Genomic DNA, 115,343 nt, shown 5'->3' with positions numbered 1-115,343 from the left:
ACAGTGGGTACCACTACTGAAATATATGATTATCTCAAATTGCTATATGCAAGAATAGGCAGAACCTTTTCGCCAATTTCTGGAAAAGAGGTAAAAAAAGACACCGTAACCGACGTTGTTAAACATGTAAAGAGCCAAGAAGTAGGTAAAAAGCTTTTGTTGTTGGCACCCTTAAAAATCGACGAGAAGCGCGATGTTGAGAAATCATTACAATTGTTGTCGAAACAAGGGTATGCCCGTATCAAACATGGTGGACAAGTGTATCGAATTGATAATGCCCCCTCCGATATTGGTCGAGAATTTGAATTGGTCGTAGACCGAATTATAGTCAAAGATGACGAAGACTTTTATAATCGATTAGCTAATGCCGTAGATACGGCCTTCTTCGAGGGCAAAGGGGAATGTATCGTCGAGGAAATGAAAACCGGTCATACCTCTAATTTTAGCAATCGATTTGAGTTGGACGGAATGTCATTTTTAGAACCAAACGTTCATCTTTTCAGTTTCAATAACCCTTACGGAGCCTGCCCAAAGTGCGAGGGCTATGGTGATGTGATTGGTATTGACGAAGATTTGGTTGTACCTAATACAGCACTGTCTGTATATGATAATGCCGTTTCTCCCTGGAGAGGTGAAAGCATGGGTTGGTACCGTGACCAACTGGTCAATTCAGCCTACAAATTTGATTTTCCTATTCATAAACCGTGGTTTGAACTAAGCGATGATCAAAAAGACTTAGTGTGGAATGGAAACGCCCATTTTATCGGCATTCACAAGTTCTTTGAAACGCTGGAGGAAAAAAGTTATAAGATACAGAACCGGGTCATGCTCTCCCGTTATCGAGGTAAGACCAGATGCGATGTTTGCAAGGGTAAAAGGCTTCGTAAAGAAACCGACTATGTAAAGGTCGGTGGAAAGAATATATCTGATTTGGTAGAGCTTCCGATCAAAAAGCTCATACCCTTTTTCGAGCAACTCGAACTGGACAAACATGATCAACAAATAGCCTCTCGCCTTTTGAAGGAAATCACGAGCAGACTTGGTTTTCTATATAAAGTAGGTCTTAGCTATCTCACACTTAACAGGAAATCGAATACCCTTTCGGGAGGTGAAAGTCAAAGAATCAATTTGGCCACCTCGCTCGGCAGTAGTCTCGTTGGAAGCATGTACATATTGGATGAACCAAGTATTGGTCTACATCCTAAAGATACCGAAAACTTAATTGAAGTTTTGCAATCTTTACGAGACTTGGGTAACACGGTTATCGTAGTAGAACATGATGAAGATATCATGAAAGCGGCCGATGAAGTTATCGATATAGGCCCAGAAGCGGGCACCCATGGTGGTGAGGTGGTTGCTTACGGCCCTTTAACTGAAGTTTTAAAGTCAAACTCGTTAACGGCAAGTTACCTGAATGGTTCAAAAGCAATCGATATACCAAAAACAAGAAGAAGATCGAAAGAATTTATTTCAATTATTGGGGCGAGAGAGAACAACCTTAAGAATATTGATGTAACCTTTCCTCTAAACATGCTTACGGTTATCACTGGCGTTTCAGGTAGCGGAAAAAGTACCCTGGTAAAAAAGTTATTGTATCCTATTATTTTGAAGGAAGTAGGTGGCTATGGTGAAAAAGCAGGACAATATTCTAAGGTGGAAGGAAAGTACAAGCATATAAAACATGTGGAGTTTGTCGATCAAAACCCCATAGGTCGGTCCTCACGATCCAATCCGGTTACTTACATCAAGGCGTACGATGATATTCGTAATCTTTTCGCTTCTCAAAAACTGAGTAAAATAAGAGGTTATCAGGCAAAACACTTTTCTTTCAACGTTGATGGAGGACGATGTGAGAAATGCAAGGGCGAAGGTGAGATTACTGTTGAAATGCAATTTATGGCCGATGTTCACCTAGAGTGTGATACATGCGGTGGTAAGCGGTTCAAAAAAGAAATCTTAGAAGTTAAATTTGAAGATGCCAATATCGATGATGTTTTAAACATGACCATTGATGATGCCATTGCCTTTTTTGAGAGTCATAGAGAGAAAAAAATCGTCTCGAAGCTAAAACCTTTACAAGATGTGGGCTTGGGTTACGTTACATTGGGCCAATCATCTTCAACGCTCTCGGGTGGAGAGGCGCAACGAATCAAACTGGCTTCTTTCTTGGTAAAAGGAACTACCAAGGATAAGGCACTCTTTATTTTTGACGAACCAACTACAGGTCTTCACTTTCATGATATAAAAAAGCTGCTCAAATCATTTGACGCCTTAATTGAAAAGGGGCATTCGGTAATTGTCATCGAGCATAATATAGAATTAATCAAATGTGCCGACCATATTATTGATCTTGGTCCTGAAGGTGGCGAAAACGGCGGAAACCTTTTAGCAACAGGAACCCCCGAAGAAATCATAAACAATAAGAATTCGTTCACAGGTAAATATTTAGCAGAAAAACTATAACACCAGATATAAGTTGATTTAAAATAATAGTTGTTGGTGATCATCCACTTCACTTGACAACTATTATTTTATGTTCTTTTTGACCAATATCACCGCCACCTCCTTCACATAATTCTCACTAAACTATTTTTAACTAATTGAATATCAATAGATAAAATTCTATTTTATTTTTTGGCACGCTGTTTGTTTTCTTTAAGGCGAATGTGAATAGTTGCATTCGGGAACTTAAAACCTTATATCATGAAAAAGTTAGTACTCTTTTTTTCGGCCTTAGTTATGGGTGCCTCCGGGGCCTTGGCCACTAGTACAGAAGATAAGGTTGCTGAACGCAATGCTTATAGAAACAACGACGCCTTTATTTTTGTTGAAAATGGCATTACGTTTTCGGTATATCCCGATGGTGAGTTTGATTTCTATATCGACCAGTATGTGACTGGAAGAAGAAACGGTGTAACCTTTAACTCTGGTTTTGACTATAACCCTTATGTTCAATATGACGACTACGGGGCGGTTATTCAAGTAGAGAATGTTCCAGTATTTTACGACTATTACGGCCGTGTAACACAAATCGGCGATGTTGACATTTCGTATAACAGTGGAAGAGTGCACCGCTTAGGAGGTATGTACGTTTATTATAACAGAAGAGGATTTTATGATTACCATACCGGTTATATCAATGTATACAACAGACGCTATATCTATAGACCCTTTCATGCGCTTTTTGTCAGACCAGCTATTGGCTTTTGCCTTGTTTTCAATAAGCCATACAGAAGATATTATAGTCCGGTAAGATACACCTATTACAAACCGTACAGATACAATCAAAGAAGGGCATACGCGCAAATCGGAAGGTCTCATAAATACAACCAAGTCAGAAAAGACAGGGCTAAAATCTATAGAAATGACCGTAGAGTAGCTGTCAGAAGTGCAGCCCCGAGAACAAGCCGTTTCGTTGCCAGTAATACTGGCGCTAGTAGAAGTGATCAACGAATCAGTAGAAACCAAAATGTTTCAAGAAGTAACCAAGGTCGTTCTGCTGACGTAAGAAAATCACAAGTCAACAGAAGTTCCAATACGGCAAGTAGAACTGTTAAAAGAAGTACTTCTACAACCCCTAATGGCAGATCGGTTTCTAGAAAATCAACAACGGTGACATCACCAAGAGGTAACACCGTTACCAAGCGAACAGTGACTAGAACCCCTGAACAAAGAACGGTCACCCGCAATTCGAAAAGCTATAATAACGCTTCGAGAAGTGCAAACAAAACAACTGTTAGGCAGAACAACGCCCGTTCAAGAGGTAACACGGCAGTAAGAAGTACAAGTTCAAAAAGAACTATAAGAAAAGCTAGCGATGCCAGAAGCAGTAGAACAAGTACTGCAAGAAGTTCGTCATCGAGAACTAGCAGAAGATATTAAAGATTGTTTTTAGGTTGGTTAGTTGTTTGCCCCCGCGGTAGAGAAATCTGCAGCGGGGGTTTTTATTTTTAAGTAGTATGTATAGAGAGCGATACTTTAACTGATTTACTGATAGGAGTTTTACTCTTATCGGCAAACTTGTTATACGGCACAAGAATATTAGTCTCAGGAAAATAAGCAGCCAAGTTCCCTGATGGAATATTATAAGGAACTACTATAAATTTTTTCGCAGTTCGTTTCTGACCATCATAAGAACTAGTGATATCAATTACATCACACTTCTGAAAGTTCTCATTCTTCATATCCGAGGGATTCATGAAGAGAACCCTGCGTTCATTGTAAACCCCGCGGTAGCGATCATCAAGCCCATAAACAGTAGTATTAAACTGGTCGTGAGAGCGTATGGTCATCAATAAATACTCTTTCTCCTCTAGATGATGCTCCGGTAAACTATTGATGGTGAGTTGGGCCTTTCCATTGGGTAGCATGCTAAAGTCAAGTTCCCGTACATTATTAGGTAAATAATAACCAATACCTTTAGATCGCTCAATAGTTTTTTCAAAACCTTTAGCCACCTGATCAATACTATCTCTAATAAGGTCATAGTTATCGGCCATTGCCAACCAATCTACCGAATGTTGACCTTTAAAATAAGTATCGGCCAATTCTGCAATTAGTTCGGGCTCACTTTTGATCAATTCTGATGCGGGTTTCAATAAGCCATGAGAACGTCTCACCCGGCCCATGCTATCTTCCATGGTGAGATAGCGCAGGGTACCCTTTTTCATATCTTTTTCAGACCTCCCAAAGGTGGGTAAAATTAGAGCGGTCTTTCCGGTCACGAGATGCGAACGATTCAATTTTGTACTGATTTGAACGGTTAAATCGCAATTGTGTAAAGCCTGTGCCGTGTACTCGGTATCATTAGCGGCCATCAAAAAATTACCTCCTAAGCAGATAAAAACTTGAGCCTTTCCCTCGTGCATTGATTTGATAGCGCCCACCGTATCTACGCCCTCATCTGTAGGCGCCTCAAAACCTAAATACTTTTTAACACGCTGGTTTAAAGCGTCATCAACGTAATGCATGATGCCCACACTTCGATCTCCCTGAACGTTGCTATGCCCTCTAACCGGGCATGTTCCCGCGTTTGGCTTGCCCATTGCTCCTTTTAAAAGCAAAAGATTGACAAACTCCCTAATATTCTCTACCCCGTTCTTATGTTGTGTTAGGCCCATGGCCCAACATACTACGATTTTCGATTTTTCAGAAAGCAACTGAACCACTTCTTCAACTTTTTCTAGACTAACCCCGCATTGGGATAGCAATTGCTCTTCTTCATATTTACCCAAATCCTGAATCAAGGCCTCGTATCCATCTACATATTCGGATATAAATTTATGATCGAAGACGTTTTTACGCTCGTCATCCAGTAAAACTAGCTTTTTGAGGATGAGCTTAACCAAGGGAATATCTTGATTAATTCTCACGGGCAAGTGAATGTCTGCCATTTGCTCACCGGAGCCTAGCAAACCTTTAATGTTCTGCGGATTTTTGAAATTGACGAGCCCAGCTTCCTCCAATGGATTGATACTAATGACCTTTCCCCCGTTCTCTTTGCACTTTTCCAATGCCGATAACATTCTTGGGTGGTTGGTACCGGGATTCTGTCCCGCAACGATGACCACCTCGGCACCATATAAATCTTCAAGTTTTACAGAGCCTTTTCCGATTCCCAAAGTTTCCGATAGCGCTACCCCACTCGATTCATGGCACATATTCGAACAGTCGGGCATATTGTTGGTCCCAAAGGCCCTAGCAAACATACCATACAGATAAGCAGCCTCATTGCTAGACCGACCCGAGGTATAAAATATGGCCTCATTAGGATCTTTCAACTTATGCAGTTCTTCGCTTATAAGTTCATAGGCTTCTTGCCAATCAATCGGTTCATAATAATCATTGCCGGGTTTCAAAACCAAAGGTTCGGTCAATCGGCCAAATTTGTTCAATTGATAATCGGTCAACTGCGATAGTTCTTGAACCGAGTTTTTTTTGAAAAACTCATTTCCGATTTTATGTTGGGTGGCCTCATCGGCCAGAGCTTTTGCTCCATTTTCACAATATTCAGCAAATGAGGAAGGTTTTTCAGGGTTCGGCCAAGCGCAACTTGGGCAGTCAAAACCATCTTCTTGGTTCATTTCCAGTAAAGCGCGCATGGATCTCACTATGCCCATTTCTTTGAAACCATGCCGTAGTGCCTCTTTAACACCCAATTTACCAGCTGCGTAGTTCATGGGCTCTTGTAATCGTAAATTTGTAAAATCTAAGGACCCTGTTAGCGAGACCTTTCTTTTGTAACCGTCATTTGCCATTTTGGAAGTAATAATTGCCTTGACCTACTTCAAGGCTTCGCTGTACTAACTTAGCCCTAATTTTTCAGACTAAAAATCGAAATGGCCACAACAAGGGAAAGGAGCTATATTCTTTTTTTATCAGGCACATTTTCGGCAGCTAAATGCAAGTCGACAAAAAAACATCTCGGTATATTCTTTCTCGATTCGTAATGACCCACTTTTCTTTCTTCTTTATAGATTACCGCCCCATCAGAATCAGCAACTTGAAAATATACTCCCGGCCCTCGAATTGTTCGTACCGGTGTTTCTACATTAATCAATGGCGACAAAAACGTCTTTTTATAATCGGCACTTCCATAATCAATTCTAAAATACCCCTTATCATTGGTCAAAGCCTTTCCTAAAAAATCATCATGAATCCAGTCGACATCCATAGCCGTAACTTCAAGACCCGAGACCTGGCTAGTGCCAGAACTTTCCAAAGTTATTTTTCCATAAATCGTCCAAGCATCAAACAATTTTCTGATTTGATACCAATCTTCAAAAGGAAAAGAATAGTTATAGCGATATATAAAGCAATCATCTGAAGACCTCCAAATAGGGTTTAATTTTCTGATAAAGACTTGAATAGGCTTGTGCTTGCCTTCTTTCTGTCGAGGCGCTTGTTTTAGCAGAATATCTATCGCAATGGGGGTATTTCTGTAGGTCTGTGGAAGATTAAAAGAATAGTTACCGAATTTGTCGGTTTGAGCAGTGCCTATTAGGCAATTTTTTTTAGCGGAAACTTCTTTTTCAGAAAGCAGCTTCAGCTCTTTGGTCGCACTATTGGAAGGAGGATCGCATTCTGGGCCAAGCTGATGGTATATTCGTACTTCGGCCTCCATAATGGGTTCCAAAATATCTCTAAATAAAGCAGCGCAAAAATTTCCCCTAATAAAATAGTCCATGCCTTACATTTTCTATTTAAAGTTACTACAAAACAATTATTTAGAAAACTACTTATCGGAAACAAACTTATTGGTATAGATTTGTTGCGGCTATCTCTTTAGTATAGAAAGTATTCTGGACAAAAGAGTATATAAATCTTCCGATATCTTGAACTTATATAAAAGCCCAACGAAAAGGGCGGTGATTAAAATACCTTTGAGTATGATATTGATTATAGCATGAAATGGAAAGTCAATAAAATAGAACCCGACACCTAGAACCATCGAAATAATGCCCACTTGCCAGGTCTCGGTCGTAAAAGGAAGCATCTTAAACTTCCATCTCACATAAGCTAATTTGAGCGTATTATAAATAAAAAGTGCAGAAAAACTGGCAATGGCGGCACCATCAAGACCATAGGCCGGTATGAGCCACAGATTCAGCAAAATAGTCAAAACGGCCAACAGAACACCGAACATAAGTATAGCCCTATAGTAGTCTGAATTATAAAGTATTGAATTATTGTTGCCTAATATGGAGTCGTAAACCTTAGCCAACCCCAGCCAGACAAATATCATATACCCATTTCTATAATCTTTAGGCATCATCGTATACATATCATCTAGATTCAAAAATATCAGGAGAAATAGAAGCGATGCAATGGCAAAAAGAGTCAACGAACTTTTTTTATACAAACGCTCCAATGAAGCCCAATCTTTATTGTTAAGCTGCTCGGCAGTTAACGGGTAAGTAATCTGATGCATAGATCTCGAGGGTACGGCGATTACCATTGCAATAAAACCCGCCACACTATAGTAGGCGACATTTTCAAGCTCAATGAATTGATTGATCATTACTTTATCGACCTCCAATAAAACAATCGCCACAGAACCTCCCAATATAATCAATGACGTATACACCATTATATTTCGAATGTTATGCGGAAACTCGAACGAAAGTTTAGGCATGTGTAGGCTATAGGCGTAAACCTTCATCACAATCATTCTTAATACATAAACCCCGACCATCGAATGAACAAAAAATTCAACCGTTATATATTCGAAGTGTAATAAAAGCAGCAGTACACTGACCGCCACACGAGAAAAGACTTCTTTCATAAAGTTACCGAACACCGACTTCATATGAACACGCGCCCAGCCATAGAATACCTCAAAATAGGCCATGGCCATACCAATCAGAAAAATATGCCATACGTAGTCCCTGACGATGGGGTTTTCCCTACTTAAAAAAGAACCTATGGCTTCATTGCCCACAAAAGTCAGAATAGCGATTGGCAACATGAGTACCAGCGGCAGTAATAGCATAAGGGTAAGAAATCCTTCTTTAACCTTATTGTTTTCAAAACTGCTGTAAAATTTGACTAAGGTATTAGGTACACCAAAAGCCAAAATCGGGTTGAGTACCGTCGCCGCCGAAAGAATTACTTGAATAAGCCCATAGTACTTAGGGCTCATAAAATTTAGGTACAAAACCAAAGTGTTCAAAGCCCCTATACCAAAACCGGCATAGGTAACTATTGAATTATTTAAAGATTGCCTAAAGACGATACCCATTTCTCAATGCTCTATAAGCTACTATTGGTCGTTTGAAAGAATAAGGTTTTAAAGAATTTCCGCAAGCTTTGCCGTTAGTGCTTTGCGACTATATTTTTCGATATCTTTCGATTCGGTAATCAAACTTTTGCCCTTAAAGGCTTTATACCAATCCAATATAGTTTTTTCTAAAGTTTCGTACGCATCGTACTCAAAAGTCCTTCCGGCATTACACTCCTCAATTATTTTTCCTACCTCCCACTCTTTTGGGCCCAGGGCCAAAATCGGCCGTTTGGCCGCCATGTATTCGAAAAGCTTGCCAGGTATAATTCCCTTTGTTTCTTCAGAGTCTATTTCGGCCAACAGCAAAATTTGAGATTGTCGTTGCTTTCGTTGGGCATCGGTATGCGTACCATAACCTCTCATTTTAATATATGGCCCAAGCTCATACCTGTAAAGGGTATCCATAACATCTTGGCTTACCACCCCCATAAACTCGAGCTGCAAATCACTTCTAAAAACAGGGTTTTCAGCCGCCAACCGTGATAAAATCTTCCATAAGTTAATAGGATTTCTGCCTGTCAAAAGTGACCCTATATGACTTATACTAAAACTCTTATCTAAGTCGGGCTCAGGAATATAACTTGTATCGTAACCATTAGTTATTACCGTAATGGGCTTCGAAGTTAATTTTGAAAACTCTTTTTTGGTTGTAATACTGGTGGTGACTATATGATCGGCCTCATTCAAAACCATTTTTTCCAGATCCTTATGTTTTTTCTGGGATTTGGATGTCAATTTTAATTTTTTGTGATAACCTATCGACGTCCAAGGATCTCTAAAATCGGCCACCCATTTTAAATCGGTCACCTCTTTCAACTGTTTACCAATCAAGTGCACGCTATGGGGAGGGCCTGTGGTCACTAGCGTATCAACACTTTCTTCCTTGAGATATTCCGAAAGATATTTTACTGAAGGTTTGACCCAAAACTTGCGCGCATCGGGAATAAAAAAATTACCCCTAACCCAAAGCATTAACTTTTCCAATAAAGATTGGTTCTTGGTTTGAATAATGCCAGAACTAATTCTACCTGTCTTCTTTGAGGATACTATTTTCGCAAGACTATAAGGTTCGAACAAAGGCTGTTTCAAAACTTGAATGCCTTTAGGCACTTCTTTTTCTAACGAGGTGTCCTCTATTGGATAATGCGGGTTTTCTGGAACAAAAACTATCGGTTCAACGTTGAATTCACCAAGGTACTTCACAAACTTCAGCCATCTCTGAACCCCGGGTCCGCCAGCGGGTGGCCAATAATAAGTGATTATAAGTACTTTCTTCATATTCAAGAATCTCTCTGGTAATTTTTATCAACTCTCTTAACTACTCTTTTCTTCGTCCTTCCTTTTTCGTGAAGAATAGAAAGAAAAGCCAATGCCTCCGATAACTGAGAGCAGTAGAATTACCGAGGATGCCAAGGTAATTTTGCTTCCTGTTTCAACGACTTTTGGTTCAAACTTAAATTCTATGGTATGGTCTCCCTGCGAAACGCGCATGGCACGTAGGGCGTAGTTTACTTTAAAATGTTCTGTTAGTTGACCGTCTACATAGGCGTTCCAGCCATTGGGATAATACATCTCGGAAAAGACCGCAACCCCTACATTCGGGTTAGATGACTTATAGACCAAGTGATTGGGTTGATAGTTGACCAAATCGATAGTTGCCGTAGAATCTACCTGATATTCAAAACGGTTTAATGAGCCGGCATTCGATTCGCGAATCAGAGCCTCCTTTTTTGTGTCTAAATTTTCTAAACCTGTTATTTCTTCATCTGCATCTGGCACTTTACTCAATTTTGAAATAAACCAAGCGTTACCATTGGCCTCTGGATTCAAGGCAGGAAAACTTCTTCCCTCTTCATCTTGCTGAAATACATATTTCACGTTCAGCATGTTCAGAACGTTTATATTACCCTTGTAAATATGGAAACTGAACAGGTCTTCAAGCGCCGCAGGTTTCGCCGCGTGATAACCACCAATAGACTGATGAAAATAAGAGGTTCTCGCTCCGTTGATTCCTTCTGAAGGGTTGTAAACCCTAAAAATGCCTGTGTCCTTTTTTATTTCCTGGTCTAAAGGAGATTCTTCAAAAGGTTCGTTCATCTTGCGTTTCGAAACAAAATCATCCGAATCGACATATCTAAGTCCTATACCCACCAAATCGATCAAAATCAATACTCCGACCAAAATAATGGCTACATTGCCCTTCAGCTTATTTTTGATAAAAAACCACAAAACCAAGGCAGCCAAGAAAACCAATATCATAGATCGAAACAGGTCACTGTTATATACGGAACGTCGATCGGCCTGAATTAACGAAACCAACTCATCTCCATAGTTTTTGATCAAGAAATCATCACTTGGGCCTACAAAATCAAAAGTTCCCTTCACAATCAAAAGCATTAGCCCCAATGCTAAAACCGCAATGGTAGAAAATTTGAGTCCTTTTAATTTTTCTTTAATGGTCAATTCGTCGATGAAGAGCTGACGCAAACCTAAAACGGCCAAGATGGGCGCACAGAGCTCAAGAATTACTTGAATCGATGACACCGCCCTAAATTTATTATAGAGAGGAAAGTAATCGATCATCAGATTGGTCAACAAAGGAAAGTTTTTGCCCCAAGACAATAACAAAGACATAACCACCCCTCCTAAAAGCCACCACTTTGTTTTGCCCTTTACCAGAAATAGCCCCAAGACAAAAAGAAAAATAATAATTGCGCCGATATACGCAGGACCCGCTACAATTGGTTGGTCGCCCCAGTACAATGGCAAACCACTAGAAAAACTAAGGGCCTGCCTACGAGATACTCCTTGATCGATTAAAAAGTCATAGGTCTTTGAATTTTCCCCTAAGTCCTCTCCATTAGAACCACCAAAGAGTCGTGGTACAAAAAGGTCTAAAGATTCAGATATACCATAACTGTATCTCGTAATATATTCTCTATCTAAGCCGGTAAGATTTTCTTTTGTCGACCCATCGGCATTGATTGTCAATTCCGATTTTCCCCTTGTGCTCCAATCAGCGTATTCCTTGGTGGCCATAAGGCCTGTAGCATTGGCCGCTATACCCAATACAACCGCTATCACCAAAATACCTACGGAGATAAAAAAATGTTTTAGAGTTTTTTCTCTGATAGCCTCAATCAAATAAACAGCACCCAAAATCAAGACCAGTAACATGAAGTAATAGGTCATCTGATAATGGTTTGCCCCAATTTCTAAAGCCATGGCTATGGCCGATAAAATGAATCCCCAGATATATTTTTTTCTAAAGACCAGTATGATACCTCCCAACAACATGGGCAGATATCCCAAAGCATGCGCTTTCGCATTATGCCCTACTCCCAAAATAATAATGAGGTAGGTAGAAAACCCGAACGCCAGAGCCCCAAGTACAGCTAATCGATAATCAACTTTTAAACAGCATAACAAAATGTAGAAACCGATTAAATACAGAAAAAGGTAATCGGCCGGTCTGGGTAAAAATCGAATGAGGCGATCTAATTTTTTCACATAATCATGAGGGTAATAAGCCCCTAATTGATAAGTAGGCATACCCCCGAAAGCACTATTCGTCCAGTATGGTTCTTCACCCGTACGTTTTCTGTAATCGTTTTGTTCTTTGGCCATTCCGGTATACTGCACAATATCGGATTGCTGTATGACCTTACCCTGCAGAACGGGATGGAAATAGGCCAATGCGGCGAGAATAAAAAATACGGTAACAAAAAAGTGAACGAAGAAGGCCTTTAATCCTTTTTGCATAACTGGAAATATCGTTTGATTTGGCTAAAATAGCGAACTTATCGAGACTTTCTTCCGATGGTGTTCAAATCAAATAAATCGAAACTGAAAATAGCCGTTGCTCTGAACGAAAAGGTGTAAAAAAATAGTTTAATCTATTTCTTCAAAATCGATGTAATCGCCAACCTTTTCAGAATCACCCTGCTTTTTCTTAGGTTTTTTATCAATGATTACATCGCCTACTCTTTCTTGATGGCCTTGCTGCTGTTGAGAAAATTCACCGAATCTTTCCCTAAAATGTTCTTCGGTCTTACGGGCAGCATAGCCAAATATCTTGGGGGCGAACATTCGGGCCAAAATCTTCACTAGATAATAGACCAATAGTATGACCAAGATAGTTTTTAAAAATGCCATAATTTCTTGGAATGATTATATCAAAAGTACGATTCTCACGTTGTATAAGCAGGGCATAACTGCTAAAATTAACCTAAAACAGTCTCATAGGCTGTCTAGTTTGTAGTAAAACCGGTTCCTTTTTTACCGCTGGCACTTCAATAGCAGTTCTTATTTCAATCGAAAAAAAACATTTATGAAGAACCTGTTCAAGTATGTAATGTTCTTGCTTCCAGTACTCGGTATTAGCCAATATACCGATGTAATTAACTCTAACAGACCCGGGCTTTCGGTCAGTGCCTATGCCGTCGGCAGGAATGTTTTACAATTAGAAACGGGAGTGTTCTTCGAGCAGAGCGACCATGCTCTATTGAATACCGAAAGTAATATCTGGGGCGCAGATTTTGCCTTACGATATGGGCTCTTTTTCGAGCAATTAGAGCTACATTATGAAGGCACCTATCAGGCACAGAATTTGACCTTTACCGAATTAGGTACGTCTAGTAAGCTCAGTGACTTTTCTAGAAATCGAGTTGGATTGAAATATCTCATTTACGACCGCTACAAATCGGAAGAAAGAAACAAACCTAATCTTTATAGTTGGCGCGCGAACAACGTTTTTCAACTGAAAAATTTAATACCTTCTGTCTCGCTTTACGGCGGTGCTACCTTTAATTTAGGAAGCAACCCGTTTTATGTAGGTGATCCAACAGTTAGTTATCGTGGTATGGTAGCGACTCAAAGTAGGCTTACCCCGAGGTTCGTTTTAATAACCAATCTGGCATACGACCGAATTTCAAGTGACTTTCCTGAACTAAGTTATTTAGTTTCATTGTCGCACGCTTTTAGAAACCCTAAATGGAGTGCTTTTGTTGAGCATCAAGGTATAGACAGTGACCGTTACTCAGATCTTTTAATACGTGGCGGGGTAGCCCATTTATTATCCGAAGAAATTCAAGTCGATTTTAACTTGGGTGCCAGTTTTAAAGACAGTCCTTCTCGAGTGTTCGTAACTTTTGGCGGTTCTTACAGGTTTGATTTTCATAAAGACAAACTCAAGGCCATAGACGAGCAAAATGCCAATGAAAATGGGGGCGCCATTAAAAGAAACAGCATGAAGAAAAAGCGCAAAGAGCGTGAAAGAAACGGCAGTGGCGCTGAAGACATTGATTTGGGCCCTTCAAAAAAACAACTTCGAAAACAAAGAAAGCAAGAGCGTAAGAGTAAAAAGTCTGATGATAACGGTGCCATCGATTTTTAGACAAGGGCATCATTCACCGTGTGCGAATTCAAGTCTATAATTTTATTCTCTTTTTAATTATGCCTAATATTGACCCTGCAAATTAAAGTGTATGGTCTCCTTAAAAGAAGCGGTCTCAAAAGACGAACTAAAGGCGTTCGTTAAGTTTCCCTTCGCCCTTTATAAAGATTCTCCGTATTGGGTGCCACCACTTGTTGCCGATGAACTGCAAACTTTTGATCAAAGCGAGAACCCAGCATTTAAAAATGCCGATGCATGGTTTTTTATGGCTTATAAAGATGAAAGACCTGTGGGTAGGGTCGTTGCCATTATCAATCACCTTGAAGTCAATCAACAGAAGATTCGAAAAATGCGTTTCGGCTGGTTTGATTTTATTGATGACCCCGAAGTATCAAAAGCGCTTATTGAAAAGGTTGCCGAAATAGGCAACCAAAACGGATTGGATTTCATGGAAGGACCCGTGGGGTTTTCAAATTTAGACAAAGTTGGGGTTCTCACCGAGGGTTTTGATCATATCGGAAGTATGGTCACGTGGTACAACCACCCTTATTATGTTGAACACTACGAGCGATTGGGCTTTTTAAAGGAAAAAGGGTACGTAGAAAATAAATTTCCTGTCAGCAACGCCGATCCAGCCCTGTTCACAAAATTAAATGAAATCGTAAAGAAGAGATATGGGCTTCGGGAAGTCAATTTTAAAAAAACGGCCGAAGTACTTCCGATGGCAGATAAAATGTTCGACCTTTTTAATGAGACCTATTCAAAACTATCTTCATTCGTACCGGTAACCGAGGAGCAAAAAGCCTATTTCAAGAAAAAATATATTTCTTTCATCAACCCTGAGTACATTAAATTTATTGTCGACAAAGAAGATGACCTCATAGCTTTTGCAATAGTAATGCCCTCCTTTTCAAAAGCATTACAAAAATCGCAAGGTAAACTGTATCCGCTAGGGGTATTTCACATGCTCAAGGCGAAGCACTTTAATAAGGATGCCCTTTTTTATTTGATAGGGATTCACCCTGAATTTCAAAATAAGGGAGTTACAGCCATTATCTTCAACGAATACTATAAAACTTTTAAGAAGAAAGGTATTGAGATGTGTTATCGAACGCCCGAACTTGAAGACAATATTGCCATTCGACAAATGTGGAAGCACTTTGATCCAAAAATTTTCAAGAGGCGCTGTACATATAAAAAGATGCTGGGTACATCGTAAATAACCCTTCGTTTTTCTCATCTGATAATATTTGGTTAATAATTATCTAATTGGCCAAATGCTCTTTTTAATTTAGGTATTTTCGACCTGATGAATTTCACGCTTACCGTATGAACCTTACCATTGAAAATATCGTTTTAGTCGGCTCCGTTTTGTTGTTGATAAGCATTATTGCCGGTAAAACTTCCTATAAGTTTGGGGTTCCTATTCTATTGTTTTTTCTTGGTATAGGCATGCTGGCAGGTTCTGATGGTATCGGCGGTATTCATTTTGACGACCCTAAACTGGCACAGTTTATCGGTTTGGTTTCGCTCAACTTTATACTTTTTTCCGGAGGATTGGACACCAACTGGAACTCCATCAAACCGGTTTTACGTGAAGGTATTGCGCTGTCAACGTTCGGTGTATTGCTCACCGCAGTATCATTGGGTACGTTTGTATGGGCCATTACCGATTTCACCATCTATGAAAGCATGTTGTTAGGGTCCATCGTATCCTCGACCGATGCTGCGGCAGTTTTCTCAATTTTGCGTTCTAAAAGCCTTGCGTTAAAAACCAATCTGAGACCTACCTTAGAATTGGAAAGTGGTAGTAATGACCCGATGGCATACGTATTAACTTTGGCATTTTTGACTTTGGTGGTCAACCAAGACCAAAGTGTATTTTCTATAATCCCCCTATTTCTACAACAAATGCTTTTGGGCGGGTTGGCAGGGTTTGTATTCGGCAAACTCAGCAAATACATTATCAATAAGATTAAATTAGATTTTGAAGGGCTATACCCAGTACTGGTTATATCCCTCATGTTCATCACCTTTTCGGCTACCGACGCTGTTGGAGGTAATGGCTTTTTGGCTATTTATATTTGTGCGGTTTATCTGGGTAACCAAGATATCATTCACAAAAAAACTATTTTAAAGGTATTCGACGGTCTAGCCTGGCTTATGCAAATCGTTCTTTTCTTGACATTGGGTCTTTTGGTGTTCCCCTCTCAAATTGTGCCCATTGCCGGTATAGGTCTGATTATTGCGCTCTTCTTAATCTTTATTGCCCGACCGGTAGGCGTTTTCTTAAGTCTTATCTTCTTTAAAATGAAAATGAGAAGACGTTTTTATATCTCATGGGTAGGTCTACGAGGTGCAGTGCCGATTGTTTTTGCCACTTATCCACTATTGGCAGGCATAGAAAAGGCCAACATGATTTTCAACATCGTATTCTTTATATCGGTGACCTCTGTATTGACGCAAGGCACTACCCTAACCTTGGTGGCGAAATGGCTGCATGTGGCCTTACCCGAAAAGGCAAAAAAATTGACCGCGACAGACCTCTTGATGACTGAAAACCCTAAAGCTTTGATGAAAGAGATTATGGTGACGGAGAACTGTTACGCGGTCGATAAAGAAATAGTTCAATTGGGCTTTCCAAAGAACGCTATTATTGCGATGATTATTCGTGATAACAGTTATATCACCCCCAACGGCACTACAAAAATTCTGGCTGACGACACCTTGGTCGTTCTTGCCGATAAGGCAGAGGTGTTCGAAGAGGTGAATACGACACTTAGAATTTGATACCCTAATTTTCTCATAAAAAATTACCTGTACCCAAGAAGCGAACGTTTGGCGCACTACATTTGTACAGAAGTTTGACTGTATGAGACTCTCTGTTTTATTTTTTGCCATTGTTTACTGCCTAGGCCTACAGCTTGGGGGTTCTTGTACATTGGATTTTAATAAATCGGCAGATTCAGGCTTAAACGATAGCAATAAATACTTTAAGTCTGTTAAATATTTAACCGATGCCATTGAAGTACATGAATTTTCGGAGGCCTCTTCTGTTCCATCGTTAACTCCTAATAACTTCTTACCCCACCATGCTTCAAGTGTTTTTTCTAATGAGGCTTGGTACCAATCGAAAAGCAATTTTTATCAGCGCCTATCGAAATCGCTTGTACTGGCATTTGGTAAAAAAGATATCGCATTTCCTTTTCATTTTTACTGGTAACTTAAAAAGAAGTCACTTATTAATTTTTGACCATTTCCCTTTATTCAAGGGGGAATGACATTCTTTTTAACATCTAAATTTTAAAAAAATGAACATGGATTTGGGCACTCTCATCATAGGTGCCATTCTCGTTATATTATGTTTATCTCCTTTTGTAATTATTGCTTTAAACAGCAATGGTACGGAGAAAAAACTCGTTAAGCTTTTAGAAGCTATGGCCTATAAAAAAGGTTCTACTATTAATAAACATGAGGTTTTTTCAAATTTTGCTATTGGTATAGATCCCAACAATCAGTATTTATTTTATGTAAAGAACTATAAGGGTCACATAATGGAAAAAACAGTTCTCTTAGAAGACTTTAATGATTGTAGCATTATTCAAACGGACCATACGATTAAACAAGCTAAAAAGCGACAGACAATCATTGATAAACTAGAATTACATCTACAGCCTGCAAACAAAGCGGTAAGCGACTATTCAATTGAGTTCTATAACACCGATGAAAGTCTACCGTTAAATGGGCAGTTACAGGCCATGCAAAAATGGAGACATATTATCAAATCGAAACAGCTTAAAGCTGCCTAACTAAAAAGCCCTGCCGATGTTTATCGGCAGGGCTTTTATCTTCTTTTTCAACGAGATTTACTCTCCCATTGCCGCTGCAACTGCAGCAGACAACTTCTTATAGGTGCCGTTTTCTAAACGCTCACGAATGGCAGAAAATGCCTCTAACGTTTCATCTATATCTTCAAGCGTATGTGTAGCTGTCGGAATCATACGAAGAAGAATCAATCCTTTTGGTATTACCGGATACACTACGATTGAACAGAAAATACCATGGTTTTCGCGTAAATCTTTGACCAAAGCCATAGCTTCCGGTATACTACCGTTTAGATAAACCGGCGTTACACAGCTATTGGTATCTCCAATATTGAAGCCCCTACTGGTCAAGCCATTCTGTAAGGCATTTACGTTTTCCCAAAGCTTTGCCTTTAGCTCTGGCATTGTTCTCAACATGTCAAGACGCTTCAGCGCACCTTTCACATAAATCATTGGTAATGATTTAGCGAACATTTGTGAACGTAAATTATATTTCAAATAGTCGATAATTTCTTTATCGGCCGCAATAAATGCGCCTATACTTGCCATTGATTTCGCAAAAGTGGCGAAATAAACGTCGATACCATCTTGAACACCTTGCTCTTCACCTGCTCCGGCGCCCGTTTTACCAAGCGTTCCAAAACCATGGGCATCATCAACAAACAATCGGAATTGGTATTTTTCCTTTAAGGCTACAATTTCCTTTAGTTTACCTTGCTCGCCACGCATACCGAAAACACCTTCGGAAATAACCAGAATACCACCCCCGGTCTGTTCGGCCATTTTGGTAGCACGCTCTAAATTCTTTTCAAGGCTTTCTATATCGTTATGCTTAAAAGTAAAACGCTTACCCATATGCAATCGAACACCGTCGATAATACAGGCATGCGAATCAACATCATAAACGATTATGTCATCTTTTGAGACCAAGGCATCAATGGTAGATACCATGCCCTGATAACCGAAATTCAATAAATACGCAGATTCTTTTTGAACAAAATCGGCAAGCTCATCCTGTAACTGCTCGTGATAATCGGTATGACCGCTCATCATTCTTGCTCCCATTGGGTACGCAGCACCATATTCAGCAGCAGCCTCGCCGTCGATTTTCTTGATTTCCGGAAGATTGGCAAGACCTAAGTAATCATTGATACTCCAAGTAATGACGTCTTTACCCTGAAACTTCATTCGGTTGGAAATTGGACCTTCAAGTTTTGGAAAAACGAAATAACCTTCCGCCTGTGAGGCCCACTTTCCTAAAGGACCTTTGTTCTCTAAAATTCTGTCAAATAAATCTCGCATTCGTTTCGATTAAATTCTGCCTGCAAAAGTATGGTTTTCAGCACGAAATTCATAAAAATATTTGGTGTACAAAAAAGCAACGCCCGTAGGTGTTGCCAAATGAATTCATACCTAGTTAGGCATATTATTCTTTAATGTACTGTATTTTTTGAGCCTCGGCCACAGTTTCGGTATCGAAGAAACCTTGGTCTTCCATCCATTTATCACTGTAGACCTTACTCATATAGCGAGAACCGTGATCCGGAAAGATAACCACTACGTTATCTGTAGATTTAAAAGTACCCGCTTCATTTAATTGTTTAAGAGCCTGCATGACCGCCCCACTGGTGTAACCTGCAAAAATACCTTCTGTCCTAGCTATTTCTCTTGCCGTATGGGCACTTTCAGAGTCGGTTACCTTGATAAATTCATCAATGATATCAAAATCGGTCGCTGCCGGAATTAGATTTTTTCCCAAACCTTCGATACGATAAGGGTAAATTTCTTTTCTATCAAATTCTCGGGTTTCATGGTATTTTTTAAGTACCGACCCGTAAGCATCTACACCGATTATTTTAATATTAGGATTCTGCTCCTTTAAATATCTCGAAGTACCGGAGATGGTTCCGCCCGTACCGCTGCATGCCACCAAATGTGTGATTTGACCACCCGTTTGTTCCCAAATTTCAGGGCCTGTACTGGCATAGTGGGCATCCATATTCAATTCGTTGAAATATTGGTTGATATAGATGGAACCCTTAGTTTCTTGATGCAACCTTTTGGCTACTTCGTAATATGACCTTGGGTCGTCGGCACTAACATGCGCCGGGCAAACATAAACAGTGGCGCCCATTGACCTCAACATATCAATCTTGTCACGGGAAGATTTAGAGCTTACCGCAAGCACACAACTATAACCTTTAATAATACTTACCATGGCGATACTGAACCCCGTATTACCAGAAGTCGTCTCTATGATGGTACTGCCTGGTGTAAGAATACCTTTTCGCTCGGCCTCTTCGATAATATGCATCGCAATACGATCTTTTGAAGAGTGCCCCGGGTTGAAAGCTTCTATCTTAGCAAAGAAGTTACCGGTAAAGCCTTTGGTAATTTTATTTAGTCTGACGAGGGGAGTATTGCCTACGAGTTCTAGAATATTGTTGTAAGCCTTGATCTTTTGTTCCATAAAGGATATCTAGTTTTTGGAAAAAACGGAAGTTTTAAAATTTCCACACATTCCTAAAGGCAAAATTACTATTTTTTTTCAATTAGTCGATTTTACCTTCTAAATCCAATAAAAATGCATATTCTTTGGCCACTTCCTTCAGCGCTTCGAAGCGACCCGACGAGCCACCGTGGCCCGCATCCATATTAATATCAAAAAACAATTGGTTCTTGTCGGTCTTCAATTCCCTCAATTTGGCCACCCATTTGGCCGGTTCAAAGTACTGCACTTGAGAGTCGTGAAAACCGGTAGTGACCAACATATTCGGATAATTTTGAGCTTTTACCTGATCGTACGGTGAATATGACTTCATGTACTCATAATATTCTTTTTGATTAGGGTTGCCCCACTCATCATATTCCCCCGTAGTCAAAGGTATGCTATCATCGAGCATAGTGGTTACTACATCAACAAAAGGTACGGCGGCTATTACCCCATTGTACAATTCGGGAGCCATATTAATTACAACGCCCATCAATAGACCCCCTGCAGATCCGCCCATAGCGTATAAATGTTGGTTACTGGTGTAACCTTCACTTATCAAATATTGAGAACAGTCGACAAAATCTGTAAACGTGTTCATTTTCTTGAGAAGTTTACCGTTTTCATACCATTGTCGACCTAGATACTCACCGCCCCTGATATGTGCAATGGCATAAACAAAACCCCTATCGAGCAAACTTAACCTCACTGTTGAGAAATAAGGGTCAATGGTATGCCCGTAAGAGCCATAAGCGTATTGTAATATCGGTGTGGTAGAGGTAAGTGCGGTATTTTTATGGTAGACAATCGACATCGGTATTTTGGCACCATCTCGTGCCGTTGCCCATACTCTTTTCTCTATGTAATTCTCTTTGTCAAAATCGCCGCCTAAAACTTCTTGTTCTTTTTTGACCTCTTTATCCTTGGTTTTCATATTGAAGTCAATTACTGAACTAGGTGTTGCCATCGAATTGTATGAATACCTCAGGATATCTGTATCAAAATCTGGGTTGCGACCTACCGACGCCGTGTAAGTCTCATTCTCAAAGGGCAAGTAATACACATCAGCCCCATCCCACCTCACTATCTTTATCTTGGTGAGTCCATTCTCTCGCTCTGAGATTACATAATAGTCTTTGAAAATATCTAAGTCTTCTAAAAGCACTTCTTGCCTATGCGGTATAAACTCTTTCCAATTTTCTGAAGAGGTGTCGCTTTCCTCAACTTTCATTAGTTTAAAATTGGTGGCGCCGTCTTTATTGGTAAGCACATAAAAGCTATCGCCATAGTGCGATATACTGTATTCTTCGCCCCTTTTTCTTTTGGAGAACATCTTAAGCGGACCGTCAGGGGCGTCGCTCAATAATATCTGATACTCTGAAGTAAGTGTACTGTACGACCCGACAATAATATATTTCTTTGATTTCGATTTATATACATAGGTGCCGAAAGTATCATCTTCTTCATGAAAAACAAGCATATCATCTTTGGCGTCTGTACCCAACTTATGCTTATAAATTTTATCAGACCTCAAGGTAACCGGGTCTTTCTTGGTATAAAAAAGCGTTTTGTTGTCGTTGGCCCAAACAGAACCTCCGGTGGTGTTCTCTATCTTTTCAGGATATATTTCACCTGTTTCAAGATTCTTGATTTGAATATGATACTGTCTACGAGAAACGGTATCCACCCCAAATGCCGCCAACTTATTGTCAGGGCTAATGGCAATACCCCCGATATTAAAAAATTCATGCCCCTCTGCCATTAAATTACCATCGAACATAATTTCTTCCTCCGCTTGCAAAGATTCTTTCTTTCGGCTGTAAATAGGGTATTCTTTACCCAAGGCATAGCGTGTAATATACCAATAACCATTATGCTTGTAAGGTACCGACTCGTCATCTTCTTTTATACGAGACTTCATTTCATTAAAAAGGCGGTCTTGAAAGTCTTTCGTATGGTCAGTAAGTTTGTTGTAGTATTCGTTCTCAGCGTTCAAGTATGCTATTACCTCAGGATTATCGCGTTCGTTCATCCAGAAATAATAATCCTCTCTAACATCACCGTGCTTCTCTAACTTTTTAAGTACTTTTTTGGCAGTGGGTGCGGTAATTTGGTTCATTTTTTTCTCTTGACTTTGTAATAGGAGCGCAAATGTAAGGGATACGGTGGCAAACAGCTTAGTTTTCATCTGCACATTCAATTTAATTTAACGCACAATTTAGTAATTTTGAAGCCTTGAACTATTAAAATTAATGCTATGTTCGGAGATATGATGGGAATGATGGGTAAATTGAAAGAGACCCAACAAAAGGTAGAGGAAACCAAAAAAAGATTGGATACTGTTACTCTGGAGGAAAGCTCTTCTGAGAGTTTGGTAACTGTCACTATTACAGCCAATAGAGAGGTTAAGGCCATTAAAATAGACGACAGTCTTTTAGAAGATAAAGAACAATTAGAAGACTACCTCGTTCTAACCTTGAACAAGGCCATTGAGAAGGCTACCAAGGTCAACGAAACCGAACTTGCAGCTGTTGCTAAAGAAGGTATGCCCAACATACCAGGCCTTGATGGTTTGTTCGGCAAATAGCCTTTTATAGAGCTCGTCAGTTTACTTTTAGTTCTACTGAGGAAAAATTTGATTTGACCGTTTTAGGAAGATGAAACTTATCTCATCTTCCTACTTTTATTTGTATCTTTTACCAAAAACTGCTAGTGTTAGATACTTTAAAGAATCAAGAAGGCGAATTTCAATTTTTAATAAAGGCCAAGAGTGGACAAATTTTATTGGAAAGTTCATTTTTTGCCACTGAAGAAAACCTAAATCGCGCAATTTCTCACCTAACGAATTCTGATTTGGGCACCAATGATTTCGAAAGAAAAACAAGTCACGATGGGCAGTTTTTCTTTCGTTTTAATGAGGATAACGGAACGGAACTTGCCAAAAGTCAGCTTTACGATTCTGAAATGGGTATGGAAAACGGAATCAAAAACCTCATCAGCCGAATCAACGAACTGAAAGACGAAAACTCGCTATAATTTTCTTAAAATTTCAAGGAAGCTCTTATGCATGCCATCGGTATAATCTAAATGGGTGACGATTCGTAGCTTTCCCTGACCCATTCCGATAATTGAAACTCCATTTTCTTTCAGTTTATCTAAAAACTGTTTCTCTGTCATAAGAGACTTATCTATCTCAAAAATAATAATGTTAGACTCTATGGGTTCTACTTTTTTAATAAAATTGAGATTCAATAAAGTCTCCCCTATTTCTTTAGCCTTCTGATGGTCTTCGGCCAATCTATTTACATGGTTATCCAAAGCAAAAATTCCCGCAGCGGCCAAATAACCAGCTTGTCGCATGCCGCCACCAAATACCTTTCTTACCCTTAGTGCCTTTGCGATATGCTCTTTGCTTCCCACCAAAACAGAACCGACCGGGCACCCCAAGCCTTTACTGAGGCATACACTAATCGTATCGAATATTTCACCATACTGCGAAGCACTCTCCTTTTTTGCCACCATGGCATTCCATAAGCGGGCACCATCTAAATGATAAGCCAAACCGTGTTTTTGGCAGACGGTTTTTATTCGCTGTAATTCCGTGAAATCCCAACAAGCTCCTCCACCTTTGTTAGTGGTATTCTCGATACAGACAAGACTGGTTAGTGGGCTGTGGTAAAAATCAGGTGGGTTGATAACTTCCTCTACCTGTTCAGCTGTCATCATTCCCCTAAAACCATCTACCAAACGACAAGAGACACCACTATTAAAACTTACCCCTCCCCCTTCATAATTGTAGACATGCGCATATTTGTCACAAATCAACTGCTCTCCTGGGTTGGTATGAATCTTAATGGCTGTTTGATTGGCCATGGTACCGGAAGGAAAGAAAAGAGCCGCTTCCATTTTAAACAAGTCCGCCACTTTTTCTTCCAAAGCGTTTACCGTAGGATCTACTTTGAAAACATCATCGCCGACCTCCGCATTCAATATCGCCTTCAACATGCCACTAGTCGGCTTGGTAACCGTATCACTGATCAAATTAATTTCCATAAATAAAGTAAAGGATTATGGTTAGGTGCTACCCCAAAAATTTCAAAGGTAGCCAATAAGGTGCTTTTAACTATCACCAGTAATATACTTCCGACAGTAAAGTGAAATTGGTAAAAATTTCTTCTAAATTTTATGAAAACATGATTTTGAGGTAATATTATTATCGAATTGAGCCCCTATTTTAAGTTGAAAACCAGTACCTTAAAACAAAAGAAATAGACATGGGTAAAATTCAAAATCAAATATTCTCCTCTTATCTTAGAAATCCGGTTTTATACGATGAATTATTTGATAAAACTGGGGAGATAAAAGATATCTATTCTAGGCTATTCGAGCTTTACGGAGGTCATACCATCAAAGAATACGTAAAGCTGAACGACAAGGCAAAATCGTCATTTTTTAATCAAGGTATTACTTTTCAGGTCTACGGGGAAAAAGAGAGTACGGAGAAAATTTTTCCGTTTGACCTATTTCCACGAATTATCGCTCCGGAAGAATGGGAAATCATAGAAAGGGGAGCTATACAGCGTTCTAGGGCCCTCAACCTATTTCTTTGGGATATTTATCACGAGAAAAAAATCATCAAGCAAGGTATCGTACCACTTGAATTAATTAGTTCTTCGGCCAATTACCTGAACCAAATGGTCGATTTAGACCCGCCTGGAGGAATTTACAATCATATCTCCGGTACAGATATCATCAAGCATAACGATGGTAATTACTATGTCCTGGAAGATAACATCAGATGTCCTTCAGGTGTAAGCTATGTTATCTGCAACCGCACGGCTCTTAAAAGAGCCCTCTTCGGTGTTTTTAACCATTATAGAACCCATTCGGTAACGAATTATGCCGAAAACCTTCTTGACCTTCTAGAAACGGTCAAGCCTAAAGGTGTTGATATTCCCAATGTGGTCGTCTTGACTCCTGGAATGTATAACTCGGCTTTTTACGAACATTCTTATTTGGCAAAAACCATGGGTGTCGAGCTCGTTGAGGGTAGAGACCTGTTTGTCGAGAATGACTTTGTCTACATGAAAACTACCCACGGGCCTGAGAAAATAGATGTCATTTACAGAAGGGTCGATGACGTATTTATAGACCCATTGGAATTTAGGGCCGATTCCGCACTCGGTGTGCCAGGGCTTTTTGCGGCCTATAAAAAAGGCAACGTCACATTGGCCAATGCACCAGGTACAGGAGTTGCTGATGATAAGGCCATTTATACCTATATGCCCGATATTATCAAATATTATCTGGATGAAGACCCCATTCTAAACAATGTACACACCTATCATTGTAGTAAGCCCGATGAACTAAAATATGTTTTAGAGCATATAAACGAATTGGTGATCAAACCCGTGGATGAAGCTGGAGGTTACGGAATTTCAATTGGTAACAGGCTTAGTAAAGAGGAAATAGAAGAAGTGAAACTACAGGTAAAGGCCAACCCCAGAAAATATGTGGCCCAGCCTATTATGTCGCTTTCGGTTCACCCCACCTATATCGATGATACCGAATCGTTCGAGCAACGGCATGTAGACCTCCGAACATTTACTATTATGGGAAGAGATCGAGATTTTGTTCTTAAAGGTGGGCTAACAAGGGTTGCTTTAAAAAAGGGCAACTTAATCGTTAATTCTTCTCAAGGTGGGGGATCAAAAGATACGTGGGTATTGAAAAGTTGATGCTTGGTCAAAAATGCTCCCATAAATTAAAATTTTAAATACACTATATGCTAGCAAGAGTTGCCAATAATCTTTTTTGGATGGGCCGTTACATTGAACGTTCCGAACATATCGCACGATATTTGAATGTTAATTATTTTTCTTCGCTTGACGCCCCTAACCAATTATCACAATCAAGACAATTCGTTCTACGGTCTATGTTATTTATGGTCGGTAATCCTGAGCTTGACGATAATGTCGAATTAGAAGAATCGCAAGTGCTTTATAAAATAGGATTGGATGCAGAAAATGCCTTCTCTATTTTAAGCAATGTTAAGTATGCACGTGAAAATGCCAACAGCGCTAGAGACTTGATTTCCACAGAACTTTATGAAGCCATCAATAAATTTTACCACTATGTAAATAACTATGATGCCGATATGTTCATGAAGAATTCACTTCATGATTTCACGGTCAATGTTACCGAAATGACAGCGGTTCTACGCGGCAAAATGAGAGGAACCTTATTGCATGATGAAATTTATGCCATTATTATGATGGGCATCAATATTGAAAGGGCGACCCAGGTTATTCGCATTATCAATGCCAAACATCAAGATGCCTTAAATGCCCAAGGTAGTTACGGTGATAAATTTAGCAACAGTTACGAGTGGACGACCCTTTTAAAATGTGCTGAATCATATGATATGATGCGTCGTTTTTATAAAAAGACACCCACTAGTATTTCAACTTTGGAGTTTTTAATCCTCAACCCTAATTGCCCTAGATCGGTAATGAACAGTCTTAACCAAGTTTACAAGCATATTAAAGTACTTGACCCGAGCAAAAAATATAATAAAGACTCTACTGCCTTTTTGGTCGGTCGGGTGAGGTCAGAGTATGAATTCAAATACATTACCGAAATAGAGGAAGACATTCAAGGTTTTATCGAGAATATACTGAACAGCTTGGGTTTGATCAGCCAAAAGATGGAAAAAGAGTTCTTTAACTATTAAAAGGTTATTGTTCGTATATTACGGTATATTTATATAATATGCCGACAGAGTATGCCATCACATATAGTTGTGAGAACAAATACGAGAACAAAGTGAGGGGCGCCCACTGGCAATTCTTGATTATCCCCCAAACCAATAGTTCTCAAGAAGTGCTTTCTATCGAGTTTACGAACTCTCTATTGGAAGCGGAAAGCTACTCTATTAATGGCCTGGGTTTTAAAACTATTAGACTCAAGACCAGAAAATCGTTCAAAAGCGCCAGGTTCAGAGCAAAGATGAGAGTCTTGAAATCGGAAGTGAATCCGTTTGATTTTCCTTTGGAAAACAATGCCGAAGAATCATATAAAGAATTGAAAAGTTTAAACTTCAGGGTTGACCATGAGGCTTTTTTGAAGAAGACTGACCTTACCACCTTACCTGAAAACAGTACCTCACTTTGGTCATTAGATACATCGCAAACGGTCTTCACCAACTTACAAAATCTCAATAAGCTTGTTAACGCTTACCTTACATTTCAACCCAGTACGACCACGGCCAGTTCTACCTTAGAGGAAGTTCTAGCAAAGAGAAACGGAGTTTGCCAAGATTTCGCCCATCTGTTTTGTGCTCTTGCAAGAATGAACGGCATTCCTTCTAGATATGTTTCCGGTTTTTTGCATCAGGGAAGCGGTTATTTCGGTGATTCACAAATGCACGCATGGTCCGAAGCGTTCATCCCCAAAATTGGCTGGGTCGGGTTCGACCCTTGTAACGATTTGCTTGCCGGCACCGATTACATTAAGGTATCTCATGGTAAAGATTATCGTGATTGTGCGCCTATTCGTGGTGTTCTTTTCACTACTGGCAAGAACGAGACCATTTATACCGTTCAAGTCGAAGGAGACCAACAATAATCCTCCCAAAAAGAATCTCGTTCGATCTTACTCTAGTTATTTCAGGAATATGCTAAAAAGTATATTATTTTTGCCTAAAATTTTAGAATATGACTATTACCACAGACCTGTTTAAAGGTCTTCAGGATCGCCTCGGTGCGTTAAGGAGGTATCTTTGACATAGATGCCAAACTTATTGAAATTGAAAATGAACAGGAGAAGACCTTAGCACCTGATTTCTGGGATAACCCGCAAGAAGCCCAGGCGCAGATGAAATTCATTCAATCGAAAAAACAATGGGTAGACGATTTTAACGCTGCCAAAACTTTGGTTGGAGACCTTGAAGTTTTAATGGATTTTTTTCAGGAAGGAGATATTTCTGAAGAAGAGGTTCAAGAACAATATGACAAGGCCGTTGAGAAAATCGAAAACCTTGAGTTCAAGAACATGCTTTCTGAAGAGGGTGATGAACTGCCCGCCGTGCTACAGATTACTGCTGGTGCCGGTGGAACCGAAAGTTGTGATTGGGCCTCGATGCTCATGCGTATGTACATGATGTGGGCCGAAAAGAACGGTTTCAAGGTTAAAGAACTTAACTTTCAAGAAGGCGACGTAGCGGGTATTAAGACCGTTACCCTGCAAATAGATGGTGATTTTGCTTTCGGTTGGCTCAAAGGTGAAAACGGGGTCCATCGATTGGTTCGTATTTCTCCCTTTGACAGTAATGCCAAAAGACATACCTCTTTTGTTTCGGTCTATGTTTATCCTTTAGTCGATGATACCATTGAAATAGAGGTGAATCCGGCCGATATTACCATTACGACCGCACGCTCTAGTGGAGCCGGTGGTCAGAACGTAAATAAGGTTGAAACCAAGGTTCAATTGGTTCACCATCCTACAGGAATTCAAATATCGTGCTCCGACTCTAGAAGTCAACATGACAATAGGGCAACGGCCATGAAAATGCTGAAATCCCAACTTTATGAAATAGAGCTTCGCAAGAAAATGGAAGCACGTGATGAGATTGAATCGTCAAAAATGAAGATTGAATGGGGTTCTCAAATTCGTAATTATGTGATGCACCCCTATAAATTGGTCAAAGATGTAAGAACGGCTGAAGAAACCGGAAACGTAGATGCCGTAATGGATGGTGACATTAACTCTTTTCTAAAGGCCTTTTTAATGATGATGGGTCAAAAAGATGAAGAATAAACCTTCTACATTGAACAACAAATGAAAGAATACAAATGATTAAAATTTATCATAATCCACGTTGTAGAAAATCAAGGGAGGGTTTGGAAGCTCTCGAAAAATCAGGAAAGGACTTTGAAGTAATCAAATATTTAGAAGATGTACCTTCTAAACAAGAGTTACAAGATATTCTTTCTTGCTTGGCCATTACCCCTGAGATGTTGGTTCGAAAGAACGAACAGGTTTGGAAAGAAAATTATAAAGGTAAGTTATTGTCCGATGACGAAATTATCGATGCCATGATTGCGCATCCTAAGCTAATAGAAAGACCTATCGTTATTAAGGGGAAACATGCTGTAATCGGTAGACCTACCGAGTTAATTAATGAACTTCTATCAAAATAAAGATACATAATGTTTCTGCCTGAAAAATTCAGGTAGAAACATTTTTTACCTTCAAAAATTAAAATTTCGACCTGCAAATTATTGGTACATTTGTTGTTAAATACATTTAACAAAGCTTTAACCAACTTCATTTAAACCATTATTCATTATAACAATCTTATAAACCGATATCGTCATGAAGAACTTTATCAAAATTACCCTCTTGTTCTTTGTTTTATTAGTGTTTGGTGCAGAATTACAGGCCCAATATGGTTACGGCTACGGCAGTGGCTATGGTTATGGTTATGGCAGACAGCGAAACGCAGTACCACAGGTTGAGCACACGCCTAAAGAACCTGAACCTAAAACTGCTGAGCAGATTGTGGATGGTGAGATGCCGAAAATTGCCGAAACTTTAGAACTGAACGAGTTCGAGAGTGCGGTATTGAGCTCTATTTTAAAGAAATATGTTCAAAAACGTATCGAGATGCAAATTCTCGAACTCACTCCGGAACAAATGCGTGAAGGAATGGAAAAAATCACCAAGGCTCAAGACGAAGAGTTGAAGGCTGGATTACCACTCGAGAAATACGAAGGTTTTGTAGAAATGCAGAAGAAAGGAATTCAAAAAACACGAAAAGACAAGAAACGGGAGAAAAAACGGAAAGACCGGAAGACTAAAACCTAAAAACCAAAAATGAAAAAACTGTTTCTGATTGTCCTTGCTCTAGTATCTTTAAAAAATTATTCCCAACGCCCCGAAAGACCTCAAGGACAACCAGGGGAACCAATAAAAATCTCAGGAACAGTACTTGACAAAGAAACAGGCCAGCCTCTTGAATATGCTACGCTTGTACTTCAAAGCATTCAAGACCCAGCTAAAGTGAACGGAGGTATCACCGATATCGACGGAAAATTTTCGGTTGAAGTTGCGCCTGGTCGTTATAATGCTTCCATAGAATATATAGGGTATAAAACTTTCAAGGTATCACAATCTACTTTTAACGAATCTGTTGACTTGGGTACGATTTCCCTTGAAATTTCAGCAGCTGAACTTGAGGGTGTCGAAGTAGTTGGTGAACAAACTACCGTTGAAGTTCGACTTGATAAAAAAATCTACAACATAGGTAAAGATATTACTACCAGCGGTGCTACCATTAGTGATGCTTTGAACAACGTTCCTTCTGTTAATGTTGATATTGAAGGAGGCATAAGTTTAAGAGGGAACGAAAACGTTAGAATTCTTATTAATGGTAAACCATCGGCCCTTGCCGGTTTTGGTTCAACGGATGCCTTACAACAGTTACCGGCAGATGCCATAGAGAAAGTAGAAGTAATTACGAGCCCATCGGCCCGATACGATGCAGAGGGCACAGCGGGTATTTTAAACATTGTACTGAAAAGAGAAAAGACCCTAGGTTTCAATGGGTCGGTTAATGTGTATGGCGGAGTGCCCACAAATGGCGGTGTTACCGTTAATGGCAACTTGCGCACCACTAAGTATAACCTGTTTAGCACCATTGGTTATCGATATCGAGAAGGGCCGGGAAATGGCTTTTTCGATACACGATATTTCAACTCTAGACAAGATGCTTTTCTTGATAGTATAGCATATGATAGAAATATTGAAGATAGAGATATTGATCGTTTAGATCGCGGTCTGAACGCCAATATCGGCATGGAGTACTTCTTTAACGAAAAATCTTCCTTAACCGGGTCTTATTTCTACAGAACAGGAAGTGATGAAGATGTAAATACCAATGTGAACGATTATCTTTTGAATAATGCGCCGCAAGTTGGCACGACCCGTAGAGAATTAGAAACGGAAGAAGACGACACCCATCAAATTTCTTTAAATTATATCAATAGATTTAACGATGACGGACATCAGTTAACGGCCGATTTTCAATACTCAGTAGACTCCGAGACGGGAAACAGCTATATTAATGAACCCGTTCGTTACAACAATACCTCAAATACCGATATCAATATTCCCCGTGAAGAGACTTCAACAATTGAAGACCAGAAAGAATATTTGATACAAAGTGATTACGTACTACCGTTTGGCAAAGGCTCTCAATTCGAAGCGGGCTATCGTGGCAATTTCGAAAATGAAGTCACAGATTATCGCCTCCTTCAAGAAAATGATGCCGGCAATCTCGAAGTAAACCTTAACCAAACAAATCTTTTTGACTACACGCAAAACGTACATGCCCTGTACTCTCAATACGGTTCTAAATTTGGGGATTTCAATTTTCTTTTAGGTCTTCGAATGGAGAGTACCCAGTTAAAGGGAAAAATTGAATCTCAACTTACCGAAGAAGAACTTCAAGAAGAATTTTCTTTTCCTATTGATACAGATTTTGATAACAATTACACAGGCCTCTTTCCAACCGTTAACTTCATATATGAGTTCAACGAAATGGAAAATGTTTCTTTAGGATACAACAGGAGAATCAACAGGCCAAGAGGCTGGTTTTTAAACCCATTCCCCTCTAGAAGCAGTAGAACAAATATCTTTCAGGGTAACCCCAACTTGGCACCTGCCTTTTCAAATGCCTTCGATTTAGGTTATTTAAAAAGATGGGAAAAGGTGACCTTGACATCTTCCATTTACTATCAAAGGGAAACGGATGCCTTTCAAAGGGTTCAAGAACAAGTATTTATTACGGGCCCTGGTGGCTCGCAGGTCGAAGTTGTACGAAACATACCTTTCAATTTAGCGACCAATGATAGAACAGGAGCCGAATTGGGCATACTCTACAATCCTACCAAATGGTTACGATTGAATAGTAGCGTCAATTTCTTCAGCTTTAATCTTGACGGTGAATTTAACGGGGTTAATTATAGTCAATCAAATAGTAGCTGGTTCGGGCGTTTTAGCTCAAAAGTAGAATTACCTTGGAAAATTGATTGGCAGACAAACGCTTTCTATCGCGGGGCTTCTGATGAAGTACAGGGGAGATCTAATGGTATTTTATCTATCAACCTAGCTTTCAGTAAAGATTTATTGAATGACAAAGCTACTATTTCGTTAAACGTACAAGATCTTTTGAATTCAAGAAAACGTAACGGTTTTACCACCACTGACTTTTACGAGCAGGATAGTGAATTTCAATGGAGACAGCGCGAAATTAGGCTTTCTTTTATCTATCGTATCAACGAGCAAAAGAAGAGAGATAGACAGAACGGTAGAGATTATAATGGTGGAGATGATGAGGAAGGTTTCTAAAACCTACCATTACAACGCAAACAAAAAAGGGAGGCATTTGCCTCCCCTTTTTGTTTTATGATATTGGAATGAATTAAGCGCTTCTCTTAGCCTTTTTCTTATCTCTCCATTCCTTATATAATTCGATGATGTTACCACCTAACCAATAAGGTACTACAAAGGTCAATAAGAAAATCATCAACCAAAAACCGATGGTAAGAATGGTCAAAAAAGCTAAAAATCCTAGATACTGGCTAAATTCAAAGTCCATTTAATGCGTTTTGATGTACAAAGATACTTGAGAAAGGGTGAAAATTGCAAATGGAAAATAAAAAAAATACATTCTAGGTTAGAAATGAATTTTTCACTACCCCTCGGCGGATATAAAAAGGCTATGTCCTACCTTTGTTTTTCTCTGTTTTTACTAATGAAAATTCAATTATAATGAGCTTTAGAATAGAAAAAGATACGATGGGCGAAGTAAAGGTTCCATCAGACAAATATTGGGGCGCACAAACCGAGCGTTCGAGAAATAATTTCAAAATTGGTGCCGCCGCTTCAATGCCCTTAGAGGTAGTTTATGGCTTTGCCTATTTAAAAAAAGCTGCGGCTTACACGAATCACGAATTGAATGTACTTTCAGAAGAAAAGCGAGACCTAATTGCTCAAGTATGTGATGAAATTTTAGAGGGAAAACACGATGACCAATTTCCTTTAGTTATCTGGCAGACCGGTTCAGGTACACAAAGCAATATGAACGTTAATGAGGTTGTTGCCAATAGGGCCCATGAAATTGCCGGGAAGAAAATTGGTGAAGGCGAAAAGACCATTCAACCTAATGATGATGTGAACAAATCACAATCTTCAAATGACACTTTTCCGACCGGAATGCATATTGCGGCCTATAAAAAGATTGTTGAAACTACCATACCAGGTGTTGAGCAGTTAAGAAACACTTTGGATAAAAAGGCAAAGGAATTTAACAATGTGGTAAAAATTGGCCGAACCCACTTAATGGATGCCACTCCCCTCACCTTAGGGCAAGAGTTTTCGGGGTATGTATCACAATTGGATCACGGAATCAAAGCGCTTAAAAACACCTTGGAGCACCTTCGTGAACTTGCTCTTGGCGGAACCGCCGTAGGTACGGGACTGAACACCCCAAAGGGTTACGACGTTTTGGTTGCAAAATACATTGCCGAATTTTCAGGATTACCCTTTAAAACAGCCGAAAATAAATTTGAAGCCTTAGCCGCCCATGATGCCATCGTAGAAAGCCATGGAGCACTCAAACAATTGGCCGTTTCGTTGAACAAAATTGCCAATGATATTCGAATGATGGCCTCAGGACCTCGATCCGGTATCGGTGAAATTATTATACCAGCAAATGAGCCTGGTAGTTCCATCATGCCTGGCAAAGTAAACCCTACCCAATGTGAAGCGCTTACCATGGTATGTGCCCAAGTAATGGGTAACGATGTGGCCATATCGGTCGGTGGCACACAAGGTCACTATGAGCTAAACGTTTTCAAGCCTATGATGGCAGCCAATATTTTGCAATCTGCGCAATTACTTGGAGATGCTTGCGTAAGTTTTGAAGAGAATTGTGCTGCTGGTATAGAACCCAACCATAAAGTTATCAAGCAATTGCTTAATAACTCGCTAATGCTTGTAACCGCGCTGAACACCAAAATTGGTTACTACAAAGCAGCTGAAATTGCCAATACGGCCCATGCCAATGGAACCACCCTTAAAGAAGAAGCCATCAATCTCGGCTACGTAACAGCCGAAGAATACGATGAATGGGTGAAACCTGAAGACATGGTAGGAAGCCTTAAATAATAAAAGCAAAAAGGGGAAATCGATGATTTCCCCTTTAATACTTAATGGATAGTGTTTGTTATTGTAAGACCCTTTTATTTCAAAGTGAATTTTGAGGTACCTAACAGTTTTAATCTGTCATCATATACATTTACCATGTAGTTACCTTCTTGAAAATCGCCTGCAGGCTTGTTGATATAATCACAAACGTCTAAGGCTTTGTTCTCGTAATAGAAGCTCGTTCCTTTACTGTAGGTAATAGAAGCGCCTGAATCGTTCGATTTAGAGTAGCTCTCCCCTAAAATATTTCCTTGAGGGTCTAGCACTTCGATAAAAAATTCTCTATCTCCAGCTTCAGAAATAACGTTATCCGCTACAGTAAAACAAATTTTAAATTTATCGGTTCTTTTAGCTCGTGCCGTAGATACCAATTTACCATTGTTTCTCTCCTTAACGGCGTCTACATTGAATTTTGAAAGATTTAATGCAGAACCTTTCTCAACTACGTCGGCCAATTGTGTGTTCTGTACTACCAAAGAGTCATTGAACATAGTCTGTTTCTCCAACTCCGAATAAGTACTATCCCTTTGCATAGCAATCAAAGTGTTGCTTTTGGTCAAAGAGTCAACTTGCTTTAAAAGCTGCTCTCTTTCTTGCTTTAGCACGTTTACTTGTCTTCTAAATCTAGATAATGTAGCAAGATCGGCCTTCATACTTTTTACAGAGTCGATGTATTTCGCAATATTATCTCGGGCAGACACCAATTCTTCGTTGGTGGCATTGCTTTCTAAAATAGCTTTATCGTATTCAGATTTCAGACTGTTCAGATCCTCAACTACCAACTGCTTCTGCTCGGTCAAGGCTGCCTCATTCTTCTTCTTTTCCTGATAAAGGCTAACAGTGTAGATGATAGTACCTAACAGTACCACACCCAAAAGGCCTGCCAGAACCTTTAATCCGTTGTTACTTTTTGTTTCAGTCATAATGTTTAAATTAATTTCTTTAATTCTGTTTGTTTGTATCGTTTCTATATACGTTAAGATTTATATTTTAGATTTTTTGTCTTAAAAAAATGAAAGATTATCCTTATAGGTAAAAGTGCCCCTTTAGAATCCTTCGCGCCACTTCTACGACCAATTCTTAGCTTAATTTAATCAGACCTATATGATTAAATGACAGAAATTTAACTTGCCTTCATAAAATAATTTTATCTATATCTTAATTCTGTTCAGAAATAAAACAAATTGGAATAAAATAATTTTCTTTAAAACCCTTAGAATTAAAGATGTACTTGTAATTTTATTAAGCATCTAAATCGGATGCTATTTCAAGATTTATAGAACTTTAAAATATCGAAAATGAAAAAACTAACACTTCAACTAGTTTTTCTTGCCATCATCAGTCTTGTTGCCTGCAAGGAGCAAACCAAGAAAGCAGAAACGGAAAGTATGGAAGAGACTGCCATGGAAGAACCCGAAAAAAATGAAATTTCCAATGACGTTAAGATAATTCCCATTGAACATGCTACAGCTGTTTTGGAATGGACAGATAAGGTTATTTATATCGACCCCGTAGGAGGTGCAGAGGCCTTCAAGGATCAAAAGCTTGCCGACCTAATACTGGTTACCGATATTCATGGAGACCACCTAAATGTTGAGACACTGGAAGCGTTGGACACTAAAAAGGCCAAAATTATCATGCCACAGGCAGCAGCCGATAAAATGCCTGAAAAATTCACTACACAAATCGATGTTCTCAATAACGGTGAAAGTAAAGAAAGGTTTGGCATTACAGTCGAAGCTATACCGATGTACAACCTTAGGGAAGAAGCAAAACAATTTCATGAAAAAGGTAGAGGCAATGGCTACGTTCTAACGTTAGGTGATCAAAGAGTTTATTTTTCGGGAGATACAGAAGATATTCCCGAGATGAGAAGCCTAGAAAATATTGACAAGGCCTTCGTATGTATGAATCTGCCGTATACTATGACCCCAGAAAGTGCTGCTGATGGTGTTTTGGCATTTGCACCGAAACAAGTATACCCCTATCACTTTAGAGGTAACCCTGATGTGAGCGATGTCAGTAAGTTCAAAAAGATTGTAAACGAAAAAAATTCAGATATCGAAGTGGTTCAGCTAGACTGGTACCCCAACGAAGATTACTAATAAAAAAAGGCCGGTTTTTATACCGGCCTTTTTTTATTATCGTATTAACTTCTTGTATTTGATTCGTTTGGGCATAATATCCGTACCCAGACGTTTTTTCTTGTTCTCTTCATAATCGGAGAAAGAGCCCTCAAAGAAATAAACTTGAGAGTCGCCCTCAAACGCTAAGATGTGGGTACATATTCTATCTAGGAACCAGCGGTCGTGAGATATGACCACGGCACAACCAGCAAAATTTTCCAAACCTTCTTCCAACGCTCTTAGTGTGTTGACATCTAAATCATTGGTAGGCTCATCTAAAAGTAATACGTTACCCTCTTCTTTTAGCGTCATCGCCAGGTGCAACCTGTTTCTCTCACCACCGGAAAGCATACTTACCTTTTTGTTCTGCTCACTTCCAGAGAAATTAAAACGACTTAGATAGGCCCTTGAATTTACCTGACGGCCGCCCATCATAACTAATTCTTGTTCATCACTAAAGTTCTGCCAAATAGTTTTATCTGTGTCTATATTGCTATGGCTTTGGTCTACATAAGCGATTTTTGCGGTCTCGCCAACGGTAAAAGTACCTTTATCCGGTTGCTCTTCACCCATTATCATTCTAAAAATCGTCGTTTTACCAGCACCGTTAGGCCCAATAACGCCTACAATGCCTGCCTGCGGAAGTTTAAAATTCAGCTCTTCGTAAAGTAGTTTGTCTCCATAAGCTTTACTGACGCCACTTGCCTCCAAAACATTGGTTCCTAAACGCGGACCATTAGGAATATAAATTTCAAGTTTTTCATCAAGTTGCTTTTGGTCTTGACTCATCAATTTATCGTAATTCTTCAAACGGGCCTTTTGCTTCGTTTGGCGACCTTTGGCACCCTGGCGTACCCACTCAAGCTCTCGCTCCAATGTTTTTTGTCTTTTAGAAGCAGACTTGCTCTCTTGTTCCAAACGTTTGGCTTTCTGGTCTAGCCAACTTGAATAATTGCCCTTCCATGGTATGCCTTCTCCCCTATCAAGTTCAAGGATCCACCCTGCTACATTATCCAAGAAGTAACGGTCGTGGGTCACTGCTATTACCGTACCCTTATACTGAGCCAAATGATGCTCCAACCAGTGAACAGATTCGGCATCTAAGTGGTTGGTAGGCTCATCAAGCAACAATATTTCAGGTTCTTGAAGCAGTAAACGACAAAGAGCTACCCTTCTTCTTTCCCCTCCTGAAAGTACACCTATTTTCTTATCGGGCTCTGGGGTACGCAGGGCATCCATAGCGATTTCAAGCTTGGTGTCTAATTCCCAAGCATTTGATGCATCTATTTTATCTTGAAGCTCCGCTTGCTTATCCATCAACTTCTGCATTTTATCGGCATCTTCGTACACCTCGGGCAAACCGAACATATCGTTGATCTTATTGTACTCGTCAAGAACGGCCACGGTTTCGGCAACACCTTCTTTTACAATCTCTAAAACCGTTTTGTTTTCATCAAGTTGAGGCTCTTGCTCAAGATACCCTACTTTATACCCTGGCGAAAAAACTACATCACCTTGATAATTCTTATCTACACCGGCAATAATTTTTAATAGTGTAGATTTACCCGAACCATTAAGACCTAGAATACCAATTTTAGCACCATAGAAGAAACTTAAATATATGTTCTTGAGCACTGGGGTATTCGCATTTTTATACGTTTTGGTAACCCCGGACATTGAAAAGATAACTTTCTTATCGTCAGACATTATAGCAATTGATTAGTGTTATTATTTACTAAGACTGAAATTATTAAAAGTAGAAGTTAGGGTCTTATACACGACCCTTAAGGGCATTAAATACCCATGCGATTGCAAAAAAACCGATACCGACCGAGGCGAAACCCCATCCGGCGACCTCATCATATCTGAAAGCCCCTAATGCAATCAAGGCCAATCCTACTACAATCATGATAAAGGTGGCCCATGCCAGTACGGTATTTTTATTCATTCCCATAAAATTTTAGGTTAGATTTAAAGGTAACTGCAAATATCGTAATTTTTGTAGTAAATCCTTATTCCATAAGCTATTTTAGGGAATTCATTCACTCTTTAGGAAAAGTGACGCCCGTTATTTTTCTCACTTCATCCAACAGACCGACCAAATCTAAACTGTTCTGTAAGCTCCATTTATCACTTTGTAATTTACCCTCTTGCAGACAACGATGTACTTCTTCAATCTCATGGGAATACCCAATGCCTTTGGTTGGTAAATCGACTGCCTGCTCCTCTCCATTAAGTACAAAAGAATATCCTTGTGTTTCGTGCCATCTCTCTTGCAAATAGGCCGAACCTTTACTACCCGCTATTTCGGCTTTCATCGATATTTTGGAACGCAAGCCACTTGTTAACACTGCTTGTGCAAAAGGGTAATCAAAAATCATAGCGGTCTGAGCCTCAACTCCCGTTGAATGAAATTTTGACATGGCCTTTATTCCGTCGGGTTTTCCCAAAATCAAATAGGCCAGAAAAATGGGATAAATACCAATATCCAATAAAGAACCGCCTGCCAAATTCGGATTCAATAAGCGATGTTCTTCATTGCGGTCTAAAGCATAAAAACCAAAATTAGCGTTGAGATATGCAATTTCGCCCAGTGTTCCTTTCTCAACTATTTCTTTCACTTTAAGAATAGATGGGTTGAAACGGCTCCAAAGGGCTTCCATTAAAAAAACGTTGTTCTTCTTAGCCGAATCGACCATTTGACCAACTTCATGCGAATTGAGCCCCATAGGTTTTTCACAAAGCACATTTTTTCCTTTTTCCATTGCAGCTATCGAAAGTTCGCAATGTGAGGTGTGCGGAGTAGCGATATATAGCACATCTACCACATCTGAATCGAAAAGTTCTTCGTACGACCCAAAACTGTGTTCAGCCCCATATTCGTCGGCAAATTCTTGGGCCCTTTGCAGGTTTCTAGAGGCAACTGCAGTCAATTTTCCACCTTCTACCAAACTTAAATCTTTTGCAAAACTATGTGCAATTCTGCCAGGGCCAACGATGCCCCATCTTATTTTCTCAGCCATTATGTAATCTTGATTTGACCAAATGTAATGAATTTTACTCCGTATCTTTAGCCTATCAAAAGAATGCACCTTTATGGATCTTAAATTCAACAAAAACGAAGACCACAATAAACTTTTACTTTCTGAACTAAAAAAACGTCTTGCCACCGTAAAACTAGGAGGTGGAAAATCCCGAATAGAGAAGCAACACTCCCAAGGCAAAATGACCGCCCGCGAACGAATCGATTATTTATTGGACCAAGGAACTGAAAGTATAGAAATTGGTGCATTTGCAGGTGAAGGCATGTATAAAGAGCATGGCGGTTGTCCATCTGGGGGAGTTGTCATTAAAATCGGATATGTGTCGGGAAAGCAATGCATAGTTGTAGCAAATGATGCTACCGTTAAGGCCGGGGCTTGGTTTCCTATAACTGGCAAAAAGAATTTACGCGCTCAAGAAATAGCTATTGAAAACAGATTACCCATAATATATTTGGTTGATAGCGCAGGGGTCTACTTGCCCCTTCAAGATGAGATTTTTCCTGATAAAGAACATTTTGGCCGCATTTTCAGAAACAATGCGGTCATGAGCAGTATGGGCATTACCCAGATAGCTGCCGTCATGGGCAGTTGTGTCGCCGGAGGTGCCTATTTACCGATAATGAGCGATGAAGCGCTCATTGTTGACCAGACGGGCAGTATCTTTCTGGCAGGCAGCTATTTAGTGAAGGCTGCCATTGGCGAAAATATAGATAATGAAACTTTAGGTGGGGCTACGACACACTGTGAAATAAGTGGTGTAACCGACTATAAGGCCAAAAACGACTCCGATGCTTTAAACAAAATTAAAAGCATTATGGATAAGATGGGTGATTTTAAGCTTGCCGGTTACAGTAGAAAGAAAGCTGTTAAGCCCAAAGAAAAGCCCGATGATATTTTTGGACTTTTACCTGCCTCCAGAACCGACCAATATGACATGTTGGAAATCATCAAGAGACTTGTCGATGATTCAGATTTTGAAGAATATAAAGAAGGTTATGGCAAGACTATCTTAACGGGTTATGCAAGAATCGATGGTTGGGCAGTCGGAATAGTAGCCAACCAAAGAAAGGTAGTCAAAACCAAGAAGGGTGAAATGCAATTCGGCGGTGTTATTTATTCCGATTCAGCGGATAAGGCCACTAGGTTTATAGCCAATTGCAACCAGAAAAAAATTCCACTGGTCTTTTTACAGGATGTTACCGGGTTTATGGTCGGAAGTAAAAGTGAACACGGCGGTATTATTAAGGATGGTGCCAAGATGGTCAATGCCGTCAGCAACTCTGTCGTTCCAAAATTTACTGTTGTGATAGGAAACAGTTATGGCGCCGGAAACTACGCGATGTGCGGCAAAGCATATGATCCTCGATTAATCGTTGCATGGCCAAGTGCAGAATTAGCGGTGATGGGAGGAAATTCGGCCGCAAAAGTGCTTTTGCAAATAGAGAAAGCCTCTTTGAAGAAGAAAGGAGAAACAATTACGGAAGAAAAGGAGCAGGAATTATTCAATAAAATAAAAGATAGATACGACAATCAAGTTTCTCCTTATTACGCAGCTGCCCGATTATGGACGGATGCCATTATTGATCCTCTAGATACCAGAAAATGGATTTCTATGGGTATCGAAGCAGCTAACCACGCCCCTATAACCAAAGATTTTAACCTAGGGGTCATTCAGGTATAAGACCATAAAGCTTAAATCGCCAGTTGATCTAAAGTTTGCTGTCTTTGTACTTTTCCACTGGAGGTCTCAGTGAATTTTTTGAGAAAGTATATTTCTTTTGGTCGTTCGAATCGGTCAAGAACTTTGAGGCTCTCAATCTTTAGTCGAATCCGCTCCAATTCGGGGTCTCCTTCTATCAACAAAACTAGTTTTTGCCCTAGATTTTCATCGGGTAATCCGGTCACAAAGAAACGTGGCTCGATAACTTTAGCGAGCTTGGCCTCTATTTGTTCTGGGAATAATTTGACACCGCCCGAATTAACTACGTTATCGAACCGCCCCAACCATTCGAATTCATTGTTTGAAATTAATGAAACGATATCATTGGTAACCACCTCGTTTACACTAATCTTTGGTGCATTTATTACCAAACATCCCCTTTCATCTATTCGGATGTCTACATCCGGTAAGGTAAGAAAATACTCGACCTGATCAATGGGGTGTACTTTTTTAAGTGCAACATGGGTCACGGTCTCCGTCATTCCATAAGTTTCATACACTTTGGTAGAGACATCGTTCGAAACCAATTTCTTTTTTAAGCTTGATGAAAATGGTGCTCCACCAACAATTAAAGTATTTATTGAAGATAATTCGTTCAAGGAATTCTGAACCTGAAGGGGAACCATCGCTGAAAAATCATAAACTCTATCGGTTGGAATATGTAATGAAGCACTTGGCTCAATATAATCTAAGTGCCAGCCCAAGACCATAGCCCTGACCAACATCATTTTACCTGCAATATAATTGCACGGCAAACACAGCAACGCTGTAGTGTTTTCCTTCAAACCAAAAAAATTGCCTGTGGCTTTCGCGGAGTTGGCCATGAACTTTTTAAGGATTGAAATCTGCTTAGGTGCGCCTGTAGATCCCGAAGTACTTACTTTGATAAAAGGCTTATCATCTAACCAATCAAGAATAAAATCACCTATAGCCTTTTCAGATTTATCACCCTCCTTTACCAAAGAATAGGCTATTTCATGCAAATCAATATCATTGCACGAGACTCCCTGCAATTTAAAATTCTTATGAACTTTTCGTTTATTGCCCATTTACATCTTTCGCGAAAAATTCTTCCTTGGTTAAAACTTTACCGGTCAGGCGCTCCTTCCAATTGGTCCAATTGTATTTTTTTGACATGATGAACAAAATGATCGGAAATATGACAAATACTGGTAGAAAAGCGTCCCAACTTAATGTTGGCTCCGAAATATCCCTATACACCGAGTTGGTTTGAAAGGCTGTCCAGTCAGCGGTAACTAAGAGAGCTGTTATCAAGTTATTGGCTGCATGAAACCCTAGGGCAAGTTCTAGTCCTTCATCCATTAATGTCATTATTCCCAGAAAAAAACCTGTTCCGATATAAAATATCATGATACCGTAGCCCAATTTGCCTACCTCAGGATTCCCAAGGTGTAACAGTCCGAAAAGAACAGAAGTTAAGACTAAGGGTATCCATCGATTCTTAGCCATTATGCCCAAACCCTGCATCATATGCCCGCGAAATAGGTATTCTTCAAAACTACTTTGAAGCGGAATTAAGATGATAGTTATGGCTGCCAGTATTAAAAAGGGTTTTAACTGAAAATTGAAAATATAGTTCTCTGGTGAAAGAAACACCCAGGTCATCGTCATTGCCGCCGTGATACTTCCCCACAAAACAAATGAAAAAAGTACACGACCCCAATCAATCTTAGGTCGGCTTGTGGTTAGTGAAGTTATTGATTGTTCGTGAACCAACTTGGTCCAACCTAAAACAACAAACAAACCGATGGCCAACGGAGCCAATAATATTATGGTTACCTTATTGGAACCGAACTGTTCTATTAGGCCCTGCATAACATCTTCCACCGGCACGGGCGTCATTAAGGTCGATATATAGTTGAATACCATAAGACCCAAAAAACCTAAAGGTATGATCCAATATTTCCAGATGCCTAAAGATCCTTTATAACCTTGTTCTATGTACATAATTCTTGTATTAAGTCATCTTGCCAATTTAAGGCATTATCATAAATAAGTTCACCTTGCCTGACCACCAAAGGGCTTTCAAAATTATTGGTATACAGAGAGCCGGTACCAAGACCTTGCGGCATTGCGCTGGCCAAGGTATACGTCCATTGTGCTATAGCGTTCAAACCAATATTGCTTTCGAGGGCACTGGTGATCCACCAACCGATTCCCATTTGTTCGGCCAAATTGATCCATTCTTGGCTTCCCCTGAAACCTCCTACCAAGCTAGGTTTTAGAATAATATATTGAGGCTTAATGGTTTGTAGCAGTTTTTCCTTTTCCGTTACATCTAAAATGCCAATCAACTCTTCGTCCAATGCTATGGGAATTGGAGAGTGCTTACTTAAACCATTCATAGCCTTAAGTTGTTTAGGTTTAATGGGCTGTTCAATAGAATGAATTTGAAATTCGGATAGACGTTTTAATTTTTCCAAGGCATCTGTTGGAGAGAAAGCGCCATTGGCATCTACACGCAACTCTATTTCAGAAGGGTCAAATTTATTTCTTATGGATTTTAATAATGCTATTTCTGTTTCAAAATCGATAGCTCCGATTTTCATTTTAATGCACCGGAAACCCTCATTAATCTTATGGGCGATTTGTTCGTGCATAAAGCCTTCATCACCCATCCAAATAAGGCCGTTGATTGAAATAGGCCTTTTTTGTAAAATAAAATCAGAAGAAAAAAGATGAAAAGGATTTGAGGAACTCAAGGAAATAAATGCCTGTTCAAGGCCAAATTGTATACTTGGGAACTTATATAAAGTCTCGTAAAGATGGTCTAGCCCAAATTGAATATTGTTGCAAACCCACTTTAGTTGGTCTTCATAACCAGGTACATCATCAAAGCTTAATCCTCTCAGGATACCACATTCGCCGATACCAACACGATTATTTTCTTTAAGAATGATAAACCACGTTTCCTTTTGGGTAAGTACACCACGGGAAGTTCCACTGGGCCTTTTGAACTGAAGGGTGTATTTCTTGTAGGTTGCTTCCATTTACGGAAGCAAATTTAGCTATATAAAGGCAGATTACTGTGCAGGTAAATGTTTTTCAGAAGAAACTAATAAATTATAACTGCCTCTATTTAAAATTGAACCAGTAGCGCACACCATCTTCGGCATGGCGATCAATGTTCAGTGTTGTCTGTAGCTGATTGGCCAATCTGTTCATTAGGCGAATACCCATTGATGTATTAGCGCGTTCCTCAGAGTCTTCGGGCAGCCCCACACCATTATCTGCATATTCAAAATAGCCTTCTTGTTCTCCTGTTTTTCTTATATGGATGTAAATTTTTCCATTCTCATCCCCATGAGGAAAAGCATATTTGAACGAATTGGAAACAAGCTCATTGAGCATTAGACCGAATGGTATAGCCCTGTCTATATCAAGTTCGACACCTTCGGCATCTACCGTAATATTGATATTGTGCCCGCCTTTCTTATAAACAGACTGTACACTGTTTATCAAGCTTTCGATATAACTCTGCATTTCGATTACGGAAAGATCTTCGTTCTGGTAAAGCTTTTGATGTATCAAGGCCATGGCCTTTACCCTACTCTTACCCTCTTCAAGGGCTTCAATAGCTGCCTTACTCCTAGTATTTTTGGTTTGAAGGCTCAATAAGCTCGAAACCATTTGAAGATTGTTTTTCACCCTGTGGTGAATCTCTTTCAATAACGAGTCTTTTTCAACTAACGAGTTTTCAATAATATATTTTTGCTCTGCGATCAATCTTTGGTTTTTGATACTCTTTAGGTAAGCGTAAACAAGCCCCGCAAAACCAAGTAACGTGAACAATAGAGAAATTAGAACCAAACTATTTCGTTTGTCTTTTTCAAGGTTTTCAGTTCTCTGCTTTTCTAAAGCCAGCTTTTGCTCCGCTACCATATCTTGAGAATACTTTAAATTCTGCATCATTACAGTAGATAGCTGCTGTTGTCTAAGCTGCGATTCGTTCTCGCTTATAGAATCCCTAATACGTATTTCCCTTCTAAGGTAATGGGAAGAGTTCTTGTAGTCTTGAGTAAGCTCGTAATAAAGCGACAACAAACGGTTTTTCTTAAGAAGATTCTCGGTTGTACTTGTCTGAAGGTTGTCACTCAAGTAATCTGTCGCCTTTTCATAATTCTTCAACTGAAGATAACATTCTGAAATAGCCAAACTATTTTCAGTAATCTCAGATGAATAGGCCCTATCGCTATTTTCTTTTATTTTTTTGATTCCACTTTCCAAAAACGGAATGGCTTCTTCGTACTGTTTGAGGTCAACATGGCACTTACCGATGTTTCCTTCGATTACACCTTTTAAAAGGTCTGAATCGGCCAACATTTTTTCAGACTTTCTGCGGGTTACACTTTCCAAGTATACATCAATATAACCTTTTGCCTTTTTATAATAGCTTAATGCAGTTGGTGTAGAACCGTCTAGCCTTAAAAAATTGCCCAAGTGGTTGTAATAGTCGGCTTGACCGAAAAAATCATCTTCTTCGATGTTCTTTTTTACATTGGCGATATAATCGTCCATTGCCTTTCGGTACATGCCTAGATTAGAATAGATATCATAAAAGGCAACACTCTCCATAATACCCATTTCACGCTTTTTTTCGCGAATATCTATTTGTTCGGGGTACATAGTGAGCTGACCGTAGTTATCATCCATCAGGTCAAGAAGCTTAGAGGAAAGATAAATATCAAGATCCTCTATTTGCTCCATCAACTCTTTGGTAATTGCCAAACTCTTATCATAATCACCTAAATCGTAAAAGATACGAGCTTGCATAAGCTGAAATCTTTTAATATCGTCTTGGTCATCGTTTTTGATGGCCGCGTTAAGGTTGATAGTTATAAGCTCAAGCCAGTCGTAGGTAGAGTTTTCTCTGTAAAGATCCTCTTCATTGAAAAAGAAGGCCATTTTTTCGTCTGTCGTAGCCAACTCTTGAAACTGATGAAAAAGGCTTTGATCCGTAGCATTCGCAGACTGCCCATAGCCAGAAAAGAATAGCAGCATAACTGCTATGATCAAAAATGTTTTTCTGCTAATTTTCTTCATGGTTGGAAAAGGTAACTCAGATCTACTTAAGCCTCTGAATAGAGCCGAATTGCCAAAGCTCGGTAAGCTTTAGGCGTGGCAAAAATATAAAGATGCTTTACAAAATTAATGGTTATGGTAAATTTCTTTTAAAATACTAAATCTTAAATGGATATAGTATAGAATTGATTACTTACAACTCGGGAAAGCTAGTACCGTCATCTACCATTAATCGCCCCATTTCGGTATCTAAGATGTCCTTAAAAAAAAAGGATTTGCCCCTGAGCCTCAAAAATATAATATGTTATTGTCACCAAAAGGAACATTGTTGTGAAAGCTATTGTTTCTGTTGTCAACAGCAAAAATGAGTTGTCAAGGTAATTTCAGAACCTATTTTTTGGATTTTAAAACTTGAGGAAGCTTATTAAAATTAAAAAGAGCCTGATCCGTTAGGATAGGCTCTTTTACGAGAACACTATATGAAAATGAAAAAATTAATTCTGAAGGTATCGACTGTTACGTCAATTATTATGATGCTAAAGTATCACCCTCTAATCAGTATTTAAAACTATTGTTGTGTAAATGGCCAAACCTGTTGTGAAAAGTGTTAAGACGAAAAAAGGGATGCGAATGGCATCCCTTTTAAGCAATCTTTGATTTTATTTTTAAGAATTCATTGCTGAAATAATGAACTCTTTGAAATCTTTCGAAATCGGTATCAATGTATCCTTGATCATAATATCCTTTGAGTTGATCGCATCTATATGATCCACATTAACGATGTATGATTTGTGCGCTCTATAGAACTGGTTCTTGGGCAATTTCTCTAAATAATCTTTTAAAGGAGAACGGACCAAGAACTTTTTATCGATTGTATTCACCTCTAAATAGACATTATCGGCCTTAATGAACATGATGTCGCTAAATTGAATACGATAGTAGAGATGTTGTTTCTTGACGAAAATGGAGTCTTTTAAGACCGTATTGCTCATCGGAACATCTTCGTTGCTTTCTGATGCAGGCGCTGATGTTTTGCCAGACCTGGTGAAATTTGAAAGTGCAATCTCGATTGAGGTGTACAAATCTTGCTGTTCAAAAGGCTTTACCAAATAGCCGTTAGGCTTTACAGTTTTGGCATTCTCTACGGTGGCCCTGTCAGAGTTAGAGGTTACGAAGATGAAGGGAATGTCATAATTTTCCCTGATATGCTTACCTAAGTCGATTCCTGTTTTGTCCGAGGCAAGAATGATGTCTATCAAAACTAAGTCGACATGCTGGTTTTTCAAAACTTCTTCTGCCTGCTCGTAAACGATAACGTTATCGACAATCTCATATCCGATTTCCTCAAGCATTGATTGCATATCATCGGCGATGATTACGTTGTCCTCTACAATGAGTATTTTAATGGGCTGTTCCAAGGTGGGTAGTATTTAGTAGGTTTATAGATTAAATTTACAAAAAAATATTACAATTAGCGTAAAGCAAAACCGCCAAAAGAAAGGTGCTTAGCGCAAGTTTTTTTAATTCGGGGTCAAACAGCCGTGGTTCATTGGTTTGGTAAACCTTACCCAGATGAATAAATATCGGAATGAAAGCCAAAAGAGGCAACATTACATACCACCCTTTAAATGAAATAAAACTATACGCTATAATACTGACAAATGCTGACAACAACAGGCCATAATGATATTTTTTGCCATTATTGAAGCCGATATTGACCACCAAAGTCTTTTTGTTGGCTTTTCGATCAGAGTTAAAATCCCTTAGATTATTCAGGTTCAAAACTCCCGTGCTTAATGCTCCTATGGCAATGGCCGGTAAAAGGGCCAAAACAGTAAGATGCTTAGTGTACAAAAACATTGATCCTAAAACTGCCAAAAGACCAAAAAACAGGAAAACAAATAGGTCTCCCAAACCTCTATAACCATATGCTGAGCGCCCTACTGTATATTTAATTGCTGCCCAAATACTCAAAACACCCAAAACCAAAAAAATTAATGGGTAGAGCATTTTTTCAAATCCGAAAGCTACATAAATAAGCATAATGACCAGTATAAAATCAATTACCATTGATATAATTATACCTTTCTTCAGCTCTTTTCTTTTTAAAACTCCACTTTGTAAAGCGCGCTGCGGACCTATTCGGTCTTCATTATCGGTTCCCTTGACACCATCACCATAATCGTTCGCAAAATTGGAAGTGATCTGAAACGCTACCGTCGTCAAAAGTGCCAAAAGAAATATCTCACTATTAAATTGGCCATCATAACATGCCAAAGCCGTACCCACCAAAATACCCGAAACTGATAAAGGAAGCGTTCGTAAACGGGCCGCCCCGACCCAGGCCTTAAATTTTGTCAAAACTAGTTAGGGTCTTCTATTTGTACTCTTTTACCATCTTTGTATGATGCCACAAACGCATCTGAAAAACCTAAATCTACCAATTGGTTTCTGAAAGTTCTGGCCTCTTCCAAAGTTTCAAAATTACCAAGTGAATAAGAATAAAATGGGTTGGCCTTCACAAACATCGTGTTGGTCAACGCTTCAGACGCCAAGGTCATATTATTCTCAACGAACGATTTGATCTGAACCGAATATATCTTCTCCTTTTCAAGAAACTTCTTGGCCAAATAAAACTCCCTTACTAGACTCAGTTCTTCGTTTTGTTGTTTTAGGTTGTCTATTCTTGATTTTATGGCATCTAAACTATCGATTGAGACAAGTAGGTTACTTGGGCTCTCGTAGTTATGCGATACACTTCTGCCTGCCGTAAATGAAAAAACGATAAGTGCCCCGATTAAAAACAAACCCGTGAAGCCAGCAAAAACATTACGCTGAAGTTTGCTTCTTTTTATTTCTCTGTTCTTGAACTTTATCTGGTCAAGAAGACGTTCATTAATGATTTGGGCTTTATCTATATCCTTATGCAATTCTAAGAGATCGCTTTCTTCTATAAATGGCATATAACAATAAGTTTTACGGGGTTTCTTCGTTAAAGTTAACCAAAATAGCTAAAGATCGATGAAATACACTATTTGAATGTTGCAAAAATAAAGTTTTTTGTGGTCAAATTTCGAAATGATGATGCGTAGTTCTATTTTAATCATTTGATTAGCAACATCCTAAAATAAATTACTTGCCAAATTAATTTCAAATCGCCTTGATACCATTCTCTACAATATCGATTTTACGAGCTTTATAAAGTGTTCCCACGCCCTTTTTAAAGGTTTTCTTGCTCATTTGCAGTTCCCTTTTTATTTCAAGGGGATCCGATTTATCATGTAATGCCAAGAAACCACCATTATCTACCAGTTTCTTATAAATTGCCTCTGCCGTTGGTTCAAGAACACTTTCACCCAATGGTTGAAGAGAAACATCTATCTTATGGTCAGGGCGAATTTTTTTGACATACCCTTTGGTTCTATCACCTACTGAAACATCTTTGAAAATTTCATTGCTATATACCAGGCCTTTATGGGTATCATTGATGATTACCTCCCAACCGAGGTCCGTCAATCGGGTGAACAAGAGATCCACCTCATCCCTTTCGCTGATGGTCAGGTTCTCATTATCCAAGAACTTATTCAGTTTGTTCGAAGCTACTAATCGAAACGAGATATCATCCATATAACAATGAACGACATACCACTGCCCCTCTTTCATTTTATCTCGTTGTTCGCTAAAAGGAACCAATAAATGCTTCTCAAGTCCCCAATCTAGAAAAGCTCCTATCTTATTGACTTCTACCACTTTCAAAAATCCAAACCTATTTCTTAATACGGTTGGCGTCAAAGTAGTGGCTATGGGCCTTTCTTCATGATCGAGATAGCAGAAAACTCGAATCATATCACCTATTTCGGCTTTTTCAGGTACGTACTTATTTGGAAGAAGTATTTCGGCCCCTCCCTCACTACCTAAAAAGAGTCCGACACTGGTGTCTCTCAAGACTTCCAGCTCATTATAATTGCCCAATTCTATCATTTGGCAAATGTAATTTAAAATTCGGGGTATAAAAAAACCGGCCATACGAAGTAAGGCCGGTTTTAGTTATACTATTATAAATCTACTATGCGTAAATAGAAGCTTTATTGAAATGCTTGCATAACATATAATAAACTACAGCTCTGTGCTTATTCTTGTTAGAAGAACCATATTTCTCCAATACACTCTTAACTGCATCCATCAATTCTGGGCTATCTGACATACCAAGCTTCTTGATAAGATAGTTTTTCTTTACAGTTTCAAGCTCTTTTTCATCGCCACCAGAAACTTTTGAAGCATCGATATTATAGATTGCAGGCCCTAGACCTACAGTTACTTTTGTCAAAAGATCCATGTCGGGGGCTTCGCCAAACTTGTCTTTGATGTCTGCTGCGTACTTAGCAATTAAATCGTCTCTCTTGCTCATAATAGTTAGTGTCTAAATGATTATTGGTTAATATTTAGCCTAAGATATAAAATCAAAATAACCGAGCAAAATTTTGTTATTCAATAATCTCGGGGTGCTTACTTCAAGTACTTTTGGAAATTGAGACGGCAAAAAGAACTCCTTAAGGGCATTTTCAAGACCTCTTTTTTCATCAACTATTTGATGGTTAAAACCAAATTGTTCACTCAATAATTTGCCCGACATTTGGTGCTTGGTCTCAAAAAAAGTTTCAAAATTTTCCGAATCATCTCGGCCCGGAAGAATTCTAAAAATGCCTCCCCCACTATTATTGATCAATATGATTCGAAAATCGGGTCGTATATAAGAGTTCCACATCGCATTGCTGTCGTAAAAGAAACTCAAATCACCCGTTATCAAAAGTGTCGGACCGGTATAATTAATCGACGCCCCTACTGCTGTAGACGTACTGCCATCAATACCACTTGTACCCCTATTACAATACACATGTAGACTACTATCTAAATTGAATAACTGCGCATAACGCACCGTTGAACTGTTAGACAAGTGCACTTGGGTTTCTTTCGGGATGAATTTTAAAATACTTTCAAATGCCAATAGATCCGAAAACTCAATTTGCGCTAAATACTCATCCCTTCTGGCTTCATAATTTGTTTTACGCCCGCTCCAATAAGAATAATAATCACTTTCGGCCTTTTGTCCGTTAAAAAGCAGTTTTCTTAAGAAGTCGTTGGGCTTCTGCTTTACATGTTCCGTTAAAGAGAAAAAAGTATTGAATGCCTTAATTTGATCAATGTGCCAATGTTGATCAGGACTGTACTCCCTTAAAAATGCTTTTATTTTTTTGGAAACTACGAGCCCCCCGAAGGTCAACAAAATGTCGGGTTTTAAACGGTTGAAGAGTTCTTCAGTATTGCTTGCCTTTTCAATAGGTGCCACTATGCTGTCTATACTCCCAAAGAAGTTTTTATGGTGAAGGTTTGAGGTGGTTTCAGTAAAAACAATTACCGTTGGGTCGTTGGCCAATGCCTCCAATATGTCTACATCAATCTCATTTGGCGCATTCACACCTACAAGAACCATCTTTCTTTCTGAGTTTTTCCAAGTCTCAACAAAAGGCTCCATCTCTATTTCTGCCTCTTCCGAGCTATTCTGGGGCATCACTGTAAGTGCAACTTCGGTAGGTTGGTCTACCGTATCGTATAAAGGCTCTTCAAAAGGAACGTTGATATGTACTGGCAACTTAACTTGCAGGGCCACATTTAATGCCTTATTCAATTCAGAATCATTGAATTGCTTTATTTCACTCTGGTTCTCTTCAGCCGTACCTTCTTTTAACCATTGGGGCGCATACTTTTGAACCCTTGCCAAAGAATGCGTTACATCTTGCCTTAAATTAGCCGAATAACCGATATGTCTATCAAAAACATGGTCTTGACGTATGGTCTGCCCGTCGCCTACATCAATTTTATAAACGGGCCTATCAGCTGTAATCGCCACTATGGGAATTCCAGAATAAAACGCTTCCGCTATCGCAGGATAGTAGTTTAAAAGCGCACTGCCGGAAGTACAGACAAGTGCCACAGGCTCTTTCAGTTGTTGCGCTATACCCAATGCAAAAAATGCCGCACTACGCTCGTCTACTATACTGTAACAAGTAAAATAAGGATCTTCGGTAAAACCTATAATCAAGGGAGCATTTCTTGAACCAGGAGATATAACTATGTTCCGAAGTTTTTTGGCCTTGCAGTGTTGAACCACCAATTGGGCCGAGGGTATGCTAGAATGTTTCATTAGGTACAAAAGTACGATTCCCTAATGGGCAAAACCAAAGGTTCGTTTATAAAATACTCGACATAGTTTTACTTTTTAGAACGGTTTCATCCCATTCATTTTCCGGGTCAGAACCAGCCGTAATACCACCGCCCACATAAATCAACGCCTGATCTTTTACTAATTGCATACACCGGAGATTAACGAATAGTTCAGTAAATCTATTGATAGAGCGATACACTTGATTTTCTTGATTGGCACGTCTTGAACTTCGCATCTTTTCTTGCTTCATGTTGAGCTCTCCTAAATAACCGGTGTAAAACTGCCTGTCATATCCCTCATTTTCAAGGATGAAAGCCTTTGATTCGAGCTTAGGTAATCCGCAAACCGCTGGCGTAGGATGTAGTTTCTCGAGCACCCCTTCGAGATTTTGATTTTCGATGTTACCCGAAATCTTGGTTCTAAGGTGCCATAACTTACCCGAACGAGCAGATTCTAAACTACCGCTATTCAGTTCAGAAATTTCATTCTTGAGAGCTTCTTCAATATACTCCGTTACATATTTTTGCTCTAGAATTTCTTTTTCGCCCCATTCAGGTTCTTGCCCATTAACATAAGGTTTAGTACCCGCCAAAGACATGGTGGTCAACCTGTTGTTTTTGACTTGAAGAAGAATTTCAGGAGTAGCACCTAACCATAACCCCACTTTTGGGTGATAGAACAAATAACAGAAGGCATTGCTGTACAGAGCCAATAACCGCTGAAATAGTGACAAAGGTTTCATTGTTGCCTGACCTTTCAAAATTCTGGATAGCACAACCTTTTTCAAATGACCCTGCTTAATTGAACTAACAGCATTTTGAACCAATCTCAAATGATGGTCTTTATTCCCAACATTCTTTAGGTCTATATCTAAATACTCCTCAGGCTCAAACTTTTTAGGCGAATAAGATGCTAACTCAAGCATCTCGGAAGACTGAATCAATACTTTTCTAGATTGACTATCAAAAGGCGCAAAAACAAAACCGGACTCTTTAAAATTCTTTACCTCGTACAAGGTATCGGTATTTTGCAACAAGGCCCTTAGACCGCTTTTCATGGGCTTGCGGTAAACAACTAACGGCAGTTCTTTCGAAAGGTGGTTCTCTAGTTGGTCAAAGAATACTTCAGGGGTCATTACTCCTTACTTAATGCTATCGTGGTTAGTTTACAAAGAGAGACCAGCTGATCTTGACTGTTGGTAATTCTTATTTCCCATAATTGAGTTGTTCTTCCCTTATGAATAATGGTCGCTTTGGCAAATACTTCGCCTTCTCGCACACTCTTCACGTGGTTGGCAGAAATTTCAATCCCTCGTATGGCAAATTTTTGGGCATCTAAGAAGATATAAGAAGCCATGCTACCAACGCTCTCTGCAAGGGCAACCATAGCGCCACCGTGCAAAACTCCATCCGGTTGATGTACGGTAGGGTTCACTGGCATTTTGGCAACAAGGTAATCGGCACCCACATCGGTATATTCGATACTAAGGGTTTCCATTAGGGTATTCTTAGAAGACTTGTTGCAAACTTTTAATATTTTTTCTTTGTAGCCTTCCATAAGTTCTATTTTTGGTCAAAAATAATCATTAACAGAGCATCAGCATTGCTATTTACAGTTAGTTTTTGAAGCATGGACCAAAATGAACACCTTGTCACCTATGAACATACCAACTCTTACGTTACCCTCAACCAGTTGGGCCCAGAGACTAAAAACGTTTGGTTGGTCTTTCATGGCATGGGCTATTTGAGTCGATATTTTTTACGTTATTTTGACGAGCTTCCGAATAACGAGAACTATATTATTGCCCCTCAGGCACCTTCTAAATATTATTTGAATGACCAATTCAGACATGTAGGCGCTAGTTGGCTTACGAAAGAAGAAACGGTTCGAGAGACCCAAAACGTTCTGGCTTATATCGATGCAGTTGCGCGTAAAGAACAACTACCCAAAAACCTGAATCTTATACTTTTGGGCTTTTCGCAAGGGGTTTCGATTGCTCTAAGATGGGCGGCCAGTAGAAAAATAAATTGTTCGCAGTTAATACTTTATGCAGGAGGAATACCTAACGAATTGACCAAAACCGATGTCGAGTTTTTGAGGGAACAAGGTACCCAAGTGAAAATATTTATCGGTGACGAAGATGAATATCTCACTGAAAAACGTATGCCCAAGGAGGAAGAAAAAATAGCAAGTCTGTTTGGCGACTCTGCCCAACTAACTATTTTTAAGGGGAAACATGAGGTAAAAAAAGAAATCATCAACAATCTCGTTTTATGACACACGACATCACTTTAGAAGATGAAAGGGTACGTCTTTCACCGTTAAGTCTTGATAATTATGAAAACTTATCCGCTATTGCCGGCCAAGAAAAACTGGTACAATATTCGCCCTCGAATATTGAAGGCCCTACCGCTCTTAAACAGTATGTAGAAATGGCCCTAGAGCAGTACAAGAACAAGACAAGCATTCCATTTCTGGTCTTTGACAAACAGGCAAAAATATACGCTGGTTCTACACGCTATATGAATATCGATTGGCGAAATAAAGTTCTTCATATCGGCTCAACTTGGATTGGTCGTGAATTTCATGGTACAGGCCTTAATAGCCATATGAAATACCTTATGATGAACTATGCCCTGAATGATATGGGCTTCGAAAAAGTTGAATACCGAATCGATGAGAGAAATCTACAATCTAGAAAAGCTGTAGAAAAATTGGGAGGTGTCTTGGAAGGAGTACTTAGGGAAAACGTTTATCTTCTTGATGGATATAAAAGAAATACCTGCTGCTACGGTATTTTAAAAAAAGAATGGGAAGAGACCAAAAAATCAAGATTTCAGAATTTCTCGTAGAATGGAAATTTTTCAGGTAAGCTATCTCGTTAAAGATTATGATGAAGCCATTGAATTCTTCACCAAAAAATTGGGTTTCTCGGTTTTGGAAGATACTCAATTGACCGATAAAAAAAGATGGGTTCTTGTGGCGCCAAAAAGCAACAAACGAATGCGACTTCTATTGGCGAAAGCCGATAATCCTATGCAAGAAAGTACCATTGGTAATCAGGCCGGTGGTAGGGTTTTTCTGTTTTTGAATACCCATGATTTCTGGACCGATTATCAAATAATGAAAGATAACGGAGTTATATTTAAGGAAGAACCCAGAGAAGAACCCTATGGAACCGTTGTTGTCTTTAGCGATTTATATGGCAATCTGTGGGATTTAATCCAACCTCATTAGAACTTACGGTTAGGTGAGAAGGCCTCTATATTCATCGACGTCTTTTTATTTCCAATAATTTCAGAAACCAATTTGCCTGTTGCGGGGCCAAGGCTCCAGCCCATCATAGCATGGCCTGTGGCAAAAACGAGATTATCGATTTTTGAAGGTTTGCCGATATAGGGCAATCCGTCTGGTGATACGGGTCGTAATCCTGTTTGGGCATCATCTAACTCCTCATCAGTAATACTAAGATTAGGATAAAATCGTTGAGCCCCTGCAGCAATGGCATTCACACGCTCTTTTCTCACAATTCTATTATTGCCCGAAAACTCCATAGTACCCGCAAAACGAGTGAATCCGACCATCGGAGTTACCGCCATTTTTGCTTCCATAAGAATAGCCGGCAATTGAATTCCAGTTTCCCGTTTTACATTGATTCTATACCCTTTTCCTCCTTGTAAAGGAAGATCAATGCCCAATTTTTTCGAAAGTAGGCCGCTCCAAGAACCGGCCGCCATTACAACATGTTCCGGTCTATAACTAGACTTGTCAGTTACAACTTCTTCAATACGCCCAGACTTGACTTTTAGATCTTGTACTATCTCATTCTCATTGATGTTTACGCCTATCTTTTTCAAATAAGCAATCAATAAAGGCATTATTTGAGTAGGTGTTGTATGTCCGTCACATTCATAGTGTATAGCGCCTTCTGCAGCAATAGAAACATGGGGCTCCTTTTGTTTTAGTTGTGCTTTATCCAAGTAGGCTACTTCTAATCCTAAATCGGAAGCTCTCTCAGCTACCTCTTTCTCATGTAAAAATGCTGACTGTGTTTGGTAAAGCATCAACAAACCGTTTCTTTCCAACTGAAAATCGCCCAAGTCACCCGATGCCTTGATATCTTCGAACAAATCTCGGCTCAATAAATTGATATCCTTGATTACGGGAATAGCCTTTTCAACCTTTGAATCTGTAGAGGATTTATGAAAATACCAGGCCCATTTGAAAAAATCGGTATCCCATCTGGGTTTCATATAAAAAGGACTCGAAGAATTGAACATCATTTTCAACCCTTTCGCAATCATGCCTGGAGAAGCCAAAGGAATAATATGGCTAGGAGTTAAAAACCCTGCATTCACGTAAGACGCGCCACTGGTCATATTGGTTTTATCGATAACCGTTACCTCATACCCTTCTTTCTGAAGGTAATATGCTGAACTCAACCCAACAATACCACCTCCAATAATCACCACTTGCTTTCCTAAACCCATTGAACTAATTAAATTACCTGAAAACCAAACGCATAAGGGTCATCATCATCAATACTTATCTCATTATGGCCATAGATTTTTGCCCAACCCTGAATACTCGGTTGAATGGCCTTTAAATTACCGACGCTAGCGACCTGCTCTACCCTACCAATGAATTGGGATCCTATATAACTTTCATGAATAAATTCATCACCAATTTTAAGTTTACCCTTTGCGAACCATTGAGCCATTCTTGCTGATGTGCCTGTACCGCATGGTGAGCGGTCAATAGCTTTATCACCATAAAAAACAGCATTTCGGGCCGTTGCTTGCGGCGATATGGTAGTACCTGTCCACAACACATGGCTTACGCCATTGATAGTTTCATCTTCTGGGTGAACGAACTTACCAGGATATTTTTGATTTATTTTCTCCCTGATCTCCTGACTAAATCGAATAAGCTCACCTGCTGAAAATTCCTGTATGCCTTTAAAATTCGGTTGGGGGTCGACGATAGCGTAAAAATTGCCGCCATAAGAGACATCAAATACCAAACTGCCTAAAAAACTACTGTCTATAGTGAGTTCAGAAGCCGCCAAAAAAGACTTAACATTTTTCAACTTCACCCATTCTACCTTATTTTCTTTCTGCCGGTATTCTATTTCTACCAATCCTGCGGGGGCTTCCATCAAAACCCTGCCTGGAGTTTTTGGTTTTATCAGCCCCTCTTCTATACCGATCGTTATAGAACCGATGGTGCCATGTCCACACATAGGCAAACATCCACTTGTTTCTACAAAAAGAATGGCAAAATCATTATCAGGATTACTTGGGGGATAGAATATGCTGCCACTCATCATGTCATGCCCTCTAGGCTCGAACATTAACCCCTTTCGGATCCAATCATATTCTTTTAAAAAGTGCTGTCTCTTTTCGCTCATATTCTTACCAATGAGCTCGGGACCACCTTTTGCAATTACTCTTACAGGGTTACCGCATGTATGGGCATCAATACAGGTAAAAATCGATTTGGCCATAGGCTATTTAAAGCTTTGACAACTACGAAACTTTTGTATTGGTATGTTCACCGTTCAAAAGTCGCATAAGGTTTAACGGATTGTTGTTTTTTAAGGCGTCGGGCAATAAATCATGTGGCCAATTTTGAAAGGATACCGGTCTTACCCATCTCTTGATGGCAGAAGTACCTACCGAAGTAAAGCGACTGTCGCTACTGGCAGGAAAAGGACCACCATGCTGCATTGATGGACACACCTCTACACCAGTTGGTACGCCATTAAAAATGATTCTACCCACTTTCGATTGCAATGCATCGATAGTATCTGTATAAGTACTCATCTCACTTTCATCACCTAACAATGTTCCGGTCAACTGACCCTCAAGGCGTCCAATAACTGCATTAAGTTCGTTGGCATCGGTGCACCTAACTACAATGGAGAAAGGACCAAAAACCTCTTCATGTAATTTGGGATTTTTTAAAAATTCGGCACCTGCAATACTTAAGACCTTTTGCTTGGCAAAGTTAGGGGAGGCATCTGCGGTATACTCCGCAACTACATCTACCCCACCTTGGTTGGACAACTCTTGCTTACCAGACTCAAAGTTTTTGTGAATGTTTGGGTGAAGCATGCAGGTTGGGTCGAGTTGGCTGATTTCTTCTCCCAGTTTTTTGATAAAACTATTCATAGTTTCACCCTCTATACCCAATATTAAACCTGGGTTAGTACAGAACTGACCAGCACCCAGGGTTATCGAACCTGCGTATTTTTGCGCCCAATTTGCTTCTTTATCCTCTAAAGCAGAAGGGAAAACCACTACCGGATTTATACTACCCATTTCAGCAAAAACAGGAATGGGTTCTTCCCTTTCGTTGGCCAATCGGTATAAGGCCATTCCGCCTTTTATACTACCTGTAAAGCCAACCCCTTTAATGGAGGGATGCAAGACCAACTTTTTACCAACTTCAATTCCGCTACTGTTCAAGTTAGAGAACACACCATCTGGCATACCCGTTCTTTTGGCAGCCTTTATTACGGCCGAAGAAACCAATTCACCTGTTGCCGCATGCATCGGATGACTTTTAACGATTACAGGGCAACCAGCTGCCAGCGCACTGGCCGTATCGCCACCTGCCGTTGAAAAGGCAAAAGGGAAATTGCTTGACCCAAAAACTGCAATAGGCCCTATAGGCACCAACATTTTTCGAATATCAACTTTGGGTAGCGGTTCTCTATCAGGCTGTGCCGTATCAATGGTTGCCTCTACCCACGACCCTTCTTGTAATAGCGTTGCAAAAGACTTTAGCTGGCTCATGGTACGACCACGTTCTCCACGTGCACGACCTTCAGGAAGACCAGATTCTATCATATAGGTCTCTATCAATTCATCACCTAAAGCTTCTATTTCTTCGGCGATGGCAATCAAGAACTCCGCCTTTTTAGCGCCACTTAAATCTTTGTAACCAGCAAAAGCATCCTTAGCTTTTTGCGCTGCTTTGTTTATCTCATCTTCGGTGGCTTCGAAAAGCTTCCAATCCGTTTGTGTGTTTTCTTTCGGATTAAAGGTAGCATAAGTACTATCTCCAGTAGCCGTTAAATCATTTCCTATATAGTTCTTTCCGGTAATCATCATTCAAATTTTGAGGTTCATAGATTGAAACTGAAAACTAGCACATTTGATGAAGGATGTCAAGATAAAGCAACGTTAATATTGCTTTAAATGTCCGCCTCAACTCAAAATAAAGCAGTCTTACTAAATTCGACCTATTAAGCAGATATTTCGCCGGACACTATAGTAAGGTTTTTATAATCGGGTAACTCTGGTCTCGACTTTAAAGATTCTTGAATGACATTTATCACCCTATCCCTTTCCGCACCTTGTAATGGCAGTCTAGGCTTTCTTACGAACTCGGTGCCAAGACCCGTAGCCACTTCGGCCAATTTAATATTCTGTACCAACTGCGGACTAATATCAAGCTCTAACAATGGCAGAAACCACCTGTAAATCTCAGTAGCCTCTTTGGGAAAACCTGCTTTAGCCAGTTTATAAATAGCCACTGTTTCTGCTGGAAAGGCGCAAACCAAACCGGCCACCCAACCATCGGCGCCCATCAATAAACTTTCTAAAGCCAACGGGTCAACTCCGGTAAGAATTTTTAAAGAATTACCAAACCTATTTCTAAGCCTACCGATGTTAATGATATCGCGAGTAGATTCTTTTACTGCCCTAACGTTATCCATCTCCATTAATTCTTCGAACATATCAACGGTCACCTCTATTTTATAATCTACCGGATTGTTATATATCATAATCGGTAAATCGGTACTTTTCGCTATGTCCTTAAAATAAGTTACTGTCTCTAGGTCGGTAGACTTGTAGCGCATTGGGGGCAATACCATCAAACCATTGGCACCCATTTTTTCTGCCTCAGCCGCCACCTCAATGGCTTCTTTGGTAGATTGTTCTGCAATGGTCATTATTACAGGAACGTTATTGTCGGCAATCGAAAGGGTTTCTTTGATCAAAATCTTTTTCTCTTCACGACTTAGCGTGCTGGCCTCCCCAAGAGAGCCTCCTAAAACAATACCGCTTACTCCGGCCTCTATTTGAGCCGCGATATTCTTCTCAAACATCGGTATATCCAATGTATCTTGTGCGGTGAATTTGGTTGTTACTGCGGGCATTACCCCTTCCCATTCGAATGTCATAACTCTAATTTTACAATGATTCTACAAAAATACGTTGCCGAGCAGGGATTCTACTAAATTCAAATTATCCAAAACCAATACTATATTACCCTATTCAAACGACAAAAGGGTTGATTTAAATCAACCCAATATCAATTATACACCCAAATTGCCCAAATCAGTTTTCCTGCAAACCGAACTTATACACGCAATTAGAAACATAAGTCCTGCCTGGGTCTAAGCGGGTACTCTGAAAATTAGGCTGGTTCGGCGAATCTGGAAAATGCTGGGTCTCCAAACAAAAAGAACCCCTAAAAACATAGGGTTTACCACCTTTACCGATATCAGCCCCGGTTAAAAAATTTCCACCATAAAACTGAACGCCCGGTTCATCGGTATAGACTTCCATAGTTCTGCCGCTTTCAGGTTCGACCACCTTGGCAGCTAGTACCAACCCATCTTCATTCTTAGGTTCTTTGTTCAATACGAAATTGTGATCGTAACCATTGGCAAACTTGAGTTGTTCACTTTCTACTTCTAAATCTTGACCTATAGGTTTGGCAGTCGTAAAATCAAAGGGGGTGCCTTTTACGCTTTCAATATCCCCTGTCGGAATCAGTCCACTATTAACAGGTGTAAAGCTATCGGCATTTAACCAAAGAACGTGGTCGGTGACATCGCCATTACCTTCTCCCTTCAAATTGAAAAAGGAGTGATGTGTCAAGTTAATGTACGTCGCTTTGTCGGTCGTGGCCTCATAATTTATTTTCAACTCGTTTTGGTCGGTTAGGTCGTAACGCACTTTCACATTTAAATTTCCTGGATAACCTTCTTCCATATCAGGAGAAGTGCGACTAAAAACAATATGACTGTCGCTTGACTCGTCAACATTCCACACCACACTTTCAAAACCTTTGATACCGCCGTGCAAATGGTTCTCGTTATTATTGATTGCCAAATCATAAACAGTTCCGTCAATACTAAACTTACCTTTGGCTATACGGTTTCCATAACGACCAATAGTAGCGCCGTAATAATTCTTTTTGGCCCTATAGTTATCTAAATGCGGAAAGCCCAGCACCACATCTTCAAAATCGCCATTTTTATCTGGGGCATGTAATGAAATCAATCGCTGTCCATAATTAGTAATGGTAACTTCCATTCCGTTCTTATTCTTCATAGTGTAGAGGCGAACCGAATCACCTTCGATGACAGTTTCAAAATTACTAACGTTAAGTTCGTCTGACAGTTTACTTTCTTCCGTTTGATCGGGGCTCTCCATTTCTTTTTCTTTTTTGTTTTGTTTACAGCTAAAGGCGCTCAAGCCAAGAATTAAGGTTATTGCTACAAGGTTCGAAATTTTCATGGCGCTTGTGGTTGTATTGAATGTTTTGAATGCCGATGAAGTTACCAAAAATTAACAAAGAAGCCATTTTTTATTTGGCAACCGTTAAAATAGAAGTTCAGTTTGTTTTCTTTATTTTTGATGAATTTTAGCAGCTCTACAAAAAGCAAACTTTTTGACCATTCGCTTTAGCGATTGTCAATCAAATAACTATGATGCTTGGTTGCCCTTAATTTATATAATACAAAATCATGAAAAAATTGATATTGGCTTTTTTCGGCCTCATCATGGCCTGTAATTCTGCGCAAAAAACGGTCGTCAGCTCCGAGCAATCGGCCGAAGCGACCGTTGTAAAAGACCCTGAAAGTTATGCGGAAAGTATAACCGAAGAAGAGTTGAAAGAGCATCTATACACCTATGCTTCGGATGAATTTGAGGGTCGTGAAACCGGGGAGCCTGGACAAAAGAAGGCGGTGGAATACCTAAAGAAGGAATACGAGAAACTCGGAATAAAAGCTGCAAAAGCAAATGGCGATTACTTTCAAAATGTACCATTAGAGGTCAGTCAACTTCCTAAAGGTTCTTTGACCGTTAACGGAAAGAATTTTCCCTTAGGCACCGATTTTTTAACCTTCTCAAAAGCTCAGGGCGAGTTCAAAAATATCGTTTATGCCGGTTTTGGAATCGAGACCGACGAATATTCCGATTATAAAGATTTAGATGTCGAAGGAAAAATAGTATTGCTAAAGGCAGGTGAACCAATTGGTAAAGACGGGAACTATATCATTTCTGGTAACAGCCAAAAATCGGTATGGAGCAACATGTCAGAATCAATGGGAAAAAGAATGGAATTGGCCACCAGCAAAGGCGCCAAGGGCATGCTCTACTATGATTCAATGAATTTTCCTAGATTTAAAAGTAGGTTTGAATGGATGAAAGGCAATGACAGCGGTAGAATGGAGCTCTCAAGTGATGCTTCTTCAGAGTTCTTTACTTTTTGGATTAATGAAAACCTGGCGAAGGCTATCTTACCAAAAATAGATTCGGAAAACAAGCCAAAAATTATTACCACCAAACTTCAATTAGACATTCAAAGCCAGAATAACAAAGTGGAGTCTGAAAATGTAGCGGCCATATTGAGAGGAACGGAAAAACCCGATGAATACGTAGTTATCTCTTCTCACTTAGACCATATTGGTGTTTCTTCGGATGGTGAAATCAATAATGGGGCCGACGATGATGGCTCAGGTACCGTGGCATTGCTTGAAATAGCAGAAGCATTTAAAAAAGCGGCCGATGAAGGCCAAGGACCAAAACGTTCTATCGTATTTCTACACGTAACCGGTGAAGAAAAAGGACTATTAGGTTCTCGGTATTACACCGATGTTGAACCTATTTTTCCTTTAGAGCAAACGGTGGCCAACCTTAATATCGATATGATCGGGCGTATCGACCCGAAAAGAAACGGCGACCGAAACTATATTTATTTAATAGGTTCGGATAAGCTCAGTACCGACCTTCATGAATTGTCGGAAGAAGTCAACAATAAATACACACATATCGAGCTCGATTACACCTTTAATGACGAGAACGACCCCAACCGTTTTTATTATAGAAGTGATCATTACAATTTTGCAAAAAACAACATTCCCATCATTTTCTATTTTAACGGAACGCATGATGACTATCATCGACCAGGTGACACCCCCGATAAGATTAATTATGATTTATTGCAGAACAGAACACGGCTAATATTTCATACCGCTTGGGAAGTTGCGAATAGAGATCAACGGGTCGTTGTAGATAAGGCCGCTAAATAGGTAAGAAACATTGCAGAAAAGAAAAAGTCCCGATATAATCGGGACTTTTTTATTGGGTGGAAGACCGGGTTCGAACCGGCGACCTCTTGAACCACAATCAAGCGCTCTAACCAGCTGAGCTACAACCACCATTTGCTTTCAAAAAGCTTACCTCATTTTGCAAGCGGTGGCAAAGGTACTTTTTTTTAAACAATCTTTCAAAATAAAAATCAGCATATTTTATAAAATTCAATTGATAAAAGACGTCGAAATTGTGAGCTCTGACAATTAGATATTTAGAAGTAAGAAGAATCGTATTTAATCGATGAAATACACTTCTAAACCGACCAAACACACAATTATTGGCGTTTCACAACAAATATTTAATACCCCATAAGGGTTAGCCTACCTTAGATTTATTATTGGGCCAAGCTATGTATCGCCAAGAAGCGCATTTTAAAAAATTCTTAAGACCATCGAATATACGATGGGCACTACTTTTGGTGGTTCTACTTTTCACTTTTGACATACAGGCCCAAAAGAATACCAAAGACAGTATTCAAAACGAAATAAAAAGGCTCAAGTCACAAAACAATTTTACCGTAAAAGACTCAATATATATCAACCTTCTTAATGGCTTGGGTAAAGAACAGCGGTTTTATAATTCTGATAGTCTATTACACCTGTCGAAACAAGCACTTAAACTTAGTAGGGTCATCAATTTTAAATTTGGTGAAAGTAAAGCTCTCTTAGGTCTTGGTGATTATTATTCGGATAAGGGAAACCATAAAAAAGCGATATCATACTACCAAGAGTCGTTTAAAATAAGTAATAAGGCCCGAATTCAGGAAATTTCTCTCATGTCTAAAAACAATTTGGCCGGAGAGTACATGTATAAAGGAGATTACACCAATTCGCTTACCCATTATTTAGAGGGTATCGATATGGCGAAGCAATATAATGATAAGCTGATGCTCTCCATTATGAACGAGAACGTTGCCAACCTTTATGCTACACAGAACGACTACGAACAAGCGCTAGACTTTTACAAAAACGTAAAGAAAATAAATAATGAACTAGGCGATGATGTCATTTCTGCCGAAAGTATGAGCAACATGGGCTCGCTCTATGCAGATATGGGGAAACTTGATTATGCCATGTTCAATATTAATAGTAGCATCACCATCTTTGAAGAACATGGTATCATGGACTGGTTGGCGTATGCCTATGAAATCAAAGGAAAAGTCTATTTGAAGCAAAAAAAATATAAATGGGCCCTGTATTGGTACAACCAAAGTGAAATGCTTCACGGCAAGATTGAAGACGAAAGAGGAAAAATAGACCTTTACAATGGTATGGCCGAGGCACACCTCAACCTCCAAAACGATGAACTTTCGGAAAAATACGCTTTGGACGCCTTGGAGATTTCCAAGAAAATAAAATTTATGGAAGGGCAGCAAAAATGCGCAGCCACCCTTTACAAATTGAACAAGCACAAAGAAGATTTCGCGGCCGCCCTCACCTATCATGAAATCTATCAAAGTCTTTCAGATTCGTTATCAAGGCAAGAAAACAAAACAAGTCTCAATATGCTCAAGACCAAGATGGAGCATGAAAGACAAAAGCTTGAACTAATTGAAGAAAACCAAAAGCAACTTGCGGCGCAAAGAAATTATATCAATGCCGCATTGGCCATTTTATTGATATTCATCGCGGTTACCTTTTTAATGAGGAGAAGTGAAAAAATTCAAAAAAACCTCAATAAAAAACTTCAAGGAAAAACCGATGATCTTGAAAAGAGAGAATTGGAGCTAAGAGAAATCAACAAGACAAAAGACCGACTCTTTTCTATTATTGGGCACGACCTTCGTGGGCCTATAGGTGCCTTTCAAAGTTTATTGAAACTCTTTAAAGAAGGGGAAATAGGCCAAAGTGAGTTTATGGAGTTCATTCCGAAATTCAGGCACGATATCGACCATATAGCGTTTACCTTGAACAATCTACTCTCATGGGGGCAGACCCAAATGAATGGTACGATAACCAAACCATCGGTGGTGGCATTAGAGACCATTGTTAACGAGAATATTCATCTTTTGGCAGAAATAGCGGAAAACAAATCTATTAGACTGATCAGTCATTTGAACCAGAATACTACGGCCTGGTCAGACGAAAACCAGATAGATATCGTAATTCGAAACTTGATCAGCAATGCCCTAAAGTTTACCCCAGAAAATGGAATGGTTACCATTTCATCTCTGGAGAGAGACGACCATTGGCAAATTTCTATTCGTGATACAGGTGTGGGAATGGACCAAGATACCATCAATAAACTTTTTCATAAGAATGCCAATGTCACCACTTATGGCACCAATAATGAAAAAGGTACTGGTCTAGGTCTTTCTTTATGTAAAGAGATGATTGAAAAGAATCACGGTAAAATTTGGGTCAACAGCCTTAAGAGAAAGGGAAGTACTTTTCACTTCACAGTTCCTAAATCAAAGAAAAACTATAAGAAAACGGCCTAAACCAAATCATTTAGCTGTTTGACCGCCACATATCTTTCTGCCGTAAAACCTTCACCATATTCTGAATTAATCAAACGACCTAGGTCACGAGCCCTGTATTTCACACTGTCCATAAAATTTTTACTACTTATGGGCGTTTCCGGTTCTTTGCTATTCGGGTCATGAAACTGCGAAGAATAGGCCATGATAGAATCCATTTTTTTGTCGATAAAACCGGAGACATCTACCACAAAATCCGGCTCCAGGTTTTTCCATTGAATGTAATGGTAAACGACTTTTGGCCTCCATGGTTCTTGAACCTCTTTCTCCCCCTCTAGTTGTGTTTCTATTTTAATCAATCCGCTCAAAAAGCAAGAATCACTTACCAATTTGCTTCCTCGACCGTGATCGATATGCCTATCGTCAATGGCATTACAGATAACGATCTCAGGTCTATATTTTCTGATTTTTTTGATAATTTCAACCTGGTGCTGCTTGTCATTGGTGAAAAAACCGTCAGCAAAACCCAAGTTTTCCCTAATTTCTACTCCTAAAATATCAGCTGATTTTTTTGCTTCTTGACTTCTTATTTCAGCTGAACCACGTGTACCTAATTCGCCACGGGTCAAATCAATAATCCCCACTTTATTGCCATTTGCCACTTCTTTGGCAATCGTGGCCCCTGCGCCTAGTTCTACATCATCTGGGTGAGCCCCAAAGGCCAATATATCTAATTTCATGAATTGTATTCTATTTGGTGTTGGTATACCGTATGCTTTGCACTTTGTCGTATGTCTGCCCTTAATACTTACGGGTATATTCTAAAAGAAATGACCAAGCGTCAACAAAGCGCACGCAAAGATACTTCTTTTGTAATCTTTCTGTTGGATGCTGAACCCACCAAGACCTTTCACATATTAAACACTGACCTTTTTCCAATCTCCTTTTCTAAACCAAACAATGGCCATTATGGCCAATAGTACTTCTGCCGAAGTAATGGCCACAAAGACTCCAACAGCTCCGTAATCCAAAGTTATAGACGAAACATAGGCTAAAGGCAACTGAAAAAGCCAGAATGCTATAAAATTGATTTTTGTAGGCGTTCGAGTATCTCCCGAGCCATTGAATGCTTGGGTAACTACCATACCGTAAGCGTAGAAAACATATCCGGCAGCTATTATTTGTAGACATAGACCACCATTCTCCACAACTGTGCTATTAGGGTTGAACCAACCAACGATAGTATATGCAAACAGAAGATAGATCACAGAAACCACCGCCATAAAAATGGCGTTATATTTACCTGTTTTCCAAACGGAAAGTTCGGCCCTATTTGGTTTTTCAGCACCCAGATTTTGACCTACCAAAGTTGCCGCTGCATTGCTCATTCCCCAAGAAGGCATAAGGGTAAACAGCATGACCCTAATGGCAATGGTGTACCCGGCAAGAACCTCGCTACCGAATTCGGACATTATTCTCATAAGAAATACCCAACTCGACGTACCAATAAGAAATTGTGCGATTCCGCCTAAAGATACCTTTACCAAATTGAGCATTACCTTTAGTCGAAGTACCAAATCGCTCAGTCCTATCTTGATTTTGCTCCATCCGAAGAAAAGAACCGCCAATTGAAACAATACGGCCGTACCTCTACCGATATTGGTAGCAATAGCTGCCCCTGCCACACCAAATTCTGGAATTGGCCCCCATCCGAATATAAATATGGGGTCCAAAAAAATGTTGAGCCCGTTGGAAAGAACCAGCGCCCACATGGCAATCGACGCATCGCCCGCTCCCCTGAATATGGCATTGATTAAAAAAAGCAGTAGAATAGTCACATTACCCCCTAAAAGCAATTGAGTATACTCATAGCCTTCGTCAATGAGGTCTGGTTCGGCACCCATTAGAGCCAAGATATCCTTTGAATAAAAAATGCCCACTACCGACACGATCAGTGACACGAGAACCCCAAGTAGAATTGCCTGTACAGCAGATTCTTTGGCCCCAAGAATATTTTTTTCACCGATTCTTCTAGCTACAATAGCGGTCGCCGCCATACTTAAGCCGATAGCTATGGCATAAACCAATGTGATAACCGATTCTGTTAAACCAATAGTGGCCACCGCATTAACACTTACCCTACTAACGTAGGCAATGTCTACAATGGCAAAAATTGATTCCATCATCATTTCAAGAATCATAGGGATCGAGAGCATGAATATGGCTTTACGAATGCTCCCGCTTGTGAAATCAAAATCTTTACCTGTCAAGGCCAAAATAAAGTATTGATAAAGTCTTTTGAAGGTTATTCTGTTATGGTTTCGCATGATTGAGAATTATGTTTGAAAAGAGTGTGAAAAACGTCGAACAATCGAAATAGAAAACGATTATTTATGGGCAAGAGGCCCAATGACATTTAGAAAGGACATAATTCTTATAACTTCATAACACTACAAATATGCAATAAAAATTGGTGGTAGCCCTTGAAAGTTGTTAAAATTCACACTAAATCCAGAAACATTTCCGTTCAACTTTAATAAAAAGTTGTTGCTATGATTAATCGCATTTCAATTCTAGCCCTTTTATTGGGGGCTTTGCTGGTTTTACCCCTTTCCTGTTCGAAAGATTCAGGCAATGAGTCTAATTCCAGTTCAGATGATACCACCAAGACCATTACCGATGAAAATGGTGAAGACCAGGAAGTGAACATTTCAGAAAACAAAAAACTGGTCGGCGATTCTGCCAATGATATTTTGAGTGATGCAACCTATGAATCCATTATCTTTGAAATATTCTACGTCGCGGGTTTCGAACCCAACCAGAATACGGTTGCCAATTTTGAGTCGTTTTTAGAAAATAGACTTAACAAACCGGAAGGTATTACTATTGAGTTGAAAGAAATTGAAAGTCCCGGTCAAGATGCCTATTCGGTAGAAGATATTGCGGCTTTAGAAGATACTATTAGAACAGAATACAATCAAGACAGGCGTTTAGCCGTATCAGGTATTTTTCTGGATGGGGAATACTCTGAAAATACAGAAAACGGTTCCGTTTTAGGAATTGCCTATAGAAACACTTCTTTCGTCATTTTTGAGGAGACCGTTCAAAGTTTTAGTGGGCAGGCTTTTGGCCCAAGTCTTACCGTTCTAGAAAGTACAGTATTGAACCACGAGTTTGGCCATTTAATGGGTATGGTAAATGCAGGTACCCCGATGCAAACAGAACATCAGGACACTGAACACGGAAGGCATTGTATCGATGATAGCTGTTTAATGTACTGGACCGCCGAAACTGGCGAGGGATTGCTCAACATGCTTAGCGGAGGAACGATACCCGACTTCGATAGTCAGTGTTTGGCAGATATACAGGCCAATGGCGGTAAGTAATTAATTATTTATGTAGTTAACCCGATACCTCCATAAGCTTAATGCACCTATAATCAAAGCTCCCAAAGCTATATACCAAACATAATCGGGAGTAATTGCGGCAGAACCGCTCTGACCATAACTATGCAAACCTACTAGGTAATAATTTACGCCAAAATAGGTCATCATGATACTTCCAACAGCAATAAGGCTTAAGAAGTTGAACGTCCACTTTCCTCTTAGGCCGGGAACCAAGCGCATGTGAATTACAAAGGCATACACCATAATAGAAATCAATGCCCATGTTTCTTTGGGATCCCAGCCCCAATAGCGGCCCCAGCTCTCGTTGGCCCATTGACCTCCTAAAAAGTTACCTATGGTCAGCATTACAAGACCCACTGTAAGCACCAATTCATTGATGATGGTCAATTCTTGAATGTTCAGGTCCATTCGCTTTTTGTTCTTTTTTGTGGTAAGAATCATAAGAAGAAGACTTACGAACCCAAGAATAGCACCAACAAACAGAGGACCGTAACTGGCTACGATTACCGCCACATGAATCATCAACCAATAACTATCTAAAACGGGTACAAGGTTTCCTATGGCCGGATCGACCCAATTCTGATGAGCAATCCATAGCAGCATTCCTGTTACGAAGGCAGAAGCAGCTAAGGTAATATCACTCTTTCTCGCAAAAAGAAGCCCCATACCCATAGTGGCCCATGATACGTACAAAATACTCTCATAGGCATTGGTCCACGGGGCATGGCCAGAAATGTACCAACGTAAAATCAAGCCAGCCGTATGCCATAAAAACAGAATAATGATAGTGCCTTTGAAAAAATAATTACCAACCCTCAAAATCGAGCGGTCTTTGAAAATCTGGAATATGAGGATTATGAAAAACAATAAACCGATTAAAGGATATAACCTCCACAACTGATTGAAAATACCAAGCTTGTTGTAAACTACCTCCGTTTCGATTTTACTATCCGGTGGCAATACTTCACTACCGTGATTTTTTTGGTTTTGTTTAAAGGCTTCCAACAATTTATCGGCACCAGAATAGTCATCGGTCTCGATTGCCTTTCTTAACGTCATCAAATAATACGGAACGGAATTTCTAATGAAATTACCATAAAGGCTGTCGGGCACTTGATACTGCCCTCCCCTATACTCAACGGCCGAAATCCATTTATTGTTCTCATCATTCAAGAGAGGAAAAATCTTTACGATTCTTCCACTTAATGCTTGATCGAGCACACTAAGTCTAACATTGGCATCCTTAAAATCCTGCTCAAATTTATTGGGGACATTAGTGGCCGTAGCTTCCCTCAGAAATGGTTCCAATTTGTAATTGCCCCTTTCATCAAAAAAATCGGTTGCCTTGGCATATTTCTGACCTTCAGGAACCCCGATGACATGGCGTATACTATCATTTTGACCCTTTTTATCAATTGCCAAAAATTCTGCATTGTACCACGCTGGAGGGTTCAGCATCATCGAAAGAAAGACTTGGTCGGCATTCATATCGCCAAACTTCTCTTTAAGGCTCAGCTTTCTTAAAAGTTCGGAAGAAAAAGTGTGTATGGGCTTCATTCGCCCAGCTTCATCTTGCACCACCAATTTGCCAAACTTTTCGGCATGCTCTTTTGATACAAGTGTAGTCTTGATTATCGAATCGATTTGAACTTGGGTAGGCATAGTACCGGAATGGTCATGCCCATCATCGGCCGTATGCTCTTGCGCCGATAAACCTAAACTAGCGGCCAAAAACATTACGGTGGCCATTTTAGCTTTCTTTGACTTTAACTTCTCCAAAGACCTTCCTAAATCTTTAAATCTGGTTTTGCCAAAAAACATAATTCCCATTAAACCGATGTATAATAGAAAATAGCCCAGATAGGTGATCCATGTACCCCACTGATCATGGTTTACCGAAAGAATCGTTCCCTTTTCATCGGGGTGAAAGCTAGACTGAAAAAAACGGTACCCTTTATGATCTAATATATTGTTCATAAAAATATCGTAATCGAAAGGTCTTTCGTCTTCTACGGTTACTTTACTCATAAAGCTGGAGTATCCTTTTTCGGTACCAGGATATTTCTCTGCTATAAAATCATTCAATTTTATACTAAAAGGAAGCTCATATACCTTTGAGCCATAGCTCAACATGAAATCGAGCCCGCCGACATTGAACTTCTCAGAAAAATCGGAAGTTCCCTTTCCTCCTAAAAGCTTCTTTTCTACCGTTTCACCATTGGCACTAATTTCAATCACCAAAGCATCAAGAGTAGCTTCGGTCATTTGTGCTTCTGGCACCTTCACAACACCGTAAGATCCTTTTACAATAGGGTCGGGTATTACGAATTGCATGCCTGCCATATTGTATAGCGAACGCAGTTGTAACGGCTGTAAACTGTCGGCCACCACTTGGCCTTGAAGTTGGTCGGCCATTCGCATAAAGCTACCTTCAAAAGGCGATTCAATTTGAAAATCCCCATTCTGGGAATAAATATTGACCGCTCCCTCGGTCTTTTTGTTTAATGAAAAAAGTACATTATGAATACTCGATACCTCACCGCTCTCTAAATAGTGGTCGTGTCTTTGACCATCACCCGCTTCAACGATTTTCAAGTATTCTTTACCGCTTTCATCGGCAATCAGCCCTTCTTCGGCGCCATCAATAAAACCCTTATATGAAATAGTGAAAGGTTGCCCATTAAAATCTGATTTCCAAGGTAGATTCGACTTTATATCTTCTGCGGTAACTATTAAATTTTCCTGAAGTGTCTTCCTTCTTGGTTCCCCATTGATTTCGCCATCTACAAATGCAGTTAAGTAGGTTTTATCGGAGTAGAAAACTTTTTCAGCTTGTCCTTCGCGAATGGGCATCATCCCCTCAAAACTAATATACCTAGTCACAAAGGCCCCGACAATGATTAGTACCCAAGAAAGGTGAAGAACTAGTACCGGCCATTTCTCAACTCTTAAAAGACGGTATCTTTTGATATTTCCGACAAAGTTGATGACAAAAAATACCATAATGGCCTCAAACCACCATGCATTATAGATCCATATTCTTGCTGTCTCAGTGCTGTACTTTGTTTCTATGAAGGTTCCCAAGGCCATGGCTACGGCAAAAGCGATAAACAAAAGGGACATTAAACGAGTAGAAAACAATAATTTTTTAAGCATTTGCATTTTGGAGTAGCTGAATTGGTTTTCAGCTTGCAAAAATACGCCCTTTTTATCACTTGCATATGTAAAGTAACCTTTAATACACCTTTCGAACTGTTAATTGTTATTTAAAATTCTAGGGGCGAAATGTGAAAAAGAGAGATGCAAAATTCACCATAAGAAATCTAAAAACTTTCAAATTAAAGACTCAACCCACCATCGTATATAAGCGAAGAAACGCTCAAACCCTTTTTATGCCAAGAAGAAATATATGTAATTTCGCAGCATGAAAACAGTTACCATCATTGGATCGGGCAATGTAGCATATCATCTCTACAAAGCCTTTTCATTAGCTGAAAATATATTGATCCAACAGGTGGTGGCGAGAAATAAATCTGCATTAGAAACATTTGTTTCTCCAGATAAGCTCTGTACCAACTTTGAAGAGGTCGTTGATTCTGATTTTATTATCATAGCCGTAAGTGACAATGCCGTTGAAAAAATAGCAGGGCTTTTGAAAAACTTTAAGGGAATCATAGTGCATACCTCGGGGGCAACTTCTCTAGGCGTACTGAACAAACATGAAAACCACGGTGTTTTTTATCCGTTGCAAACCTTCAGTAAAAGTCGTGAGGTGGTATTTCAGGACATTCCTATTTGTATTGAGGCTAATACCAAACATAATCACCTTGAATTAAATGAATTGGCTTGTACTATTTCAGGTAATGTTCAAAGGGTGAATTCATCCCAAAGAAGACAGCTACACATGGCAGCGGTATTCGCCAACAACTTCAGCAACCATCTCTTCTACCTCGGAGGAAAGATTTGTGCAGAAAATCAACTTTCATTTTCGATTTTGAAACCTTTGATCAAAGAGACTGTTGATAAATTAGAAGTTTTATCGCCTTATGAGGCCCAAACTGGGCCGGCCAAAAGAAATGACCAGAATACCCTAGAAGCACATCTTTCTATTTTAGAATCAGATTTGCATAAAGATATTTACACCCTATTAAGCCAATCGTTACAAGAAACTTATGGAAAAAAGTTATAAGGAATACCTCAAAAATATCGACACATTTGTTTTTGATGTGGATGGTGTTTTTACCGATAGTACCCTCATCATTACTACAGATGGCGAAATGCTTCGCAAGATGAGCGTTAAAGATGGTTATGCCCTAAAAACCGCTTTGCAGAAGGGATATAAAATTTGTATCATCTCAGGTGGAACGAACGAGGGCGTTCGAAATAGGCTCAGGGCCCTTGGGGTAACCGATATTTATTTGGGAGCACATCATAAATTGGATGCCTTAGAAGAGTATATGGATATTTACGGAATTTCTCCTGAAACCATGTTGTACATGGGCGACGACATACCCGATATACCTGCCATGCAGACGGTTGCCATACCTACCTGTCCGCAAAATGCTGTACCCGAAGTAAAAGCTATTTCTAAGTATGTTTCGCACAAAAATGGCGGCGAGGGTTGTGTAAGAGACGTAATCGAACAGGTGCTTAAAGTAAAGGGTGATTGGCTGGATAATTATAGTGCTTCGAATGATTAAATCATGTTACAAGACCAATTAAAAAATTACAACTTGATCCTGGCCTCGGGCTCACCCAGAAGAAAACAGTTTTTGATGGATATGGGGCTCGATTTTGAAATACGTATGAAGTCGGTCGAAGAATCGTATCCCGAACATTTAGAAGGAGGTGATATATCAGATTTTTTAGCAAAATTGAAAGCAGAGCCTCTAAAAGAAAGTCTCTCGTCAAAAGATATTTTATTAACTTCTGACACCGTGGTGTGGCACAATAAAAAGTCATTGGCAAAGGCCTCCAATGAAATGGAAGCCGTTGATATGCTAGAAACCATGTCAGGAGATTGGCATCAAGTAATTACCTCCGTCTGTTTCACCACCACAGAAGCACAAAAAATTGTTAGACAAGTTACCGAAGTGAAATTTGCGAAACTATCTAGGCAAGAGATTGACCATTACATTTCAACCTTTAAACCCTACGACAAGGCTGGTGCATATGGCATACAAGAATGGATAGGCCTGGTGGGTATTGAAGAAATCAAGGGCTCTTACACTAATGTGGTCGGTCTACCCACACAATTGGTATATACCACCTTGTACGAAATGACAAAATAGTCGCTCCACTTTAAAATTAGAGCATATGTCCTTTTGTTTTAGGACAAAAAACCTGTTTTTTAAAAATAAAACTACAATCATGGCTCGTCAATTTATCATTATAGCTTTGTTCTTATCCTTTATCTCTTGCAGGGATAAGAATGAGAAACAATTATTGGAAAATGAGAACAATAAGGAAGCTGTAAAGTCAAAACCAAAAAAAAGTCTTTCGGAAGAATTTAAAAATTACTGGTATGCAGGCGATGCCGAAATTACTTCTTACAACCTGCAACAAGCAAGGTATGGCGAAACTCGAGACGGAAAGGCGGTCCTAATATATGTTACCGAACCGTTTTTACCCGAAAAGCAGGTAAAGGCAGATGGTCATGATCCCGAGAACATTCCTGTGTTAAAGTTGAATACCACCAAAAACTATTTAACGGGAATATACCCCTACTCCATTATGACCAGTTCGTTTTACCCCGTACACAATGATCGGCATGCGCTAAAAGTATCCTTCTCTTCTCAAGAATGGTGCGGTCAGGTATATGCCCAGATTAATAATAGAACTGAATTTGAAATCTCATCACATTCCTATTTTGAAAACGAGGCCGACCAAAAGTTTGCTATAAGCAAAGAAGTTTTGGAAAATGAACTGTGGAACCAAATTCGAATCGATCCAAAAAGTTTACCTCAGGGGGAGTTTGAAGTGGTTCCTTCGTTGGAGTATATTCGTTTATCCCATAAAGAACTTCGCTCTTACAAAGCCAACTTAAACCTTACTTCTGAAGGTGAAAGTTTCTCATACGAAATAAGCTACCCGGAACTAAATCGCACCCTGAAGATTGAATTTTCAAATCAGTTTCCTTACCAAATTAGCGGATGGTCAGAAACTTTTGAAAGTGGTTTTGGCCCCAATGCCAAACAGATGACCTCTGTTGCCACAAAAATCGAAACTTTAAAAACTCCTTATTGGAAACAAAACGGAAATAAGGATTTATCTTTGCGCGACAGTTTAGGATTGTGATTTTATGGAAGAATTTCTGAGTAGTTATAAAAATGAATTTTTGGCCACCATTATTACCCTCGTGGTCATTATTTTTCTTAAATACTTACTTGACAAAACCATTCGGAAAATTGGTCGAATCAGCAATATCGCCGAGCCGAGAACCGTGCTGATAAGCAAGTATGTTTCAGGTCTTTTGACCATTATTGGTTTGGGCATTATTTTCTTTATATGGGGTTTCGATTACAAAGAAGTTGGCTTGGTCTTTTCGTCGGTGTTTGCCGTCATAGGTGTTGCCTTGTTCGCCAGCTGGTCTATTTTAAGCAATGTTACAGCAGGGGTCGTGCTCTTTTTCTCTTTCCCCTTTAAAATTGGGGACCGCGTCAAAATTTTGGATAAGGAAATCAATTCTGACGAGGCCTATCTAATCGAAGACATCAAAGCCTTTCACGTAAGTCTGCGCAAAGAGAACGGAGAGTTACTGGTTTATCCTAATAACCTTTTAATGCAAAAGGCGGTAACATTGGTTTACAATTTAGAAGAAACGCCTGACGGAACCGAAGAAACGTAATGACGTTTGGTTCGGTTGTATAAGCACTTTTTAATTTTCTTTTTGTTAAAGAAGTTCTAAAAAAACGGAGCAGCCCTGTAAACTTTCTATCTTTGAGTATATCCCCCTTTTGAAATTTAGGTGGATTGCAGCCACAAAAACCAACACTATGCGTCAACTATTGGTGTTTTTTGTCGGAATATTTTTTTTCCGTAACATCGCCTATGCACAACCTCCAGTTCAGTATTCTTCTTCAGAAATATACCATTCATTACAAAAACTTAACTTTCTAGGAACGGCTCTATATCTAGCGGCGCACCCCGACGATGAAAACACTAGATTGATATCTTACCTTTCAAATGAGGTGAAGGCTAGAACGGCCTATTTATCCCTTACCAGAGGTGACGGGGGGCAAAATCTGATAGGCCCTGAACTCAGGGAATTATTAGGCGTACTCAGAACCCAAGAATTATTGGCCGCACGTTCTGTTGATGGCGGGGAGCAATTCTTTTCTAGAGCCAATGATTTTGGTTATTCAAAACATCCTGACGAAACCTTGGAAATATGGCAAAAAGAGGAGGTTTTGGGTGACGTAGTTTGGGCAATCAGAAAGTTTAAACCGGACGTTATTATTAATCGGTTCGACCACCGAAGCCCGGGTAGCACCCACGGGCACCATACTTCATCTGCAATGCTGAGCCATGAGGCTTTTGATCTTGCCAATGATCCAAAGGCATATCCCCAACAATTAAAGCATACTCAAGCATGGCAGCCAAAAAGATTGTTTTTTAATACCTCATGGTGGTTTTATGGCAGTCAAGAAAATTTTGAGAAAGCCGACAAATCGAACCTCCTAAAATTGGATATCGGTGTCTACTACCCCATTTTAGGAAAATCAAATAATGAAATTGCGGCGTTGGCCAGCAGTCAACATCTCTGTCAGGGTTTTGGTAGGCTATCGACCCGAGGAACAGAAGATGAGTATATCGAACTATTGAAAGGTGATTTGCCAAAAGACAAGAACAATATTTTTGATGGTATCGATACGACATGGTCACGAGTTGAAGGCGGTGAGGCCATAGGTAAAATTTTGTACGATGTCGAGGCCCATTTTAACTTTAAAGACCCTTCGGCCCATCTATCACAATTATTGGAGGCATATGACCTTCTTCAAAATATAAAAGACGCCCATTGGAAAAATGTTAAGTCAAAAGAATTAAGAGACCTTATAGCCCAAATATCAGGACTTTATTTTGAGGCCTCTTCGCAGAGCGAATCAAGTAACCCTGGTGAATCGGTACAATTAGACATTGAACTGGTCAACCGAAGCAAGAATACCATAAAACTGGTTTCTGTAAAGGTTGATCCGAGCGGTGCTCAGATAACGCCCTCCATAAGTCTAGGTGCCAATCAAAAAAAGAATTTTGAACTTGAGGTGAAACTGCCAGAAAATGCGGCTTTTACCAGTGCCTATTGGCTTCGCGATCCGGGTAGCCTAGGCATGTACAAAGTTGACAATCCGCTTCTTATCGGAAAGCCCGAAACTCCGCCCGCTTTGAATGCCAAATTCGAACTTGATTTTGATGGTCAATCTATCGTATTTGAAAAGCCGGTAAGATATCGCTTTGCCAAACCTGACAAAGGTGAACTATTTCAACCATTTGAAGTGTTACCTAAAGCCACGGCCAGTATTGCTGACAAAGTTCTGATTTTTGCGGATGGAGATTCAAAAAACATTCCGGTTACGGTAACCACCCATGCCTCGAATGTGGAAGGAACTATTCATCTAGACGCCTCTGAAGGTTGGAATATTGAAGATTCTACCCAAAAATTTGAAATTTTAAAAAAGGGAGATTCTCAAACTTTCTATTTTAGAGTAACACCGCCAAGTGATGAAAATCAGGGTAAGTTAATTCCTGAAGTAACGGTCGCTGGTAAAACAGTTTCCAAAGAACTTGTTACGATCGATTATAGCCACGTACCCAAGCAAAGTGTTCTTTTACCATCAGAAGTTAAGGCCGTACGTCTTGATATTCACAAGAGTGGCGAACATATTGGATACATAACGGGGGCTGGTGATAACGTACCAGAAAGCTTAAGGCAAATTGGTTACATTGTTCATACCATAGCGCCAGAAACCATTTCAAGTGCTTCACTTGATAAATATGATGCCGTAGTAGTAGGCATTCGGGCATATAATGTGGTCAACGAACTTAAGTTTAAGCAACGTTACCTTTTTGATTATGTAGAGAACGGTGGCAATTTGATTATTCAATACAATACCGCCGGAAGATGGGACAAACAGTTTGATCAGATAGCCCCTTATCCCATTACCATATCTCGAGATAGGGTCACCGATGAAAATTCGGCCGTTACCATTCTTGAGCCTAAGCACGATTTGGTCACAACCCCGAATCAGATAAACTTGAACGATTTTAATGGTTGGGTTCAGGAAAGAGGATTATATTTCCCTAATGAATGGAGTAAAGAATTTACCCCGATACTTTCAATGAAAGACAAAGGGGAATCAGCATTGACAGGCAGTCTTTTGGTAGCCCCTTACGGAAAAGGCCATTATATTTACACGGGACTAAGCTTTTTTAGGGAGTTACCCGCAGGTGTACCAGGAGCCTACAAACTTTTCGCTAATATGCTATCTTTAGGCAAATCGGAATCAACAGCCAATCAACCGGAAATAAAAGGTTAAAAATGCTCGAAAAATCGAATTGGAAGAAAGAGTACACCATTGTTTTGGTTCTCAATATAATTTACGTTCTTATTTTCTGTTACCTAATGATATCATTTAAGTAACATGGGAGTACTGGATTGGATCATACTGGGCGGTACCTTACTTTTCATAGTAGCATACGGCGTTTGGCGAACCCGTGGCAGCGATAATGTCAGTGACTATGTGGGTGGTGGTAAAGATGCCAAATGGTGGACTATCGGTCTATCGGTCATGGCGACTCAAGCGAGTGCTATTACTTTCTTATCTACCCCAGGCCAAGCATTTCATGACGGTATGGGTTTCGTACAATTTTATTTGGGGCTGCCTTTGGCCATGATTATCATTTGTCTGGTTTTCGTGCCCATATACCACAAATTAAAAGTCTATACGGCTTACGAATTCTTAGAAAATAGATTTGATTTAAAAACCAGATCGCTGGCTGCCATTTTGTTTCTTTTACAACGCGGACTTGCAGCCGGTATTACCATCTACGCGCCGGCCATCATTTTATCGGCCGTGTTAGGTTGGGATTTGAGAACATTGAACATAATAATAGGTATACTGGTTATAATTTATACCGTTTCCGGGGGAACAAAGGCAGTGAGTGTCACCCAAAAACAACAGATGTTCATCATCATGACCGGTATGTTCATCACCTTCTTTTTTATTTTGGGGCATCTGCCGGCAGACATCAATTTATCTAAGGCCATGAAGATAGCTGGTGCTACCGATAAATTGAATATCATAGATTTCAGTTTTGACCCTAAAAGTCGGTATACGTTTTGGAGCGGAATTACCGGAGGACTATTCTTGGCCTTGGCTTATTTCGGTACAGACCAAAGCCAAGTTCAACGATATCTTTCCGGAAAATCGGTTAGGGAAAGCCAATTAGGTTTGGTGTTCAATGGTATTTTTAAGATTCCCATGCAGTTTTTCATTCTTCTGGTGGGGATTATGGTCTTTGTTTTCTATCAGTACAACCCTTCTCCCTTAAACTTCAATCCTGCTGCTACAGCTGCCGTAATGGGTTCTGAACAAGCAAAAGATTATGAAATTTTGCAAAAAGGACAGCAGACTTTAGAGGAATCGAAAAAAATAGCCCTGAACAAATTTTCGACCGCTTTGGAGCTAAAAGAATATGCCGCTGTTGAAGATGCCAAACAACAAATAATCACCCTCAATGTAAAGGACAGTACCAACAGGGCCGCTGCGAAGGCATTGATACAACAGGCTGACGGTACCGTAGAAACAAACGATAAAGATTATGTGTTTATCCACTTTATTCTAAATAACCTGCCTAGAGGCCTTATAGGCCTACTTTTGGCGGTAATATTGTCCGCTGCCATGTCCTCGACCGCATCTGAACTGAACGCCCTCGGTACAATTACCGCTCTTGACCTCTACAAAAGAAACAATAAAGAAGAGTTAACCGATAAACAATATGTGAAGTATACAAAACTTTTTACCCTTCTATGGGGTGTTCTGGCCATATTGATAGCTAGCTTTGCCAATCTATTCGATAATCTGATACAATTGGTCAATATCATTGGTTCCGTTTTTTACGGCAATGTATTAGGTATATTTCTATTAGCTTTCTTTTTCAAATTTGTCAAAGGCAATGCCGTATTCTTTGCGGCGATACTTACACAACTCATTGTCTTTGTACTTTTTTATTCCCTCATATTTATTTATCCGTCCGGGGATGAAAAATTAGGATACCTCTGGTTGAACTTTATTGGTTCGGCTTTGGTCATCGTTATCTCATTAGCTTTTGAAGGCTTTGATAGATTTCTTAAAAAATCGCCCGTTAAAACTTCAATATAATTGAAAATTAGCGGCTTATATTTTACTGATTCTCAAACAATTCTTAATATCTCTTAATTTTTAAAGTCTTTTTAACAAAAGATTTATATTTGATTACCGAAAGCTTAAACGATTGCGTTTAGTCACTAACCAGACTTCCCGTTTTAATGACCAAAAAGAAATACACTATAAAGGACATAGCCAAAATGGCTGGTGTCTCAAAAGGTACCGTTGACAGGGTACTTCATAAAAGAGGAAAAGTATCTGACGAGGCACATGACAAAGTAAAACGTGTACTTGGGGAAATAGACTACCAACCTAATCCCATCGCACGAAACCTCAAAAGAAATAAAGTATACAGAATTTGTGTCTTGATGCCCGATTGGCAAATTGACCCCTATTGGCAACCTGCCGAACAAGGTATTCTAGAGGCTATAAACGAGTTCAGTGCTTTTGGTGTAATTGTTGACCAATATTTTTACCATCCTTATCAAAAAGAATCATTTACGAGTAAATCGAAAGAAATATTAGTATCGAAGCCAGATGTCATCTTAATGGCACCCCTCTTTCAAGAAGAGTCGATTGAAATACTTAAAGAATGTCGTGAAAATAAGATAAGGGCCGCCCTATTCAATAACTATATAAACACCTTAAACGGAGAGATTTTCGTTGGTCAAGATTTGTTTCAGAGTGGTAAAGTAGCTGCCGGTCTAATCGATAAGGTGGTTAGTAAAGATGCTACTATACTGGTTCTACATTTGGACAAAGAAGACCACATGGAGCTCAAAGAAAAAGGATTCTTGAATTATTTTGATGAGCGTGACCATTCGAATCACAAAATTTTAAGCGAAGCTGTACCAACGAGTCATCAGGATGAATTAAAGAAACAAGTGGCTCAATTATATAAAAGCCATCCGGAAATTTCTGCCATTTTCATCACCAACTCAAAGTCTCACAAATTTGTTTCTTTATTTTCCGAAATAGCTAATTCTTCTAAAAGTCCCGTAATTGTTGGGTATGATCTTTTACCAGAAAATATAGATTACCTTAATAAGGGACAGATTGAATTTCTAATCCATCAAAAGCCCAAAAGACAAGCTTATCTTGGTATTAGTTATTTCGCCGAATACTTCCTATTCGGTAAAGAGGTTCCTTCCCGCATGCTACTTCCCATCGACATTATTACCTCAGAGAACGTAACATACTATTTAGAATAACAGCAGTTTAAGAGTCTGTAATTGCGAATTTACTAGATTCACCCTTCTTTTTTTTAGGAGTGTGTGCTCGAACACATTTTTCTTGCAAAACCTCTTGTCTGTTAAAAATTTTAGTTTAAATTCACAGAACCTTAATAAAATGTTAAACTAACTTCACGCTAAAAACCAACATTATGATTAAAAGACTAATTGTGTGTTTTGCGCTCCTTTTGGGAACCTATCCCCTAATGGCGCAAGACAAAACGGTGACCGGTACGGTTACTGATGCGAACGATGGTGCCCCCTTACCTGGCGTAAACGTTTTGGTTCAGGGCACTACCAATGGGACCCAAACCGATTTTGATGGTAATTACTCCATTGAGGCGGCAGAAGGGGACATTCTAGTATTCTCTTATTTGGGCACTAAAACACAAACCGCGACTGTGGGCTCCACTAATACTGTAGATGTAGCTATGGAAGAAGATGCGAGTCAACTCGATGAGGTCGTAGTTACTGCTCTAGGTATCAAAAGGCAGGAAAAGACCTTAACCTATGCTCAACAATCTGTAGACTCTGACGAATTGACCAAAACAAGAGACCCTAACTTTATGAACGCACTCTCTGGTAAGACAGCCGGTGTCGAAATCAAAAAAAGTAGCTCAGGTGCAGGTGGTTCAACAAAAATACTTCTCAGGGGTAACAAATCTTTAAGTGGCGATAGCTCTCCACTATTTGTAATCGATGGTATTCCAATGGCGAACAATAAAGGCGGCCAACCTGGTATGTGGGGTGGTAGCGATAGTGGTGATGGTCTTTCGGCCATAAACCCAGATGACATTGAAAGCATAAGTATTCTTCGAGGTGCTAATGCCGCGGTACTGTATGGTAGCCAAGGAGCTAATGGTGTAGTCTTAATTACTACAAAAAGTGGTTCTCAAGGAAAAACAACTGTGACGGTAAATAGTAGTTACACTTTCGAACACTATCTTGAATTACCAGATTTACAATATAAATATGGAGCCATAGGGGCTGCTAAAGAAAGTTGGGACACTACTCCTGGTGATTACCAAAGCGATTATGTTGAAGATTTCTTTCAAACAGGCCACAACTTTTTCAATTCAGTAAGTGTTAGTGGTGGAACTGATAAAACGCAGGCTTACTTCTCTTATGGTAACATTAGTGCTACCGGTATCACGCCGATGAACAAATACCTGAAAAACAACTTTACTTTTAAGCAATCTACTAAACTGTTCAATGATAAATTAACCATTACATCCAATGTGATAGGTGCTGTTGAAAGTAGCAAGAATAGGCTTCCTTCAGGATATTATCTAAATCCTCTAACAGGTTTATACTTCTTTCCTAGAAATCGGAATTTCTATAATTATAAAAATAATTATGAAGTTTTTGACCAAGAAAGAAATATCATGGCGCAAAACTGGTTCGTTTCTGACCATCATCAGTCCAACCCATACTGGATATTGAACAACGAACCTCAAACTGATAGACGTGATCGCTTTATCGGAAATTTGACGCTTAGTTATGATATCATGGATAACCTAAGTCTTCAAGTAAGAGGTAATTACGATTATGCAACAATAACTAAAGAACAGCAGCATGCTGCTACGTCAAACTCAACAAACGTTCATCCTAACGGTGCTTGGGACTACCAAAAGTATCAAGATAAGCTATTATATACAGATGCTATTTTGAATTATAACACTGATTTAGGAGAAGATTTTAGTTTAAATGCTACCCTAGGAGCGAGTCATCAAGAAACAAAGTACGGAATTGGTGTTCAGGTTAACACGGGTACATTGGGTTTACTTTATCCTAATGAGTTTTATTTTCAGAACTTACCAACTAACGTTCAAGTACAGTCAATTACAAATGGAACGATAATTAAAGAGGGTATTTTCGCTAATGCCCAAATAGGTTTCAAAGAAATGCTTTTCTTAGACATTCAAGGCCGTAATGACTGGGCCTCCACCTTAGCCTTAACAGGTAACGACTCCTATTTCTACCCTTCATTGGGTCTAACAGCGCTCTTGAGCGAAATGTTTACCCTACCGGAAGCCATTAGCTTCTTGAAATTAAGAGGTTCTTGGACTCAAGTCGGTAATGAAGTTCCTTTTAACAGAATCAACCCGCAGAACAGTATTACGGCAAATGGTGGGGTTAGCAGAAATACCACAAGACCATTTTTGGATGCTAAACCCGAAATTATAACAAGTTCTGAAGTGGGTGCGGATTTACGTTTCTTCAACAATCGATTAGGATTAGATTTTACTTATTACTTTATTAAGAGTGAAGACCAATATATTTCTGTACCTACAACCTCGGGTCAAGGGGGATATACTCAAGAGTACATCAACGCTGGTGAGATAACCAACAAAGGGGTTGAAATAACCTTAAATACTATTCCTATCCAGTCAGAAGATTTTGAATGGAGCTCATCTTTTAACTTTACTTCTAATAGAAACGAAGTAGTAGATATAGGGCCAGATGACGAACGTATTTTTAACCTTGGTTCATCGGAGGGCTACTATTCACGACTTATCGAGGGCGGAAGATATAATGACCTTTATGTGAATAAATTCTTAAGGGATGATCAAGGTAGAATTATATTCAGTGAAGGCGCTCCTAGAAAAACCGATCTTCCAGAGTTAATTGGAAATCTTGACCCTAAAGCGAGTTTAGGCTGGAACAACAGTGTAAGTTTCAAAAGATTTACTTTTGGTGCCTTAATAAATGCCAAGTTCGGTGGCAAAGTATTTAGCCAAACCCAATCAATGCTAGATGGTTATGGTGTATCTCAAGTAACTGCCGATGCTCGCGACGCCGGCGGAGTAACAGTAAATGGGGTAGATGAGGCAACAGGCGCAGCTATTACCACTGTAGATGCCGAAACATGGTATCGAGCTATTGGCGACAGAAACGGTGTGGGTGAAGCCTACGTTTATGACCGAACCAATGTAAAATTAAGTCAGCTTTCAGTTGGGTACAATTTTGATCTTTCAAACTCTGGATTACCGATACAAGCGGCCAGTTTATCTTTTATAGGTAACAACTTGTTCTTTTTCTATAAAGATGCGCCATTTGATCCTGAATTAGCTATCAGTACGAACCAAAATGCACAAGGTTTGGACAATTTTAACCTACCTTCTACTGGAACGTACGGGTTTAATCTAAAACTAACTTTCTAAAAAAATAGCATGAAAAAACTTTTATATCTCTTAGCCATGGTAGTGGCCTTCAATTCATGTACAGATGATTTTGAAGAGGTAAATACGAATCCCTACCAGATATCAACCGAATCCCTCAAGCAAGATTTTAATCATGTTGGCGCGTTCTATCCATCGATGTTGAGTCAAATTTTCGGGAACCAGGTAGATCACAACCTAACAAATGTATCTTATGCTCAACATTTGGCGCAGCCAACTCCTTTTACCGGAAATGTTAATAACACAACCTATTACATACGCTGGAACGGATACTGGGCCCGTGAATACAACAATATTATGGCCCCGGCTAAGCAAGTAATCGAACTTGCAGAAGCAGATGGTTATTTTATGTTTGCAGAATGGGCAAATTTGATTAAAATTTTATCTATGTCCAGGGTGACTTCTTTTTACGGACCGATTATTTATACAGATTTTGGTAGTGAAGGGGATGTAACCTATGATAGCGAACAAGATTTGTATAATGCATTCTTCAGTGATTTAGATAGAATAATTGAGACCTTCAATTCGAACACAGATTATACCGGTCTTTCAGATTTTGACGCCAGCTACGGCGGAGACGTGGCCATGTGGGCTAAATATGCCAATTCTTTAAGACTTCAATTAGCCATGCGTGTTTCCAAAGTAGATCCTGCCTTAGCGAAAACGCAAGGTGAAAAAGCACTAGCAGATCCTGCCGGGTTGATTGAGGCCAATTCTGAGAATATGAATATTTCTCTATACGGAAATAAATTTCATCCCGCTCAAATATGTTTTGAATGGAATGATACCCGCATGAGTGCAACTATGGAATCAGTTTTAGTAGGTTATCAAGATCCTAGAATTCATTCCTTCTTTGATCCTGTTGATGATTTATCATTAGTGAGTGATCACCCTGAATTTCCCTATAAAGGTATTCGCAACGGTGGTGAATTAGTTGCAAAAGATGATCATCTTCCTTTTTCTACAATTGACCTTAGTTTTAATGATCCAGGAGCTGTTACTGAGAGAAAAGTGTTGAGTGCCGATGAAGTATTCTTTCTTAAGGCTGAGGCGGCCTTGCGTGGTTGGGTCGGTGCAGGTGATGCACAGACCAATTATGAAGATGGTGTTAAAGCTTCATTTGAATTATGGGGTGCAGGTGGCGTAGATGCTTATCTTGCCGACAATACTAGTTTGCCCATAGATTATGACGAACCTATATATCCTGATCCAATTAATGATTTTACGAATCAAATAACTGCCACTATTGCTTGGGATGAAAGTGCTGATAATGAAACCAAATTGGAAAAGATAATTACTCAAAAATGGATTGCCGCATATACCAATGAAATGGAGGCTTGGGTAGATTTTAGAAGAACTGGGTATCCCAAATTACCTCCTGTCTATCAAAATAGTAGTAACTCTGATTGGGGTGTGGTTCCAGAAGGTGAGTTTATTAAAAGAATGCCATTCGTAAACGATGAACGAGAGAATAATCCTGCTGGAGTAGCCGATGCTACGTCAAAGCTGGGAGGACCAGACGAAATCAACACCCGCCTTTGGTGGGATACAGGCGGACCGAATTTTTAATTGCCCTGATTTATTAATTGTTTGCTAAGTAAAAACCTGTAGAATTGAAATTTTCTACAGGTTTTTTATTTAAACATATGCCCATCCTAATCCTGAATAATTCTGAAAATCATTATTTTCAGCTACACCTTTTAAACATACCCCATGATGTTGAAAATACCGACCCAACTCCTTCCTTTTTTTTCGGTTCTATTGTTTTTAGGCAGTTGTTCTAAAGGTGATAAAAGCAAAATGTTCACTCTATTGCCCGAATCCAAAACCAATATCAAGTTCAAAAATATATTACAAGAAACAGAAGAGTTTAATATTCTTACTTACGGATATATTTATAACGGTGGCGGTGTATCAGTTGGTGATATCAACAACGATGGCCTTCAGGATATTTATTTTACCGGTAGTATGGTCGGTAGCCACCTTTATCTAAATAAGGGAAATTTAGAATTTGAAGAAATTGCCAAAGAAGCGGGAGTCTTTGCCGAAGGTCTTTGGAATACCGGCACCACCATGGTTGACATCAATTCCGATGGTCTATTGGATATTTATGTTTGTCGTTCAGCCGCACACGATGATTTTAAAAGAAAGAACTTGCTCTTCATTAACAATGGTGATTTGACATTTACCGAGAAAGCCGCAGAATATGGTATCGATGACCCGGGCTACTCAACACAAGGAGCATTTTTTGATTATGATAAAGATGGTGACCTTGATTTGTATGTGGTAAACCACTCGGTACAAGAATATGCCAGCTTTAGAAATATATCTACCAACTTAAAAAGTAAGCGAAACCCTTATTACGAAGATCATTTTTATATCAATGAAAACGGTAACTTTTTGATTTCAAATGACAAAGTCGGCTTAATATCAAATGTTTTGGGCTTTGGCCTAGGTGTCGCTGTTTCAGATGTAAACAATGATACTTGGCCCGATTTGTACATAACGAATGATTTCAACGAACAAGATTATTTATACATCAACAATCAAGACGGCACTTTCACAGAGAGTTTAGAAAAATTCATAGGCCATACATCACACTTTTCAATGGGTTCTGACATCGCCGATATTAACAACGACGGCTACCCTGAAATAATGACCTTAGATATGTTACCTGAAGGCAATTTCAGGCAAAAAATGGTCTCAGGCCCCGATAACTATGATAAGTTTCAATTTCTGGTCAAATCAGGTTTTTACCATCAATCGATGCGTAATATGATGCACCTTAACAATCAGGGCAACTCTTTTTCAGAAATAGGTCAACTATCAGGCATTCATTCTACCGATTGGAGTTGGGCCCCGTTATGGGTCGATCTAGATAATGATGGTTTAAAAGACCTGTTCATCACCAATGGTGTTAAGCGTGATTACACCAATATGGATTTTATGAATTATGCGGTTCAACAAAAAATGGAAGAGAACAAAGTGGGCGCAGAAATGGCCATCAATGACCTATTGAAACACATTCCTTCCAGTATTGAAGAAAATTACACTTATAAAAATAATGGCAATCTGTCTTTTTCAAAGATGAACGAGGCGTGGGGTCTTGATCAAAAAACCCTATCTAATGGTGCCGCTTATGCCGACCTCGATAATGACGGTGATTTTGACCTTATTGTCAACAATACCGATGAACGAGCCTTCATTTATCGAAACAATTCGGAATCTCATGACAGTAATAACTATCTGAAGCTGCTTTTAAAAGGTGACAATAAAAACACTTTCGGAATAGGTTCGAAGGTTGAAATAAAGATTGGTGAGAGAAAGCTAGTTCAAGAGTTTATGCCTTCCAGAGGCTTTCAATCTTCTATAGACTACAATTTAATTTTTGGCTTGGGCAATGATTCCATTGTTGATGAACTAACGGTCACATGGCCCGACAAAAGAGTAGAATCCATCAAAAAAATTAAATCGAACCAGACCCTTTTATTGGAGCAAAAAAATGCTAATCAGATTAATTATAATGCCCCAGAGCCCAAGAGGAAATTTTTGGTAGACCTAGATAGAGATAGCTTGATAAACTTTAAACACCAAGAAAACAACTTTATCGATTTTAAAAATGAGCAATTACTTCCCCATAAATTATCAGTAGAAGGCCCAGCTTTAGCCGTGGGAGATATTAACAACGATGGTTTCGACGATGTTTTTATTGGTGGGGCCAAAGGTCAATCGGGGTCCCTTTACATTCAAACAAAAAATGGCCGTTTTAGTCAGCGAGATTTACCTTCTTCAGAAATGTTTGAAGATACCGACGCCCTCTTTTTCGATGCCGATAACGATAAAGACCTAGATTTATATGTGGTGAGTGGTGGCCATGAGCAACAAGTCGGTAGTAGCGAACTTCAAGACCGCTTATATATTAATGACGGTAATGGTTATTTTAAGATAATAGAAACCAACCTACCGAAAATAACAACCAATGGGTCTTGCGTCAAGGCAGCCGACTATGATAATGATGGAGACCTTGATTTATTTATCGGTGGCAGATCTATACCGGGCAAATACCCCAATTCGCCAAAAAGCTACCTATTGCAGAACGATGGTTTGGGAAAATTTCAAGATGTAACGGAAAAGTCTTTTAAGAATCTGGCTGAAATAGGAATGGTCACAGATGCCATGTGGACCGATTTTAACGGAGATCAAGTAATTGATTTAATTGTGGTTGGCGAATACATGCCAATAGAGTTGTTTGAAAATAATGGCAAGGAGTTCAGGGATGTAACGGCCAATTCCGGTCTTCAAGATAGTGAGGGCTGGTGGAACGCCATTGAGCAAGCTGATTTTGATAATGACGGGGATATGGATTATATCGTCGGCAACTTCGGACTCAATTCTCAGTTAAAAGCTTCTCCCGAACAACCGGTAAAACTGTATTCAAAAGACTTTGACGGAAATGGTTCACTTGACCCTATTTTGACCTCTTATTTAATGGGTGAAAGCTATCCTGTTTTTTCCAAAGATGACTTGGTCGGTCAACTTAGCGGCCTAAAAAACAAATACATTAACTACTCCGATTACGCCGATCAAAAAATAACTGACATTTTCAATGCCCAGCAGTTATCTGATGCAAAAGTATTGGCAGCAAAAAACTTTGCTACATCTTATGTTGAGAACTTAGGAAATGGTCAGTTCAAAATAACCTCATTACCTGTTCAGGCCCAATTTGCCCCTATTTACGGAATTTTAATAAATGACTTTAATTCCGATGGGAATTTGGATGTTCTTCTAGCAGGAAATTTCTATGGCACCCGAGTTAAATACGGTCGTTACGATGCCGATAAGGGCACCCTTCTTTTGGGCGATGGAAGCGGAAATTTTAGAACTACAAACTCTTCAGAAAGCGGTCTAAATATTAATGGTGAAGTCAGAGATATCAAATTAGTATCAACTTCCTCTGGCCCCAAATATATTTTGTTCGCAAGAAATAATGAAACTATGGCCATATATGGTCTTAACCCTTAAAAAAATCAGACTTGAACCGATTATACCAAAACTTTCATCTAGCCATTGCATTCTTCTGTTTTACCTCATTTTTTGCACAAGATGCAACCGTTACTGAAGGAATTTTATCGCTGAGCACCTACGGTTTTGACAAACCAAATGCCTTACCAATCTTAGCAGATAACCCAAAAATCTATCCCTACTTCAAGTTTGAAGAATATACCCATAAGCCCGAAAAACGAGATTGGAAAGTCGTAACCTTAGAAAATGAATTCATAAAGGTTTTTATACTTCCGGAAATAGGTGGCAAAGTTTGGGGAGCTATCGAAAAAAGTACGGGAGAAGAGTTTCTCTATAAAAATGAAGTCATAAAATTTAGAAATATTGCCATGCGAGGCCCGTGGACATCGGGTGGTATAGAATTTAATTTTGGCATTATCGGGCATCATCCGGGCACTGCGACCCCGGTCAATTATGTCACCAAGAAAAATGCAGATGGTAGTGTAAGCTGTTTTGTAGGCTCTACCGATTTACCTTCTGAAACAACATGGCAAGTTGAGATAAGACTTGAAAAAAATAAAGCCTATTTCGAAACCAATGTCTCATGGTATAATGGGTCTCCCCTATCCCAATCTTATTATAATTGGATGACGGGTGCCGCTGCGGCTACTGATGACTTAGAATTTTACATTCCTGGTAATAAATATCTCGAGCATGATGGAACAGCAAAAGATTGGCCCATTGATAATCAGGGAAGAAATCTTTGGCGGTACCAAGAGAACAATTTCGGCCCGTCAAAATCTTACCATGTAGTGGGCGAATACAACGATTTTTTCGGTGGATATTATAAGAATTCAGACTTCGGGTTTGGGCAATGGTCGCCATATGAAGAAATGCCAGGGCAAAAACTGTGGCTTTGGTCATTATCAAGATCAGGAGGTATTTGGGAAGATTTATTAACCGACTCCGATGGACAATATATAGAGTTTCAGGCCGGTAGATTGTTCAATCAGTATTTTCCCGGAGCAATTAACCCTATTAGCCAAGTTAGTTTCGACCCATTCAGTATGGAGAAATGGAGCGAAATTTGGTTTCCCTATAAAAAAATAGGTGGTATGGTCGATGCATCACCCCATGGGGTTTTGAATGTGACCAAAGAGAACAATAAATTGATAGTCGGGTTGAATGCCTTACAACAGCTAAAACACACCTTGACTATAAAAAGTAAAGGTAAGATCATCTTTGAAGAAAATATAGAACTCTCTCCCATGGAGGTATTTTCAACAGAGGTTAATGCGGTTACCGATGGCCCAATAGAAGTCGAACTGCAAGGCACTGAACTGTCTTATAATTCCGACCCCAATACGCTTTCTTTAAAAAGACCCTTTTCCTCCACCGACATTGAAATTTCAGAATCTGAAAATGAAGTATTCAAAGGAATTGAGGCCAAGGAGTATAGAGAATACGAAAATGCCAAGAAACAGTTTACGAACATTCTTGCCAAAAATGCCTCGGACCAACGAGCACTGATTCATTTGGCCGATATAGAAATCAGGGAAATGAAATATGACAGTGCCCTGTACTACCTAAACAGGGCTTTAAAATTTGACACCTATAACTCTTCTGCCAACTATTTATCTGGTATTGCCTACCGAATGTCAAACGATACTATCAATGCTTTAGAATCCTTCGGCTGGGCGGCAAGGGATATGAAATTTCGATCGGTCGCCTTTGCCCAAATGGCAGAACTGTATTTATCGAATAAAAATAAGGAGAGGGCAAGCTATTATTCAAAAAAGGCCTTGGATTTCAATACCTACAATTTGAATGCCCGAAAAGTTCAAGTGATAATCGCTCGTATTACCGAAAATACAGACCTCTACAAGAACCTTTGTAAAGAGTATGAAGAGTTATTCCCTTTAGATCATTTCATCACCGTAGAAAAGCAATTGGCCAACCAGAAAAGAATTCAACTAGATTTAGCCAACGAATTCGCATCAGAGACAATTCTAGGTCTTGCCATGGATTATTATAAATTATCTCTCTTAGATGAGGCCAAACAAATTTTGGAAATAAATAAGAACTATGTAAAAAATAATATCTGGTCTGCCTACTTAAGCAATGATACTGAAATATTAGGGCCTTTGAAGAGAGAACCTATTGACTTTGTTCTTCCTTACCGGTCGGAAACGGTAGAAGTATTGGAATGGGCTTCACAAAACAATGACAGTTGGAAATTCAAATATTATTTGGCTCTCAATTACTTGGCGTTGGGAAGATTAAAAGAAGGAAAGGAAATATTACAGAACCTTAACGACATCCCAGATTCAGAAATCTTCTATCTGTTCAGGGCAAAAATGCTGAAAGATAGGTCTTATCCTGACCTGTTGGCCGATTATCAAAAAGCTCTGGAACTCAACAAAAATGATTGGAAAATCTGGGAAGAAAATATTCTTTTTCAGCTGAATTCAGAAAAAAACAATGAGGCACTAGATCTAGCTAAAAAAGCGGTGAAAAAGTTTTCCTCTAATTACAACTTAGAATTAGCCTATGTCAAGGCACTTGTACAAAAAAAAGACTTCAAGAAAGCGATAGAGGTACTTTACACCATTCAAATTCTACCTTTTGAACATGCTAGCGAAAGTAGGAGTTTATATGAAAAAGCTCATTTAGCACTTGCCAAAGAAAAATTGGATAAGAAAAATTACGAAGAAGCGATAGAAATACTGGAAAAGGCAAAGAAATGGCCTGAAAATATTGGGATTGGAAAGCCTTATAACCCTGATGAGAGGGCCCAAGACTATTTGCTGGCAGTTGGTTATGAATATATTGGTGAAACTGAGAAAAATCTACAAATCTTGAATGAGATAGTTGAGTACACCTATTCTGCTTTACCAAAGAATTCCTTTAATCACCTATATGGCCTATTAGCTTTGAATAAATTGAAAAAAACCAACGAACTCAAGGAGTTTCAAAATGTACTGGAGGACAAATCAAAAGAGGAGAATCAGGCTGCAACGAAGCTTGCTTTAGATTACTGGCTAAATAAAAATAGGACGGAAAATCCCAACCAACCAAATCACTCAAAATTAGATATACAAAAAGAAGTGGCCTTGTGGGCATTACAAAACTAAAAATGCCCCATTTCTGGGGCATTTTGATAAACTATCTATGTCACTTTACTTAGCTCCCCATTCTTGTAGAGAGGCTGTGTTCATTTTTACATAGTCATCGTTACCCGCTTCTTTAGCTTTTGCCAATGAAGCCTTTGCAGCTTTGATTGCACCTTTTTTATCTCCGGCCTTGGCTTTGATCAATGATTGTTGCCTTAATTGCCAAAAAGCAGGCTCTTCGGTCATTTCCATAGCTTTGTCCATCCACTTATCTGCTTGGGAAACGTCTTTACCTTCGCTAAAATAATAGGTGGCGGCAGCATAGTAGTCATTGGCCTTTGGACTTCCGGACATTGCACTCTCGATGCTCTCCATCACCTTTTTATCGGTTGGAAATTCTATAGGAATGGCCACATAGGTACGCTCCCACATAATTCCTAAATTCGCGGAATTGCTGGTAAGATCATCAAAAGTTATGGTGAAAGTTTCGATGTCTACAGGTAATTGAAAAGTTTCTACCGTTGTTTTTGCAGCTACCTTACTATCATCCCATTGCTGAGGGTACCCCCCACCATCGGCTTCGGTGTAAAAGAAAACTTCCCATGATTGTTGACCCGGTTTTGTATAGATCGAATATGACCCTGCTTTCAGTTGCTGACCATCTACGGTAACGTCATCGCTAAATGTAATTTTGGTTCGAGCATTGGCACCGGTTCTCCACAACTCACCATATTCTTCAAGGCCTCCAAAAATGGTACGTCCTCGCATAGAAGGGCGTGAATATTCCAAGGTTACATCCGTAAGTCCTACCTTCTGTTCCGTTTTTGAAAATGGGCTGGGCGCCGGGGTATTTATTTGGGCCTGTAAGAAAAAGGAAAAGGCGATGGCCGTGGCTGAAAGTACTAATTTTTTCATCTGAATTGATTTAGAGTTTTTTCAAAACTACTTATAAAGTAAAACCGCATTTGTTAAGAAATCCTTAAAAACCGACTATCTAATAGTTTCGCTAGTATCCGATTATTGTACAACTCTAAGCTATTATGACACAATCGATAGCATTAAAAATGAACTCTTTCAAATAAAATAGTATTTGTTTAAACAATTTAATTTTTTGATAAACAAAATAGCTTTTATTTTTGAAGAAGATTATGAAACTATATCAACTTTACGCAAAGCAAATTCTGCCTATCTCAAAAAAAGAGGCTTGGGATTTTCTATCGGACCCGAAAAACTTGCAAGTAATAACACCCCAACATATGGGGTTCGAAATACTATCGGGTGGTGAACGCCCCATGTTTCCCGGGCAAATCATACAATACATTGTTCAACCTTTTCCATTTTTCAAGACCAGATGGGTCACTGAGATAACCCATGTGGTGGAAGAAGAATACTTTGTCGATGAACAACGATTTGGGCCCTATGAGCTTTGGCACCACAAGCATTTTATCAAACCGGTCGAAATGGGCGTCGAGATGGAAGATGTGATCGATTACAAATTACCTTTCGGTATTTTAGGTCAAATGGCTCACCCGCTGATCATAAAAAAGCAATTACAGCAAATATTTCACTTCCGAGAGCAAAAACTCAAAGAGCTTTTTGGTACTATTCCCGATCAGGAAAACGAACTTAAAATAGTGGGCATTTAACCCGTAAAGTTGTAGTCATAACCTAATTTTAATTTAAAGACATGAAAAGGAATTATTTGTTCATAGGCGGCTCAGAGGGTATGGGCTTGGCCTTGGTGAAATTGTTCCACGAGAAGCATCACTTATTTGTAGCTTCACGTAGTAATGACCAGCTTTCAGGTTTAAATGTTGAGCATATCGCCTTTGATGCCACTCAAGATCATCTAAGCGAACAAAACTTACCTGACTCTCTAGATGGTTTTGTTTATTTTCCGGGAAGCATCAATTTAAGGCCTTTTAAGATGATGAGTTCGGAAAGCTTTCAAGAGGATATGCAAATCAATTTTTTTAGCATGGTCAATAGCCTCAAAGATATCATCGGGCGTATGAAAGAAGGTAGTTCCATTGTATTGTTCAGTACGGTAGCAGTAGAGAAAGGCATGCCCTTTCATACAAGTATTGCAAGTGCCAAAGGTGCCATTGAAGGATTTGCCAAATCTCTGGCCGCCGAATATGCCCCTAAGATCAGGGTGAACGTAATCGCCCCGTCTCTTGTTGATACTTCTTTGGCCGAAAAACTATTGAACAATGATAAAAAGAAAGAGCAAATGGCCGAAAGACATCCACTCAAAAGAATTGGGCATACTGGAGATATCGCTCAATTGGCCAGCTACCTACTTTCAGACAAAAGTAGCTGGGTAACGGGACAAATTTTTAGAATTGATGGTGGTATGTCAACGCTTAATATACACTAGCTTCAAATTTTAGTATTGGTAAAGTAGAAGGATATAAATATGAATGACCCTATTTCGATTTTTTGGTTCAGAAGAGACTTACGTCTTGATGACAATGTAGGTTTTTTATCTGCCCTAAAGGGAGAGCATCGCGTAATGCCCATTTTCATTTTCGATGAAGAAATATTGGATAAATTACCCGAAGACGATGCCCGGGTCACCTTTATTCATGAAAAATTACAGGCAATGCGTAACGAGCTTCAAGAAAACTGTGAAAGCTCTATTGCCATATATCATGGTGCGCCTGAAAATATTTTCAAAACACTAATCTCTGAACATAAAATCAAGAAGGTCTTTACCAACCACGATTATGAACCCTATGCAAAAGAAAGAGACGAGAAAATAAAAAAACTATTAGGGGAGCATGAAATAGATTTTGAAACCTTTAAAGACCAAGTGATTTTTGAGAAAGAAGAGGTAGTGAAAGATGACGGAGATCCCTATATCGTCTATACGCCATACAAGAATAAGTGGAAAGAGAAGTTTGACGCCGATCAACACTTGACCATACACTACACCAGTCAATATCTTAGCAATCTTATTAAAAACACGAGGTTGCCCAACTTATCTTTAAGCGATATAGGCTTTAAGAAATCTAAAATTGAAGTTCCTGATTTTACGGTGACCCCTACCCTAATTCAAAACTATGAAGACACTCGAAACTTTCCTGGCAAAGATGATGGCACCTCTAGGCTTGGGCCTCATCTAAGATTCGGAACGGTCTCCGTGAGAAAAATGGTCAAAAAAGCTATTGCAGAAAAAAATGAAGTCTTTTGGAGTGAGCTTATCTGGAGGGAGTTTTTTATGCAGATTTTATACCATTACCCCCATACGGTTCACGAAGCCTTTAAAAAGAAATACGACCGCATCGACTGGAGAAACAAGGAAAAGGAATTTGAAAAATGGAAAAAAGGTGAAACAGGTTTCAAATTAGTAGATGCCGGCATGCGCCAACTAAATGAAACAGGCTATATGCATAACAGGGTTCGCATGTTGGTAGCGAGTTTTCTCTGCAAACATTTGTTGATCGATTGGAGGTGGGGCGAGGCTTATTTCGCAGAAAAGTTGTTAGACTACGAAATGAGCAGTAATGTAGGTAACTGGCAATGGGCTGCAGGTAGCGGTGTTGATGCGGCCCCTTATTTTAGAATATTTAACCCGATGACGCAAGTAGATAAATTCGACAAAAAATTGAAGTACATTCAGGAGTGGGTACCTGAGCACGACTCCGATAAATACGTTGAAAAAATGGTCGACCACAAAGAGGCCCGTGAACGCTGTCTTAAAGTTTACAAAGAAGCCGTAAGCTAGATTTATCGAGCTAGTTGATGATCAATAATTCTTTTGTTGGCAAGTCTGTTCTTCAGAATATTCACATATCTCAAAGCGTTGCTGATATCATAATCGGTGTACGATTTAGAGGCCCAATCCATAGCGGCATTTAAATCTCCGTTTATTTCATTGATAATGGCCATATTGTAGCACGCGCGACCGGCAATTTTCATATCAGGGTTATTAACTTCTTTCTCCCAAAGTTGTGCTGCTCCTTCCCAATCACCTGTTTGTGCCCTTCGCTGTGCCACCTTAAAATTATCGGTTCCTCTAACAAAATACTCCCTGACCACCCTCTTTCTCAATGGTCGCAAATCGTTGGCATACACACTGCCACTACGGGTGCTACTCTGCAAGACAGCTTCCTTTCTACCGATTACGGCTTCCACAGCTTTCACAGGGTTAATACCTTCCCCTATCGAAACCACTTCATTGGTCTCATTAAATTCGTCTAACAACAGCTTATTTTCTAAATCATAAACGCGCCATCCACTTTTTATCAAAGTGTTTAAGGTTACCCGATGCCCTGGAACAGAGGCCTTGATACCCAAATTATTGGGAATGGTAACCATTGTACCCTCGTAGGAAAACTTGGTATCGGTATCATACATTTCGAGCGATAGCAAGGCATCAACACCTGCATTCGTGCAAATTTCCTGAACCTGTTCCCAACTTAACGGAGCGGGAAAGACCGATAATCCTTTTCGCTGTATCTCAATACCGTCGATTATTTGAATCTCATCGAATCTCTCTTGTCTTGAAAGCTCATCGTATAGTCCGGTAATGGCCGCTTCGGCTCCTTCCTTATCCAGATTTAAACCTTCCAAAGACAATATTTTATCAATCTTATCTGCTGTTTTGTTCGATTCAGAGGGTAAACTTCTATTGATCAGACCGACCTTCATTACATTTGAAGGTACCGTAACCCTTGCAGGTTCCAATACCCCCATAGTCAGGGTACTTGTAGAACTGCAACTGGTTAAAAGAGTAAAAGCCGCTAATGAAAAGATAAAAAGGTAGTTTTTGGTCATGTTGGTAGTTTAAGGTGCTGTTTTTCAACGGTTCAACTTAATGAGATAACCTGTATAAAACTCTGTTACCGTACCTTTTATTGCCTAATGGCGCATTTAAAAGATGTCAGCGTAAGGGCAAAAGTGGTGAAATGGCTATCTTCACCCATCCAATTAAATGAAGCCATGAAGAAAACTATTTTTATTTGTTCCCTACTGCTTACCCTTGTTGCCTTGAACGTGCAAGCCCAATCTTTCGATTTTAAAATCGACCATTTTTCGTTGGTAGTCGAAGATTCTGATAAAAGCGCCGATTTCTATTCTAAAATATTATTGCTTGAAGAGACACCGCACCCAGACAAGGCCCCAGGTTTTCGATGGTTTATCGTTAGTGGAAGTTCTCAGATTCATTTGATAGAAAAAGAGTTTGCACCTTTTGAAAAGAATAAGTCAATGCATCTGTGTTTATCTACCCAAGATTTAGATGGAATGATTGCCCACCTAGAGAAAAACAAGGTGCCGTATTGGGATTGGCCCGGTAAGAAAAGTGCCGTAACCTTGCGTTCAGATGGCGTTCGCCAGATTTACCTTCAAGACCCTGATGGCTATTGGATTGAAATTAATACCGCTAAACACTAACTAAAAACGACCTAAGTATGAACGATGAAGTACTACAGGTATTTAAACTAGGATTTCCTTGGCAGACCCAAGACCCTTTTCTTTTCTGCGTATATCATCTAGATCATTTTCCGAAAGGTAAAGAGGATATGTCTCCGGATGCCGATTTAGAGGGAAGAAACTTAGGAAGCGATTTCGACCCGAGTCAAGATTGGCGCATGTACCACGGGCATACGGTACCGGGTTTTCCTTCGCATCCGCATAGAGGGTTCGAAACCGTAACCATAGCCAATAAAGGTTTTTGTGACCACTCCGATTCGTTGGGGGCTGCAGGACGGTTCGGACTAGGTGACGTTCAGTGGATGACAGCAGGGCGTGGGGTTCAACATTCAGAGATGTTTCCACTTTTGCATACTGACCAGAAAAATACCCTTGAGCTCTTTCAGATTTGGTTGAACCTCCCAAGAAAAAGTAAGTTCGTAGACCCTCATTTCAAGATGTTATGGCATGAAGATATACCTGTTATCGATGAAAATGGTGTAGAGATTAAACTGGTAGCTGGTAAAATAAATGAAACGAAGGCTCTTGCGCCTCCACCGGATTCCTGGGCCAATGATGATACCAATGAAGTAGGCATATTTACCATTTCATTACCGCCAAATGCCACCTATACCCTACCGGCCGCTTCCGAAGGTATTCACAGAACTATTTATTTCTATGAAGGGAACCAAATAACGGTTTCCGATCAAGAAGTAAATGTTAACCATGGTATTTCGGTGCATCCAGAGAAAGCAATCAAGTTAGAAGCGTTAAGCGGTGTTGCGAAATTATTGGTTTTACAAGGAAAACCGATTGACGAGCCAGTAGTCAAATACGGCCCGTTTGTCATGAATACCCAAGAAGAAATATCAAAAGCAATGGATGAATACCGCCTGACCCAATACGGCGGTTGGCCATGGCCACACCCAGACCATGTTCATGAGCGCTCAAGAGGGCGTTTTGCCAAGTACCCTGACGGAACACTGGTAGAAAAATAAATGCAATTAGAAATTTTACAAGCACTGTTTGATTTTGGCCTTTTTGTACTTATATGGCTGGTTCAACTAGTTATTTACCCAAGCTTTCGATATGCCCAAAAAACGAAGCTAATCGAATGGCACCGAATCTATACGCAAAGAATTTCTTATCTGGTAATTCCCCTTATGCTCGGTCAATTGTTGCTGGCTATTTTTCAATTTACGAATCGTATAAGTGGTGTTAACACTACCGTTTTAGTGTTAATTCTATTTCAATGGGCAATCACTTTATTCTACTTTGCCCCTCAGCACAGAAGTATTTCTAGAGGAAATTTTGATTTGAACAGCTTGCACCGATTGGTAAAAATAAATTGGGTCCGTACCGCAGTATGGACCCTCATTTTTATTTTAAGCTTAAAGAGGATTCACCTCTTGTAGTAGTTCTGTCTAGACACGTGTGATTTTGGCCCCAATGGCACGTAATCGGGTATCTATATCTTCATACCCACGGTCGATTTGCTCAATATTATGAATAGTAGAAGTACCTTTTGCCGATAAAGCAGCTATCAAAAGTGACACCCCTGCCCTAATATCGGGGGAGGTCATCGTAGTCGCCTTCAGGGTCGATTTAAAATCGTGACCTATAACCGTGGCCCTGTGTGGGTCGCACAATATAATTTTTGCCCCCATATCTAACAACTTGTCTACAAAGAAAAGACGGCTTTCGAACATTTTTTGATGTATCAAAACCTCACCTTTAGCTTGCGTGGCCACCACTAGAATAATACTTAGCAAATCAGGCGTAAGCCCTGGCCAAGGTGCATCTGCAATGGTAAGGATCGACCCATCGATATAATTCTGTATTTCGTAACCGTTCTTATGTTCGGGAATGTAAATGTCATCACCTTTTCGCTCTAACCGAATTCCCAACTTTTGAAAAACGGTAGGTATTTGCCCAAGGTCGTCCCAACTTACGTTTTTGATGGTCAATTCGCTGCGCGTCATGGCCGCCAACCCGATCCAACTACCGATTTCGATCATATCCGGCAGCATGGTATGTTCAGTACCACCTAGTTGATCGACACCTTCAATAACCAATAAATTAGAGCCTACGCCAGATATTTTTGCTCCCATGCGATTGAGCATCTTGCAAAGCTGTTGAAGGTAAGGTTCACATGCCGCGTTGTAGATGGTTGTTGTACCCTCTGCCAACACAGCGGCCATTAAAATATTAGCCGTTCCGGTTACCGAAGCCTCATCTAGGAGCATGTAGGTGCCTTTCAACTTTTTAGCCTCTACCCCATAGAAGTATTCTTCTTTGTTGTATCGAAATTTGGCGCCTAGATTTATAAAGCCCTCAAAATGCGTATCAAGTCTTCTTCGGCCTATTTTATCACCGCCGGGTTTAGGAATGTATCCTTTTCCGAATCTGGCAAGCAATGGCCCCACCAACATAATCGAACCTCTTAGCCCTCGCCCATCTTGCTTGAATTGCTCTGACTGTAGGTAATCAAGATTGACGTCATCGGCCTTAAAGGTATAGCTACCTTTGCTCTTCTTTTGGATCTTGACCCCAAGGTCTTCCAAAATAGAAATCAATTTGTTGACATCGACAATGTTGGGAATGTTATGAATAGTTACTTCTTCCGCCGTTAACAATACGGCGCAAAGTATTTGCAGGGCTTCATTTTTAGCCCCTTGTGGCGTTATTTCACCGGAAAGGGAGTGACCGCCTTCAATTTTAAAGGTGCCCATGTAAGATTGAGGGTATTAGTATCGCTTTTTGCCGCGATTATTGTTATTTCTTTGGTTCTTTTTCCCCGAGTTACGAGGTGATTTTGAGACTTTATTTTTTAGAAACTGTCCGCTATCGGTCAAGTTCTCGCCCGTTAAATCAATCTGCCCGTCACTTAGTTCGTACAAATGGTCAAAAATTGCCTTGTCGTCCACGGTATCTTTGTTCCAATTGAGGTAGCACTTTTTCATGTGATTGGCAATGGCATACTCGAGTCCATCACGCATATCGCCCTTTTCCCACTTTACCGCCACATCGATCATACGTTTGATGTTGTTACCATAAAACCTGTATTTCGGGTGGTTTTGAGGGTAACCTAGCGGTTCGGGTCTTTGCTGTAAAATTTCCTTACTTGTAATAGGGAAAGGAGATTTAACATCCAATTTAAAATCAGACATTATGAACAATTGATCCCAAAGTTTATGCTGAAAATCCGGCACATCACGCAAATGAGGCTGAATATTGCCCATTACACTGATAATAGCCTGGGCTATTCTATTTCTTTCTTCTTCATCTTCAATCGATACGGCGTAATCGACCATTTTTTGAAAATGCCGACCATATTCGGGTATGATGAGCTTAGACCGCTCGGTATTATATTCTAGGTTTTCTACTGGTGGATTCAATCTGAAATATTTTGCTTAAAAATAAAAGGAAGTACTCAAATAACGCTTGCAAATTAAGAAAATTATGGCTGAAATGCTATTTATAAAGATATTACCCCTTCAACTTTACCGACCTCTTTATACTTTTCAATGACCTGCTCAGGGCTTTTTAGGTTAACGGTAACCGAAACACTGGTGTACTTTCCCTTTTTTGATTGCTTCGATTCGATGACTGCCCCGGTATTATCAAAAATTTTATGTATTTGAGCAATTTTCTCCGGCTCGCTGAGCACTATAAATTTGTACAAATAATCGGATGGCCAAGAGGTGCTTTCCTTTAGTTGTTCACGTAAACGGCTATAAAATTCTTCTGAATTTTTCTGGTCCATAACTATGTTTTGGGCAAAGGTAATCCTTAAATATACGATTTTAAAATAGTTGCGGATTCATTACTTTTGCGCCTACAATACACTTCTATTGAATCTTACAAAAGTAGTTATTACAGGCGGCCCCAGTACGGGTAAAACATCGGTTATCGAGTCTCTTGAGCAAAAGGGGTACCCGTGTGTACATGAGTTGATTCGAACGATGACCGCTGCCGAAAAAAACGCGGGCGAAGAAAACGACTTTACCACCAACCCCATTGTTTCGGTTAAGGATCCCAAAAAATTCAACCAGATGCTTTTAGACGGCCGCATCGAGCAATACCACACCCCATTTGACGCCGACAGCCCAGTAGCTTTCTTTGACAGGGGTATACCCGATGTACACTCGTATATGAACTGTTTCGGCCAAAGCTATGATAAAGCTTTTGAACAGCCCTGTTACGATTATCGCTACGAGCATGTTCTGTTGATGCCACCTTGGGAGGAAATTTACGCGGTCGACAATGAAAGGTTTGAAACCTACGAAGAATCAGTAAACATTTTTGAGAGCCTAAAAAAAACATATACTCATTTCGGGTATCAGGTAGAACTGATCCCTAAAGCGAGTATCGATGAGCGAACCGACTTTATTCTAGACTTTTTAAATTTGACTTGATGCTGTTAGACCCCAGAGAAATTCTTTATCGCAATTGGGGATTTTCAAGTTTTAAAGGTTCCCAAGAAAAAATTATAAGTGCAGTGCTCGAAAACCGAGACGTACTTGCCCTGTTGCCAACTGGCGGTGGCAAATCGGTATGCTTTCAAGTACCGGCACTCGCACGAGACGGTATTTGTATCGTTGTATCGCCATTGATCGCACTGATACAAGACCAAGTAAATGCCCTGAAAGAAAAAGGCATTAAGGCCATCGCTTTAACCGGCGGCATTTCTTTTGAAGAATTGTTCAACCTGCTTGACAATTGCCTGTACGGCGGCTATAAATTTTTATACCTCTCGCCCGAACGTCTACAGCAAGAAGTCGTTTTGGAACGAATCAGGCAGATGAACATTAACCTGATCGCTATCGACGAGGCCCATTGCATATCGCAATGGGGCCATGATTTTAGACCGGCCTATCTAGAATGTGCGAAATTGAGAGAACTGCTTCCCGAAGTTCCCATGATAGCCCTTACCGCCACCGCCACCGATAAAGTTGCGCAGGATATTATTTCAAATCTGGAGTTTGCCAATGAGTTTGTAGTAAAAGACTCTTTTGAAAGAACCAATATAGCCTTTAAGGTCAAGCAGTCTGAAGACAAAAGATATCAGCTAAAAAACCTTTGCCTTAAGAGCCATTCAAGTACGATTGTTTATGTAAGAACTAGGCGATTGACCTTAGAACTGGCCAATTTTCTCAATGCCCAAGGCTGTTCCGCTTCTTATTTTCATGGAGGTATTACCCAAAAGGAAAAAAAAGAAAAGTTACAGGCATGGCTAGACAACAAGGTCAAAGTAATGGTCGCCACCAATGCCTTCGGTATGGGGGTGGACAAGCCAGATGTCTCGCTTGTGGTGCATTATCAGATACCGGACTGTATTGAGAACTATTTTCAAGAAGCGGGCCGGGCCGGGCGAAACGGAAATAAATCAGAAGCCGTTCTATTGATTGATCACAATGACCAACAGCTTCTTAAAAAACAATTTTTAGGGTCATTGCCTGACCCCAGTTCTTTAAAGACCATTTACAAGAAACTCAATAATTACTTTCAAATATCATATGGGGAAGGACATACCGAGAATTTTCAATTAAACTTCAATCATTTTGTCTCTACCTACGGTCTGAACGCATTTTTGACCTACAATGCACTAAAGGTTTTAGACCAATATTCGGTCATATCGCTTTCGGAAACCTTCTCAAAAAAAACTTCGGTAAAGTTCATAGCGAAAAAAAGTTACCTTTTCGACTATTTGGAAATCGACCCGAAGATGGATACAATGGTCAAGACCATTCTTCGCACCTATGGTGGTATTTTTGACTTTGAAACAAAAATCAATACCGTATTAGTAGGTCAAAAATCAGCGATGCCCGAAGAACAAGTGCTTGCCTTATTGACCAAATTAGAAAAAGATGAAATTATCGAGTATAAAAATCAGCATAACGATTTGGAGGTGACCTTTTTGGTACCACGAGAAGATGACCGAACAATTAACGTATTTGGTCATAAAGTAAAAGAACTGAACAGTCAAAAAGCCACCAAAATAGAAGCGATTTTAGACTACATCAATAACCATAAGGTATGCAGGTCGAAACAATTATTGGCCTATTTTGGGGAACGGAAAACCGATGATTGCCGAATCTGTGACGTATGTTCGGCAAAAAAGAAACATACTCTTGACCTAGATGTTATAGAGGTCGCTATTTTAAAACGGCTTACTGAAAAAGCACAAACATCACGTCACCTTATCGAACAATTGGGCTATGACGAGAATGAGGTGCTCACCACCTTAAAAATACTTTTAGAGAAGGGCAAGATCAAAGTTAACCATCAAAACCAGTATGAGCTAAAACGCAAGTAGCGTCGCTCAAAATCACTAGATAACATATGAAAGATTTAAGAATTGTATTCATGGGTACCCCAGAATTTGCGGCAACCACCCTAGAAAAATTGGTAGATGCCGATTATAATGTTGTTGGGGTTATCACCGCACCCGACAGGCCAGCCGGCAGGGGTCGCAAACTACAGGAATCGGCCGTTAAGAAATACGCCGAATCAAAAGGCCTCAAGGTTTTGCAGCCTACCAACTTAAAAAACGAACAGTTTTTAGAAGAGCTCAAGAGTTTGAACGCCAATCTGCAGATAGTGGTTGCGTTTCGAATGCTACCTAAAGCGGTCTGGGCCATGCCCGAGTACGGTACTTTTAACCTTCATGCTTCCCTGCTTCCTCAATATCGGGGGGCGGCACCGATTAATTGGGTTATTATAAACGGGGAAACGGAAACCGGGGCGACCACCTTCTTTATCGATGAGAAAATAGATACCGGTGAAATTATCCTTCAGGAAAAAACATCTATAGCACCCAATGACAATGCAGGCATGCTGCACGACAAACTCATGCATCTGGGTGCAGACTTGGTGATCAAAACCGTAAAAGAAATAGAGCAGGGTACGGTTTCGACCGAAAGACAGCCAATGAACGCAGAATTGAAAGAAGCCTTTAAAATACATAAAGAGACCTGCCTAGTGAACTGGTCGGCATCCCCAGAAAACATTCACAACCATATAAGAGGGTTAAGCCCCTACCCTGCCGCTTGGACTACCCTAATCAATGGTACGGACGAAATTTTGGTCAAAATCTATGACTCAGAAATCGAAAAAGTGGCCCACGACCATACGATAGGCCATATTTTGGCTACCAAAAAAGAACTGAAAGTGGCGGTCAAAGATGGTTTTATCAACTTGCTAGAAGTACAATTACAGGGTAAAAAACGAATGAAAACCCAAGATATGCTCAACGGCATCGATTTGGCAAAAAATGCCCATATGTTGTAAAGCCCCGTCTTTATTGGCCTCCGAGCCGAGTAAAAAAAGCCCTACTTTATTAACAAACCACCTTAGTTATCAACAAAAACCCCTATTTACCCCCGTTTTACTTGCGTTGACAGCAAATCCGTATAAATTTGTTAGACGATTTAAATTATTATAACAACAATTAATTTAATTACATTATGAACAAAACAGAATTGATCGATGCTATGGCAGCAGATGCCGGCATCACAAAAGCGGCAGCTAAAAAAGCATTGGAATCTTTCTTGGGTAACGTTGAAGGTTCTTTGAAAAAAGGTGATCGTGTATCATTGGTCGGCTTCGGATCTTGGTCAGTTTCTAAAAGAAACGCTAGAGAAGGTAGAAACCCTTCAACTGGAAAAACTATCAAAATTGCAGCTAAGAATGTTGTAAAATTCAAAGCTGGTTCAGACTTGGCAAACTCTGTAAACTAATCTGCCAAGAGAATATAATAGCAAAGCGTTTCTTCGGAAACGCTTTTTTTGTGCCTTGTTGCTTGATTTTTATAAGAAATATCTTATTTTAGTTTTGACTAGCACTATTTCTCAAAGCTATGACCGACCTCAAACCAAATAAGGGCAAGTTATTGATTGCCGAACCGGCACTCACCGGCGACGTGTCGTTCAACAGGTCGGTGGTTCTGCTGGCAGAGCATAACGACGAAGGTTCGGTGGGCTTTATCTTGAACAAGCCCCTAGAGTACTTCATTAACGACTTGATCAGCGAAATTTCGATACCCTTTCAGGTATATAATGGTGGGCCCGTTGAGCAAGACAACCTTTATTTTATTCACCGCGTTCCGCATTTGATAGAAAACAGTATTGAAATATCTGACGGTATTTATTGGGGAGGTGATTTTGAAAAAATCATCGACTTGATCAACAAGCAGGTGATTTCTGAACACGACATTCGTTTTTTTCTCGGCTATTCAGGATGGTCTTCGTTACAACTCGACCGTGAACTCTCGTCTAAATCTTGGATCGTGGTTAGAAATGACTACCTAAGCGACATTATCAACAAATCGGCCGATGCCTTTTGGAAAGAAAAGATGCTCGAACTGGGCGGAAGCTATCTATTATGGTCGAACTCACCTGAGAACCCCAGTCTTAACTAGATTTTACTCTTAGGTCAACCTTGCCATTGCGTTAAGCTTACCGACCAACGACTTGGCCTTATCGCTCGTGTAGGTTTTTTTACGGTATTTGGTAATGGGCCGTATGCCCATAATGCTGTTGGTCAGAAAAATTTCATCGGCCTTCTGCAGCTCAAACGGGGAAACCGCACTCTCTTCTAAAACCCAACCTTCGGTCTTCTTGATAATTTCGATAAGTTTCTTACGCACGATACCGTTCAAACAGCCATGTTCTAGCGGGGGTGTCTTAATGGTATTGCCCTTTACCACAAAGATGTTTCCGTTTAAAAACTCGACTATTTGCTTTTGATTATTGATCAACAGACAATTCTGATACCCATTTTCTTCGGCAAAAATGCTTCCGACCACATTAAGGATCTTATTATTGGTCTTCAGGTTCGATAACATATCTGGGTTGATATAAAAATCTTTAAAAAGCTCGACCTCGTAAGCAGTATCGTCAAGCACATAAAACGGACTTGATAAAGGTGAGGTTTCGATCAAAAACGATACGTTATTGGTTTCGGGCAGGTAGAGCCCACCGTCATTTCTAAAAATGGTAAGCCGCACCCTCGCCGCATCCTTTTCAAGTTGATTGGCGCTAATGGTCTCGAGAATCTTTTCCTCCAGGTATTCCATAGTAAACTCCATCGGAATTTCCATTCGTAGAATACGCATCGATGCCATTAACCGAAGGTAATGGTCTTCCCAAAAAATCAATTTCCCATTAATCGATCGCAGCGCTTCGAACAAAGAATCGCCATAACGCAGCCCCCTGTTCTTCGAGCCTAAAAAATTATCGTCATCTGCCAGCAACCGACCGTTGAATTGAACCATAAAAAAAAGCCTTAAAAAATTTAAGGCCCAAAGATACGGTTAATGCTGTAAAGAGACTACTTGGATCCGAGAACCTGTTTTAGGTCTGATACCTGGTTTCTCCAAAGCATTTTAGCTTCTTCGTCTTCGTCTTCTTCGGCAAAATCGGTAATGAACAACGACACATCTTTGGTGATTTCGTCTACAATGATCTTCATTTCGAAGAAAGAGCCATCTTCATTGTCTACCCATGAGAATTTCACGAACTCATCGCTTTTTCTCTTAAGCAATTTGGCCTGCTCTTCGGCACCGTCCCAAATGAAAGTAAAAATTTCGCCTCTAGAGTTTACATTGTCTGCAAACCACTCTGATAGACCTGATGGGGTCGATATATATTGATATAGTAATTGCGGGGAAGCCTGTATTACAAATTCAAGTTCAAATTTTAACTTATCCTCCATTCTCAACGTTTGTTTCTTACGGGCAATATATAGATTTCCTTATGATAAAAAAATAAAACCCAAAGATTATTTTTTATGGTTGTAGTGTTGAAGAACCCGAATTTTACCATTATATTTGCAGCCGTTTTCAAAACAAGAGGCGAGGTAGCTCAGCTGGTTAGAGCGTCGGATTCATAACCCGGAGGCCGAGGGTTCAAGTCCCTCTCTCGCTACAAAAGCAAAGATTTTGTAAATCAACGGATTGTGGTAAGCAATCCGTTTTTTTATGCGCTTATTTTAACGATGCCGCCCCCACTCAATCATCAAAAGGGCTTACTATATGGTGTATGGTAGGCGACGAAACTTGGGTATAAAGCATAGTCGTTTTTATAGAGTTGTGCCCGAGCAATTTTTGGATGACCCTAATATCGGCACCTTTTTCTAAAAGATGGGTAGCATACCTATGCCTTAGGGTATGAGCGGTTATAGGTTGATTGATCTTGGCCTTTTATGTTGTGTATTAAAGGGATTTCTCAATGTCACAGCATTAACACTTTGCGTTTCTCCCTTGCACTTTTTCACTATCTTAGGTCCACAGCCAATAGGAGCACAAACAGGGCACGCTCGCGGAACTCCTGCCAACAAAGGTCAAAACGAACGGCTCAAAGCTCCCACGGCGCCATAAAACCATGTTTTAGCGCCGCTCGCTTTAACCATGGGCGTTGGCTGTAATGTTGAAGAGGACTGCAAATCAATCATTCTAGACATATATAATGCAAGAAGCACTCAAAGATAGATTAGATAAGGTTTTTCAGAATATGAAAGCTAATATGGCTAAAGTAGATTAACTTAGCATGTATAGCAATGAAATATTTGCTGACTTTCCAAGAAGTTTGCCTAAGGATTCTAAGGAAAAGCTAAAAAAAGACAGCACTATTTTAAATAAGGTTGTAAAACAGCTGGATAAAGAACAATTTAATCTACTGACGGAGAAACACTATGAGAAATTAGGGTTATCTAAAGAATCCTATCGATTAATTGAAAATATTAGCTTTTTGCAAACTGTGGAAAAAGATATTACTTCCGTTGATTTTCAACAAGTATTATATCAGCAAGAATTTATATCGTTGTTTTCCTATCTTGAAGGTTACTTTCAGGATGTTCAGAGGATATTGTTTGAAAATGACAGAAGTCTTCTTGCTAATGATGATAAAGTAATTGCGCTAAATAAAATATTGCAAGCAGAATCCTATGACAAATTAATATCAAAAATAATTGATGAAAAGCTGGAGAAGTCTGGATATGAAAAGATATCATCAATTATACAAAAATGGAAAAAAGAACCGTTTAAGATTATTTTAAAACTAAAGAAAAGCGAATTAGAAGCATTAGAAAAGTTCACTTGCATAAGGAATATCATTGTCCACAACAACTCAAAGATTAATACTGACCTAATTAAATATTTGGATAGTGGAAAATATAATGTTGGATTAACTTTTAAGCTTGATTCCGAAATTATGAAAGAATATAAGGATTTGATATTTGAAATAATATTTTCAACATATATGGAAATCTGTTCTCGATACCCAACGATAATTGAAAATGAGGAATAAAACATAGCAGCCAACAAAAAATATACGTAATGCGGGGTGATGCTAATAATTTGAAGCTTATAACAATTATAAAACATTGTATAGGTTTGATAACTTGGAGCTTTGAAATCCCGCACTCCGCATATTCAGACCGTTAGCCTACATATGAGAAACTGCTTACTTTGCGACAAAAATCCAGCTGACGAGACAGGTTCTCACATTGTACCTCATTTTCTAATGAAACGAATTGATAATGAAGTTGGAACTCGAGCTAGAGATAAAGAATTAGGTTTCAGAATAACTCAAGACACAACCGAATCTTATTTTGGGAGTGCTGTTCTACCCGAAAAACTTGAAGAAGTATATGGCGAAGTCACAGATGAAGTAATTGAAAACAATAAGATTGATGGAATTGTGGATAATTATTTCTGTAAAAGATGTGAAAAACGGTTTGGGACTTTCGAAAGTGAATATTCGAAAAGTTTAAATAAAAACACTTCAATAAGTGAAAATTACATTAGTGAAAAAAGACCATTTCTAAGCTTTTTATTTTGGGCATCAATTATTTGGAGGTTGTCTATTCAAGACGATAGCGGATTTAAACTTAAGCTCAAGGAAGAAAATAAATTACGGAGAATACTCGACAAATATTTAGTTTTAGAAATTAACGAATTAACAATTGACAAGTATGATTCGGACTTATCTGATATCGGCTACAAAGTAGTTCGTTCACCAAATTTTTCAGATAAATATAGTACTTGGCTACATTGGTCGCCATATTATGAAAGGCCATATTCTCTAATAATCGATGAGTATCTAATTTTCTTTTATTTCAAGAAAAGCTATTTAAAAGGAATGGTAAAAGAATTTTATGGTTCTGAAAAATTTAAAAATCAGGCTGATTTTAATACACCATTTTCAGAAGAAAAAATTTATGGTATAGCTCACGAAGATTATCAAATTATTTCAGAAAATATCGCACAACTTGGAGCAAGAAAAAGAATTGAAAACCTAAGTTGGAAATTAGATATGATTCACCAACGCTTAGGAGGAAAGGGAAAACAAATGTATCCAGAATATAAAAATGAAATAATGAAAAGAATTGCAAATAGCGAAGAGGTTTTAGCTAAAAAGGGAACAAAAGAGGAATATATTAAAATTATTGTTGATACAATTGATGAACTGAATAATACGTGGGCTAACAAAGAACTGAGGTGAAAAACAAGCTTTTTTAGCTCAATGTTGACACAAAGTTCTCATGATATGGAAGTCCGTTTTTTACTACGCCAAAAGCTTGTTTGAGTAGTTTGTTGCATACGGCGATCAAAGCCAGTTCTTGCTTTTGCCTTTGGCTACCAATCGTTCATAAAGTGCCTTACAGGCCCTATTATATTTACAGGCATTAAAGCTACACATGAACAGTAATTTACGGAGTTTTGGATTACCCATTTTGCTTATTCTTGGCCTTCCCTTGATACTTGAACCGGATTCTCTGATTGTTGGAGTAAGACCGGCATAACTGCATAGTTCACTTGAGGTATCAAAACGTCTAAAACCGTCAGTAAAAACTAAAAGCAATAATGCCGATTTATTACCTATTCCAGGAATTGATTTAAGTAAGGTAAGTTCTTTTGCATTGACCTGCCTTACCTTTTCTTCCAATTCACCTTCAAGTTTTGCAATCTCCTTTTCGGTATGGCGTAATTGTCTTCTTAAAGAATTGACGACCGATTTTGATGGGTTTCCCAAAACCGCTTCTCCATGTAGCTTGTTCTTTAATTGGGTGGTCTGTTTTGTGTAAGTGGCCAGTAAACGGACTATTTGCAGACATTCTTGCTGTGATTTGCTTTCTCCCTTCCATAAATCGGGATTCTGGCTCGATCCATATTCAAAAAGTTGTTTGGCATCACTCTTATCGGTCTTCACCTTACTGAGTCGCATCTGTATAAAGCGTTTTACCTTCAAGGGATTCTCCACTGAAACCGCCCTGCCATTTTCCAGAAGGAAATATGCAAGCTTGTAATGATAATAGCCCGTGGCTTCCATTACAAATTGCGAATGTACTCCACTAAGTTTCATCAGCTTTTTAAAACCTGAGTAACTGTTCTTGATTTGATAAAAAGTGTTTCCGTCATAAACATCCAAGGTATCCTTACTAACATCGACACCTACAAAATCTTTATTTTTAACCATAGATAAATGAATTGGAAAGAAAAAGCTACTGGGTATTCCACAACTTGAAAGCGAGATCTAGGTCTCATAGAACTGAACGAATTCAAAGTAGTAAAGCGTAGGGATTATCAATGTTGACGAAATCTAGGTTTCTCGGTGTATATTAACCTTATTCTACGCTTTTTTCTTTCTGGTTTATTGCATTAAAATAACTAGAATCAAACTTAAGACGTGTATAGCTCATTGCGGCTGAATTCCTAATCGGAATTCATTGCAATTTGCTATCTTTCGGTAACGGCGGAAAATCATAGCTGATTTCCCGCAACGACCCATACACAAGACCGTTGGGCATAATTTAAATCAAATGGACTTGATCCTTGAAAACCTCCAGCAATCAGAGGGTTCTTTTTGTGAAAAGCTAAATCAGGACGGAGATTTTGACCAAAGACTGTTTGCAGAATTAATACTACATATTGACGGACTTAATTCTCGGGACTTGACCGAAACTGAGCGATTGCGGACAAGTTCCAAACTGTGGGAATTGGCCTATCGAATTCAATCTAGTCTTGGATATAATTACAATCAGAACGATATCTTTAAAATTGTGAATATGGATGGAGAAAAACTGGTTGAAATTGGACAGGTTCTTGAATATATCTGTAAGTCATTTTCAGAAGGCAAACAGTTTGACATGGATTTTATTCATGAAATGACTAAATAAAAACTATGCCCAACACCGGCTATAATTCATTGCTAGATTCTGACCAACTTTAAAACTATTAACCATTAACAGGGCCCGATTTCTAACCGACAATTTTCTACGGAAATCGCCGCAACGAAATCATAGCCCAACCGTTGGCAGAAATGTACCTTTGGTAACGCGAGCAGCGCGTTCGCAAGACTGCAAACGCTCCCGTGCCCGCTCATACCTGCCAACGCCCATGCATACGCCTTTTGCGTTTCTCCCTTGCACTTTTTCACTATCTTAGGTCCATAACCCATACGAGCACAGACAGGGCGCGCTCGCGGAACTTCGGCCAGCAAAAGTCAAAACACTCCCGAGGCGCCATAAAACCATGATTTAGGGCCACTCGCTTTAACCAGGGGCGTTGGGCATAATTTGAAGAAATATAAAAAAAATGAAAGCAGCCGTATTTGAGGAATTTAAAGGAAAAATTCAAATAAATAATGTCTCCTATCCAACACCAAAAAGTCACGGAGTAGTAATAAAAATTAAAGCAACAGGTATGTGTTTAAGCGATTGGCACGCTTGGCAAGGACACGATAGTGATATAATATTACCTCACGTTCCGGGACACGAATTAGCAGGAGAAATTGTGGAAATTGGAAAGGATATTAAAAATTTTAAAATAGGTGACCGTGTTACAGTTCCTTTTGTAGGTGGATGTGGTAGTTGCTATCAATGTCATTCTGGAAACCACCAAGTTTGTGACAATCAATCACAGCCTGGATTTACACATTGGGGTTCATTTGCAGAATATATGGCCTTAAATCACGCAGATTTAAACCTTGTGAAGTTACCCGATGAAATAACATATGAAACTGCCTGTATACTTGGATGCAGATTTATAACTTCATTTAGAGCTGTTGTTGAACAAGGAGGGTTAAAAGGTGGTGAATTTGTTGCAGTACACGGTTGTGGTGGTGTTGGCTTATCTGCTATTATGATAGCAAATGCTTTAGGTGCACAAGTAATTGCAGTAGATATAAATGATAAAACCTTAAATCTAGCAAAGGAACTTGGTGCCATAGAAACAATTAATAGTAAAAATTCAAAAGATATAATTGGAGAAATAAAGGAATTAACTAAAGGAGGTGCTCACGTTTCTCTAGATGCTTTAGGTCATCAAGAAACTTGCTTTAACTCAATTTCTAATCTTCGAAAAAGAGGAAAACATATACAAGTTGGCTTAATGGCTGGTTCTCATAAACATCCACAAATACCAATGGATAAAGTAATTGCTGATGAACTTGAAATATTAGGAAGTCACGGTATGCAAGCATACAAATACCACGAAATTTTAGAAATGATAAAAACAGGAAAACTAACTCCTGATAAACTTTTAGAGAAAACTATTTCACTTGAAGAAAGTATAGAGATATTACCTGAAATGAATAAGTTTAAAAGCAGTGGTGTAACTGTAATTAACTCATTTTAATAAAAACTATGCCCAACAATGGCTATAAGTAATTGCTTGTTCTCGCCTACTTCTGAAAATCCTTTCGGATTTTCAGTTTGGTGCGTACTTGCAAAGTTAAGTGCTAACCCACGCAACTACTCATAGGTACTGTGTCTAAAAACAAGTTTTTTCCTTAAAATTTTAGGAAACGAGTTGATTTATCAAATTGTTATCCTGTGCAGCAATGGCTTCATGCTTTTGCTGCTTTTTTGTTTCATAGGCCGCA

At 39.5% G+C, this 115,343-nt stretch carries 94 protein-coding genes, 2 tRNA genes and 1 pseudogene (1 of these 97 running past the window's edge); 52 read left to right on the top strand and 45 right to left on the bottom strand.

From position 1 onward, the window contains the following. Both uvrA and IL356_RS09225 read left to right on the top strand, forming a co-directional pair. On the top strand, window positions 1-2,463 hold the 3' portion of the coding sequence (gene uvrA / locus IL356_RS09230) for an excinuclease ABC subunit UvrA (protein WP_121849278.1). 321 nt of this gene lie to the left of the window's left edge; only the last 2,463 of its 2,784 coding nucleotides appear in the window; its start codon lies beyond the left edge, outside the window; the stop codon is at window positions 2,461-2,463. A gap of 240 nt (window positions 2,464-2,703) precedes the next feature. Then, window positions 2,704-3,882 (top strand): hypothetical protein, encoded by a 1,179-nt coding sequence (locus tag IL356_RS09225; RefSeq protein ID WP_121849279.1) that lies wholly within the window; start codon window positions 2,704-2,706, stop codon window positions 3,880-3,882. 68 nt (window positions 3,883-3,950) lie between these two features. Here IL356_RS09225 and IL356_RS09220 read toward each other — a convergent pair whose 3' ends face one another. The 6 genes from IL356_RS09220 to IL356_RS09195 all read right to left on the bottom strand — a co-directional run bounded on the left by IL356_RS09220 (window position 3,951) and on the right by IL356_RS09195 (window position 12,937). Next, on the bottom strand, window positions 3,951-6,179 hold the full coding sequence (locus IL356_RS09220; RefSeq protein WP_380085102.1) for an FdhF/YdeP family oxidoreductase: 2,229 nt from the start codon (window positions 6,177-6,179) through the stop codon (window positions 3,951-3,953). 182 nt (window positions 6,180-6,361) lie between these two features. Then, window positions 6,362-7,186, bottom strand: a complete 825-nt coding sequence (locus IL356_RS09215; protein ID WP_121849281.1) for a hypothetical protein — start codon at window positions 7,184-7,186, stop codon at window positions 6,362-6,364. Window positions 7,187-7,276: 90 nt separating this feature from the next. Then, entirely contained in the window at window positions 7,277-8,740 is a 1,464-nt protein-coding gene (locus IL356_RS09210; RefSeq protein ID WP_121849282.1) for an oligosaccharide flippase family protein, read from the bottom strand. Window positions 8,741-8,788: 48 nt separating this feature from the next. Next, a complete protein-coding gene (locus IL356_RS09205; protein WP_121849283.1) occupies window positions 8,789-10,060 on the bottom strand; it encodes a glycosyltransferase family 4 protein in 1,272 nt (423 codons plus the stop codon). Window positions 10,061-10,096: 36 nt separating this feature from the next. Next, on the bottom strand, window positions 10,097-12,544 hold the full coding sequence (locus IL356_RS09200) for a YfhO family protein (RefSeq protein WP_121849284.1): 2,448 nt from the start codon (window positions 12,542-12,544) through the stop codon (window positions 10,097-10,099). Window positions 12,545-12,673: 129 nt separating this feature from the next. Beyond that, the gene (locus IL356_RS09195; RefSeq protein ID WP_121849285.1) at window positions 12,674-12,937 is read right to left on the bottom strand and encodes a DUF4834 family protein; all 264 of its coding nucleotides are present in this window, start codon (window positions 12,935-12,937) and stop codon (window positions 12,674-12,676) included. Between the two features lie 175 nt (window positions 12,938-13,112). Here IL356_RS09195 and IL356_RS09190 point away from each other — a divergent pair, with 175 nt between their 5' ends. The 5 genes from IL356_RS09190 to IL356_RS09170 all read left to right on the top strand — a co-directional run bounded on the left by IL356_RS09190 (window position 13,113) and on the right by IL356_RS09170 (window position 17,986). Continuing rightward, window positions 13,113-14,177, top strand: a complete 1,065-nt coding sequence (locus tag IL356_RS09190) for a transporter (RefSeq protein WP_121849286.1) — start codon at window positions 13,113-13,115, stop codon at window positions 14,175-14,177. A 91-nt stretch (window positions 14,178-14,268) separates the two neighbouring features. Continuing rightward, entirely contained in the window at window positions 14,269-15,396 is a 1,128-nt protein-coding gene (locus tag IL356_RS09185) for a GTP cyclohydrolase (protein WP_121849287.1), read from the top strand. 110 nt (window positions 15,397-15,506) lie between these two features. Further along, window positions 15,507-16,967, top strand: a complete 1,461-nt coding sequence (locus tag IL356_RS09180) for a potassium/proton antiporter (protein ID WP_121849288.1) — start codon at window positions 15,507-15,509, stop codon at window positions 16,965-16,967. Window positions 16,968-17,049: 82 nt separating this feature from the next. Next, entirely contained in the window at window positions 17,050-17,400 is a 351-nt protein-coding gene (locus IL356_RS09175) for a hypothetical protein (RefSeq protein ID WP_121849289.1), read from the top strand. Between the two features lie 88 nt (window positions 17,401-17,488). Continuing rightward, complete coding sequence (locus IL356_RS09170; RefSeq protein ID WP_121849290.1) at window positions 17,489-17,986, top strand: hypothetical protein; 498 nt, start codon at window positions 17,489-17,491, stop codon at window positions 17,984-17,986. A 57-nt stretch (window positions 17,987-18,043) separates the two neighbouring features. Here IL356_RS09170 and IL356_RS09165 read toward each other — a convergent pair whose 3' ends face one another. The 3 genes from IL356_RS09165 to IL356_RS09155 all read right to left on the bottom strand — a co-directional run bounded on the left by IL356_RS09165 (window position 18,044) and on the right by IL356_RS09155 (window position 22,680). Then, a complete protein-coding gene (locus tag IL356_RS09165; protein WP_121849291.1) occupies window positions 18,044-19,303 on the bottom strand; it encodes an aminotransferase class I/II-fold pyridoxal phosphate-dependent enzyme in 1,260 nt (419 codons plus the stop codon). A 124-nt stretch (window positions 19,304-19,427) separates the two neighbouring features. Beyond that, a complete protein-coding gene (locus IL356_RS09160) occupies window positions 19,428-20,471 on the bottom strand; it encodes a PLP-dependent cysteine synthase family protein (RefSeq protein WP_121849292.1) in 1,044 nt (347 codons plus the stop codon). An 82-nt stretch (window positions 20,472-20,553) separates the two neighbouring features. Beyond that, window positions 20,554-22,680 carry a S9 family peptidase gene (locus tag IL356_RS09155; protein ID WP_121849293.1) on the bottom strand — a complete coding sequence of 709 codons (2,127 nt, stop codon included), beginning with the start codon at window positions 22,678-22,680 and terminating at the stop codon, window positions 20,554-20,556. A gap of 69 nt (window positions 22,681-22,749) precedes the next feature. Between IL356_RS09155 and IL356_RS09150 the strand changes: the two genes are divergently transcribed. Together IL356_RS09150 and IL356_RS20300 are read left to right on the top strand one after the other, a co-directional pair. Continuing rightward, window positions 22,750-23,079, top strand: a complete 330-nt coding sequence (locus IL356_RS09150; protein WP_121849294.1) for a YbaB/EbfC family nucleoid-associated protein — start codon at window positions 22,750-22,752, stop codon at window positions 23,077-23,079. Between the two features lie 125 nt (window positions 23,080-23,204). Then, window positions 23,205-23,528, top strand: coding sequence for a YegP family protein (locus IL356_RS20300; RefSeq protein ID WP_162987904.1), 324 nt, complete (start codon window positions 23,205-23,207; stop codon window positions 23,526-23,528). Here IL356_RS20300 and IL356_RS09140 read toward each other — a convergent pair. Continuing rightward, window positions 23,523-24,545: a threonine aldolase family protein gene (locus IL356_RS09140; RefSeq protein ID WP_121849296.1), complete on the bottom strand. Its 1,023-nt coding sequence runs from the start codon at window positions 24,543-24,545 to the stop codon at window positions 23,523-23,525. The genes IL356_RS20300 and IL356_RS09140 overlap by 6 nt on opposite strands. A 221-nt stretch (window positions 24,546-24,766) precedes the next feature. On the opposite strand from IL356_RS09140, the gene IL356_RS09135 reads away from it, so the two are divergent. The 7 genes from IL356_RS09135 to IL356_RS09105 all read left to right on the top strand — a co-directional run bounded on the left by IL356_RS09135 (window position 24,767) and on the right by IL356_RS09105 (window position 32,903). Further along, window positions 24,767-26,230, top strand: a complete 1,464-nt coding sequence (locus tag IL356_RS09135) for a circularly permuted type 2 ATP-grasp protein (RefSeq protein ID WP_121849297.1) — start codon at window positions 24,767-24,769, stop codon at window positions 26,228-26,230. A 47-nt stretch (window positions 26,231-26,277) separates the two neighbouring features. Then, window positions 26,278-27,225 (top strand): alpha-E domain-containing protein, encoded by a 948-nt coding sequence (locus IL356_RS09130; protein WP_121849298.1) that lies wholly within the window; start codon window positions 26,278-26,280, stop codon window positions 27,223-27,225. Window positions 27,226-27,263: 38 nt separating this feature from the next. Next, window positions 27,264-28,118 (top strand): transglutaminase-like domain-containing protein, encoded by an 855-nt coding sequence (locus tag IL356_RS09125; RefSeq protein WP_121849299.1) that lies wholly within the window; start codon window positions 27,264-27,266, stop codon window positions 28,116-28,118. Window positions 28,119-28,207: 89 nt separating this feature from the next. After that, a protein-coding gene (gene prfB, locus IL356_RS09120; RefSeq protein ID WP_225621460.1) for a peptide chain release factor 2 occupies window positions 28,208-29,309 on the top strand; the annotation gives its coding sequence in 2 pieces (ribosomal slippage) (window positions 28,208-28,273 and window positions 28,275-29,309; 1,101 coding nt in all). A 35-nt stretch (window positions 29,310-29,344) separates the two neighbouring features. Next, window positions 29,345-29,692 (top strand): arsenate reductase (glutaredoxin), encoded by a 348-nt coding sequence (gene arsC / locus IL356_RS09115; RefSeq protein WP_121849301.1) that lies wholly within the window; start codon window positions 29,345-29,347, stop codon window positions 29,690-29,692. Between the two features lie 175 nt (window positions 29,693-29,867). Beyond that, window positions 29,868-30,359 carry a hypothetical protein gene (locus IL356_RS09110; protein ID WP_121849302.1) on the top strand — a complete coding sequence of 164 codons (492 nt, stop codon included), beginning with the start codon at window positions 29,868-29,870 and terminating at the stop codon, window positions 30,357-30,359. Between the two features lie 9 nt (window positions 30,360-30,368). Continuing rightward, window positions 30,369-32,903, top strand: a complete 2,535-nt coding sequence (locus IL356_RS09105) for a TonB-dependent receptor domain-containing protein (RefSeq protein ID WP_121849303.1) — start codon at window positions 30,369-30,371, stop codon at window positions 32,901-32,903. Between the two features lie 73 nt (window positions 32,904-32,976). Here IL356_RS09105 and IL356_RS09100 read toward each other — a convergent pair whose 3' ends face one another. Then, complete coding sequence (locus IL356_RS09100; RefSeq protein WP_162987905.1) at window positions 32,977-33,153, bottom strand: hypothetical protein; 177 nt, start codon at window positions 33,151-33,153, stop codon at window positions 32,977-32,979. Between the two features lie 173 nt (window positions 33,154-33,326). Between IL356_RS09100 and fumC the strand changes: the two genes are divergently transcribed. Beyond that, window positions 33,327-34,724: a class II fumarate hydratase gene (gene fumC, locus IL356_RS09095; protein ID WP_121849304.1), complete on the top strand. Its 1,398-nt coding sequence runs from the start codon at window positions 33,327-33,329 to the stop codon at window positions 34,722-34,724. 74 nt (window positions 34,725-34,798) lie between these two features. Here the strand turns inward: fumC and IL356_RS09090 are convergent, their stop codons facing one another. Continuing rightward, on the bottom strand, window positions 34,799-35,686 hold the full coding sequence (locus tag IL356_RS09090) for a hypothetical protein (RefSeq protein WP_121849305.1): 888 nt from the start codon (window positions 35,684-35,686) through the stop codon (window positions 34,799-34,801). Window positions 35,687-36,061: 375 nt separating this feature from the next. Here IL356_RS09090 and IL356_RS09085 point away from each other — a divergent pair, with 375 nt between their 5' ends. After that, complete coding sequence (locus IL356_RS09085; RefSeq protein WP_121849306.1) at window positions 36,062-36,868, top strand: MBL fold metallo-hydrolase; 807 nt, start codon at window positions 36,062-36,064, stop codon at window positions 36,866-36,868. A 36-nt stretch (window positions 36,869-36,904) separates the two neighbouring features. On the opposite strand, the gene ettA is transcribed toward IL356_RS09085, so the two are convergent. The 3 genes from ettA to IL356_RS09070 all read right to left on the bottom strand — a co-directional run bounded on the left by ettA (window position 36,905) and on the right by IL356_RS09070 (window position 39,912). After that, window positions 36,905-38,596, bottom strand: a complete 1,692-nt coding sequence (ettA, locus tag IL356_RS09080) for an energy-dependent translational throttle protein EttA (RefSeq protein WP_121849307.1) — start codon at window positions 38,594-38,596, stop codon at window positions 36,905-36,907. 64 nt (window positions 38,597-38,660) lie between these two features. Continuing rightward, window positions 38,661-38,843, bottom strand: a complete 183-nt coding sequence (locus IL356_RS09075) for a CAL67264 family membrane protein (RefSeq protein WP_086476561.1) — start codon at window positions 38,841-38,843, stop codon at window positions 38,661-38,663. A gap of 88 nt (window positions 38,844-38,931) precedes the next feature. After that, window positions 38,932-39,912 (bottom strand): Gfo/Idh/MocA family protein, encoded by a 981-nt coding sequence (locus IL356_RS09070; RefSeq protein ID WP_121849308.1) that lies wholly within the window; start codon window positions 39,910-39,912, stop codon window positions 38,932-38,934. A 73-nt stretch (window positions 39,913-39,985) separates the two neighbouring features. Between IL356_RS09070 and IL356_RS09065 the strand changes: the two genes are divergently transcribed. Then, complete coding sequence (locus IL356_RS09065; RefSeq protein ID WP_121849309.1) at window positions 39,986-41,614, top strand: acyl-CoA carboxylase subunit beta; 1,629 nt, start codon at window positions 39,986-39,988, stop codon at window positions 41,612-41,614. Between the two features lie 11 nt (window positions 41,615-41,625). On the opposite strand, the gene IL356_RS09060 is transcribed toward IL356_RS09065, so the two are convergent. The 12 genes from IL356_RS09060 to IL356_RS09005 all read right to left on the bottom strand — a co-directional run bounded on the left by IL356_RS09060 (window position 41,626) and on the right by IL356_RS09005 (window position 54,476). Beyond that, complete coding sequence (locus tag IL356_RS09060; protein WP_121849310.1) at window positions 41,626-42,702, bottom strand: AMP-binding protein; 1,077 nt, start codon at window positions 42,700-42,702, stop codon at window positions 41,626-41,628. Beyond that, window positions 42,692-43,621, bottom strand: coding sequence for a CPBP family intramembrane glutamic endopeptidase (locus tag IL356_RS09055; protein WP_121849311.1), 930 nt, complete (start codon window positions 43,619-43,621; stop codon window positions 42,692-42,694). The genes IL356_RS09060 and IL356_RS09055 overlap by 11 nt, the downstream gene beginning before the upstream one ends. After that, window positions 43,612-44,664, bottom strand: a complete 1,053-nt coding sequence (locus tag IL356_RS09050) for an o-succinylbenzoate synthase (protein WP_121849312.1) — start codon at window positions 44,662-44,664, stop codon at window positions 43,612-43,614. Before IL356_RS09050 ends, IL356_RS09055 begins: the two co-directional genes overlap by 10 nt. Before the next feature lie 85 nt (window positions 44,665-44,749). Further along, complete coding sequence (locus IL356_RS09045) at window positions 44,750-46,717, bottom strand: sensor histidine kinase (RefSeq protein WP_225621459.1); 1,968 nt, start codon at window positions 46,715-46,717, stop codon at window positions 44,750-44,752. A gap of 644 nt (window positions 46,718-47,361) precedes the next feature. Continuing rightward, window positions 47,362-48,114: a LytR/AlgR family response regulator transcription factor gene (locus IL356_RS09040; protein ID WP_121849313.1), complete on the bottom strand. Its 753-nt coding sequence runs from the start codon at window positions 48,112-48,114 to the stop codon at window positions 47,362-47,364. Between the two features lie 34 nt (window positions 48,115-48,148). Further along, a complete protein-coding gene (gene menA, locus IL356_RS09035; protein ID WP_121849314.1) occupies window positions 48,149-49,057 on the bottom strand; it encodes a 1,4-dihydroxy-2-naphthoate octaprenyltransferase in 909 nt (302 codons plus the stop codon). A gap of 2 nt (window positions 49,058-49,059) precedes the next feature. Next, window positions 49,060-49,659: an SPOR domain-containing protein gene (locus IL356_RS09030; RefSeq protein WP_121849315.1), complete on the bottom strand. Its 600-nt coding sequence runs from the start codon at window positions 49,657-49,659 to the stop codon at window positions 49,060-49,062. A gap of 187 nt (window positions 49,660-49,846) precedes the next feature. Further along, window positions 49,847-50,677 carry a CvfB family protein gene (locus IL356_RS09025; protein WP_121850731.1) on the bottom strand — a complete coding sequence of 277 codons (831 nt, stop codon included), beginning with the start codon at window positions 50,675-50,677 and terminating at the stop codon, window positions 49,847-49,849. A gap of 85 nt (window positions 50,678-50,762) precedes the next feature. After that, window positions 50,763-51,104: a DUF2853 family protein gene (locus tag IL356_RS09020; protein WP_121849316.1), complete on the bottom strand. Its 342-nt coding sequence runs from the start codon at window positions 51,102-51,104 to the stop codon at window positions 50,763-50,765. A 39-nt stretch (window positions 51,105-51,143) separates the two neighbouring features. After that, window positions 51,144-52,898, bottom strand: a complete 1,755-nt coding sequence (gene menD, locus IL356_RS09015; protein WP_121849317.1) for a 2-succinyl-5-enolpyruvyl-6-hydroxy-3-cyclohexene-1-carboxylic-acid synthase — start codon at window positions 52,896-52,898, stop codon at window positions 51,144-51,146. 46 nt (window positions 52,899-52,944) lie between these two features. Then, window positions 52,945-54,054, bottom strand: a complete 1,110-nt coding sequence (locus IL356_RS09010; protein ID WP_121849318.1) for a chorismate-binding protein — start codon at window positions 54,052-54,054, stop codon at window positions 52,945-52,947. Beyond that, window positions 54,054-54,476 (bottom strand): PaaI family thioesterase, encoded by a 423-nt coding sequence (locus IL356_RS09005; RefSeq protein WP_121849319.1) that lies wholly within the window; start codon window positions 54,474-54,476, stop codon window positions 54,054-54,056. The genes IL356_RS09010 and IL356_RS09005 overlap by 1 nt, the downstream gene beginning before the upstream one ends. Before the next feature lie 72 nt (window positions 54,477-54,548). Here IL356_RS09005 and IL356_RS09000 point away from each other — a divergent pair, with 72 nt between their 5' ends. From IL356_RS09000 to IL356_RS08990, 3 genes are read left to right on the top strand one after another with little or no spacing between them, the layout of a single operon-like run. Beyond that, window positions 54,549-55,196 carry an alpha/beta hydrolase gene (locus IL356_RS09000; RefSeq protein ID WP_121849320.1) on the top strand — a complete coding sequence of 216 codons (648 nt, stop codon included), beginning with the start codon at window positions 54,549-54,551 and terminating at the stop codon, window positions 55,194-55,196. After that, complete coding sequence (locus IL356_RS08995; protein ID WP_121849321.1) at window positions 55,193-55,771, top strand: GNAT family N-acetyltransferase; 579 nt, start codon at window positions 55,193-55,195, stop codon at window positions 55,769-55,771. Before IL356_RS09000 ends, IL356_RS08995 begins: the two co-directional genes overlap by 4 nt. Before the next feature lies 1 nt (window position 55,772). After that, complete coding sequence (locus IL356_RS08990) at window positions 55,773-56,156, top strand: VOC family protein (RefSeq protein ID WP_121849322.1); 384 nt, start codon at window positions 55,773-55,775, stop codon at window positions 56,154-56,156. On the opposite strand, the gene IL356_RS08985 is transcribed toward IL356_RS08990, so the two are convergent. From IL356_RS08985 to IL356_RS08965, 5 genes are all read right to left on the bottom strand, one after another. Then, window positions 56,153-57,409, bottom strand: a complete 1,257-nt coding sequence (locus IL356_RS08985) for an NAD(P)/FAD-dependent oxidoreductase (protein ID WP_121849323.1) — start codon at window positions 57,407-57,409, stop codon at window positions 56,153-56,155. The two genes, IL356_RS08990 and IL356_RS08985, sit on opposite strands and share 4 nt — an antisense overlap. Window positions 57,410-57,417: 8 nt before the next feature. Further along, complete coding sequence (locus IL356_RS08980) at window positions 57,418-58,425, bottom strand: 4-hydroxyproline epimerase (protein WP_121849324.1); 1,008 nt, start codon at window positions 58,423-58,425, stop codon at window positions 57,418-57,420. Window positions 58,426-58,447: 22 nt separating this feature from the next. Next, on the bottom strand, window positions 58,448-60,034 hold the full coding sequence (locus IL356_RS08975) for an aldehyde dehydrogenase (NADP(+)) (protein ID WP_121849325.1): 1,587 nt from the start codon (window positions 60,032-60,034) through the stop codon (window positions 58,448-58,450). Window positions 60,035-60,171: 137 nt separating this feature from the next. After that, entirely contained in the window at window positions 60,172-61,113 is a 942-nt protein-coding gene (locus IL356_RS08970; RefSeq protein WP_121849326.1) for a dihydrodipicolinate synthase family protein, read from the bottom strand. Between the two features lie 157 nt (window positions 61,114-61,270). Further along, entirely contained in the window at window positions 61,271-62,458 is a 1,188-nt protein-coding gene (locus tag IL356_RS08965) for an aldose epimerase family protein (protein WP_121849327.1), read from the bottom strand. 230 nt (window positions 62,459-62,688) lie between these two features. Between IL356_RS08965 and IL356_RS08960 the strand changes: the two genes are divergently transcribed. After that, window positions 62,689-64,257 (top strand): M28 family peptidase, encoded by a 1,569-nt coding sequence (locus IL356_RS08960; protein ID WP_121849328.1) that lies wholly within the window; start codon window positions 62,689-62,691, stop codon window positions 64,255-64,257. A gap of 54 nt (window positions 64,258-64,311) precedes the next feature. Here the strand turns inward: IL356_RS08960 and IL356_RS08955 are convergent. Next, a tRNA-His gene (locus IL356_RS08955) sits at window positions 64,312-64,387 on the bottom strand. A gap of 283 nt (window positions 64,388-64,670) precedes the next feature. Between IL356_RS08955 and IL356_RS08950 the strand changes: the two genes are divergently transcribed. Next, entirely contained in the window at window positions 64,671-66,761 is a 2,091-nt protein-coding gene (locus tag IL356_RS08950) for a tetratricopeptide repeat-containing sensor histidine kinase (RefSeq protein ID WP_121849329.1), read from the top strand. Here IL356_RS08950 and bshB1 read toward each other — a convergent pair. Beyond that, window positions 66,758-67,480, bottom strand: coding sequence for a bacillithiol biosynthesis deacetylase BshB1 (gene bshB1 / locus IL356_RS08945; protein WP_121849330.1), 723 nt, complete (start codon window positions 67,478-67,480; stop codon window positions 66,758-66,760). The genes IL356_RS08950 and bshB1 overlap by 4 nt on opposite strands. Window positions 67,481-67,657: 177 nt before the next feature. After that, a complete protein-coding gene (locus IL356_RS08940) occupies window positions 67,658-69,067 on the bottom strand; it encodes an MATE family efflux transporter (RefSeq protein WP_121849331.1) in 1,410 nt (469 codons plus the stop codon). Between the two features lie 225 nt (window positions 69,068-69,292). Between IL356_RS08940 and IL356_RS08935 the strand changes: the two genes are divergently transcribed. Continuing rightward, the gene (locus tag IL356_RS08935; protein WP_225621458.1) at window positions 69,293-70,126 is read left to right on the top strand and encodes a membrane metalloprotease; all 834 of its coding nucleotides are present in this window, start codon (window positions 69,293-69,295) and stop codon (window positions 70,124-70,126) included. Here IL356_RS08935 and ccsA read toward each other — a convergent pair whose 3' ends face one another. Continuing rightward, window positions 70,127-73,309, bottom strand: coding sequence for a cytochrome c biogenesis protein (gene ccsA, locus IL356_RS08930; protein ID WP_380085120.1), 3,183 nt, complete (start codon window positions 73,307-73,309; stop codon window positions 70,127-70,129). It lies immediately after the preceding gene. A 262-nt stretch (window positions 73,310-73,571) separates the two neighbouring features. Here ccsA and IL356_RS08925 point away from each other — a divergent pair, with 262 nt between their 5' ends. From IL356_RS08925 to IL356_RS08870, 12 genes are all read left to right on the top strand, one after another. Next, window positions 73,572-74,336, top strand: a complete 765-nt coding sequence (locus IL356_RS08925) for a Rossmann-like and DUF2520 domain-containing protein (protein ID WP_121849332.1) — start codon at window positions 73,572-73,574, stop codon at window positions 74,334-74,336. Further along, window positions 74,320-74,847, top strand: a complete 528-nt coding sequence (locus IL356_RS08920; protein WP_121849333.1) for a KdsC family phosphatase — start codon at window positions 74,320-74,322, stop codon at window positions 74,845-74,847. Before IL356_RS08925 ends, IL356_RS08920 begins: the two co-directional genes overlap by 17 nt. 3 nt (window positions 74,848-74,850) lie before the next feature. After that, window positions 74,851-75,438, top strand: a complete 588-nt coding sequence (locus tag IL356_RS08915; protein ID WP_121849334.1) for a Maf family nucleotide pyrophosphatase — start codon at window positions 74,851-74,853, stop codon at window positions 75,436-75,438. A 79-nt stretch (window positions 75,439-75,517) separates the two neighbouring features. After that, window positions 75,518-76,444, top strand: a complete 927-nt coding sequence (locus IL356_RS08910) for a septum formation inhibitor Maf (protein WP_121849335.1) — start codon at window positions 75,518-75,520, stop codon at window positions 76,442-76,444. A 4-nt stretch (window positions 76,445-76,448) separates the two neighbouring features. After that, the gene (locus IL356_RS08905) at window positions 76,449-76,994 is read left to right on the top strand and encodes a mechanosensitive ion channel family protein (protein WP_121849336.1); all 546 of its coding nucleotides are present in this window, start codon (window positions 76,449-76,451) and stop codon (window positions 76,992-76,994) included. 148 nt (window positions 76,995-77,142) lie between these two features. Next, window positions 77,143-79,680 (top strand): PIG-L family deacetylase, encoded by a 2,538-nt coding sequence (locus tag IL356_RS08900; RefSeq protein WP_121849337.1) that lies wholly within the window; start codon window positions 77,143-77,145, stop codon window positions 79,678-79,680. Between the two features lie 105 nt (window positions 79,681-79,785). Then, a complete protein-coding gene (locus IL356_RS08895) occupies window positions 79,786-81,525 on the top strand; it encodes a sodium:solute symporter (RefSeq protein ID WP_121849338.1) in 1,740 nt (579 codons plus the stop codon). A 146-nt stretch (window positions 81,526-81,671) separates the two neighbouring features. Further along, window positions 81,672-82,721: a LacI family DNA-binding transcriptional regulator gene (locus tag IL356_RS08890; RefSeq protein ID WP_121849339.1), complete on the top strand. Its 1,050-nt coding sequence runs from the start codon at window positions 81,672-81,674 to the stop codon at window positions 82,719-82,721. Window positions 82,722-82,894: 173 nt separating this feature from the next. Next, on the top strand, window positions 82,895-85,906 hold the full coding sequence (locus tag IL356_RS08885; protein WP_121849340.1) for a SusC/RagA family TonB-linked outer membrane protein: 3,012 nt from the start codon (window positions 82,895-82,897) through the stop codon (window positions 85,904-85,906). 9 nt (window positions 85,907-85,915) lie between these two features. Further along, complete coding sequence (locus tag IL356_RS08880; protein WP_121849341.1) at window positions 85,916-87,493, top strand: SusD/RagB family nutrient-binding outer membrane lipoprotein; 1,578 nt, start codon at window positions 85,916-85,918, stop codon at window positions 87,491-87,493. Between the two features lie 144 nt (window positions 87,494-87,637). After that, window positions 87,638-90,946 (top strand): VCBS repeat-containing protein, encoded by a 3,309-nt coding sequence (locus tag IL356_RS08875; protein WP_205601248.1) that lies wholly within the window; start codon window positions 87,638-87,640, stop codon window positions 90,944-90,946. An 11-nt stretch (window positions 90,947-90,957) separates the two neighbouring features. Further along, window positions 90,958-94,059, top strand: coding sequence for a DUF5107 domain-containing protein (locus IL356_RS08870; RefSeq protein ID WP_121849343.1), 3,102 nt, complete (start codon window positions 90,958-90,960; stop codon window positions 94,057-94,059). Between the two features lie 45 nt (window positions 94,060-94,104). Here the strand turns inward: IL356_RS08870 and IL356_RS08865 are convergent, their stop codons facing one another. After that, window positions 94,105-94,953, bottom strand: coding sequence for a DUF2911 domain-containing protein (locus IL356_RS08865; RefSeq protein WP_121849344.1), 849 nt, complete (start codon window positions 94,951-94,953; stop codon window positions 94,105-94,107). 233 nt (window positions 94,954-95,186) lie between these two features. Between IL356_RS08865 and IL356_RS08860 the strand changes: the two genes are divergently transcribed. The 3 genes from IL356_RS08860 to IL356_RS08850 are packed head-to-tail and all read left to right on the top strand — an operon-like array spanning window position 95,187 to window position 97,768. Then, on the top strand, window positions 95,187-95,684 hold the full coding sequence (locus tag IL356_RS08860) for an SRPBCC family protein (protein WP_121849345.1): 498 nt from the start codon (window positions 95,187-95,189) through the stop codon (window positions 95,682-95,684). 41 nt (window positions 95,685-95,725) lie between these two features. Next, a complete protein-coding gene (locus IL356_RS08855; RefSeq protein WP_121849346.1) occupies window positions 95,726-96,418 on the top strand; it encodes an SDR family NAD(P)-dependent oxidoreductase in 693 nt (230 codons plus the stop codon). Window positions 96,419-96,457: 39 nt separating this feature from the next. Continuing rightward, window positions 96,458-97,768, top strand: coding sequence for a cryptochrome/photolyase family protein (locus IL356_RS08850; protein ID WP_121849347.1), 1,311 nt, complete (start codon window positions 96,458-96,460; stop codon window positions 97,766-97,768). A 2-nt stretch (window positions 97,769-97,770) separates the two neighbouring features. Here IL356_RS08850 and IL356_RS08845 read toward each other — a convergent pair whose 3' ends face one another. Then, window positions 97,771-98,820 carry a DUF6340 family protein gene (locus tag IL356_RS08845; protein ID WP_121849348.1) on the bottom strand — a complete coding sequence of 350 codons (1,050 nt, stop codon included), beginning with the start codon at window positions 98,818-98,820 and terminating at the stop codon, window positions 97,771-97,773. Between the two features lie 165 nt (window positions 98,821-98,985). Here IL356_RS08845 and IL356_RS08840 point away from each other — a divergent pair, with 165 nt between their 5' ends. Then, window positions 98,986-99,438, top strand: coding sequence for a VOC family protein (locus IL356_RS08840; protein WP_121850734.1), 453 nt, complete (start codon window positions 98,986-98,988; stop codon window positions 99,436-99,438). Between the two features lie 17 nt (window positions 99,439-99,455). After that, window positions 99,456-100,454 (top strand): pirin family protein, encoded by a 999-nt coding sequence (locus IL356_RS08835; protein WP_121849349.1) that lies wholly within the window; start codon window positions 99,456-99,458, stop codon window positions 100,452-100,454. A gap of 426 nt (window positions 100,455-100,880) precedes the next feature. Here the strand turns inward: IL356_RS08835 and murA are convergent, their stop codons facing one another. The 3 genes from murA to IL356_RS08820 all read right to left on the bottom strand — a co-directional run bounded on the left by murA (window position 100,881) and on the right by IL356_RS08820 (window position 103,222). Continuing rightward, a complete protein-coding gene (gene murA, locus IL356_RS08830; RefSeq protein ID WP_121849351.1) occupies window positions 100,881-102,188 on the bottom strand; it encodes a UDP-N-acetylglucosamine 1-carboxyvinyltransferase in 1,308 nt (435 codons plus the stop codon). 15 nt (window positions 102,189-102,203) lie between these two features. Then, the gene (locus IL356_RS08825) at window positions 102,204-102,854 is read right to left on the bottom strand and encodes a DUF4290 domain-containing protein (protein WP_121849352.1); all 651 of its coding nucleotides are present in this window, start codon (window positions 102,852-102,854) and stop codon (window positions 102,204-102,206) included. An 80-nt stretch (window positions 102,855-102,934) separates the two neighbouring features. Further along, window positions 102,935-103,222, bottom strand: a complete 288-nt coding sequence (locus IL356_RS08820) for a DUF493 domain-containing protein (protein ID WP_121849353.1) — start codon at window positions 103,220-103,222, stop codon at window positions 102,935-102,937. An 88-nt stretch (window positions 103,223-103,310) separates the two neighbouring features. On the opposite strand from IL356_RS08820, the gene IL356_RS08815 reads away from it, so the two are divergent. From IL356_RS08815 to IL356_RS08795, 5 genes are all read left to right on the top strand, one after another. Further along, window positions 103,311-103,874 carry an AAA family ATPase gene (locus tag IL356_RS08815; RefSeq protein WP_121849354.1) on the top strand — a complete coding sequence of 188 codons (564 nt, stop codon included), beginning with the start codon at window positions 103,311-103,313 and terminating at the stop codon, window positions 103,872-103,874. Beyond that, window positions 103,874-105,775 (top strand): RecQ family ATP-dependent DNA helicase, encoded by a 1,902-nt coding sequence (locus IL356_RS08810; protein ID WP_121849355.1) that lies wholly within the window; start codon window positions 103,874-103,876, stop codon window positions 105,773-105,775. Before IL356_RS08815 ends, IL356_RS08810 begins: the two co-directional genes overlap by 1 nt. A 26-nt stretch (window positions 105,776-105,801) precedes the next feature. After that, window positions 105,802-106,749 carry a methionyl-tRNA formyltransferase gene (fmt, locus tag IL356_RS08805; protein WP_121849356.1) on the top strand — a complete coding sequence of 316 codons (948 nt, stop codon included), beginning with the start codon at window positions 105,802-105,804 and terminating at the stop codon, window positions 106,747-106,749. A gap of 176 nt (window positions 106,750-106,925) precedes the next feature. Then, a complete protein-coding gene (locus IL356_RS08800; RefSeq protein ID WP_072994911.1) occupies window positions 106,926-107,198 on the top strand; it encodes an HU family DNA-binding protein in 273 nt (90 codons plus the stop codon). A gap of 119 nt (window positions 107,199-107,317) precedes the next feature. After that, window positions 107,318-107,878: a YqgE/AlgH family protein gene (locus IL356_RS08795; RefSeq protein WP_121849357.1), complete on the top strand. Its 561-nt coding sequence runs from the start codon at window positions 107,318-107,320 to the stop codon at window positions 107,876-107,878. A gap of 9 nt (window positions 107,879-107,887) precedes the next feature. On the opposite strand, the gene IL356_RS08790 is transcribed toward IL356_RS08795, so the two are convergent. Then, entirely contained in the window at window positions 107,888-108,733 is an 846-nt protein-coding gene (locus tag IL356_RS08790) for an aminotransferase class IV (protein WP_121849358.1), read from the bottom strand. A gap of 56 nt (window positions 108,734-108,789) precedes the next feature. After that, on the bottom strand, window positions 108,790-109,173 hold the full coding sequence (locus IL356_RS08785; protein WP_121849359.1) for an START-like domain-containing protein: 384 nt from the start codon (window positions 109,171-109,173) through the stop codon (window positions 108,790-108,792). A gap of 138 nt (window positions 109,174-109,311) precedes the next feature. Here IL356_RS08785 and IL356_RS08780 point away from each other — a divergent pair. Continuing rightward, window positions 109,312-109,385, top strand: a tRNA-Met gene (locus IL356_RS08780). An 83-nt stretch (window positions 109,386-109,468) separates the two neighbouring features. Here the strand turns inward: IL356_RS08780 and IL356_RS08775 are convergent. After that, a complete protein-coding gene (locus IL356_RS08775; RefSeq protein ID WP_121849360.1) occupies window positions 109,469-109,651 on the bottom strand; it encodes a tyrosine-type recombinase/integrase in 183 nt (60 codons plus the stop codon). Between the two features lie 355 nt (window positions 109,652-110,006). Here IL356_RS08775 and IL356_RS08770 point away from each other — a divergent pair, with 355 nt between their 5' ends. Together IL356_RS08770 and IL356_RS08765 are read left to right on the top strand one after the other, a co-directional pair. Continuing rightward, the gene (locus tag IL356_RS08770) at window positions 110,007-110,765 is read left to right on the top strand and encodes a hypothetical protein (RefSeq protein WP_121849361.1); all 759 of its coding nucleotides are present in this window, start codon (window positions 110,007-110,009) and stop codon (window positions 110,763-110,765) included. Window positions 110,766-110,981: 216 nt separating this feature from the next. Beyond that, window positions 110,982-111,962 (top strand): hypothetical protein, encoded by a 981-nt coding sequence (locus IL356_RS08765; protein ID WP_121849362.1) that lies wholly within the window; start codon window positions 110,982-110,984, stop codon window positions 111,960-111,962. 13 nt (window positions 111,963-111,975) lie between these two features. On the opposite strand, the pseudogene IL356_RS08760 reads toward IL356_RS08765, so the two are convergent. Continuing rightward, window positions 111,976-112,937 (bottom strand): annotated as a pseudogene (locus IL356_RS08760) (IS110 family transposase). A gap of 343 nt (window positions 112,938-113,280) precedes the next feature. Between IL356_RS08760 and IL356_RS08755 the strand changes: the two are divergent. Both IL356_RS08755 and IL356_RS08750 read left to right on the top strand, forming a co-directional pair. Continuing rightward, window positions 113,281-113,637: a hypothetical protein gene (locus IL356_RS08755; protein WP_121849363.1), complete on the top strand. Its 357-nt coding sequence runs from the start codon at window positions 113,281-113,283 to the stop codon at window positions 113,635-113,637. Between the two features lie 418 nt (window positions 113,638-114,055). Then, entirely contained in the window at window positions 114,056-115,096 is a 1,041-nt protein-coding gene (locus IL356_RS08750) for a zinc-dependent alcohol dehydrogenase family protein (protein WP_121849365.1), read from the top strand. Window positions 115,097-115,343: the final 247 nt, after the last annotated feature.

It is taken from the genome of Euzebyella marina (assembly GCF_014855515.1).
Taxonomy (GTDB): Bacteria; Bacteroidota; Bacteroidia; order Flavobacteriales; family Flavobacteriaceae; genus Euzebyella; species Euzebyella marina.
The sequence above is the reverse complement of the archived record's forward strand: the minus strand, read 5'-3'. Positions and strand labels throughout refer to the sequence as shown.

Bases quoted from the DNA above. Each gene is read 5' to 3' on its own strand.
- IL356_RS09225 (WP_121849279.1), top strand. From the start codon at position 2,704: ATGAAAAAGTTAGTACTCTTTTTTTCGGCCTTAGTTATGGGTGCCTCC.
- IL356_RS09220 (WP_380085102.1), bottom strand. From the start codon at position 6,179: ATGAACTACGCAGCTGGTAAATTGGGTGTTAAAGAGGCACTACGGCAT.
- IL356_RS09215 (WP_121849281.1), bottom strand. From the start codon at position 7,186: ATGGACTATTTTATTAGGGGAAATTTTTGCGCTGCTTTATTTAGAGAT.
- IL356_RS09210 (WP_121849282.1), bottom strand. From the start codon at position 8,740: ATGGGTATCGTCTTTAGGCAATCTTTAAATAATTCAATAGTTACCTAT.
- IL356_RS09205 (WP_121849283.1), bottom strand. From the start codon at position 10,060: ATGAAGAAAGTACTTATAATCACTTATTATTGGCCACCCGCTGGCGGA.
- IL356_RS09200 (WP_121849284.1), bottom strand. From the start codon at position 12,544: ATGCAAAAAGGATTAAAGGCCTTCTTCGTTCACTTTTTTGTTACCGTA.
- IL356_RS09195 (WP_121849285.1), bottom strand. From the start codon at position 12,937: ATGGCATTTTTAAAAACTATCTTGGTCATACTATTGGTCTATTATCTA.
- IL356_RS09190 (WP_121849286.1), top strand. From the start codon at position 13,113: ATGAAGAACCTGTTCAAGTATGTAATGTTCTTGCTTCCAGTACTCGGT.
- IL356_RS09185 (WP_121849287.1), top strand. From the start codon at position 14,269: ATGGTCTCCTTAAAAGAAGCGGTCTCAAAAGACGAACTAAAGGCGTTC.
- IL356_RS09180 (WP_121849288.1), top strand. From the start codon at position 15,507: ATGAACCTTACCATTGAAAATATCGTTTTAGTCGGCTCCGTTTTGTTG.
- IL356_RS09175 (WP_121849289.1), top strand. From the start codon at position 17,050: ATGAGACTCTCTGTTTTATTTTTTGCCATTGTTTACTGCCTAGGCCTA.
- IL356_RS09170 (WP_121849290.1), top strand. From the start codon at position 17,489: ATGAACATGGATTTGGGCACTCTCATCATAGGTGCCATTCTCGTTATA.
- IL356_RS09165 (WP_121849291.1), bottom strand. From the start codon at position 19,303: ATGCGAGATTTATTTGACAGAATTTTAGAGAACAAAGGTCCTTTAGGA.
- IL356_RS09160 (WP_121849292.1), bottom strand. From the start codon at position 20,471: ATGGAACAAAAGATCAAGGCTTACAACAATATTCTAGAACTCGTAGGC.
- IL356_RS09155 (WP_121849293.1), bottom strand. From the start codon at position 22,680: ATGAAAACTAAGCTGTTTGCCACCGTATCCCTTACATTTGCGCTCCTA.
- IL356_RS09150 (WP_121849294.1), top strand. From the start codon at position 22,750: ATGTTCGGAGATATGATGGGAATGATGGGTAAATTGAAAGAGACCCAA.
- IL356_RS09140 (WP_121849296.1), bottom strand. From the start codon at position 24,545: ATGGAAATTAATTTGATCAGTGATACGGTTACCAAGCCGACTAGTGGC.
- IL356_RS09135 (WP_121849297.1), top strand. From the start codon at position 24,767: ATGGGTAAAATTCAAAATCAAATATTCTCCTCTTATCTTAGAAATCCG.
- IL356_RS09130 (WP_121849298.1), top strand. From the start codon at position 26,278: ATGCTAGCAAGAGTTGCCAATAATCTTTTTTGGATGGGCCGTTACATT.
- IL356_RS09125 (WP_121849299.1), top strand. From the start codon at position 27,264: ATGCCGACAGAGTATGCCATCACATATAGTTGTGAGAACAAATACGAG.
- arsC (WP_121849301.1), top strand. From the start codon at position 29,345: ATGATTAAAATTTATCATAATCCACGTTGTAGAAAATCAAGGGAGGGT.
- IL356_RS09110 (WP_121849302.1), top strand. From the start codon at position 29,868: ATGAAGAACTTTATCAAAATTACCCTCTTGTTCTTTGTTTTATTAGTG.
- IL356_RS09105 (WP_121849303.1), top strand. From the start codon at position 30,369: ATGAAAAAACTGTTTCTGATTGTCCTTGCTCTAGTATCTTTAAAAAAT.
- IL356_RS09100 (WP_162987905.1), bottom strand. From the start codon at position 33,153: ATGGACTTTGAATTTAGCCAGTATCTAGGATTTTTAGCTTTTTTGACC.
- fumC (WP_121849304.1), top strand. From the start codon at position 33,327: ATGAGCTTTAGAATAGAAAAAGATACGATGGGCGAAGTAAAGGTTCCA.
- IL356_RS09090 (WP_121849305.1), bottom strand. From the start codon at position 35,686: ATGACTGAAACAAAAAGTAACAACGGATTAAAGGTTCTGGCAGGCCTT.
- IL356_RS09085 (WP_121849306.1), top strand. From the start codon at position 36,062: ATGAAAAAACTAACACTTCAACTAGTTTTTCTTGCCATCATCAGTCTT.
- ettA (WP_121849307.1), bottom strand. From the start codon at position 38,596: ATGTCTGACGATAAGAAAGTTATCTTTTCAATGTCCGGGGTTACCAAA.
- IL356_RS09075 (WP_086476561.1), bottom strand. From the start codon at position 38,843: ATGGGAATGAATAAAAATACCGTACTGGCATGGGCCACCTTTATCATG.
- IL356_RS09070 (WP_121849308.1), bottom strand. From the start codon at position 39,912: ATGGCTGAGAAAATAAGATGGGGCATCGTTGGCCCTGGCAGAATTGCA.
- IL356_RS09065 (WP_121849309.1), top strand. From the start codon at position 39,986: ATGGATCTTAAATTCAACAAAAACGAAGACCACAATAAACTTTTACTT.
- IL356_RS09060 (WP_121849310.1), bottom strand. From the start codon at position 42,702: ATGGGCAATAAACGAAAAGTTCATAAGAATTTTAAATTGCAGGGAGTC.
- IL356_RS09055 (WP_121849311.1), bottom strand. From the start codon at position 43,621: ATGTACATAGAACAAGGTTATAAAGGATCTTTAGGCATCTGGAAATAT.
- IL356_RS09050 (WP_121849312.1), bottom strand. From the start codon at position 44,664: ATGGAAGCAACCTACAAGAAATACACCCTTCAGTTCAAAAGGCCCAGT.
- IL356_RS09045 (WP_225621459.1), bottom strand. From the start codon at position 46,717: ATGAAGAAAATTAGCAGAAAAACATTTTTGATCATAGCAGTTATGCTG.
- IL356_RS09030 (WP_121849315.1), bottom strand. From the start codon at position 49,659: ATGCCATTTATAGAAGAAAGCGATCTCTTAGAATTGCATAAGGATATA.
- IL356_RS09025 (WP_121850731.1), bottom strand. From the start codon at position 50,677: ATGATAGAATTGGGCAATTATAATGAGCTGGAAGTCTTGAGAGACACC.
- IL356_RS09020 (WP_121849316.1), bottom strand. From the start codon at position 51,104: ATGAGCAAGAGAGACGATTTAATTGCTAAGTACGCAGCAGACATCAAA.
- menD (WP_121849317.1), bottom strand. From the start codon at position 52,898: ATGAAACATTCTAGCATACCCTCGGCCCAATTGGTGGTTCAACACTGC.
- IL356_RS09010 (WP_121849318.1), bottom strand. From the start codon at position 54,054: ATGACCCCTGAAGTATTCTTTGACCAACTAGAGAACCACCTTTCGAAA.
- IL356_RS09005 (WP_121849319.1), bottom strand. From the start codon at position 54,476: ATGGAAGGCTACAAAGAAAAAATATTAAAAGTTTGCAACAAGTCTTCT.
- IL356_RS09000 (WP_121849320.1), top strand. From the start codon at position 54,549: ATGGACCAAAATGAACACCTTGTCACCTATGAACATACCAACTCTTAC.
- IL356_RS08995 (WP_121849321.1), top strand. From the start codon at position 55,193: ATGACACACGACATCACTTTAGAAGATGAAAGGGTACGTCTTTCACCG.
- IL356_RS08990 (WP_121849322.1), top strand. From the start codon at position 55,773: ATGGAAATTTTTCAGGTAAGCTATCTCGTTAAAGATTATGATGAAGCC.
- IL356_RS08985 (WP_121849323.1), bottom strand. From the start codon at position 57,409: ATGGGTTTAGGAAAGCAAGTGGTGATTATTGGAGGTGGTATTGTTGGG.
- IL356_RS08980 (WP_121849324.1), bottom strand. From the start codon at position 58,425: ATGGCCAAATCGATTTTTACCTGTATTGATGCCCATACATGCGGTAAC.
- IL356_RS08975 (WP_121849325.1), bottom strand. From the start codon at position 60,034: ATGATTACCGGAAAGAACTATATAGGAAATGATTTAACGGCTACTGGA.
- IL356_RS08970 (WP_121849326.1), bottom strand. From the start codon at position 61,113: ATGACATTCGAATGGGAAGGGGTAATGCCCGCAGTAACAACCAAATTC.
- IL356_RS08965 (WP_121849327.1), bottom strand. From the start codon at position 62,458: ATGAAAATTTCGAACCTTGTAGCAATAACCTTAATTCTTGGCTTGAGC.
- IL356_RS08960 (WP_121849328.1), top strand. From the start codon at position 62,689: ATGAAAAAATTGATATTGGCTTTTTTCGGCCTCATCATGGCCTGTAAT.
- IL356_RS08950 (WP_121849329.1), top strand. From the start codon at position 64,671: ATGTATCGCCAAGAAGCGCATTTTAAAAAATTCTTAAGACCATCGAAT.
- bshB1 (WP_121849330.1), bottom strand. From the start codon at position 67,480: ATGAAATTAGATATATTGGCCTTTGGGGCTCACCCAGATGATGTAGAA.
- IL356_RS08940 (WP_121849331.1), bottom strand. From the start codon at position 69,067: ATGCGAAACCATAACAGAATAACCTTCAAAAGACTTTATCAATACTTT.
- IL356_RS08935 (WP_225621458.1), top strand. From the start codon at position 69,293: ATGATTAATCGCATTTCAATTCTAGCCCTTTTATTGGGGGCTTTGCTG.
- ccsA (WP_380085120.1), bottom strand. From the start codon at position 73,309: ATGCAAATGCTTAAAAAATTATTGTTTTCTACTCGTTTAATGTCCCTT.
- IL356_RS08925 (WP_121849332.1), top strand. From the start codon at position 73,572: ATGAAAACAGTTACCATCATTGGATCGGGCAATGTAGCATATCATCTC.
- IL356_RS08920 (WP_121849333.1), top strand. From the start codon at position 74,320: ATGGAAAAAAGTTATAAGGAATACCTCAAAAATATCGACACATTTGTT.
- IL356_RS08915 (WP_121849334.1), top strand. From the start codon at position 74,851: ATGTTACAAGACCAATTAAAAAATTACAACTTGATCCTGGCCTCGGGC.
- IL356_RS08910 (WP_121849335.1), top strand. From the start codon at position 75,518: ATGGCTCGTCAATTTATCATTATAGCTTTGTTCTTATCCTTTATCTCT.
- IL356_RS08905 (WP_121849336.1), top strand. From the start codon at position 76,449: ATGGAAGAATTTCTGAGTAGTTATAAAAATGAATTTTTGGCCACCATT.
- IL356_RS08900 (WP_121849337.1), top strand. From the start codon at position 77,143: ATGCGTCAACTATTGGTGTTTTTTGTCGGAATATTTTTTTTCCGTAAC.
- IL356_RS08895 (WP_121849338.1), top strand. From the start codon at position 79,786: ATGGGAGTACTGGATTGGATCATACTGGGCGGTACCTTACTTTTCATA.
- IL356_RS08890 (WP_121849339.1), top strand. From the start codon at position 81,672: ATGACCAAAAAGAAATACACTATAAAGGACATAGCCAAAATGGCTGGT.
- IL356_RS08885 (WP_121849340.1), top strand. From the start codon at position 82,895: ATGATTAAAAGACTAATTGTGTGTTTTGCGCTCCTTTTGGGAACCTAT.
- IL356_RS08880 (WP_121849341.1), top strand. From the start codon at position 85,916: ATGAAAAAACTTTTATATCTCTTAGCCATGGTAGTGGCCTTCAATTCA.
- IL356_RS08875 (WP_205601248.1), top strand. From the start codon at position 87,638: ATGATGTTGAAAATACCGACCCAACTCCTTCCTTTTTTTTCGGTTCTA.
- IL356_RS08865 (WP_121849344.1), bottom strand. From the start codon at position 94,953: ATGAAAAAATTAGTACTTTCAGCCACGGCCATCGCCTTTTCCTTTTTC.
- IL356_RS08860 (WP_121849345.1), top strand. From the start codon at position 95,187: ATGAAACTATATCAACTTTACGCAAAGCAAATTCTGCCTATCTCAAAA.
- IL356_RS08855 (WP_121849346.1), top strand. From the start codon at position 95,726: ATGAAAAGGAATTATTTGTTCATAGGCGGCTCAGAGGGTATGGGCTTG.
- IL356_RS08850 (WP_121849347.1), top strand. From the start codon at position 96,458: ATGAATGACCCTATTTCGATTTTTTGGTTCAGAAGAGACTTACGTCTT.
- IL356_RS08845 (WP_121849348.1), bottom strand. From the start codon at position 98,820: ATGACCAAAAACTACCTTTTTATCTTTTCATTAGCGGCTTTTACTCTT.
- IL356_RS08840 (WP_121850734.1), top strand. From the start codon at position 98,986: ATGAAGAAAACTATTTTTATTTGTTCCCTACTGCTTACCCTTGTTGCC.
- IL356_RS08835 (WP_121849349.1), top strand. From the start codon at position 99,456: ATGAACGATGAAGTACTACAGGTATTTAAACTAGGATTTCCTTGGCAG.
- murA (WP_121849351.1), bottom strand. From the start codon at position 102,188: ATGGGCACCTTTAAAATTGAAGGCGGTCACTCCCTTTCCGGTGAAATA.
- IL356_RS08820 (WP_121849353.1), bottom strand. From the start codon at position 103,222: ATGGACCAGAAAAATTCAGAAGAATTTTATAGCCGTTTACGTGAACAA.
- IL356_RS08810 (WP_121849355.1), top strand. From the start codon at position 103,874: ATGCTGTTAGACCCCAGAGAAATTCTTTATCGCAATTGGGGATTTTCA.
- fmt (WP_121849356.1), top strand. From the start codon at position 105,802: ATGAAAGATTTAAGAATTGTATTCATGGGTACCCCAGAATTTGCGGCA.
- IL356_RS08800 (WP_072994911.1), top strand. From the start codon at position 106,926: ATGAACAAAACAGAATTGATCGATGCTATGGCAGCAGATGCCGGCATC.
- IL356_RS08795 (WP_121849357.1), top strand. From the start codon at position 107,318: ATGACCGACCTCAAACCAAATAAGGGCAAGTTATTGATTGCCGAACCG.
- IL356_RS08790 (WP_121849358.1), bottom strand. From the start codon at position 108,733: ATGGTTCAATTCAACGGTCGGTTGCTGGCAGATGACGATAATTTTTTA.
- IL356_RS08785 (WP_121849359.1), bottom strand. From the start codon at position 109,173: ATGGAGGATAAGTTAAAATTTGAACTTGAATTTGTAATACAGGCTTCC.
- IL356_RS08770 (WP_121849361.1), top strand. From the start codon at position 110,007: ATGTATAGCAATGAAATATTTGCTGACTTTCCAAGAAGTTTGCCTAAG.
- IL356_RS08765 (WP_121849362.1), top strand. From the start codon at position 110,982: ATGAAACGAATTGATAATGAAGTTGGAACTCGAGCTAGAGATAAAGAA.
- IL356_RS08755 (WP_121849363.1), top strand. From the start codon at position 113,281: ATGGACTTGATCCTTGAAAACCTCCAGCAATCAGAGGGTTCTTTTTGT.
- IL356_RS08750 (WP_121849365.1), top strand. From the start codon at position 114,056: ATGAAAGCAGCCGTATTTGAGGAATTTAAAGGAAAAATTCAAATAAAT.